The 114,598-nt window shown below is 66.0% G+C and carries 98 protein-coding genes and 3 tRNA genes (2 of these 101 running past the window's edge); 54 read left to right on the forward strand and 47 right to left on the reverse strand.

Features of this window, described 5'->3' with window-relative positions; translation table 11 throughout:
• Both ACQR1X_RS16550 and ACQR1X_RS16555 read right to left on the reverse strand, forming a co-directional pair.
• A protein-coding gene (locus tag ACQR1X_RS16550; RefSeq protein ID WP_434899219.1) for an autotransporter outer membrane beta-barrel domain-containing protein crosses the window boundary here: on the reverse strand, positions 1-1,880 show its 5' portion. Its footprint begins 1,357 nt before the window's first position; the window shows 1,880 of its 3,237 coding nt (coding positions 1-1,880); the start codon lies at positions 1,878-1,880; its stop codon lies off the left edge, out of view.
• Between the two features lie 439 nt (positions 1,881-2,319).
• Positions 2,320-3,342 carry a methionine synthase gene (locus ACQR1X_RS16555; protein WP_434899220.1) on the reverse strand — a complete coding sequence of 341 codons (1,023 nt, stop codon included), beginning with the start codon at positions 3,340-3,342 and terminating at the stop codon, positions 2,320-2,322.
• Positions 3,343-3,479: 137 nt separating this feature from the next.
• Here ACQR1X_RS16555 and ACQR1X_RS16560 point away from each other — a divergent pair, with 137 nt between their 5' ends.
• From ACQR1X_RS16560 to ACQR1X_RS16570, 3 genes are all read left to right on the forward strand, one after another.
• Entirely contained in the window at positions 3,480-4,187 is a 708-nt protein-coding gene (locus ACQR1X_RS16560; RefSeq protein WP_434899221.1) for a glutathione binding-like protein, read from the forward strand.
• 131 nt (positions 4,188-4,318) lie between these two features.
• Entirely contained in the window at positions 4,319-4,927 is a 609-nt protein-coding gene (locus ACQR1X_RS16565; protein ID WP_316238861.1) for a 2-hydroxychromene-2-carboxylate isomerase, read from the forward strand.
• The gene (locus ACQR1X_RS16570) at positions 4,927-5,904 is read left to right on the forward strand and encodes an NADPH:quinone oxidoreductase family protein (RefSeq protein ID WP_316238862.1); all 978 of its coding nucleotides are present in this window, start codon (positions 4,927-4,929) and stop codon (positions 5,902-5,904) included. Before ACQR1X_RS16565 ends, ACQR1X_RS16570 begins: the two co-directional genes overlap by 1 nt.
• 315 nt (positions 5,905-6,219) lie before the next feature.
• Here the strand turns inward: ACQR1X_RS16570 and ACQR1X_RS16575 are convergent, their stop codons facing one another.
• From ACQR1X_RS16575 to ACQR1X_RS16610, 8 genes are all read right to left on the reverse strand, one after another.
• Entirely contained in the window at positions 6,220-7,110 is an 891-nt protein-coding gene (locus ACQR1X_RS16575) for a crotonase/enoyl-CoA hydratase family protein (RefSeq protein ID WP_316237662.1), read from the reverse strand.
• A 356-nt stretch (positions 7,111-7,466) separates the two neighbouring features.
• Positions 7,467-8,903 carry an amidase gene (locus ACQR1X_RS16580; protein ID WP_315801092.1) on the reverse strand — a complete coding sequence of 479 codons (1,437 nt, stop codon included), beginning with the start codon at positions 8,901-8,903 and terminating at the stop codon, positions 7,467-7,469.
• A 65-nt stretch (positions 8,904-8,968) separates the two neighbouring features.
• On the reverse strand, positions 8,969-10,132 hold the full coding sequence (locus ACQR1X_RS16585; protein ID WP_434899222.1) for a M20 aminoacylase family protein: 1,164 nt from the start codon (positions 10,130-10,132) through the stop codon (positions 8,969-8,971).
• A gap of 22 nt (positions 10,133-10,154) precedes the next feature.
• Entirely contained in the window at positions 10,155-11,654 is a 1,500-nt protein-coding gene (locus tag ACQR1X_RS16590) for a M81 family metallopeptidase (protein WP_434899223.1), read from the reverse strand.
• Positions 11,655-11,902: 248 nt separating this feature from the next.
• Positions 11,903-13,549 carry an ABC transporter ATP-binding protein gene (locus tag ACQR1X_RS16595; RefSeq protein ID WP_434846331.1) on the reverse strand — a complete coding sequence of 549 codons (1,647 nt, stop codon included), beginning with the start codon at positions 13,547-13,549 and terminating at the stop codon, positions 11,903-11,905.
• 133 nt (positions 13,550-13,682) lie between these two features.
• Positions 13,683-14,573: an ABC transporter permease gene (locus tag ACQR1X_RS16600; protein WP_315801088.1), complete on the reverse strand. Its 891-nt coding sequence runs from the start codon at positions 14,571-14,573 to the stop codon at positions 13,683-13,685.
• Between the two features lie 12 nt (positions 14,574-14,585).
• Entirely contained in the window at positions 14,586-15,527 is a 942-nt protein-coding gene (locus ACQR1X_RS16605) for an ABC transporter permease (RefSeq protein WP_315801087.1), read from the reverse strand.
• A 391-nt stretch (positions 15,528-15,918) separates the two neighbouring features.
• Complete coding sequence (locus ACQR1X_RS16610) at positions 15,919-17,049, reverse strand: M20/M25/M40 family metallo-hydrolase (RefSeq protein WP_316215986.1); 1,131 nt, start codon at positions 17,047-17,049, stop codon at positions 15,919-15,921.
• A 269-nt stretch (positions 17,050-17,318) separates the two neighbouring features.
• On the opposite strand from ACQR1X_RS16610, the gene ACQR1X_RS16615 reads away from it, so the two are divergent.
• The gene (locus ACQR1X_RS16615; protein WP_315801085.1) at positions 17,319-18,932 is read left to right on the forward strand and encodes an ABC transporter substrate-binding protein; all 1,614 of its coding nucleotides are present in this window, start codon (positions 17,319-17,321) and stop codon (positions 18,930-18,932) included.
• A gap of 98 nt (positions 18,933-19,030) precedes the next feature.
• On the opposite strand, the gene ACQR1X_RS16620 is transcribed toward ACQR1X_RS16615, so the two are convergent.
• The gene (locus ACQR1X_RS16620) at positions 19,031-19,171 is read right to left on the reverse strand and encodes a hypothetical protein (RefSeq protein WP_315801084.1); all 141 of its coding nucleotides are present in this window, start codon (positions 19,169-19,171) and stop codon (positions 19,031-19,033) included.
• A gap of 263 nt (positions 19,172-19,434) precedes the next feature.
• On the opposite strand from ACQR1X_RS16620, the gene ACQR1X_RS16625 reads away from it, so the two are divergent.
• Entirely contained in the window at positions 19,435-21,045 is a 1,611-nt protein-coding gene (locus ACQR1X_RS16625; protein ID WP_434899224.1) for an ABC transporter substrate-binding protein, read from the forward strand.
• A 127-nt stretch (positions 21,046-21,172) separates the two neighbouring features.
• On the opposite strand, the gene ACQR1X_RS16630 is transcribed toward ACQR1X_RS16625, so the two are convergent.
• Entirely contained in the window at positions 21,173-22,576 is a 1,404-nt protein-coding gene (locus ACQR1X_RS16630; RefSeq protein WP_434899225.1) for a methyl-accepting chemotaxis protein, read from the reverse strand.
• 222 nt (positions 22,577-22,798) lie between these two features.
• On the opposite strand from ACQR1X_RS16630, the gene ACQR1X_RS16635 reads away from it, so the two are divergent.
• The 4 genes from ACQR1X_RS16635 (at position 22,799) to ACQR1X_RS16650 (ending at position 25,247) form a co-directional block, all read left to right on the forward strand.
• Positions 22,799-23,128 carry an ArsR/SmtB family transcription factor gene (locus ACQR1X_RS16635; protein WP_315801081.1) on the forward strand — a complete coding sequence of 110 codons (330 nt, stop codon included), beginning with the start codon at positions 22,799-22,801 and terminating at the stop codon, positions 23,126-23,128.
• A complete protein-coding gene (locus tag ACQR1X_RS16640; protein ID WP_434899226.1) occupies positions 23,121-23,600 on the forward strand; it encodes an SRPBCC family protein in 480 nt (159 codons plus the stop codon). Before ACQR1X_RS16635 ends, ACQR1X_RS16640 begins: the two co-directional genes overlap by 8 nt.
• Positions 23,601-23,630: 30 nt before the next feature.
• Complete coding sequence (locus ACQR1X_RS16645) at positions 23,631-24,290, forward strand: glutathione S-transferase family protein (protein WP_434899227.1); 660 nt, start codon at positions 23,631-23,633, stop codon at positions 24,288-24,290.
• 231 nt (positions 24,291-24,521) lie between these two features.
• Positions 24,522-25,247, forward strand: a complete 726-nt coding sequence (locus ACQR1X_RS16650; protein WP_315801078.1) for a Crp/Fnr family transcriptional regulator — start codon at positions 24,522-24,524, stop codon at positions 25,245-25,247.
• 36 nt (positions 25,248-25,283) lie between these two features.
• Here ACQR1X_RS16650 and ACQR1X_RS16655 read toward each other — a convergent pair.
• Positions 25,284-25,370: transfer RNA gene (locus ACQR1X_RS16655), tRNA-Leu, on the reverse strand.
• 412 nt (positions 25,371-25,782) lie between these two features.
• Between ACQR1X_RS16655 and ACQR1X_RS16660 the strand changes: the two genes are divergently transcribed.
• Positions 25,783-26,238 carry a hypothetical protein gene (locus ACQR1X_RS16660; RefSeq protein WP_434899228.1) on the forward strand — a complete coding sequence of 152 codons (456 nt, stop codon included), beginning with the start codon at positions 25,783-25,785 and terminating at the stop codon, positions 26,236-26,238.
• 15 nt (positions 26,239-26,253) lie between these two features.
• Here the strand turns inward: ACQR1X_RS16660 and ACQR1X_RS16665 are convergent, their stop codons facing one another.
• Both ACQR1X_RS16665 and ACQR1X_RS16670 read right to left on the reverse strand, forming a co-directional pair.
• Positions 26,254-27,453 (reverse strand): FAD-dependent monooxygenase, encoded by a 1,200-nt coding sequence (locus ACQR1X_RS16665; protein ID WP_434892395.1) that lies wholly within the window; start codon positions 27,451-27,453, stop codon positions 26,254-26,256.
• Between the two features lie 10 nt (positions 27,454-27,463).
• Positions 27,464-27,706 (reverse strand): zinc-finger domain-containing protein, encoded by a 243-nt coding sequence (locus ACQR1X_RS16670; protein WP_315714692.1) that lies wholly within the window; start codon positions 27,704-27,706, stop codon positions 27,464-27,466.
• A gap of 292 nt (positions 27,707-27,998) precedes the next feature.
• Here ACQR1X_RS16670 and ACQR1X_RS16675 point away from each other — a divergent pair, with 292 nt between their 5' ends.
• A complete protein-coding gene (locus ACQR1X_RS16675) occupies positions 27,999-29,150 on the forward strand; it encodes a hypothetical protein (protein WP_434899229.1) in 1,152 nt (383 codons plus the stop codon).
• Positions 29,151-29,297: 147 nt separating this feature from the next.
• Positions 29,298-30,047, forward strand: a complete 750-nt coding sequence (locus tag ACQR1X_RS16680; protein WP_434899230.1) for an alpha/beta fold hydrolase — start codon at positions 29,298-29,300, stop codon at positions 30,045-30,047.
• 109 nt (positions 30,048-30,156) lie between these two features.
• On the opposite strand, the gene ACQR1X_RS16685 is transcribed toward ACQR1X_RS16680, so the two are convergent.
• Entirely contained in the window at positions 30,157-31,485 is a 1,329-nt protein-coding gene (locus ACQR1X_RS16685; protein ID WP_434899231.1) for a hypothetical protein, read from the reverse strand.
• Positions 31,486-31,976: 491 nt separating this feature from the next.
• Between ACQR1X_RS16685 and cysE the strand changes: the two genes are divergently transcribed.
• Both cysE and ACQR1X_RS16695 read left to right on the forward strand, forming a co-directional pair.
• On the forward strand, positions 31,977-32,807 hold the full coding sequence (gene cysE / locus ACQR1X_RS16690) for a serine O-acetyltransferase (protein WP_434895352.1): 831 nt from the start codon (positions 31,977-31,979) through the stop codon (positions 32,805-32,807).
• A gap of 277 nt (positions 32,808-33,084) precedes the next feature.
• Positions 33,085-33,297, forward strand: coding sequence for a DUF3126 family protein (locus tag ACQR1X_RS16695; protein ID WP_006611186.1), 213 nt, complete (start codon positions 33,085-33,087; stop codon positions 33,295-33,297).
• 388 nt (positions 33,298-33,685) lie between these two features.
• Here the strand turns inward: ACQR1X_RS16695 and ACQR1X_RS16700 are convergent, their stop codons facing one another.
• On the reverse strand, positions 33,686-34,384 hold the full coding sequence (locus ACQR1X_RS16700) for a hypothetical protein (protein ID WP_315801073.1): 699 nt from the start codon (positions 34,382-34,384) through the stop codon (positions 33,686-33,688).
• Between the two features lie 196 nt (positions 34,385-34,580).
• Here ACQR1X_RS16700 and ACQR1X_RS16705 point away from each other — a divergent pair, with 196 nt between their 5' ends.
• On the forward strand, positions 34,581-34,910 hold the full coding sequence (locus ACQR1X_RS16705; protein WP_009027540.1) for a DUF6949 family protein: 330 nt from the start codon (positions 34,581-34,583) through the stop codon (positions 34,908-34,910).
• 83 nt (positions 34,911-34,993) lie between these two features.
• Complete coding sequence (locus ACQR1X_RS16710) at positions 34,994-35,524, forward strand: gamma carbonic anhydrase family protein (RefSeq protein WP_315801072.1); 531 nt, start codon at positions 34,994-34,996, stop codon at positions 35,522-35,524.
• Between the two features lie 31 nt (positions 35,525-35,555).
• On the opposite strand, the gene ACQR1X_RS16715 is transcribed toward ACQR1X_RS16710, so the two are convergent.
• Together ACQR1X_RS16715 and ACQR1X_RS16720 are read right to left on the reverse strand one after the other, a co-directional pair.
• The gene (locus ACQR1X_RS16715; protein WP_315801071.1) at positions 35,556-35,723 is read right to left on the reverse strand and encodes a hypothetical protein; all 168 of its coding nucleotides are present in this window, start codon (positions 35,721-35,723) and stop codon (positions 35,556-35,558) included.
• Entirely contained in the window at positions 35,720-36,025 is a 306-nt protein-coding gene (locus ACQR1X_RS16720) for a hypothetical protein (protein WP_434895353.1), read from the reverse strand. Before ACQR1X_RS16720 ends, ACQR1X_RS16715 begins: the two co-directional genes overlap by 4 nt.
• Before the next feature lie 75 nt (positions 36,026-36,100).
• Between ACQR1X_RS16720 and ACQR1X_RS16725 the strand changes: the two genes are divergently transcribed.
• The 3 genes from ACQR1X_RS16725 to ACQR1X_RS16735 all read left to right on the forward strand — a co-directional run bounded on the left by ACQR1X_RS16725 (position 36,101) and on the right by ACQR1X_RS16735 (position 37,280).
• A complete protein-coding gene (locus ACQR1X_RS16725) occupies positions 36,101-36,538 on the forward strand; it encodes a hypothetical protein (protein WP_434895354.1) in 438 nt (145 codons plus the stop codon).
• 158 nt (positions 36,539-36,696) lie between these two features.
• Positions 36,697-36,996, forward strand: coding sequence for a hypothetical protein (locus tag ACQR1X_RS16730; RefSeq protein WP_315801068.1), 300 nt, complete (start codon positions 36,697-36,699; stop codon positions 36,994-36,996).
• A 131-nt stretch (positions 36,997-37,127) separates the two neighbouring features.
• Positions 37,128-37,280, forward strand: a complete 153-nt coding sequence (locus ACQR1X_RS16735) for a hypothetical protein (RefSeq protein WP_315801393.1) — start codon at positions 37,128-37,130, stop codon at positions 37,278-37,280.
• Positions 37,281-37,384: 104 nt separating this feature from the next.
• On the opposite strand, the gene ACQR1X_RS16740 is transcribed toward ACQR1X_RS16735, so the two are convergent.
• The 8 genes from ACQR1X_RS16740 to ACQR1X_RS16775 form a co-directional block, all read right to left on the reverse strand.
• On the reverse strand, positions 37,385-38,197 hold the full coding sequence (locus ACQR1X_RS16740; RefSeq protein ID WP_434874302.1) for a dienelactone hydrolase family protein: 813 nt from the start codon (positions 38,195-38,197) through the stop codon (positions 37,385-37,387).
• Positions 38,198-38,593: 396 nt separating this feature from the next.
• A complete protein-coding gene (locus ACQR1X_RS16745; RefSeq protein WP_315801066.1) occupies positions 38,594-39,109 on the reverse strand; it encodes a hypothetical protein in 516 nt (171 codons plus the stop codon).
• Positions 39,110-39,351: 242 nt separating this feature from the next.
• On the reverse strand, positions 39,352-39,774 hold the full coding sequence (locus ACQR1X_RS16750; protein ID WP_434899232.1) for a hypothetical protein: 423 nt from the start codon (positions 39,772-39,774) through the stop codon (positions 39,352-39,354).
• A gap of 9 nt (positions 39,775-39,783) precedes the next feature.
• Positions 39,784-39,951, reverse strand: coding sequence for a hypothetical protein (locus ACQR1X_RS16755; RefSeq protein WP_434899233.1), 168 nt, complete (start codon positions 39,949-39,951; stop codon positions 39,784-39,786).
• 186 nt (positions 39,952-40,137) lie between these two features.
• The gene (locus ACQR1X_RS16760) at positions 40,138-41,049 is read right to left on the reverse strand and encodes a hypothetical protein (RefSeq protein ID WP_434899234.1); all 912 of its coding nucleotides are present in this window, start codon (positions 41,047-41,049) and stop codon (positions 40,138-40,140) included.
• Between the two features lie 260 nt (positions 41,050-41,309).
• On the reverse strand, positions 41,310-41,930 hold the full coding sequence (locus ACQR1X_RS16765; RefSeq protein ID WP_316215995.1) for a transglutaminase-like cysteine peptidase: 621 nt from the start codon (positions 41,928-41,930) through the stop codon (positions 41,310-41,312).
• Positions 41,931-42,262: 332 nt separating this feature from the next.
• On the reverse strand, positions 42,263-42,877 hold the full coding sequence (locus ACQR1X_RS16770) for a PilZ domain-containing protein (RefSeq protein ID WP_315801062.1): 615 nt from the start codon (positions 42,875-42,877) through the stop codon (positions 42,263-42,265).
• Positions 42,878-43,118: 241 nt separating this feature from the next.
• On the reverse strand, positions 43,119-43,676 hold the full coding sequence (locus ACQR1X_RS16775; protein ID WP_316176996.1) for a PAS domain-containing protein: 558 nt from the start codon (positions 43,674-43,676) through the stop codon (positions 43,119-43,121).
• Between the two features lie 523 nt (positions 43,677-44,199).
• Between ACQR1X_RS16775 and ACQR1X_RS16780 the strand changes: the two genes are divergently transcribed.
• Both ACQR1X_RS16780 and ACQR1X_RS16785 read left to right on the forward strand, forming a co-directional pair.
• Positions 44,200-44,997, forward strand: a complete 798-nt coding sequence (locus ACQR1X_RS16780) for a rhomboid family intramembrane serine protease (RefSeq protein WP_316176998.1) — start codon at positions 44,200-44,202, stop codon at positions 44,995-44,997.
• Positions 44,998-45,299: 302 nt separating this feature from the next.
• Positions 45,300-45,728: a CBS domain-containing protein gene (locus tag ACQR1X_RS16785; RefSeq protein WP_434899235.1), complete on the forward strand. Its 429-nt coding sequence runs from the start codon at positions 45,300-45,302 to the stop codon at positions 45,726-45,728.
• On the opposite strand, the gene ACQR1X_RS16790 is transcribed toward ACQR1X_RS16785, so the two are convergent.
• On the reverse strand, positions 45,715-46,734 hold the full coding sequence (locus tag ACQR1X_RS16790; RefSeq protein ID WP_434838383.1) for a patatin-like phospholipase family protein: 1,020 nt from the start codon (positions 46,732-46,734) through the stop codon (positions 45,715-45,717). The two genes, ACQR1X_RS16785 and ACQR1X_RS16790, sit on opposite strands and share 14 nt — an antisense overlap.
• A gap of 273 nt (positions 46,735-47,007) precedes the next feature.
• Here ACQR1X_RS16790 and ACQR1X_RS16795 point away from each other — a divergent pair, with 273 nt between their 5' ends.
• The 3 genes from ACQR1X_RS16795 to ACQR1X_RS16805 all read left to right on the forward strand — a co-directional run bounded on the left by ACQR1X_RS16795 (position 47,008) and on the right by ACQR1X_RS16805 (position 51,914).
• Entirely contained in the window at positions 47,008-48,084 is a 1,077-nt protein-coding gene (locus ACQR1X_RS16795; protein ID WP_315801057.1) for a hypothetical protein, read from the forward strand.
• A 73-nt stretch (positions 48,085-48,157) separates the two neighbouring features.
• Complete coding sequence (locus ACQR1X_RS16800) at positions 48,158-48,328, forward strand: RNA polymerase sigma factor region1.1 domain-containing protein (RefSeq protein ID WP_315801056.1); 171 nt, start codon at positions 48,158-48,160, stop codon at positions 48,326-48,328.
• A 1,114-nt stretch (positions 48,329-49,442) separates the two neighbouring features.
• Positions 49,443-51,914: a putative bifunctional diguanylate cyclase/phosphodiesterase gene (locus ACQR1X_RS16805; RefSeq protein ID WP_315801055.1), complete on the forward strand. Its 2,472-nt coding sequence runs from the start codon at positions 49,443-49,445 to the stop codon at positions 51,912-51,914.
• 196 nt (positions 51,915-52,110) lie between these two features.
• On the opposite strand, the gene ACQR1X_RS16810 is transcribed toward ACQR1X_RS16805, so the two are convergent.
• Positions 52,111-52,674 (reverse strand): nitroreductase family protein, encoded by a 564-nt coding sequence (locus tag ACQR1X_RS16810; RefSeq protein ID WP_315801054.1) that lies wholly within the window; start codon positions 52,672-52,674, stop codon positions 52,111-52,113.
• A gap of 306 nt (positions 52,675-52,980) precedes the next feature.
• Between ACQR1X_RS16810 and ACQR1X_RS16815 the strand changes: the two genes are divergently transcribed.
• On the forward strand, positions 52,981-53,889 hold the full coding sequence (locus ACQR1X_RS16815) for a hypothetical protein (RefSeq protein ID WP_434899236.1): 909 nt from the start codon (positions 52,981-52,983) through the stop codon (positions 53,887-53,889).
• Positions 53,890-54,016: 127 nt separating this feature from the next.
• On the opposite strand, the gene thrS is transcribed toward ACQR1X_RS16815, so the two are convergent.
• Positions 54,017-56,089: a threonine--tRNA ligase gene (gene thrS / locus ACQR1X_RS16820; protein ID WP_434899237.1), complete on the reverse strand. Its 2,073-nt coding sequence runs from the start codon at positions 56,087-56,089 to the stop codon at positions 54,017-54,019.
• A gap of 198 nt (positions 56,090-56,287) precedes the next feature.
• On the opposite strand from thrS, the gene ACQR1X_RS16825 reads away from it, so the two are divergent.
• The 3 genes from ACQR1X_RS16825 to ACQR1X_RS16835 all read left to right on the forward strand — a co-directional run bounded on the left by ACQR1X_RS16825 (position 56,288) and on the right by ACQR1X_RS16835 (position 59,508).
• Entirely contained in the window at positions 56,288-57,778 is a 1,491-nt protein-coding gene (locus ACQR1X_RS16825) for a hypothetical protein (RefSeq protein WP_434899238.1), read from the forward strand.
• A 45-nt stretch (positions 57,779-57,823) separates the two neighbouring features.
• Complete coding sequence (locus tag ACQR1X_RS16830; protein WP_434899239.1) at positions 57,824-59,011, forward strand: MFS transporter; 1,188 nt, start codon at positions 57,824-57,826, stop codon at positions 59,009-59,011.
• Between the two features lie 137 nt (positions 59,012-59,148).
• Positions 59,149-59,508: a hypothetical protein gene (locus tag ACQR1X_RS16835; RefSeq protein WP_315801052.1), complete on the forward strand. Its 360-nt coding sequence runs from the start codon at positions 59,149-59,151 to the stop codon at positions 59,506-59,508.
• A 21-nt stretch (positions 59,509-59,529) separates the two neighbouring features.
• Here ACQR1X_RS16835 and ACQR1X_RS16840 read toward each other — a convergent pair whose 3' ends face one another.
• Positions 59,530-60,741 carry an alpha/beta hydrolase gene (locus ACQR1X_RS16840; RefSeq protein ID WP_315801051.1) on the reverse strand — a complete coding sequence of 404 codons (1,212 nt, stop codon included), beginning with the start codon at positions 60,739-60,741 and terminating at the stop codon, positions 59,530-59,532.
• Positions 60,742-61,081: 340 nt separating this feature from the next.
• On the opposite strand from ACQR1X_RS16840, the gene ACQR1X_RS16845 reads away from it, so the two are divergent.
• Positions 61,082-62,455 carry an APC family permease gene (locus ACQR1X_RS16845; protein WP_434899240.1) on the forward strand — a complete coding sequence of 458 codons (1,374 nt, stop codon included), beginning with the start codon at positions 61,082-61,084 and terminating at the stop codon, positions 62,453-62,455.
• Between the two features lies 1 nt (position 62,456).
• Positions 62,457-63,695 carry a hypothetical protein gene (locus tag ACQR1X_RS16850; RefSeq protein WP_434899241.1) on the forward strand — a complete coding sequence of 413 codons (1,239 nt, stop codon included), beginning with the start codon at positions 62,457-62,459 and terminating at the stop codon, positions 63,693-63,695.
• Between the two features lie 9 nt (positions 63,696-63,704).
• On the opposite strand, the gene ACQR1X_RS16855 is transcribed toward ACQR1X_RS16850, so the two are convergent.
• Both ACQR1X_RS16855 and yidD read right to left on the reverse strand, forming a co-directional pair.
• Entirely contained in the window at positions 63,705-63,917 is a 213-nt protein-coding gene (locus tag ACQR1X_RS16855) for a hypothetical protein (RefSeq protein WP_315801048.1), read from the reverse strand.
• Positions 63,918-64,080: 163 nt separating this feature from the next.
• Positions 64,081-64,431 carry a membrane protein insertion efficiency factor YidD gene (gene yidD / locus ACQR1X_RS16860; protein ID WP_315801047.1) on the reverse strand — a complete coding sequence of 117 codons (351 nt, stop codon included), beginning with the start codon at positions 64,429-64,431 and terminating at the stop codon, positions 64,081-64,083.
• 262 nt (positions 64,432-64,693) lie between these two features.
• On the opposite strand from yidD, the gene ACQR1X_RS16865 reads away from it, so the two are divergent.
• A complete protein-coding gene (locus ACQR1X_RS16865; RefSeq protein ID WP_315801046.1) occupies positions 64,694-65,587 on the forward strand; it encodes a hypothetical protein in 894 nt (297 codons plus the stop codon).
• A 134-nt stretch (positions 65,588-65,721) separates the two neighbouring features.
• On the opposite strand, the gene ACQR1X_RS16870 is transcribed toward ACQR1X_RS16865, so the two are convergent.
• Positions 65,722-66,183, reverse strand: coding sequence for an iron-sulfur cluster assembly scaffold protein (locus ACQR1X_RS16870; RefSeq protein ID WP_434899242.1), 462 nt, complete (start codon positions 66,181-66,183; stop codon positions 65,722-65,724).
• 227 nt (positions 66,184-66,410) lie between these two features.
• Here ACQR1X_RS16870 and folE point away from each other — a divergent pair, with 227 nt between their 5' ends.
• From folE to ACQR1X_RS16890, 4 genes are all read left to right on the forward strand, one after another.
• Positions 66,411-67,118 (forward strand): GTP cyclohydrolase I FolE, encoded by a 708-nt coding sequence (gene folE / locus ACQR1X_RS16875; RefSeq protein ID WP_315801044.1) that lies wholly within the window; start codon positions 66,411-66,413, stop codon positions 67,116-67,118.
• Positions 67,119-67,145: 27 nt separating this feature from the next.
• Positions 67,146-67,571, forward strand: coding sequence for a phosphoribosyl-AMP cyclohydrolase (hisI, locus tag ACQR1X_RS16880; protein WP_315801043.1), 426 nt, complete (start codon positions 67,146-67,148; stop codon positions 67,569-67,571).
• Positions 67,572-67,720: 149 nt separating this feature from the next.
• The gene (locus tag ACQR1X_RS16885) at positions 67,721-68,746 is read left to right on the forward strand and encodes a lytic transglycosylase domain-containing protein (RefSeq protein WP_315801042.1); all 1,026 of its coding nucleotides are present in this window, start codon (positions 67,721-67,723) and stop codon (positions 68,744-68,746) included.
• Between the two features lie 289 nt (positions 68,747-69,035).
• Complete coding sequence (locus ACQR1X_RS16890; protein WP_315801041.1) at positions 69,036-70,211, forward strand: DUF2336 domain-containing protein; 1,176 nt, start codon at positions 69,036-69,038, stop codon at positions 70,209-70,211.
• 170 nt (positions 70,212-70,381) lie between these two features.
• Here ACQR1X_RS16890 and ACQR1X_RS16895 read toward each other — a convergent pair whose 3' ends face one another.
• The 5 genes from ACQR1X_RS16895 to ACQR1X_RS16915 all read right to left on the reverse strand — a co-directional run bounded on the left by ACQR1X_RS16895 (position 70,382) and on the right by ACQR1X_RS16915 (position 75,550).
• Positions 70,382-70,966 (reverse strand): Hpt domain-containing protein, encoded by a 585-nt coding sequence (locus ACQR1X_RS16895; protein ID WP_315801040.1) that lies wholly within the window; start codon positions 70,964-70,966, stop codon positions 70,382-70,384.
• 124 nt (positions 70,967-71,090) lie between these two features.
• Positions 71,091-71,636: a response regulator gene (locus tag ACQR1X_RS16900; protein ID WP_172107934.1), complete on the reverse strand. Its 546-nt coding sequence runs from the start codon at positions 71,634-71,636 to the stop codon at positions 71,091-71,093.
• A gap of 123 nt (positions 71,637-71,759) precedes the next feature.
• The gene (locus ACQR1X_RS16905) at positions 71,760-72,539 is read right to left on the reverse strand and encodes an NAD kinase (protein ID WP_315714654.1); all 780 of its coding nucleotides are present in this window, start codon (positions 72,537-72,539) and stop codon (positions 71,760-71,762) included.
• 161 nt (positions 72,540-72,700) lie between these two features.
• Entirely contained in the window at positions 72,701-74,848 is a 2,148-nt protein-coding gene (locus tag ACQR1X_RS16910) for a CHASE2 domain-containing protein (RefSeq protein ID WP_434899243.1), read from the reverse strand.
• A gap of 18 nt (positions 74,849-74,866) precedes the next feature.
• Positions 74,867-75,550, reverse strand: coding sequence for a hypothetical protein (locus ACQR1X_RS16915; protein WP_315801038.1), 684 nt, complete (start codon positions 75,548-75,550; stop codon positions 74,867-74,869).
• Positions 75,551-75,788: 238 nt separating this feature from the next.
• On the opposite strand from ACQR1X_RS16915, the gene ACQR1X_RS16920 reads away from it, so the two are divergent.
• Positions 75,789-77,360: a S10 family peptidase gene (locus ACQR1X_RS16920; RefSeq protein WP_434899244.1), complete on the forward strand. Its 1,572-nt coding sequence runs from the start codon at positions 75,789-75,791 to the stop codon at positions 77,358-77,360.
• 107 nt (positions 77,361-77,467) lie between these two features.
• Here the strand turns inward: ACQR1X_RS16920 and ACQR1X_RS16925 are convergent, their stop codons facing one another.
• Together ACQR1X_RS16925 and ACQR1X_RS16930 are read right to left on the reverse strand one after the other, a co-directional pair.
• Positions 77,468-78,856 (reverse strand): serine hydrolase domain-containing protein, encoded by a 1,389-nt coding sequence (locus ACQR1X_RS16925; RefSeq protein ID WP_434838373.1) that lies wholly within the window; start codon positions 78,854-78,856, stop codon positions 77,468-77,470.
• Between the two features lie 146 nt (positions 78,857-79,002).
• Positions 79,003-79,548 (reverse strand): tetratricopeptide repeat protein, encoded by a 546-nt coding sequence (locus ACQR1X_RS16930; protein WP_315801035.1) that lies wholly within the window; start codon positions 79,546-79,548, stop codon positions 79,003-79,005.
• A gap of 290 nt (positions 79,549-79,838) precedes the next feature.
• Between ACQR1X_RS16930 and ACQR1X_RS16935 the strand changes: the two genes are divergently transcribed.
• The 4 genes from ACQR1X_RS16935 to ACQR1X_RS16950 all read left to right on the forward strand — a co-directional run bounded on the left by ACQR1X_RS16935 (position 79,839) and on the right by ACQR1X_RS16950 (position 82,243).
• A complete protein-coding gene (locus ACQR1X_RS16935; protein WP_315801034.1) occupies positions 79,839-80,180 on the forward strand; it encodes a hypothetical protein in 342 nt (113 codons plus the stop codon).
• A 161-nt stretch (positions 80,181-80,341) separates the two neighbouring features.
• Positions 80,342-80,788: a hypothetical protein gene (locus ACQR1X_RS16940; RefSeq protein ID WP_315801033.1), complete on the forward strand. Its 447-nt coding sequence runs from the start codon at positions 80,342-80,344 to the stop codon at positions 80,786-80,788.
• Between the two features lie 283 nt (positions 80,789-81,071).
• On the forward strand, positions 81,072-81,785 hold the full coding sequence (locus ACQR1X_RS16945) for an outer membrane protein (protein WP_434899245.1): 714 nt from the start codon (positions 81,072-81,074) through the stop codon (positions 81,783-81,785).
• A 218-nt stretch (positions 81,786-82,003) separates the two neighbouring features.
• Positions 82,004-82,243: a DUF6719 family protein gene (locus ACQR1X_RS16950; protein WP_315737532.1), complete on the forward strand. Its 240-nt coding sequence runs from the start codon at positions 82,004-82,006 to the stop codon at positions 82,241-82,243.
• Positions 82,244-82,470: 227 nt separating this feature from the next.
• Here ACQR1X_RS16950 and ACQR1X_RS16955 read toward each other — a convergent pair whose 3' ends face one another.
• Complete coding sequence (locus ACQR1X_RS16955) at positions 82,471-82,716, reverse strand: hypothetical protein (RefSeq protein WP_434899246.1); 246 nt, start codon at positions 82,714-82,716, stop codon at positions 82,471-82,473.
• A 180-nt stretch (positions 82,717-82,896) separates the two neighbouring features.
• On the opposite strand from ACQR1X_RS16955, the gene ACQR1X_RS16960 reads away from it, so the two are divergent.
• Complete coding sequence (locus ACQR1X_RS16960; protein ID WP_041750859.1) at positions 82,897-83,004, forward strand: hypothetical protein; 108 nt, start codon at positions 82,897-82,899, stop codon at positions 83,002-83,004.
• Positions 83,005-83,071: 67 nt separating this feature from the next.
• Here ACQR1X_RS16960 and ACQR1X_RS16965 read toward each other — a convergent pair whose 3' ends face one another.
• A complete protein-coding gene (locus ACQR1X_RS16965; protein ID WP_434899247.1) occupies positions 83,072-83,584 on the reverse strand; it encodes a hypothetical protein in 513 nt (170 codons plus the stop codon).
• A 319-nt stretch (positions 83,585-83,903) separates the two neighbouring features.
• Here ACQR1X_RS16965 and ACQR1X_RS16970 point away from each other — a divergent pair, with 319 nt between their 5' ends.
• The 3 genes from ACQR1X_RS16970 (at position 83,904) to ACQR1X_RS16980 (ending at position 86,056) form a co-directional block, all read left to right on the forward strand.
• The gene (locus ACQR1X_RS16970; RefSeq protein ID WP_316177033.1) at positions 83,904-84,491 is read left to right on the forward strand and encodes a TetR/AcrR family transcriptional regulator; all 588 of its coding nucleotides are present in this window, start codon (positions 83,904-83,906) and stop codon (positions 84,489-84,491) included.
• A gap of 211 nt (positions 84,492-84,702) precedes the next feature.
• Positions 84,703-85,365 (forward strand): DUF3313 domain-containing protein, encoded by a 663-nt coding sequence (locus ACQR1X_RS16975; protein WP_434899248.1) that lies wholly within the window; start codon positions 84,703-84,705, stop codon positions 85,363-85,365.
• A 94-nt stretch (positions 85,366-85,459) separates the two neighbouring features.
• On the forward strand, positions 85,460-86,056 hold the full coding sequence (locus tag ACQR1X_RS16980; RefSeq protein WP_315801027.1) for a DUF2147 domain-containing protein: 597 nt from the start codon (positions 85,460-85,462) through the stop codon (positions 86,054-86,056).
• Positions 86,057-86,109: 53 nt separating this feature from the next.
• Here ACQR1X_RS16980 and ACQR1X_RS16985 read toward each other — a convergent pair.
• Both ACQR1X_RS16985 and ACQR1X_RS16990 read right to left on the reverse strand, forming a co-directional pair.
• Positions 86,110-86,184: transfer RNA gene (locus ACQR1X_RS16985), tRNA-Thr, on the reverse strand.
• A 193-nt stretch (positions 86,185-86,377) separates the two neighbouring features.
• Positions 86,378-86,842 (reverse strand): hypothetical protein, encoded by a 465-nt coding sequence (locus ACQR1X_RS16990; RefSeq protein ID WP_316177037.1) that lies wholly within the window; start codon positions 86,840-86,842, stop codon positions 86,378-86,380.
• Positions 86,843-87,212: 370 nt separating this feature from the next.
• On the opposite strand from ACQR1X_RS16990, the gene ACQR1X_RS16995 reads away from it, so the two are divergent.
• Both ACQR1X_RS16995 and ACQR1X_RS17000 read left to right on the forward strand, forming a co-directional pair.
• Positions 87,213-87,674 (forward strand): hypothetical protein, encoded by a 462-nt coding sequence (locus tag ACQR1X_RS16995; RefSeq protein WP_315801025.1) that lies wholly within the window; start codon positions 87,213-87,215, stop codon positions 87,672-87,674.
• Between the two features lie 67 nt (positions 87,675-87,741).
• Positions 87,742-88,200 (forward strand): hypothetical protein, encoded by a 459-nt coding sequence (locus ACQR1X_RS17000; protein WP_434899249.1) that lies wholly within the window; start codon positions 87,742-87,744, stop codon positions 88,198-88,200.
• Between the two features lie 56 nt (positions 88,201-88,256).
• On the opposite strand, the gene rlmB is transcribed toward ACQR1X_RS17000, so the two are convergent.
• Positions 88,257-89,087, reverse strand: a complete 831-nt coding sequence (gene rlmB / locus ACQR1X_RS17005) for a 23S rRNA (guanosine(2251)-2'-O)-methyltransferase RlmB (RefSeq protein WP_434899250.1) — start codon at positions 89,085-89,087, stop codon at positions 88,257-88,259.
• A gap of 217 nt (positions 89,088-89,304) precedes the next feature.
• Here rlmB and ACQR1X_RS17010 point away from each other — a divergent pair.
• From ACQR1X_RS17010 to ACQR1X_RS17040, 7 genes are all read left to right on the forward strand, one after another.
• Positions 89,305-89,390: transfer RNA gene (locus ACQR1X_RS17010), tRNA-Tyr, on the forward strand.
• A 574-nt stretch (positions 89,391-89,964) separates the two neighbouring features.
• A complete protein-coding gene (locus ACQR1X_RS17015; protein ID WP_315801022.1) occupies positions 89,965-91,494 on the forward strand; it encodes a TolC family outer membrane protein in 1,530 nt (509 codons plus the stop codon).
• A gap of 251 nt (positions 91,495-91,745) precedes the next feature.
• Positions 91,746-93,929 (forward strand): type I secretion system permease/ATPase, encoded by a 2,184-nt coding sequence (locus ACQR1X_RS17020; protein WP_434899274.1) that lies wholly within the window; start codon positions 91,746-91,748, stop codon positions 93,927-93,929.
• 1 nt (position 93,930) lies between these two features.
• Entirely contained in the window at positions 93,931-95,265 is a 1,335-nt protein-coding gene (locus tag ACQR1X_RS17025) for an HlyD family type I secretion periplasmic adaptor subunit (protein WP_434884258.1), read from the forward strand.
• A 601-nt stretch (positions 95,266-95,866) separates the two neighbouring features.
• Positions 95,867-96,547, forward strand: coding sequence for a transglutaminase-like cysteine peptidase (locus tag ACQR1X_RS17030; RefSeq protein ID WP_434899251.1), 681 nt, complete (start codon positions 95,867-95,869; stop codon positions 96,545-96,547).
• A 113-nt stretch (positions 96,548-96,660) separates the two neighbouring features.
• Positions 96,661-96,978, forward strand: coding sequence for a hypothetical protein (locus tag ACQR1X_RS17035; protein ID WP_434899252.1), 318 nt, complete (start codon positions 96,661-96,663; stop codon positions 96,976-96,978).
• Positions 96,979-97,389: 411 nt separating this feature from the next.
• Complete coding sequence (locus ACQR1X_RS17040; RefSeq protein WP_434899253.1) at positions 97,390-112,446, forward strand: beta strand repeat-containing protein; 15,057 nt, start codon at positions 97,390-97,392, stop codon at positions 112,444-112,446.
• Positions 112,447-112,556: 110 nt separating this feature from the next.
• Here the strand turns inward: ACQR1X_RS17040 and ACQR1X_RS17045 are convergent, their stop codons facing one another.
• Positions 112,557-113,036 carry a hypothetical protein gene (locus ACQR1X_RS17045; RefSeq protein WP_315801373.1) on the reverse strand — a complete coding sequence of 160 codons (480 nt, stop codon included), beginning with the start codon at positions 113,034-113,036 and terminating at the stop codon, positions 112,557-112,559.
• Between the two features lie 234 nt (positions 113,037-113,270).
• Here ACQR1X_RS17045 and ACQR1X_RS17050 point away from each other — a divergent pair, with 234 nt between their 5' ends.
• Positions 113,271-114,598 carry the 5' portion of an acyltransferase family protein gene (locus ACQR1X_RS17050; RefSeq protein WP_434899254.1) on the forward strand. It continues 571 nt past the right edge of the window, so only the first 1,328 of its 1,899 coding nucleotides appear in the window; the start codon lies at positions 113,271-113,273; its stop codon lies beyond the right edge, outside the window.

Below are 114,598 nucleotides of genomic sequence, written 5' to 3' on the forward strand. Positions count from 1 at the left end.
GCGGTGACGGCGGCGCCCCCGAGCGTCGCAGTGCCGGTGACGGTGGCGAACGACGCCGTGGTCGGATTCACCTGCACCAGGTATTGCGCGCCCGACTGGAAGGCGAGGTTGCCGACGACAGCCATGGAGGACGCCGGCGTGCCGTTGCCTGGCGCGAACGAACCTGAGATCGTCGCGTTGGCGCCGGTGACGGTGCCATCTCCGCTCAGCGTGCCGAACGTCTTGTTGAAGCCGTTGAGATCCAGCGTGGCGCCGGACAGCACGCTGAAGACCGTGCTGGCACCGAACGCGCCGGCCGAACCCGCGCGCAGCGTACCGGCGTCGACATTGGTCGCGCCGGTGTAGGTGTTGGTGCCCGAGAGCAGCAGGATGCCGCCGCCCGCCTTCACCAGGGTGCCGGCGGAGGCGCCGTCGCCGACGATGCCTTGCAACGTGGTCGTGGTCGCGCTGGCTATGTCGATCGTCGACAGCCCGGCAATCTTGAAGTCGCGGCCGTTGGCGAACGTCGTCGTGCCGGTGACCGCCAATGTGCCGCCGTTGGAAATGATCACGTCGTTGGCGACGTTGCCGAGATTGGCGGTGGCGCCGACCGAGAGCGTGCCGGCGCTGATGTTGACGTTGCCGGTGAACGTATTGGTCGCCGACAGCACCAACGTGCCGATGCCGGTCTTGTTGATCGCCGTGTTGACGCCGCCGGTCGTCAGTCCGGTACCGCCGATGGAGTCGCCGTAGGTCACGGTGCCACCGGACACGCTGATATTGGCCGTCACGCCGCTCAGGAAGATGCCGGCGCCCTGCGCTGCGCCGGCCGCTGCCGAAAACCCGTTGATGGCGCTTGGCCCGATGCCGATGCCGGGGGTACCGGCGGCGCCACCGGTGACGGTGTTGCCCGAAATCGGCGAGTCGAGAATCGTCAGCGTGCCGCCGGTGGCGACATAGATGGCGCCGCCATTGGCGGCGCCGCCATTGCCGCCGGCGCCGCCGTCGGAGCCGGGCCCGGGGCCGCCCGAGCCGCTGGCATTGGTCGCACCGTCGCCGCCGGTGCCGCCGTTGCCGCCATTGGCGTTGCCGCTGCCGCCGGGATTGTTGTTGGTGTAGGTGTTGCTGTTGGTGGTGCCGGAGCCGCCGCCGCCACCACCGCCGTCACCGAGCGCGGCGCCCGCGGTGCCGGCCGTGCCTTGCGTGCCGGTATGTCCGCCCGTGCCGCCCGCGCCGCCGCCGCCGCTGGCGCCGCCGTTGTTCGCGGCGCCGCCCGCGCCGCCATTGCCGCCATTCACCGGGTCGGCCGCCGCATTCTGTGCGCTGCCGCCGTTGCCGCCACTGCCGCCGGTGGCGCTGTTGCTGGTGAAGGTCACCGCGGCGATCGTGACGTTGGCGCCGCTGCCGACCAGCAGGCCGCCGCCGGCACCGAGACCGCCGCCGCCGCCGCCGCCGGAGCCATAGGCCAGGCCGCCGCTATAATAGCCGTTCTGGCCGTTCTGGCCGTTGCCGCCGATCGCGGCCGTGTTGGTGATCGCCAGGCTGGAGATGTTCACGGTCGGCGCGTTGGCACCGTTGACGACGATGCCCTGAAACGAGGAGGCGCCGTTGATCGTCTGGCCGTTGCCGGTGATGTTCACCGTGACGTTGCTGTTGGCGGCCTGCAGTTGCGCAAGCGAGCTCGACAGCGTGAAGCCGCTGGTGATGTTGATGGTGACGGTCGAGTTGGCGCCGGCGGCCGCGACCGCTGCCACGGCCGTATTCCAGTCGGTCTGGTTGGCGACGTCGATCGCCAGGGCCTGGGTGCTCAGGAAAGTGCTTGTGCACAGGATCGATAGGGCCAGCCATCGCCGAGACTTTGATTTCGGCGCAGCAGTAATCGTTCTCGCAATGCAAGTCATCCCCATCCCCAGCAATGAAGGCAAACGTCAGATTTGAAACTGATGCAGGCGGCGGAAGCTTACCGCGTTAACAGGTAGTAACGAGATGAAATGCTCGTACATACATTGTCAAGAACGCGAAAGACACAGTGCTCTGCCAACGATGTTGCTGGGTGTTTTGATACCACGATTGCCGAAGTTGATCACGACGAGATGTCGTCCCGTCGGCCGTGAGTAGCTCCAAACTAACAGTAAGGTGCACATGAGCGCTGCGCACAGCGGGCCCAACGCTGCTGCTGATTCATCCGGAGTCTTACTGGCCGGTGCGCTCGCGCCAGCGCTCGTCAGCGTGCGAGAGGAGCCGTCCGGGAGCAGGCGGTGCCCTGTGATGCTCCGCGGGCACCGCGGGAGTGGTGATGGGCGCCATCATCGGTCGGCGTGCGCCGTCAATCGTGGCCGCTCAAGCGAACCGCTGCCGAGCCAGCTTTGCGCCGGTGCCGAGCGCCATCAGCTTGGCCTCGGCGATCTCGCGCCGCATCGGCGCCATGCCGCAGTTCGTCGTGGCGATGATGTTCTCCTTCGGCACCACCTTCATGACGTCCTCGAGGGTCTTGCAGACGTCCTCGGCGGTCTCGATCGCGTCGCTGGCGACGTCGATGACGCCGGCCTGCACGATCTTGTTCTTGAGCAGGCCGAGCAGCTCGATCGGCACCTTCGAATTGCGGCACTCGACCGCGACCTGCTGGATGCTGCTGGCGTCGATGACCGGGAAGGTCTCCTCATACTGCCGCCACTCGCCGCCCAGCGTCTCCTTCCAGTCGGTGTTGGCCTTGATGCCGTAGCCGTAGCAGATGTGCACGGCGGTCGGGCAGGTCAGGCCTTCGGCGGCGCGCTCCAGCGCCTTGATGCCCCAGTCGCGCACCTCGTCCATGTAGACGTTGAAGGCGGGCTCGTCGAACTGGATCATGTCGATGCCGTCGTCGTGCAGCGCCTTGGCCTCCTGGTTCAGCAACTCGGCGAAGGCGAACGCCATCTTGACGCGGTCGCCATAGTAGTTGTCGGCGATGGTGTCGATGATCGTCATCGGTCCGGGCAAGGTGAACTTCACGGCGCGCGTCGTATGCGTGCGCGCGATCCGCGCCTCGTCGCCATGGACGCGGCCCTTCAGCGACAAGGGTGCTACGACCTGCGGTACCATCGCCTTGTAGCGGTCCTTGCGGATGCCCATCTCGACCTTGTGCGCGAAGTCGATGCCTTCGACACGTTCCAGGAATCCGTGCACGAAATGCTGCCGCGACTGTTCACCCTCGGTGAGGATGTCGATGCCGGAATCCTCCTGCAGCTTCAGTGCCAGGATGGTGGCATCACGCTTGGCGCGCGCCAGCTCGTCGCCCTTGGACTTCCACGGCGCCCACAGCACGTTCGGCTCGGCCAGCCATTCCGGCTTGGGCAGCGATCCTGCGATGGTCGATGGAAACAGCATGGTCGAACTCTCCGGCTGAGGGGCGGTCAGGCTTGAGCGCCTGTCTGCCATGGCTTACCCTTCACGTACAGAAGAACGAAGCCGCCGCGCATGTTCCGCAGCGCGGCATATTGGTCCGGGGAAGGAATCGGGGAAGGATGATCGATCTCCATTACGCGCCGACGCCGAACGGCTGGAAGATCTCGATCATGCTCGAGGAACTCGGGCTGCCCTATACCGTCATTCCCGTCGACATCCGCGCCGGCGAGCAGTTCAAGCCGGACTTCCTGGCGATCAGCCCGAACAACCGGATTCCGGCGATCGTCGATCACGCGCCGGCCGATGGCGGCGCGCCGTTCCCGGTGTTCGAGACCGGCGCGATCCTGATCTATCTTGCCGACAAGACCGGCCGTTTCCTGCCGCAGGAGATGCGGGCGCGCTCGCGTGTCATCCAATGGGTGATGTGGCAGATGGCCGGACTGGGGCCGATGATGGGGCAGCACGGCCATTTCGCGCTGTATGCGGCCGAGAAGATCCCTTATGCGATCCAGCGCTATCGTGATGAGGTCGCACGGCTGTTCCACGTGCTCGACGTGCAGCTCGGCAAGACCGGCGCCTATGTCGCCGGCGACGACTATTCGATCGCCGACATCGCCTGCTTTCCGTGGATGATGACGCACAAGGCCCAGGGGTTTACGCTCGACGACTATCCCGGCATCAAGCGCTGGTACGCGGTGTTGCGCGCGCGGCCGAAGCTGCAGGCGGGGCTGGCGATCGGCAAGTTCGTCAAGGAGCCGTTCGACGAGCAGTCGCGTCATGTGATGTTCGGCGCGCGGGCGAAAGAGATGATCGAACGAGGTTCATAAGAAACCCTCATGGTGAGGAGCGCCGCAGGCGCGTCTCGAACCATGAGGCCACGACGCGGGCCTCATCCTTCGAGATGCGCGCAGTGCGCGCTCCTCAGGATGAGGAAAAACAGCCAGAACGGAAATCATCCATGATCGAATTCTTCTTCGACTGCTCCAGCCCCTGGACCTATCTCGCCTTCCACAACATCCAGCCGCTCGCGCAGGAATTCGACGTCGACATCGTCTGGCGGCCGATCCTGGTCGGCGGCATCTTCAACACCGTCAATCCCAGCGTCTATGCGCAGCGCGAGAAGCCGGTGCCGGCCAAGGCGGCCTACATGCTGAAGGACCTCGGCGATTGGTCCCGCTCGGCCGGGCTCAAGATCAAGATGCCGCCATCGGTGTTCCCTGTGAACAGCGTCAAGGCGATGCGCGGCTGCATCTGGCTCGGCCAGGACATGGTGCCGTTCGCGCGGGCCGTGTTCGAGATCTATTGGGGCGAGGACCAGGACATCTCGCAGGATGCGGTGCTGACCGAGGTGTGCCGGCGCGTCGGTATCGATCCGAAGGCGTTCTTCGATGGGATCGCGCAGCAGGGCATCAAGGACCAGCTGCGCATCAACACCGAGGAGGTCGTCAAGCGCGGCGGCTTCGGCTCGCCGACCATCTTCGTCAATGCCACCGACATGTATTTCGGCAACGACCGGATGCCGCTGATCCGCGAGGCGCTGGCGAGGGCGAAGGGGCGCGCCAGCTGATGGCGCGGGCGATCGTCTGCCGCGAGCTCGGGCCGCCGGAGAAGCTGAAGCTCGAAGACCTTCCGCCACGCCCGCTGGCCGAGGGCGAGGTGCGGGTTAAGATCCGCGCGGCCGGCATCAATTTCCCGGACATCCTGATGGCGGCGGGCGAGTATCAGCTCAAGCCGGAGCTGCCGTTCACGCCCGGCGTGGAGGCGGCCGGCGACGTCATCGCGGTCGGCGCGGCCGCGACCGGCCATGCCGTCGGCGACAAGGTCATCGTCCGGATGCGCTTCGGCGCTTACGCCGAGGAGGCGGTGGTGGCCGGGAGCCAGCTCACGCCGCTGCCGTCGACCTTCGACTATGCTGAAGGCGCGACCTATCTGGCCGGCCACGGCACCGCTCATCACGCGCTGGTCGATCGCGGCCAGCTCAGGCCCGGCGAGACGCTGCTGGTGCATGGCGCCGGCGGTGGCGTCGGCCTTGCCGCCGTCGAGATCGGCAAGCTCCTGGGCGCGACCGTGATCGCGGCGGCGTCGTCGGAGGAGAAACTCGCGGTGGCACGCGCGCGTGGCGCCGATCATCTGGTGCTCTATGCGCGCGAGCCGTTCCGTGATGCCGTCAAGCGCATCACCGATGGCCGCGGCGTCGACGTCGTGTTCGATCCCGTCGGCGGCGAGGTGTTCGAGAACAGCGTGCGCTGCATCGCCTGGGGCGCGCGGCTGCTGGTGATCGGCTTCACCGGCGGCATTGGGCTCGCACGCACCAATCTGATCCTGATGAAGGGCGCCAGCGTGCTCGGCGTCCGTGCCGGCGAGGCGGTGCGGAAGGATCCCGAGCTGGGCCAGCGCCGCATGGCGGCGCTGCTGGAGTTCGCTGAGCAGGGCAAGCTGCGGCCGAACGTCTCCCATCGCGTGCCGTTCGCGGACTACGCCGCGGCGATGCGGCTGTTGATCGATCGCAAGGCGATCGGTCGGGTCGCGCTGGTGATGGACTGAGGCACACAGCGGCGCCAAACCACCGGTGTCGTCCCGGCCTTGAGCCGGGACCCATACCGCGTGATCTCTCTTGTGGCACCCTGAACGTCGTTCTTCGCCAAACAGCGCCCTGTGGTTATGGGTCCCGGATCGGCGCGCGCCGTGCCGCGCGCTTGTCCGGGACGACACCGAGGGTGGGGTTGGCACCGCTCGCCGTCATTGCGAGCGAAGCGAAGCAATCCAGGGCTAAGACGGGACTCTGGATTGTTTCGTCGTGGAGCCTGTCATCGGGCCGCGCTTTGCGCGGACCCGTTTGCTCCTCGCAATGACGGACGACTACTTGTACTCCCGCTCGTCCCACCACGGAAAATAGTTCGGCATATCGGCCGTCACCGTGTTCTTGAACTGCGCCGGGCGCTTCTCCAGGAACGACACCACGCCTTCCTTGACGTCGTCGGAGCGGCCGCGCGCGTAGATGCCGCGGCTGTCGACCTTGTGCGCCTCCATCGGATCGTCGGCGCCCATCATGCGCCACATCATCTGGCGGATCAGCGCGATCGACACCGGCGCGGTCTTCTCCGCGATCTCGCGCGCAAGCGCTCGGGCGGTCGGCAGCAGATCATCCGGCGGCACGACCTTGCTGACGAGGCGGCCGGCGAGCGCCTCCTGCGCCGGAAACACGCGGCCGGTGTAGCACCATTCCAGCGCCTGCGAGATGCCGACGATGCGCGGCAGGAACCAGCTCGACGCCGCCTCCGGCACGATGCCGCGCTGGGAGAACACGAAGCCGAACCGTGCAGCGTCCGAGGCGATGCGGATGTCCATCGCCAGCTGCATGGTGACGCCGATGCCGACGGCGGGACCGTTCACCGCGGCAATCACCGGCTTCAGCGACTTGAAGATCCGCAACGTCACCTGGCCGCCGCCGTCGCGCACCTGCGGATCGGAATAGTCGACGCGACCGTCGGCATGGCGCTTCACCGGACCGCGCTTGGCATCGCGGTCGAAGGTGTCGGCACCAGACGAAAGGTCTGCACCGGCGCAGAACGCGCGGCCCGACCCGGTGACGATGATCGCCCGGACGCCGTCGTCCTTGTCGGCGCGATCGAAGGCGTCGATCAGCTCCTCCATCATGGTGCCGGTGAAGGCGTTGAGCTTCTCCGGCCGGTTGAGCGTGATGGTGAGGATCTTGTCGACGACGTCATAGAGAATGGTCTGGTAGGCCATGGGGTTTCCTGGTCCGCTGTTGTTATTAGTTAGGCGAGCCAAAAATCCCGCCGTCATTCCGGGGCACGCCCGAAGGGCGTGAGCCCGGAATCCATAACCACGATCGTGAGTATGGATTCCGAGTGCGTGCTTCGCACGCCCCGGAATGACGACGCAAACTAAGACCCGCGACGTGACCACAATAGTTCAGCGTTGCGCGGCGGCAAAGACCCGATAAATCATTCCGCAGCATGGAAAGGCGTAAGGCAACTCGCCCATTCCTGCACCCAAGACTCGCTGATAACGCAGCGTCATCTTGTTTCAATGGGCGACGTCGCAGTGATAATCCGCGCTCACGCGTGGGGATAGCTCGTCGTCTAATGGGCGGATGGTTGTGAAGCCGGAGCCTTTGGCCATGGCCGCTGCTCGCCGCGTAATCCCTCGAACGTCTTGGCCATCCCGAGCACGCCGACATCGTCGAAGCGGCGGCCGACGATCTGCAGGCCGATCGGGAAGCCGTCGGAGTCGTAGCCGGCATTGACGGAGATCGCCGGGTTCTCCGACATGTTCCACGGTACGGTGTAGGTGATGTGCTCGAACGGCGCCTGCGGGTCGTTGACCGGCGAGGCGAACTCGGCGGGGAATTTCACGCCGGGCGAGACCGGCGAGATGATGTAGTCGTAGTCGCAGAACAGTCTTGCTGCGGCGGCGCGTAGCGCCATCGTGACGTTGAAGCCTCTGACGACTTCGACGCCGGAGAGCGCGGCGCCGCGCTCGGCCCATTGCAGGATGTAGGGCAGGGTCTTGGCGCGCACCTCGGGCGCCAGCCGCGCCAGATCGTCCCACAGCCGCGCACGCCAGAAATTGTCGAGACCGTCGAGCATCTCGCGCGTCAGGAAGCCCTTGACCTCGCTGATTACGGCGCCGGCGTCCTCGAACGCTCTGGCGGCCGCCAGCGTCGTCGCGCGCACCGGCTCCTCGAGCGGCTGGCCGACGCCGCCGAGATCGAGCATCAGGCCGATGCGCAGCTTGCGCACCGGCTTCTCCGCGATCTTCCAGTGCAGGTCCGAGGGCGGCAGGCTGGTGCCGTCGCGCCTGTCCGGCTTGGACAGCACGCTCATCATCAGCGCGGCATCGTCGACGATGCGTGTCATCGGGCCGGCAACGCGGCCGACATAGGGCGGATCGATCGGCACGCGGCCGAAGCTCGGCTTGAGGCCGACGAGGCCGCACCACGACGCCGGCAGCCGAATCGAACCGCCGATGTCGGTGCCGACATGCAGCGGACCGTAGCCCGCGGCGGCGGCGGCACCCGCACCGGCGCTCGAACCGCCGGGGTTCATGCGGAGATCCCATGGATTGCGCGTCAGCGGATGGAAGCTCGACAGTCCCGACGACAGCATGCCGTAGTCGGGCATCGTGGTCTTGGCGAAGATGATCGCGCCGGCCTCGCGCAGCCGCGCCACCGGCGGCGCGTCGGCGGCGAGCGGCGTGCGCGTGACGCTGGCTGCGCCGAGCGGCATCGGCTGGCCCTTGGTGGCGAGATTGTCCTTCACCGTCGCCGGTACGCCGTCGAGCACGCCGGCCGGCTCGTCATTGGCCCAGCGCTCGGTCGAGGCTTTCGCCGCCGCTCGCGCGGCGTCGGTGTCGAGCAGGTACAGCGCCTTGATATCAGGCTCCCACGCCGCCACGTGCGCCAGCACCTCGTCCATCACCTCGGACGGCGAGAACTGGCGCGCGCGATAGCCGGCGATCAGGTCGACGGCAGAGAGATCGTGAAGCGAGGTGATGTCGTCCGAGACGGGCTTGTGCATGCTGGTGCTCCCACGCCGAAGTTCATCTCGATCTGCCGCCCGCTCATTGACGTATGTCAGTCGCGCTAGGCTGCCTTAAGGCGCGTCTCGATGATGCGGGCGAACATGCTGGCGCCGATCGGCAGGATCTTGTCGTCGAGCACGTAGCCGGGATTGTGCACCGGCACCGAGCCGTCATGGCCGACCCAGAAATAGGCGCCCGGGATGGTCTGCAGCATGTCGGCGAAATCCTCGCTGCCCATCTTCGGCGTCGAGCGGGTCAGCACCTTGGACGGCTCGACCACGGTGCGCGCGACTTCCTCGACCACCTGGGACTGCTCCTCCTGGTTCACCAGGACGCTGAACGTGTCACGGATGTCGACATCGATCTCGCAATTGAACGCCGCCGCCATGCCGGCGCAGATCGCGCGCATGCGCTCGCGCACCAGCGCACGCACGGGGTCCGAGAACGCGCGCACGGTGCCGCACAGCCAGGCATCGCCGGGAATGACGTTGTAGGCCGAGCCGGCATGGATCTGGGTGATCGAGACCACGGCGGCCTGCAGCGGCTCGACGTTGCGGCTGACGATGGTCTGGATCGCCTGGGCCACGCTGGTGGCAATCACCACCGCGTCCTTGGAGCGCTCGGGCATCGCGCCGTGGGCGCCGTAGCCGGAGATCCGGATGTCGAAGAAGTCGGCGCCGGCCATTGCGGGACCGGGCAGGATCGCGATCTCGCCGTGCTCCAGGTCCGGCGCGTTGTGCAGGCCGTAGAGTTCGTCGCAGGGAAACTTCTGGAACAGGCCGTCCTTGATCATCGCGCGTGCGCCGCCGAGTCCTTCCTCCGCCGGCTGGAAGATGAAGTGCACGGTGCCGTCGAAGTTGCGGGTCTCGGCGAGATAGCGCGCCGTGCCGAGCAGCATCGTGGTGTGGCCGTCATGGCCGCAGCCGTGGAAGCGGCCGGGGATGGTCGAGCGCCACGGCAGGTTGGTGTTCTCCTCCATCGGCAGCGCATCCATGTCGGCGCGCAGGCCGATCTTCCTGCCGCTGTCACCCTTGCCCTTGAGCACGCCGATCACCCCGGTGCCGCCGAGACCGCGATGCACCTCGATGCCCCATTGCGCGAGCTTCTCGGCGACGATGCCGGAGGTGCGCGTCTCCTCGAAGCCGATCTCGGGATGGGCGTGCAGGTCGCGGCGGATGGCGGTGAGCTCGTCGGCGTAACCTTGGATGCGATCGATGGTCGGCATGGGTGCGTTTCCGTTGAGAGGTTTATGCTTTGAACGCCGGGCCGTTCGGCTTGAGGCGGATGCCCGGACGCAAGCTGGTCCAGGGCAGGGTGGAGGGATCGGCGGGCATCGCGCCGGGCGCGGCGCAGATCAGGAGATGTTCGGCGATCGGTTCGAAATCGGCGCGGAAATGCACCGAGCTCTTGTTGACGAGAATGGCCTGTTCGGTCGGCTCGATGCCGACGAAGCGATACATTTCCTGGTCGGCGAGCTGGGACTTGTGCGAGGCCACCACGACCCTGACGTCGCCGATGCGCAGTGCCGCGGACGGTCCCATCTCCATCTTGCGGCCGCCATAGAACGGGCCGGGCGCGACGAAACGGCCGTCGGAAATCTTCTCGACGATGAAGCTTTCCTCGAACGGCGCATCGCCGGGAATACCGCTCTTGCCGCCGAGCGGCAGCGTCACGGTGGCGCCCTCGCCGGCGGCATGGGCGGCGAGCGCCGCCTGCGGATCGTAGATCATGCCGATCGCGGCACGGCTGGCGCGGTTGCGCACCAGCGCGCGCAGCATGCCGGTGGTGTCGGAGTCGCCGCCGGCGCCGGGATTGTCCTGGGTGTCGGCGATCACGATCGGGCGCGTCGCCGTCTTCGCCAGCGTCATGGCATGGCGTACGCCGTCATCGGGCGCGTAGATGCGGCCGTCGAAATCATCCTCGTGGCCGGTGACGATCGCCGCGATCGCATCCGCCGCGGCATCCGCGTCGGCCTGCGTACGGCCGTAGGCGAACACGCTCGGGCCGCAATGGGCGAAATCGGCGGCGGGAAAGCCGGGCGCGAACGACAGCGTCGGCACCGCCTCGCTCTGCAGCGCCGCGAGCTTCTCGTAGATGCCCTTGGTCGGCTGGTCGTTGGTGCACTGCCAGCTGATCGGGATCAGGAACGGCAACTGCCGGAACGCCTTGGCAAGCGGCTCTTTCGTCCGCAGCAGCAGCGCGAGATGCTCCGCCGACGCGCGTCCGGTGTCGGCCATGTCGGTGTGCGGATATTTGCGATAGGCGATCAGCGCATCCGCATGCGCCATCATCTCGGGCGTGACGTTGGCGTGCAGGTCGAGGCTCGCGACCAGCGGCACGTGCGGGCCGATCACCTTGCGGACGCGGGCGAGGATCTCGCCTTCGCCGTCGTCGAGATGCTCGGTCACCATCGCGCCGTGCAGATCGAGATAGACGCCGTCGAGCGGCCCGGCAGCCCTGATGCGATCGACCATCGTGGTCGTGATGCGCTCGAACGCATCCCGGGTGACATGTGCGGAGGGGCTCGCCGCACAGGCGATGGTGGGAACGATCTTCCAGCCGTTCGCTTCCGCGACCGCGATGAAGCCGGCCTGGCCGGCATTGATGCCGCGCATCGTCGTGAGCACGGAGGTCGCATCAACGATCGAGCCGCGGCCGCCGCCATGCATGAACGCGTCGTAGTCCGCTTTCGTCGGAGCGAATGTATTGGTCTCGTGCAGGAAGCCGCCGATCGCGACGCGCGTCATTACTTCGCCTCAGGCCGTTGAACGTATGATGACGTTAGACCCGGGTTCGCGGCCCACGCAAGCGATGGAGCGATGCCGTTTTGCATGCCGCTAACGCGTAGCCCGGATGAGCGGACGCCTGCGCCCGAAGGGCGAAGGCGGGAGCGACATCCGGGTTCATCGCCGCAGTTCGTGAGATCCCGCATGTCGCTGGCACCGCCGCGCGTTCCGCGCGCCGGCTTTCGCTCATGCGGGCTACGGCAGCGCTGCTACGCCACCGCTTCCGCCACCGGCCGGAAGTTGGCAAAGTCCCAGTTCCGTCCGGGGGCCGCTTCGAGCAGGGACCTGGTATAGGCCTCCTTCGGATGCGTCAGGATCTCGCCGGCCGGGCCCTGTTCGACGATGCGGCCCTTCTGCATCACGACGACGTCGTCGCAGATCTGCGCGGCAACGCGCAGATCATGCGTGATGAACAGGATCGCGATCCCGAGCCGGCGCTGGATCTCGTCGAGCAGCTCCAGCACCTGCGCCTGCACCGACACGTCCAGTGCAGAGACGGCTTCGTCCGCCACCAGCACGTCCGGATCGAGCGCGAGTGCGCGGGCGATCGCGATGCGCTGGCGCTGGCCGCCGGAGAACTGGTGCGGATAGCGCGAGATCGCGTCCGCGGGCAGCCCGACCAGCTCGAGCAGCTCGCGCGCCCGCGCCATCGCCTTGTCGTGCGACGTGCCGTAGTTGACGGGCCCCTCGGCGATGCTCTCGCCGACGGTGAGGCGCGGGTTGAGTGAGCGGTAGGGATCCTGGAACACGATCTGGATGCGCTTGCGGTGCGGCTGCAGCAGCCGCCGCGTCAGGATCGAGATCTCGTGGCCGGCAAGGCGGACGCCGCCGGAGGTCGGATCGATCAGCCGGACGATGCAGCGGGCCACCGTCGACTTGCCGGAGCCGCTTTCGCCGACGATGCCGAGCGTGCGGCCCTTGCGCAGGGTGAGCGTGACGTTCTGCGCAGCGACGACCTCGCGCGCTTTGCCGAGGAACGAACGCTCGCGATAGACCTTGCCGAGCTCGTTGGTCTCCAGCACTACCGGCTCGGTGCTGTCAGGCCGGGGCGGGCGCGGGATCAGGCTGGGCACGGAGGCCAGCAGGTTGCGCGTGTAGTCCATCTCGGGCGCGCGCAGGATCTTGTCGAGCGCGCCGGTCTCGACCAGGCGCCCCTGGCGCATCACCGCGACGCGGTCGGCGATCTCGGCGACCACGCCCATGTCGTGGGTGATGAACAGCACCGCCGTGCCGTGATCGCGCTGCAGCTCGCGGATCAGCGACAGGATCTGCTTCTGCGTGGTGACGTCGAGCGCGGTGGTCGGCTCGTCGGCGATCAGCAGCTTCGGCTCGAGCACCAGCGCCATCGCGATCATGATGCGCTGGCGCTGGCCGCCGGACAGGCGATGGGGATAGGAGCCGAAGATTCGCTCGACGTCGGGCAGGTGGACCTGCTCCATCATGTCGAGGATGCGCTTGCGCCGCGCCCGTGCATCGAGCGACGTATGCGCGCGCAGCACCTCGTCGATCTGGCGGCCGACCGGCACGACCGGATTGAGCGCGGTCATCGGCTCCTGAAAGATCATCGCCATCCGGGTGGCACGCAGCTCACGCAGCCGGCGATCGGTCGCGGTGAGCAGCTCTTCGCCGACCAGCTTGACGCTGCCGCCGACGGCATGCAGCGCGTTCTTCGGCAGAAGGCCCATCGTGGTCAGCGAGGTCACGGACTTGCCGGAGCCGCTCTCGCCGACGACGCAGAGCGTCTCGCCTTTCTCGACCTTGATCGAGACGCCGTCGATGATGCGCGGGCCGTTCGGGTTCTTCGTCTTGCCGACGGTGACGACGAGATTGTCGATGTCGAGGATGGTGTCGGTCATTAGGTCAGGTCTCCGCCGTCATTGCGAGGAGCGAAGCGACGAAGCAATCCAGAGTCGCGGGCGTGGCCCTGGATTGCTTCGCTTCGCTCGCAATGACGAAAAGTGAGATGATCATCTGGGCTAAGCGGTGCCGTCACTTGCCGGCCTCGCGCTGCTTCATGCGCGGGTCGAGCGCGTCGCGGGCGGCGTCGCCGATCAGGTTGATCGAGAGGATGGCAATCGAGAGCAGCAGGCCCGGCCAGAAGATCAGCGACGGCTTGATCTGGAAGTAGGAGCGGCCCTCGGCCATGATGTTGCCCCAGGTCGGCGTCTCCGGGCTGATGCCGGCGCCGAGGAACGACAGGATCGCCTCGGTGAGAATCGCGGCGGCGCAGATGTAGGTGCCCTGGACGATCAGCGGCGCGATCGTGTTCGGCATCAGGTGCCGCCACATGATCTTGGGCATCGACGTGCCCAATGAAATCGCGGCCTCGACATAGGGCTCCTCGCGCGCGGTCAGCACGACGGAGCGGACGAGGCGAGCGACGCGCGGGATCTCGACGATGGTGATCGCGATCATCACGGTGCCGACGCTGGCGCCGGACAGCGACACCACGGCGATGGCGAGCAGGATGCTCGGGATCGCCATCAGGCCGTCCATCACCCGCATCATGATGGCGTCGACCCAGCGGAAGAAGCCGGAGACGAGGCCGATCACCAGGCCGATCGCGATCGAGATGATCGCCGCGCCGACGCCGACCAGAAGCGAGATGCGGCCGCCATAGATCGTGCGCGACAACAGGTCGCGGCCGTAGGCGTCGGTGCCGAGCAGATATTGCGCGCTCGACGGCTTGAGCCGCTGCGCCGGCGCGAGCAGCACCGGGTCGTGCGGCGCCAGCAGCGGCGCCAGGATCGAGATGATCACGATCAGCGACAGGCACACCGTGGCCACGGCGATGATCGGGGTCGAGGTCAGAAAGCCGAACCGGGGCCCGAGTCGCGTGGTGACCGGGATCGACGGCTCAGGAGTGGTGACGATTGCCATCGGAACAGGGCCTCAGTAGCGGATGCGGGGATCGAGCAGGGTGTAGGCGAGGTCGATCAGCAGATTGACCGCGAGATAGATGAAGGAGGTCAGAAGGATCATGCCCTGGATGACCGGATAGTCGCGCGCCAGCACGGCGTCGACGGTGAGGCGGCCGATGCCCGGCAGGTTGAACACGCTCTCGGTGACCACGACGCCGGAGATCAGCAGCGCGAAGCCGGAGCCGATCACGGTGATGACGGGCACCGCCGCATTGCGCAGCGCGTGCCGCAGCAGCACCGCGATCTCGCTGACGCCCTTGGCGCGGGCGGTGCGCACGAAGTCCTCGCCGAGCACATCGAGCATCGCGGCGCGCGTCATGCGCGCGATCAGTGCGACGTAGATGAAGGACAAGGCGCAGGTCGGCAGGATGATGCGCTCGAAGAACGGGCCGAAGCCAGCGCTGAGACTCTTGAAGCCCTGAACGGGGACCCAGCGCAGGTTGATCGCGAACACCTGGATCAGGATGTAGCCGATGACGAACACCGGCACCGAGAAGCCGATCACCGAGAGCGCCATCACGAAACGATCGATCCAGGTGCCGTGCTTCCAGGCCGCGATGACGCCGAGCGGGACGGCGACGAGGATCGACAGGATGATGGTCGAGATCGCGACCGAGATCGACGGCTCGATGCGCTGGCCGATCATCTGCAGCACCGGCACCTTCGAGATCAGCGAGACGCCGAGATCGCCATGCAGCAGCTGATTGATCCAGGTGAAGAACTGGATGTAGAGCGGCTCGTGCAGACCGAGCGTGATGCGGATGCGCTCGAGCTGCTCCGGAGTCGCGTTGTCGCCGGCGAGAATCGCGGCGGGATCGCCCGGCGTCAGCCGCAGCAGGAGAAAGACGAACAGCGCCACCACGCCCATCACGGGGATGGACGCGAGGATGCGGCGAAGCAGATAACCGATCATCTTGAGAGAACCGCCTTCATGGTGCTGGGGCGACGCGCGCAACGTCGTGAGAGAGTGTGCATGTCACCGATGTCCATCGCTTTCAAGGTCTCCGATGTGCGCTCGCCCGCTCCTGCGCGCAGGATGACACGGTGTTCGTGATCCGCGCGAACCATCGCATTTGCGAACAATGTCGCAGCACTTTTGCGGCGAACCTTCTCGGAAACTTTGCAAGCCGCATGCCATCATGCGCGCGCTGCGGAGTGATTGTCCACTCGCCCCGCGCAGGTCCCGGAAAATGAAACCGTGCTGCTGCGCAGCGTAGCCCGGGCGAGCGCAGCGACCGCGCCGACGAGCGGGACCCGCATGTCGCTGACGCTCATGCGGGCTGCGCGCCGTCGCGTGCCGCGATCTAGTCGAGCGTCGCGAGCAATCCCGCCATCAGGCGGCCGCGCTCGGCGAGGCTGTCGATCTCGATGTGCTCGTTCAGAGTGTGCATGTCGGTGCCGCGCACCCCTAGGCCGTCGAGGGTTGGAATGCCGAGCGCGCCAGTGAAATTGCCATCCGAGCCGCCGCCTGCCGAGCCGTGCGGCAGCGACAGGCCGAGCTGCTCGGCGATGCCGCGCGCCTTGTCGTACAGCGCCATGGTTCCGGAATCCGGCTCCCACACCGGCCGCGTCACGCCGCGCGTCACCTTGAAGGTCACGTCGTCGGTGGTGCCGGACAGGGCCAGCATGCGCTCCACGCCGCGATCGAGGTCGGCCTGCCGTTTCGCCATGCTGAGCGCTTCGCCGGTGGCGGTGGTGGCGACGCAGTTGACCCACTGGCCGCCATGCACGATGCCCACCGAGAAGGTGCAGTCCTCGGTCGTCATGCCGTCGATGGCGAGGATCTGTCGCGCCATTTCCCGGATCGCGGAACGGCCCGCGCCGAGCCGTGCGCCGGCATGGCTCGGACGTCCGATCGCCTCGAGATTGAAGCGGGCGATGGCATAGCGGCCGGTCACCACGCCATTGTCCTGACGGCCCGGCTCGGGCACCAGCACGTATTTGTTGCGCTGCGCCTCGGCTTCGATGATGTCGCGGGTCGAGGGCGTGCCGACCTCCTCGTCAGGCGTGAACAGGACGGTGATCGGCAGCGGCGTGGCGATGGACGCCTTGCTCAACTGGCGGATCGCTTCCAGCGAGAGATAGTTGCCGCCTTTCATGTCGCAGATGCCGGGCCCGTAGCATCGGTTGCCCTCGCGGCGCCACGGCAGCTTGGCCAGCGTGCCGACGGGGTGAACGGTATCCATGTGGCCGGCGATCAGGATGCCCGGCTCACCCTGCCGCGGGTGCGGGAAGCGGGCGCGCACGCAGCCGGCGAAGCCCTGGCGTCCGGCGATGCGCTCGATCGTCGCACCCATGATCGCCATGTCGCGCGCGGCAAGATCCAGCATGCGCTCCACCGCGGCGGCGTCCCAGGTCGGACTTTCGCATTCGACCCAGCCGCGCAAGCCCTGCAGCATGATGTCGGTATCGAAGGGAAGATGGGCTGGATTCATTTGTGCTCTCTCAAGGCTTTGTCGCGATCTCATGACACGAGACGGAGTTGCGCACGCCTTGTAAAGCGAAAGCTATGCAGACGTTAACGGCATTCTCAGCCCAGGGCCGCATGCGCTGAATGCGGATTGACGCGAAAGGCGACCTCTGCAACTGTCGAAAGCTCGCGACTTACAGCATGTTAGTTCGCACAAGGATTGATCTGCACGCCCAACGAATGGTCTGGATCTGATCAGTTTCAGGTCAAACCATCCACTCAGGAGACCTCGTAATGTTCCACAGCCCGCGCTGGAAACGTCTGACGCTCGCGACGAGCCTCGCCGTTTCCATGCTTTCGCTCTCGACGGCGCTGAGCACCCAGGCCATCGCAGCCGGCAAGAAGACGATCACGGCGGTGATGCATTCGGATCTGCGCGTCATCGATCCCGGATTCACGACGGCCTACATCACCCGTGACCATGGCTACATGGTCTACGACACGCTGCTGGCGACCGATTCGAATTTCAAGGTCCAGCCGCAGATGGCGGATTGGAAGATCTCCGACGACAAGCTGACCTACACCTTCACCCTGCGCGACGGCCTGAAATGGCATGACGGCACGCCGGTGACCGCCGAGGACTGCGTCGCCTCGCTGAAGCGCTGGGGCCGCAACGACGGCATGGGCCAGAAGCTGATGGACTTCACGGCGAGCCTTGAGGCTGCGGATGCCAAGACCATCGTGCTCAAGTTGAAGGAGCCCTATGGACTCGTCCTGGAGTCGATCGCCAAGCCGTCCTCGCTGGTGCCGTTCATGATGCCGAAGCGTCTCGCCGAGACGCCGGCGGGCCAGCAGATTCCCGAGCAGATCGGCTCGGGCCCGTTCAAATTCGTCAAGGCGGAATTCCAGCCGGGCGTGAAGGCGGTGTACGAGAAGAACACCGACTACGTGCCGCGCAAGGAGCCGGCGAGCTGGACGTCCGGCGGCAAGGTGGTGAAGGTCGACCGCGTCGAGTGGATCACGATGCCGGATGCGCAGACCGCGGTGAACGCGCTGCAGTCAGGCGACATCGACTTCATGGAGAACCTTCCCTACGACATGCTGCCGGTGCTGGAGGCGAACTCCGAGCTCAAGATCGACGTGCTGAACAAGTTCGGCTTCCAGACGCTCGGCCGCATGAACTTCCTCAACCCGCCGTTCGACAACGTGAAGGTGCGCCGCGCGGCCTTCCTCGCGCTGAACCAGAAGGACGTGCTCGACGCGCTGGTCGGCAATGAGAAGTATCAGAAGATCTGCGGCGCCGTGTTCGTGTGCGGCACGCCGCTCGAGACCGACGTCGGCGCCGAGACGCTGATCAAGGGCAACGGCATGGCGGAAGCCAAGAAGGCGCTTGCCGAGTCCGGCTATGACGGCACGCCGATCGCGATCATGGCGCCGGGCGACGTCACCACCCTGAAGGCGCAGCCCGTGGTGGCGGCGCAACTGTTGCGCGAGGCCGGTTTCAAGGTCGACCTGCAGGCCACCGACTGGCAGACCGTGGTGACGCGGCGCGCCAGCCAGAAACCTGTGAAGGAGGGCGGCTGGAACATGTTCTTCACCAACTGGGTCGGCGCCGACGTCGCCAATCCCGTGGTGAACGTCTCGGTCGGCGGCCGCGGCACAAAGGGCGGCTGGTTCGGCTGGGCCGAGGATGCCGAGATCGAGAAGCTGCGCGACGCCTATGCGCGATCGTCCTCGCTCGACGAGCAGAAGAAGATCGCCACCGAGATCCAGAAGCTGAACTACGAGAAGGTGATCTACATCCCGCTCGGCCAGTATCTGGTACCGAGCGGCTGGCGCAAGTCGCTGAGCGGCGTGCTCGACGGCCCGGCGACGCCGCTGTTCTGGAACGTCGACAAGAGCGAGTAGGCGGCGAACGCACTCGTGATGCAAACAAAGACGCGGCGAAGTGGAAACTTCGCCGCGTCTCTTTTTTGTTCCCGCATTCGCCCGTGCGTGAGCGCCCTTCAGCAGTGCGGATCGCGCACCGCTTCGAGACCCTCGACCATCAAGGGCGGGCTGATCTGATCCTGGGACGGGTTCTTCTCGGTGCGGATCGGCATGGCCGGACGTCGGCTGTCCCGCGGTTTGGTGACTTCATTCGGCATCATCAGGCTCCTTGCTGCTGCGCATAACAGACCGGGAGCCGCCGAGTTCCAGATGGCGGGACGTGATCGACGCAATCGCGATATGTGCATCCGCGTGATGCGGCGACCCATGCGCCCATGGCGATTGACCTGCGAGGGAACTGCTGCAAGTCTCCTCGCCGAGACTGTTTGCTGAAGCGTTTGCAGACGCGACGCAGGACGCCTCGTCAGGCCTTGATCGGTGTCAGGGCCCCCGGATGGAAGCTCACGCCAAGAGAGATCGCATGTCACATACTCCGCGCCGGACCGCATCCGCGCTCGTTTCATGGTTCGTCGCTTCGGTCATGGCCGTGTCGATGGCGGGCGTCACGACCGAGGCCTTCGCCGGCAAGAAGACGATCACGGCGGTGATGCATTCGGACCTGCGCGTGATCGATCCCGTGTTCACGCCGGCCTACATCACACGCGACCACGGCTACATGGTGTACGACACCCTGCTCGGGACGGACGCCAAGTTTCAGGTCCAGCCGCAGATGGCGGACTGGAAGGTCTCCGACGACAAGCTGACCTACACCTTCACCCTGCGCGACGGCCTGAAGTGGCACGACGGCACTGATGTCACCGCCGAGGACTGCGTCGCCTCGCTGAGGCGCTGGAGCCGCAACGACAGCATGGGCCAGAAGCTGATGGAGGCGACCGCCTCGCTCGAGGCCACCGACGCCAAGACCATCACCTTGAAGCTGAAGCAGCCGTACGGCCTGGTGCTGGAGTCCATCGGCAAGCCGTCGTCCTACGTACCGTTCATGATGCCGAAGCGTCTCGCCGAGACGCCCGCGAACCAGCAGATCTCGGAGCAGATCGGCTCCGGACCGTTCAAGTTCGTCAAGGTGGAATTCCAGCCGGGCGTGAAGGCGGTCTATGAGAAGAACACCGACTACGTACCGCGCAAGGAGCCGCCGAGCTGGACGGCCGGCGGCAAGGTGGTGAAGGTCGATCGCGTCGAGTGGGTCTCGATGCCCGATGCGCAGACGGCCGTCAACGCGCTGCAGGCCGGTGACATCGACTTCATGGAATTCCCGCCGCTCGACCTCGAGCCGGTGCTCGCCGGCAATCCCGATCTGTCGATGAACGTGCTGAACAAGTTCGGCTACCAGACCCTGGGACGCATGAACTTCCTGTTTCCGCCGTTCGACAACGTGAAGATCCGCCGTGCGGCGTTCCTGGCGCTGAACCAGAAGGACGTGCTCGACGCGCTGGTCGGCAACGCCAAGTACTACACGATCTGCGGCGCCGTGTTCGGCTGCGGCACGCCGCTCGAATCCGACGTCGGCTCGGAGACGCTGGTGAAGGGCAACGGCATGGAGCAGGCCAAGAAGCTGCTGGCCGAGGCCGGCTATGACGGCACGCCCGTCGTGATCCTCGCGCCGGGCGATGCGATCACCCTGAAGGCGCAGCCGGTGGTCGCTGCGCAGCTCCTGCGCGCCGCCGGGTTCAAGGTCGATCTGCAGACGACGGACTGGCAGACCGTGGTGACGCGGCGTGCCAGCCAGAAGTCGCCGAAGGAGGGCGGCTGGAACATGTTCTTCACCAACTCGGTGATCGCCGACTCCGGCAATCCGATCGGCAGCACCTTCGTCGGCGCGCGCGGCCAGAAGAGCCCGTTCGGCTGGCCCGACGATCCCAAGATGGAGGAGCTGCGCGACGCCTTCGCCAAGGCCACCAAGCCGGAGGACCAGAAGCGGATCGCCGCCCAGATTCAGCAGGAGGTCTACGATCAGGTGATCTACGTGCCGCTCGGCCAATGGTTCATGCCGAGCGCCTGGCGCAAGTCGATCACCGGCGTGCTGGAAGGGCAGGCCGTGCCGGTGTTCTGGAACGTCGAGAAGAGCGAGTAGCGGAGGTCGTGTAGCCCGCATGAGCGCAGCGACATGCGGGTTCGCCACCGCCGTGCGTGAGATGCGTAGCCCGGATGTCGCTGCGCTCATCCGGGCTACGCATCTCACGCGGAACGACGATCTTCAATCACGCCTTGATCTGGTCCAGCGCCGCCAGCACCTCGCTGGATGCGACCTCGACCCGGCCGATCTCATTGAGCGCTTCCTCGATGTGCCCTGAGCTGAACAGCCGCGCCGCTTCCTTGCCGTGGCGGTGCACCGCCTCGTGCGGGCGCTCGAGGTTGCGGAATGCCGGATCTCCGGCCAGGCGCTGGCCGCCTTCGCCATAGTACCATTTGCCGAGCCGGCACGTGTGATGATCGGAGAGCTCGTCGGCGCGCAGTTGCAGCCGGCCGACCGACATGTCGACCAGCCGCTTTTTCCAGATCACGTGGTCGGCCTTGGCCAGTCTCACCACCTGGTGGTCCAGCGAAAGCTTGGCGATCTCGCCCAGCATCTTGCCGACCTTCGCGTCCGTCTTGCCCATGGTGTCCGCGAGCGACATCACCTCGTTGGCATTGGCGGTCGCGAGATCGGCGATGATGGTGATGCCCTGTGCGACCTCGTCGGTCGCGGCGGACTGCTCGGCGAGAATGCCGGAGATTTCGTCCATCTTGGTGCTGACCACCGCGGTCCGGGTGCCGGCCTGATCGATCGCCTGCGCCAGATCGTCCATCTCGGACATGCCGACCTCGACCGCCTTGGCGCCGCCGGCCATGGCCTCGACGATGCCGCTCATCTCGCCCTGCAGCCGCTCGATGCGGCCCTTGATGTCCTCCGTCGCCTTGGTCGTCTGCTGCGACAGGTTCTTGACCTCGGCCGCAACGACGGCGAAGCCGCGTCCGAACTCGCCGGCGCGCGCCGCCTCGATGGTGGCATTGAGCGCCAGCAGGTTGGTCTGGTTGGCGATCGCGTCGATGGTGCCGACGATGGATCCGATCTCGGCGGAGGCGGCGCTGAGATCGGCGATCTTTGCCGAGGTGTCGCGCACGGAGCTGGCGATGCCGTTCATCGTCTGCAACGTCCGCCGCACCGCGGTCACGCTGTCCTCGACGGCCTGGCGGGTCGCGGCGGCCTCGGCTGCAGCCTGGGTCGACGTCGCCCGGATGGTGTGCACGGAGGCCTGCATCTCCACCGAGGCCGAAGCGAGGCTCTGGCAGCGCTCGGATTGATTGTTGGAGGCGCCGATCAGGCGCGCCGCGCTGATCGAGGCTTCGTTGCTGTTGATGCAGAGGTCGACGATGGAATCCAGGTCCTGGGAGGCGCGGGTGGCCAGCGCGATGCCCAGGCGATGGATGGCCTCGATCAGTTGCGGCTTGAGCCTGGCACGTAGCGCGGTAGCGTCGACATCAGCGACATCGCGGTTGAGCCTGCCGTCCGCCCAGTCGCCCAGGCACCGCGCCAGCGTGTCCTGGAAGGCGTCGTGTGCGTCCGTGTCGGGGGCGGGCGGGGCATCCGACGGTTCGTTCTTTCGGCTGCGGAATCCCAGCATCGTGCCTCTCATTGATGGCGAGCCCCGGCTGGCCTCGGAACGTCGCACGCAGGTGATCGACTCGGAACGCCGGCAGCCGTTGGTTCCACCGTGGTTCGGTTGTGGTTAACGGCGGGTTTCTCCCTGCAACCGGCGGTGGCGAGATCTGCTGGATCAGACTCTCGTGTTCCGCGTCGAGCCGGCATCCTTGACAGTTTGGTAAGTATTGGCTTACAGTAAGTCATGACTTACGAAGTGGCGCTGAACGTTTTGGCGGACCCGACGCGGCGGGAGGTGTTCGAGCGGCTGCGCGGCGGGCCGCGCCCGGTCCACGCGATTGCGGCGGGAATGCCGGTGTCGCGGCCGGCCGTCTCGCAGCATCTGAAGGTGCTGAAGGATGCCGGCCTGGTCGAGGAACGCAGCGAGGGGGTGCGGCGCATCTACGCTTTGCGCCGTGAGGGGTTGGCCGAGCTGCGCGACTGGCTCGACAGCTTCTGGGACGACGCGCTGCTCGCCTTCAAGATCGAGGCGGAGCGCACGCATCGGCAGACGAAAGGGAGGATCGATGAGTGAGGGTGCCGTGATTGCGCCGGTCCGGAAGCTTGTCCATGTCCGGGCGCCGATCGATCATGCCTTCGACGTGTTCACGCGCGGCCTGACGCGCTGGTGGCCGCATACGCATGGGGTTGGCCGCAAGCCGATCGAGAAGGTGCTGCTGGAGCCGAAGCTCGGCGGCCACTGGCTCGAGATCGCCGAGGACGGCACGGCGACCACGGTCGCGACGATCACGCTGTGGGAGCCGCCGCATCGCTTCATCATGCTGTGGCAGGTCGATGCGCAGTGGAAGCCGGATGCCGCGATGCGCTCGGAGGTCGACGTGCAGTTCGTGGCCGAGGGCCCGGACGCGACCCGGGTCGAACTGCTGCACCACAAGTTCGAGACCATGGGCAGCGAGGCCGGCGCATCGATGCGCCGCGACGTCGACGGCGGCTGGCCGGGGCTGCTGCAGTGCTTCGTGGCCGAGGCCGAGCGGCCGCCGGTGTGAGAAGTTCATCATCAGCGTGGGGAGATCGTGATGTCCGAGTTCGTCGTCCATTCCGTGCCGGGAAGCCCGTTTGGGCGCAGCGTGCTGATCGCGCTGGAGGAGAAAGGCGTTCCGTATCGGCTCGCGGCGATGGCGCCGGGGGACTCCAAGACTGCGGCGCATCTGGCGCGTCATCCCTTCGGGCGCGTGCCGGCGCTCGCGCATGACGGCTTCGTGTTGTACGAGACCCAGGCGATCCTGCGCTATCTCGACCGCGTGCTGCCCGAGCCGGCCCTGACGCCCGTGGATGTCCGGAAGGCCGCGCGCATGGACCAGGTGATGAACATCAGCGACTGGTACCTGTTCCAGGGCGTATGCAACGTCATCCTCTTCCAGCGCATCGTCGGTCCGCAATTCTTCGGCACGACCACCGACGAAGCTGCGATCGCGCGCGCGATGCCGCAGGCGAGGGCGGTCATCGCCGAGTTGTCGCGGCTGCTCGGCGAGCAGCCGTTCATGGTCGGCGATCATCTGTCGCTGGCCGATCTGCAGGCCGCGCCGCAGGCGAGCTTCCTGTCGCTGACGCCGGAATGGGCGGAGCTGACCGCCGGCCATCCCAATCTCGTCGCGTGGATCGAGCGGCTGGAGGCGCGGCCGAGCTTCAAGTCCACCACCATGGCGGAGCTGACGGCGCGAGCGCAGGCGGCGTAGGCCAAGCGGCGTCGATCATGCTTCGGGTGTCGCGCTGCGACGGCCGTCGGGACGGATGGGCGACTTTCAGCCGCATGATTAATCCAGGTTATATCGCTGCGGACCGGTTCCATTTTAGCTGCGACGCAGGTCGAAGGCTTCGGCATCCGCCGCCCCCGATCGACCGCCACAGCGTCCCGATGACCGGATGACGAATCCGGGTCGGCGGGACGGAAGCGCGCGCACCCCTTGATGCTGCGATCAGAACCCGATCTCGCCGGCTGCTGCGTCTCCTGCACCCACGTCGATTCCGGATTCTGTGCCGCGCTGTTCAGGGCCTGCCGGGCGCAGTCGGCGCTGCCGCGGCTCAATCAGCAGTTCTTCAGCGTCCGGGCCGGCCAGCAGATCAAATGCCAGAGCGAGGCGCGCGACGACGTGCTCGTGCTCTGCAGCGGCTGGGCATTCCGTTACATCCAGTTGTCGGATGGCGGCCGCCAGATCCTGCGCTTCCTGCTGCCGGGCGACATCTTCTCGCCGGCGGCGATCTTCGCCAAAGGCATGAGCTTTTCGGCCAAGGCCTTGACCCAGGTCCAGGTCAGCCGGCTCGATGGCGAGGAGGTCCGCAAGCAGTGCCGTGCCGACGAGCTGGTCATGATGGAGGTGTTCCGCTCGCTCGGCGACAACGGCCGGGCCTCCTACGAGCTCATCACCGTACTCGGCCAGCGTCCGGCCGAGCGCCGGATCGCGCATCTGCTGCTCAGCCTGATGCGGCGGGTCGCGGTGGACGGCGTGGTCCAGCACCACCGCTATCCGTTTCCCTTGAAGCAGCAGCACATCGCCGACGCCGTCGGCGTGACCTCGGTCCATGTCAGCCGCGTGCTCGCGCTGTTTCGCGATCGCAAGATCCTGACGATCGCGGAGGGCAGGCTGGAGGTCACCGATCTCGCCGAGCTGGAGCGGCTGGCGGCGCTGAACTGAGCCGGGCAGGGCAGTCGAGCGAGGCGTGCACAGGGCTGGTGCGGACGGTGGGACTCGAACCCACACGACGTTGCCATCGAGGGATTTTAAGTCCCTTGCGTCTACCGATTCCGCCACGTCCGCGCTTTGATCTTGGAGACCTGACGCATCATCCGGCGACGCCGGACGAGTTGCACTTTGACTCCAAAGCTCATCCTCTGCTTAAGCCAGCGCGAGCGCCTTGGTAAAGCCTCAATCCGGCCGTCACCAGCTGCTTTGAGATTGCCTTGGCGCTGAAGCGCTTTGTCAGGTCTGGGATCATCTGGTGCAAGACATGGACGAAGCGGCCGTTGTAAGGCACGGACCCATCACGAGAAAACGATTCGGATCCGCATGCCTTGCGGACCAGTCGTCGGGCGAGGTGAGCGTGACGAATCCGAAGACCATCGCAGAGGCGAACGCTGCCGCCGTTCGGGCCGATGTCCGCGGCCGATCGGCCCAAGATCGAGCCCAAGATCGACCCCATGGCTCGCGGCCGCTGCACGATCGGGGCTGCATGACCAGCGATCGGCTTCGCGTCGCGCTGGCCGCGGGACTGCTCGGGGTGGGATCGCTGCTGTCGGGCTGCGCCGGCATGAGCGACAGTGTGTCGACCGCCTTCGCGGATCCGGCCAAGTACGAGCTCTATGACTGCAAGCAGCTCGAGGCCGAGCGCAAGGCGCTCGCCGGGCGCGCGGCCGAGCTGCAGGGCCTGATGGCCAAGGCGGAGACCGGAGCCGGCGGCGCGGTGGTGGCCGAGGTCGCCTATCGCAACGACTATATCGCGATCCGAGGCCAGACCCAGTTCGCCGAAGAGGCCTGGCGCCGCAACAAGTGCCAGGAAACTCCGGCGCCGCAGCCGGCGGCCGCCAAGCCTGGGAGGCCGGTCAAGCCGGCGGCGCGGCCCATGCGGCCAATGGCCTCCGGTGCGGGCACGCCGTCGACCCTGCCGCGGGATGGCTCGGTCTACTGAGACGGCGCTCTCCGCCTACGGCCGCCAGTCGTAGATCCAGCTCTGCCGCGCCGACAAGCGCTGCGGGCCGAGCGCCTTGATGCTGAGATCGCGGGCCAGCGCCAGCGGTCCGGTCATGTGATAGAGCCGGCCCTGGTTGCGCGCGGTGCGCTGCACCTGGCCGACGCGCGGGCGGCGCAGCTTGGCGTAGCGTTTCAGCGCAGCCGGGATCGCGCCGGGACCGTCCGGGCGCGCCTCGCTCAGGCTCTTGGCCAGCACCACCGCATCCTCGATCGCCATTCCCGCGCCTTGCGCCGCAAACGGCAGCATGGCGTGCGCGGCGTCGCCGAGCAGCGCGACGCTGCCCTCGGTCCATTCGATGCCTTCGGGGACGCCGAACAACGCCCATTTGCGCCAGCCGTCGACCGCATTGAGCAGCAGCCGCGCCGTCGCCGGCCAGCGCGGCGGCGCGAACGCCGCCTTCAGCTCGCCCGGATCGCCCTCCGTGCTCCAGCCCGGCCGGTTCCAGGTGCCCGGTACCACCGCAACCACATTGACCTGCCGGCCAGCCGAGATCGGATAGGCGACGAGATGGGCCGCGGGACCCATCCAGAGCTGCACCCGCGCGGCGGTCAGTTCGCGCGGCAATTGCCGGGCGTCGAGCGTGCCGCGCCAGGCGATCAGGCCGGAGAACGCGGCGCGGACCTGCGGAAACAGATGGTGCCGGACCGTCGACCACACGCCGTCGGCGCCGATCAGCGCCAGCGCCACGTCCTGGCGGCGCTCATTGCCGCGGCGATGCACCACGGTGAGGCCCTTGGCGTGGGCGACGACGTCCTCGAACTGGCAGCCGAGCCGCAGCTCGACGTCCGGATGCGCCATCACCTCCGCGGCCAGCGCCGCCTGCAGGTCGGCGCGGTGGATCACCCAATAGGGTGCGCCCGCTGCCCGGCTCGCGGCCTCGCCGAGCGGCAGGCGGGCGATCTCGCCGCCGGCCCGCGCGCTCATGATGCTGACGGCGTCCGGCACCACCGCGCGCGCGGTCAGCCGCGGCCCGAGGCCGAGGTCGAGCAGGATCCGGCTGGCATTGGGCGACAGCTGCAGGCCGGCGCCGACCTCCTCGAGCCGTTCGGCCTTCTCCAGCACGACGACGCGGAAGCCCTTGGTGGCGAGCGCGAGCGCGGCCGTCAGGCCGCCGATCCCGGCTCCCGCCACATAGACGGTACGCGATGCCACGACACGCCGATCAGGCGACGTCCTTCAGCACGCATTCCGGGGGCCGCGCCTCGCCGGCGGCGAGGTCCGGCGCATAGCGGTACAGCGTCGAGCAATACGGGCAGATGATCTCCTTGTCGTTGCCGAGATCGAGGAACACGTGCGGATGATCGAACGGCGGATTGGCGCCCACGCACATGAACTCATGCGAGCCGATCTCGATGACGGGGACACCGGCATCGTTGTTGAAATGCGGGACGATGTTATCGGCCATCGGTATTACCTCGCGTGGCAACGGGAGCGTATGCGGTCAGCACGACGGAACAGGACGGGACTGAGGTCGCACGGCCGCACGCGTCGAAAACGGCGCGACCATACTGAGCCTTGATGCCAATTCCTAGTGCTGGGAACCCGCGTTTGATGCAACGCACGCCGTTATGTTGTGGCTTGTGGATTCGACACAAACTCAGGGCCGCCGAGAAGCCCTTCTTTCGTCGAGGCCGTTGTGTCAGGCACGGAAATTACTATGTCTCTTCGCATCGTTCCCGCGAAAACGTGAAGGCGGCGTGATCTCGAAGCGAATCAAGCTGGGACTCAGTCTGGCGCTGGCCGGGCTTGCCGTCAGCGCCGCGGTCGGCGCTGCGGTGTGGCCGCACGCCTATGGGGCCGGAGCCATCATGGCGGCGCAGGATGATCCGGCGCGGCTGTCGGAGCTTCAGGTCGCCTCGGTGCTGCAGACCGATCCGGCGCGCATCACCAGCGGCATCAAGGATGCGCTCGAAGCGGGCGATCCGGATCTCGCCGAGAGCTTCGTTGCGCTCGCGCGGGATCATCAGGTGGCACTCGACGACACGCTGGTGCAACGCGTGAGCGACGCGGCGGCCGCCGAGAAGGCGCCGGCCAGCGTTGCCAAGCGGTTCGCGACCGGGCTCGTCACCGGCCAGGCCGACGATGTCGCCAGCCTGTCCGGCACCGTGGCGGGCGATCTCTTCGTGTTCGGCGACATCCGCGACGCGGTGCGCGAGGGCAAGCATCTGGTGATGGGCGAGGAGACCGACCGCCTGGTGCTGGGCCTGGCCGCGGCCGGCCTTGCCGTCACTGCCGCGACCTATGCCTCGGCCGGCACCGCCGCGCCGGTGCGGGCAGGGCTGACGCTGGTCAAGGATGCGCGAAAGGTCGGCCGGCTCGGCGAGGGGCTCGCCGCCTGGGCTGGACGCTCGGCGCGCGAGGTGGTCGATGCGCCGCTGTTGCAGCAGGCGGTGGCGTCGGGCTCGGTGCTTCGTCCCGGCCAGACCGCGACCGCGATCCGGGCGGCGTTCCGCGCCGAGAAGGCCGGGGCGCTGGTGCGGCTCGCCAAGGATGTCGGCCGCATCACCGAAAAGGCCGGCACGCGTGGCGCGCTGGATTCGCTCAAGCTCGCCGAAGGGCCGAAGGACATCGCCCGCGCGGCCCGGCTCGCCGAGGCCAAGGGCGGGCAGACGCGGGCGATCCTGAAGCTGCTCGGCCGCGGCGCGCTGCTGCTGACCGCGGGGGCATTCAATCTCGCGCTCTGGCTGTTCGGCGCGCTGATGACGCTGCTCAGCTTCGTCGCATCGCTGAAGGCGATGACCGAGCGGGCCACCCAGGCCTGGCTCGACCGGAGCCGGCGGCGCCGCCTGCGCCGGATGCAGGCCGCGTCCGCCGCTCCCGAACTGGCCGCAACCGCGTCCTGCGGCTAGAGCATGATCCGGAAAAGTGGAAGCCGGTTTTCCGAAAAGATCATGCTCAAACAAAGGGATAAGATCATGATGCGATTCCGTGGAATCGCATCATGATCTAGACTTCGTCCGACCAGCTTCACTCCAGCGTTCCGGGATTCGCGACCGATGCCGAGCTTTCACAACGGCGCCGTTGAAATTGCCTTCATCGATGAGGGGGAGGGCGATCCGATCGTGCTCGTCCATGGCTTTGCGTCGAGCAAGAACGTCAACTGGGTCTACCCGGCCTGGACCTCCGAGCTGCGCAAGGACGGCCGCCGAGTGATCGCGCTCGACAATCGCGGCCATGGCGATTCGGGCAAGCTGTACGACCCCGCGCTGTATTCGATCGCGGCGATGGCGAGCGACGTCACGGCGCTGATGGATCATCTCGGCCTCGCCAGCGCCGACGTGATGGGCTACTCGCTCGGCGGCCGCATCGCCGCACATATCGCGCTGACCGCGCCCGAGCGGCTGCGTTCGGCGATCTTCGGTGGCATCGGCATGGCGATGATCGAAGGCGGCGGTCCCGGCGAGAACGTCGCTATTGCGCTCGAGGCGCCCTCGATCGACGACGTGACCGATCCCGTGGGGCGGACCTTCCGCGCCTTCGCCGACCAGACCCGCTCGGACCGCCTCGCGCTGGCCGCCTGCATGCGCGGCTCGCGCGGCCTGATCTCGCGCGACGACGCCGGCCGCATCACGGTGCCGGTGCTGGTGGCCGTGGGCACGGCCGACGAGGTGTCGGGCTCGGGTCCGGCGCTCGGCGCGCTCATCCCCGGTGCCGAAGTGCTCGACATCCCCAATCGCGATCACATGCGCGCGGTCGGCGACAAGGTCTACAAGGCCGGGGTGATCGACTTTCTGGCACGGCGCTGAAGCCATAGCCCGGGCGAGCGCAGCGACCCCGGGTTTTCCGAGCGGCGCGTGTGAACCCGCGTGTCGCTCCCGCCTTCGCCCTCTGGGCTTCGGCTGCCGCTCAAGCAGGCTACGGGAGGCGTTCCGTCGAGCCGTCCACGCGCTCGCCGCTGAACCACCTCGCCGCCGCAATCAGCGCCGTGAAGGTGGCGATCCACACCATCCGCGCGCCGTAACGGTCATGTGGGCCGGAGATGACGCCGCAGATCAGGGCGTTGCCCAGCAGCGCCAGGGTCACGGTGCTGGCGAGCAAAGCCACATCGTCGCGCCACCGGCGCCAGATCGCGTGCGCCGCGATCGCCGCCGCCGCCAGCATCGAGGCCAGCGCGACCGGCACGTGCAGCCAGTTGACGTCGGCGAAATTGATGTCCCAATGCTGCTGGTGCGCGGCGCGCATTTGCCTCGTCTGCGACGGGATGTAGCGCTCGATGATGCCGTAGGTATGCGGCAGCCAGCCATTGGTGCCTTCGCCGGTCGCCACATGCGCCAACTGCTCGGCGGTAGCGACCGCGGCGGCCTTGGCCTGCCACAGCGGATAGGCCGCGAGCGACCGCTTCACGATGAAGCCCATCTCGTCGTTCATGCCCTCGAAACGGCCGAGCTTGTCGAACATGCTGTGGCCCCACAGGAAGTCGTCGGCGGTGGGCGGCAGCTCGTTGCGATAGGGGCAGAGCTTCAGCTTCTCGCGGGCGCAATGGTCCTTCAGATATTGCGCCACGATGCCGTCCTGGAGCATGCGGCCGAAGGCGACCCCGGTGCCGCCCGGCGTCCACGCGAACTGGCCGGACAGGGCAAAGTTGGCTGCGAGCAGCATCGCCGCACCCGCGACGATCGTCATGCTGGCCTGGACCAGGCCGGAGAGCGCGATCTGCCGGCGCAGCCAGGGATAGCCGATCCAGCCGGCGCAGCACAGGCCGAACAGCACGCCGAGCGTGGCGCTGTGGGTGGCGGAGGCGAAGGCCACGAAGCCGAACAGCGCGCATCTTTCCAGCATGGAGATCCGGCGTGCGTGCGCGACCATGATGTAGAGCGCCAGCACCGACAGGCCGGCGAAGATGTCGGTCAGCAGCATGCTGGCGAGCCAGGGCAGGGCGGTGGTCAGGATCAGCAGCAGGCCGATCCAGAGCAGGCGCAGCGGCTGGGCCAGCCCCAGCACGCGCAAGGTGAGCTGCAGGATCCAGAGCGTCGCCAGCGCCTGCAGGCCGAGATTGAGCCAGAAGCTCGAGCCTTCGCCAAAATGCAGATAGAGCCCGAACACGGTCGAGCGGCTCGGCACCAGATAGCCTTCGTACCAGCGCGCGAGATAGCCCCCGGTGTCCCACTGCAGCAGCGGGTAGCCGTTCCATAGCGCCGGCGCGACGAGGAAGAGCGGGATGACGATGACGGGGAGCCAGGCCAATCCGGCCTCGGTTGCGCGTTCGTCCAGGATCTGAGTGTTACTGATACCCGTGTCCCCCGATCAGGAGCACCGTGGCCGAAATATGGTCAGGGCGATATTCACTAGTAGACGCAGAGCGATGGATGGTAAAGCCGCTCCCGTGATCGAACGGGGGAATGGCCGGCCTTCTGTCCCCGGGTGGTTCCTTTTTGCCGCAGCCGCCGGTATCCGTCCCTTCCGCCCTCCCGCAGAGTGCCCAGGTGCCGGAACCGATTGCTTCCCCGAGGCCCACCTTGATTTCGGGTTCCTGCTGCCCACTTTGAACCGACGCGGTGCCGAATGGCATGGCGGCGCAACCGGGACGTCATCGGCGGGACGTAAAATGTCTCAATCCCGTGTTTTCTGGGAGGCAGGCTGGCTGGAATGGATCGCCGGCCTCGCGCCTCCTGCAGAGGACATCGTTCCATGCGCCGTGCTATAAGTCCCGCCCACTGAAACTGCGAGAAGCAGCCATGGCTATGCATCAGACCAATCCGCAGCAGGGCAGCAAGCTGGCGACGCTTGATCCGATCTGGGATCGGATCCGCCACGAGGCAGAAGAGATCGTGCGCCGCGAGCCCGAGCTCGCGACCTTCATCTATTCAACCGTCCTGCACCACGGCCGGCTCGAGGATTCGGTCGTGCACCGCGTCGCCGACCGTCTCGATCATTCCGCGCTGTCGGGCGACCTGATCCGCCAGACCTTCAACGACGCGCTGCGCGCCGAGCCGGACCTCGGCCATGCGTTCCGCGCCGATCTCGTCGCCGTCTACGATCGCGATCCCGCCACCTCGCGCTTCATCGATCCGCTGCTCTACTTCAAGGGCTTCCACGCGCTGCAGACGCACCGGCTGGCGCATTGGCTGTTTCGCAACAGCCGCAAGGATTTCGCGTTCTATCTGCAGAGCCGCTCCTCGGCCGTGTTCCAGACCGACATCAATCCGGCGGCGCGCATCGGCCGCGGCATCTTCCTCGATCACGCCACCGGCTTCGTCTGCGGCGAGACGGCCATCATCGAGGACAACGTCTCGATTCTGCATGGCGTGACGCTCGGTGGCACCGGCAAGGAGAACGAGGATCGGCACCCCAAGATTCGTCATGGCGTGCTGATCGGCGCCGGCGCCAAGGTGCTCGGCAACATCGAGGTCGGTCATTGCGCGCGCATTGCTGCCGGCTCGGTCGTCGTGAAGCCGGTGCCGAACAACGTCACCGTCGCAGGCGTGCCGGCGAAGATCGTCGGCGAGGCCGGTTGTGCGGAGCCGTCGCGCACCATGGATCAGATGATCAACGCGATCGGGATCTGAGCCGCGACCGCCTCCGTCGACAGCGAAGTCAAGACCTTCTCATCCAGGGAAATTCGTGCCAACACATCGGCGTCTGTGGATTTGACGATCCGCCGTTTGTCTTGAGTTTGTCTTGGCGGAATGAATGTGAGATCCACGGCGTCCCTTTCAGTGCGTTCGACATCGCCGCTCGTCTTGCCTCGATCCTTGGGCCGGAATGTCGAAGTCATAAGGACACGGACGTTCGCGCTGTAGCGTCCGCATCATCTGCAAACCTCGCTGTCGATTGGAGATCACCGTGGACGTTCAGGAAGTCAGGAAGCTCGACGCGTATCTGAAGCGCGTGTTCGGCAATCCCAAGATCCGTGTGGTGCCGCGGCCGAAGAAGGAAGACTCCGCCGAAGTCTATATCGGCGAAGAGTTCATCGGCGTTCTGTTCGTCGACGACGAGGACGACGACCGCTCGTTCCAATTCCAGATGGCGATCCTGGAAGACGATCTGGTGGAGTAGATCCTCTCGCCACGCTTGAGAATGCACGATCAGGCGCGGTGCCAGTGAATGCGCCCTCTCCCCTTGTGGGAGAGGGCGACGCCGGCCTATCAATGGGCTCGCTTGAGGGGTCTCTCTCCGCCAGCGGCGCTCGTCGCGAGATACCCCTCACCCAAGTGCGTTTGCCGCTCTGTCCTCCATGCCGTCTCCCACAAGGGGAGAGGGCGCATTCACGAGAACCTCGCCAAGGTGTCGACGCTCATCCGCCGACCGTCAACTCCCTGGGGGGAGCGTGTGAGTAAGTAGAACGGCGCGCATCGCGTAGCCCGCATGAGCGTAAGCGACATGCGGGGTCACACGTTGTGCCGGAGAACCCGGATGTCGCTGCGCTCATCCGGGCTACGACCAACTACTTCACCGCATGCATCTGCGCCGTCAGCCGCTCCATGGCCGCGGCGACGTCCTGCCACTGTGACAGCCAGCCGCGCGGAAACCTGAAGGTCAGATCCGCGCCTTCGACGCGGCGTTCGCTGAGGCACATGCCCGGCGTGGCGGCATCACGCGTGCAGCGGGCGACCAGCACAGGCTGCTCGGCCGTGAACAGATCCTCCATGTCGTACGCTGTGCCCGCGCGGAAGCTTCGCATGCTCAATCCGTCCTGCACCGGCACGGCAGCCGGATTGAGATAGCGCGGATAGATCGTCTTCAGTCGCGTCTCCGGCGACATCGCGTCGTGATGTGCCGATATCGAGACGAAGATGCGATCGATCGGGTGCGGCGCCTGGTCGATCTGGTCGGCGCTGACGTGATGCAGCGCCTCGGGCGGGGTGAGCGAGGGATATTCGAAGCCGAGATCGACGCGCTCCTGCGGCCCCGTATGGCGCTGGATCTTCACCCGGATGGCGGCCGCCGGCACGTTGAACACGGTGCCGCCGATGCTGACCGGCAGGCGTTCGGGCCCCTTGAAGGTGCTGGCGCGCCAGGTGGGCCAGAGCAGGTAGGCGACGAGGGCGACTGCGGCCGCCGTCAGCACGCAGCCCAGGATGATCGGCACGGCGTGGCCATGTCCGTTCGAAGGGCGGGCACTGCGGACCGAAAACATCGTCATGGCGGGCAGGGGATCTCAAGGACCGAATCAGCGCCGACTATGCCACGGCGATGCGGCATTCTGCAGAAACTTACCTGCAGGGAGCCGCGCACCGGCCGCGGCCGCCATTAACCCTTCCTTAAGGATAATGTGGCGGGTGCGGTCGCTTTTTGCCAAACCAGCATCGGGCAGTTTTGCAAGTGTGTGAGTGCGTACGATGTCGGCAGAGGCGTTCAATTCCCTGTTCTCGCTCCTCATCGGTTTCGCCTTGGCCGGCGCCTTGGCGAGCGGCTACCAGGCCTATGCCGAACGTCCGCCGGGCTTCGAGCTGCTGCAGGAGGGCGTCACGCCCCGGCGGTTCGCCGCGGTGCCATTCCTGGTGTTCGCCGCGCCTTTCATCATCATGCGCAACACGCTGCGCGGTGCCCGCATCGAGCGCCGTCGCTTCGAGTTCGTGATGCTGGCGACCGTGATCGCCGGCTTCTGGAGCATGATGTGCGGCACCTTCGTGGTGATGACGCTGCGCGCCGCGGGCGTGCTGGCCTAGTTCCCGTGCCGGGCGCCGCCGCGGCGCTTGCTTGAAATCGCTCCGGAGCCTGTGCCAAGGTCGCCTGCGAACGGGAGACCTCGATGGCCATCTACGAACTCGACGGGCAGGCGCCCGAGCTGCCGGCGGACGGCAACTACTACATTGCCGACAATGCCACCGTGATCGGTCGGGTGAAGCTCGCCAAGGAGGTCACGGTCTGGTTCGGCGCGGTGATCCGCGGCGACAATGACTGGATCGAGATCGGCGAGAGCTCCAACATCCAGGACAATGCCACCTGTCACGTCGATCCCGGCTTTCCGCTGCGCGTCGGCCGCAACGTCACCGTCGGCCACAACGTCATTCTGCACGGCTGCACGGTCGAGGATGACGCCCTGATCGGCATGGGCTCGATCATCATGAACGGCGCGCACATCCGCCGCGGCAGCGTCGTCGGCGCCGGCGCCATCATCACCGAGGGCAAGGATTTTCCGGAATACGCGCTGATCATCGGTGCGCCCGCGCGTGTCGTTCGCACGCTGGAGCCGGCGCAGGTCGAGCGCATGGGCATCGCGGCCAAGGCCTATGTCGCCAAGGGACCGCGCTACACCAAGGGTCTGAAGAAGATCGGCTGACATCACGGCCGATGGAGCTGTCGGAGATTCCTCACGTCCCTTCGGATTCGCCTGCCTCCGCTGCGCTGGCGACACGTTCGTGGCCGCTCGCCCACAGCGCATGCTGTTCGCTGCCGTCCTGATAGGGATTGGCCTCGGCCGGAATGTTCTCGCGCGCGGCGCGCTCGCCCTGTTCAAACGGATCGGGGTCGGTGCTCATGCTGATGTCCTGCTCCTCTGTTTCGGTTTGGGCTTCGACTGGTTTCTGGACTTGTCGTCCGGCTCGTTCTTCCGTTTGCGCGCAGGCTTGCCTGCGCCATCGCCATCCTCCGCAGCGCTCTTGCGCAGCGCGTCCTTCAGATCCGCCGGTACGCCGTGCTTTTCGAACAGGTCCATGAACGCCTCGTCGGCGAGGTCCTGCAGACTCAGCATCTGATCGCGGCCCAGCTGCTTGAGCTTGTCGAACGTGTCCTCGTCAAAGGCGATCAGCTTGCGCACGGCTCCTTGCTCTCCTCGCCCCATCAATCCTCTCCGATCAACATTCGTTCCGGAACGCGGTCCGTCCGGTCGGGTTGAAGTGTAAAGGGAGACGGTCCCATGGCCAGGTTTTCATTGAGCACTTTGATCGTGATTGCAGGCCTCGGCACGGCCACTGCGGTGTTCGCGCAAGGCGGTGGCGGCGGTGCGGGCGGCGCTGGCGGTGGAGCGAGCGGCGGCGGCGCGCCGAGCGCGGGAGCCGCCGGCGCCGGCACGACCGGGACCGCCGGAAGCGGCAGCAATCCCTCACAGTCATCGCAACCGGGCGCGGCAGGTACCAACGGGACTAACAGCCTGGGCACGGCGCAATCGTCCGGCTCCGGCGCGAGCGGGGCGGGGGCGAGCAATTCCGCTGTCACGATCGGCATGGGTCATGGAGGAGACGGAGGGACCGCTGCAACAGGCCCGAACCGTACCGGTGATGCGACCGATGTGCAGATTCGGCAGGAGAACAACGCGGTCGACCGGAAGGTGAAGAGCATCTGTCGCGGTTGCTGAATGTTGCCCGCCGCTCCAGACGTCACGCAACGACATCGAGATCGCGCAGATGTGAGCGGGTTTGCCCGCGCGCCGTTCCAAATCCGGCTTAGAGACTTCCGGCTGGGAGCACCGAGTACACTGACGCTCTCATGCCGCTTGAATTTGGAGACGGATCGATGCGCAAGAGATTGATGGGATTGTTGGCGGGTGCCGTGATTGCGGCGGCAATGATGCCGGGCATGGCGTCGGCGCACGGGCCGGGCGGTTTCCATCATGGCTTCGGCCATCATGGCTTTGGCCCGGGTTTCGGACTCGGATTCGGCTTCGGTTTTGGCTATCCCGGCTACTACGGATACGGAGGCTATCCCTACTACTACCCGTACACCTACGAGGATCTCGGCGGCTGCTACGTCGCGCGCAAGCGTGTGCGGACAGCGCACGGCTGGCGCTATCGCAACGTCGAGGTGTGTGAATGAAGCTTGGGCGAGGCGCGCCGGCCGATCCGGTCACTTCGCTTTAACGACATCTCGTGACCATTCGTCGCCGCTCCGATCGGCGGAGCGGCAACGGAGAAGTAGCTGGCGCAACGCTTGCATGGGATCCAGGCATGATGAACACACTCACATCCCCTGAACTCACGTTTGTCTTCATGGGCGTCGTCGTCAGCCTGGGCGCCGCGCTGGTTTGGATGGCCTGGGAGCTCGAGCAGGGCGGCAGGCAGCTGGCGAAGATTCGTCGCGACGATCGTCGGCCGCGCTAACAGCCGCCGGTCCGGCGCCCGAGCGCAAGCGACAGCCGGCCAGCGACTTGCGGGAAGTCTCGCGGGAGCAGTCTTCCGTGTTCGCTCGCCCCGGGCCGCGGCTGTCAGCTCAGCACGCCATATTTCTTGAACCACGCCTGCATCTGCGCCCAGCCGTCCTCCGCGGCGTCCTTGCGATAGCTGGGGCGATAGTCGGCGTGGAAGCCATGCGGCGCGCCGGGATAGATCTTGAACTCGGCGGTCTTCTTGTTGGCGGCGAGCGCGGCCTTCATGGCCTCGACGCTGGCGACGGGAATGCCGGTGTCGGCTTCGCCGTAGAGGCCGAGCACGGGCGCCTTCATCTCCGGCGCAAGCTGCGTCGGGCTCTTCGGCCAGGCAGGATTGGGCGGGTCGATCAGCGGGCCGTAGAACGCAACGCCCGCCTTCAGCGCCGAACTATGCGCCGCATATTCCCACACGCTGCGGCCGCCGCGGCAGAAGCCGACGATGCCGAGACGCGAGGTGTCGCCGCCCTGCGACTTGGCCCAGGCCACGGTGGCGTCGAGGTCCGACAGCAGCTCCGCGTCGGGCTTGGCATTTACGATCGGCAGCAGGTCCTTGATCTCGGTGATCTTGGTGAGGTCGGTCCCGCTGCGGAAGTAGTAGTCCGGCGCCACGGCGAGCGCGCCGAGCTTGGCGAGACGACGCGTCACGTCCTTGATGTACTGATGCAGGCCGAAGATCTCCATCGCGACCAGCACGACGGGCGGATTGCTGGCGCTGGCGGGGCGCGCGAAATAGGCCGGCATGTCGCGGTCGCCGACCTTGATCTTCGCATCTCCGGCATTCAAACCATTGGTGTCGGTGGTAACGACCTCGGCCCGCACCGGGCCGGCAGCCAGCGTGTAGCCGGCCGTCACGGCAGCGGACGCTGTCATGAAGCCGCGGCGTGAGAAGGGGGCGACTGTGGTCAGCCCGATGACATCGGACGTCAGTGCTGGATCGGCGGACATGGGGGCTCCTCTGCGTCTTCAGGGCGCATTGAGCCGAGAATTGGCTGGGAAAAGCAAGTCACCAGCCGGAGAGCCGCGGTCGTCGGATCCGTTCCGGGCGGTCGAACGCGCCGCCACAAAGAACAAGGCCGTCGGCGCAGTATGGCGCCAACGACCTTGCCAGCCCCGGATATTGAAATTGGCCCTGTGCCATCCTGAAATTGGCTCGCCATCCGGTGCAGGCAGGATGGCGTGACTCCCGGTTTCAATCTGTGAAGCACTTCACAGGGTCCCGGGAAAATTCGGCGGGAATTCTACGAGCAGGCGTCAGAACCGGGCGTCTCAGGATCGGTTGCGACGATGCCGATGGCTGCTGCGGCTGGCATGGGCGCGGGCGCGGATGCTGCGGTTGCGTGGAGCAGGCGCGGCCTGCTCCGAGCTCTGCGTGCTGGCGAAGGACTGGCGCAGGCCATCGATGGAGTCCTTCAGGGTCGAGACCTGGTCCGACAGCCGCTTGGTGTCGGCCTGCTGGGCCGCGAGCAGGCGGCGCATGCTCTGCAGTTGCTCCTGCATCATCTGCAACTGATCGATCGATTCCTGCTGGGTGGCCTCCAGGCCCTTGGTCTTCTCCACCAATTGCTCGGATGCCTGCACCGTGCGCGCCTGCAACTGCCGCGTCACCGCGCCGCGCTCGGCTTCCGGCGCGCCGCCATAGGCACGCCACAACATGATGCCGCCGATGCCCGCGACCAGCACCACGAGCGTCGCGGCGGCGAGCGCGATCGGCTGGGCGCCCTTGACGGGGCTCGGGCTGAGCTTCTCGGGGTAGCGTCTGGTGTCGCGCGTCACCGGATTCATCACGAAACCACCCAAATTGAAAAAGCTTCGGATGCTCCTCCCGAAAACTGGGAGAGGCGAAAAACTCGAGCAGAGAACGCTGTCCGCCGAGCCCGCAAATCGTGCATCTGGCGAACGAACCATGTCGTCAAGGTTTGATTAGGAAATCCGACAAAAGCGAGGCCTGCAAGCCCGAAATCGCGCGGTCACCGCGGTTCCAGGTCGCGGTCGCGACCAGCCGAAAACGGCGGCCGGACAATTGCTTACTGCGTTGCGCTGCAGTTCCGGCAGATCGTGAGCTTCTGCTTGAGGCGGGCCTCGTCGGCGAGGTCGGCCGCCTGTTCCTCCTCCCAGCTCATCCGGCCCCGATAGCCGGAGCTCGATTGCGCGGACATCACGTCGACCCGCGAGTCGCCACGCCGCTTGGCGCCTTTGCGCGGCGTGCCGATGTCCGGCTCGGCCACCATGTCGGTGTCGGCGTCGGAGGCGGCGACACGGCCGTCCCAGTCGGCCGCAGCGCTCGTCGGCTGCGCGGTAATCACGGCGGGCGTAGCGGCCATCGCCGGCGCGGCTGCAGGTGTGCCCGCCGAGGCCAGCGGTCCCGAGCAGCCCGTGCCGGACATGCAGCAGTTCGCCAGGGTCAGGGCCGCGGCCAGCAAGGTCGCGCTTCGCAGGATCATCATCATGCCGACAACCTAAACCCGACGGTCGAGGGAAAACAAGGTTGGCCGGCCGTTGCCGCGCCCCGCCTGCGACATATCGTCAAAGCAAGGCCAAAAAAAGTTGCGCATCGAGACGGCCTTGCGCGCGGCGATGCCGTGCCTCTCACCGTCCGCGACCGGCGGGAACACGTCGAACTTCAAACTCGGAATTCAATCTGAAGTCGATTTTGTTGCGCGCGATGGCGAACCCATGTGGTATTTGCTAACCGTTGTTCTGCTCGGCCGGGGGCGCGTGCGTGCGTGGTCCAAGACGCAGATCGTGATCGACGAGAGGCAGCTCGGAGGCGCGCGCTGTGACGCGTCGCATCCGCGACGGGCCACCTTTCGCTATGGCAGCCGGACGGGCGCGCGCCCGCTCCCACGCAGCAGAGCGTAGTTCTTCTGCAGCCAGCGGACCAGGCGGGGGCTCACGGTTCTATCGAGCTCCGACTGGAGCGCCTCGACGCGATCCTGCAACTGGAGGAGGTCGCTGTAGCGCGCTCGCATCCTTTCGCTCAGTTGGCCGTGGGTCGTGGCGATCTCGAGCGAGGGGCGGAACGCCTGGTCGATCGTCTTCCGCAGGACGACGTGTAGATTGAGCTGGGGGACGCGATTGTTGTCGGCGAGATGGGCCGGCTCATTCAACATCGTATCGCCGGCGAGACAAGTGATGCCGAGAGCGTCGATCCGGTTTTCGCCCGCATGGGTGACTGCGAGGCACTCGATCTCGTAGCCGTTGGCCTGGGCAAGCTCTCGGAAGAAGAGCGGCGTGTAGCAGAAGTATCCGTGGTCGAGGTAGCCGCTCGCTGGCAGCTGATGGTAGATCACACCGCCGACCTTCATGGCGTCATGCATCACTTCGAAACAGTTCCACTGATTGACGATGTGCTCGGTTGTGCCGAAGTTGAGAACCACGTCGAAATGGCCGCGGAGTCGCGAAGGAAGTTCGTCGAAGTTGAGATCGAGGATGTTGGTGTTCTTCAGCCCGGGACAAACATCGATCGCCTCATATTCGATGTTTGCGAGATCCGTGATCTCGGAAAGCATCGTCGTTCTTTCGTCCGCTCTCGGCGTTGAGAAGTGGACGAGCCGATCAACGGTCATTGCGTCGGGACGCGGCTGCTCCAGGCGCTCGACGATTTCCATGATCTGCTCGGCGCGCGCGAAATAGATGGTCTGCGGTCCGATATCGAGAATTCTGTTCTTGCTGCCGGTCAGATGCCCGTTCCGCTGCAAATAGATCACGGCATCGAGGTTCATTCCCATAGCAATGCCTCGCGCTAAAGGAGAGGCACTCTAGCACCACAGTCTCGGCGCGATCAATCTTCGCGTGTCGATTTGAGACATTGCTGATCTTGGATTGTGTGGTCGGGCTGCAGCCGCCGCCGGCCGGCTCAAAAAAAGTTGCGGCCAGGCCTTGGGGGAGGCCTGGCCGCGCGCGAACCGGTCTGGGACGGGGAGGGGTGGGGATGTGACCGGGTCGCGTAACTCGAATTCCTGTCTCGCCTCTCTGATCAGCGCTATCTGGCGCTGGCGGTGGCCACGGCCGGGCGACCGTCGCCGAGCGAGACCCACACGTTCGGGTCGCTCTGCGACTGCCGCTTGACGAAGCGGTAGCCGGTTTCGGTCCAGGCGACGACGTTCTCGTTCTGATTGTCGAGCACGTACTCGCCCTTGTCGGTCTTCACGGTGAGGACGGCATGTCCTTCACCCTTCTTGTCGCGCACCACCGTGATCAGCAGCGCCTCGCGGGGCCAGCCGGCATCGATCAGCAGCTTGCGCTTCAGCAGCACGTAATCCTCGCAGTCGCCGTAGCCATCCGTCGGCAGCGACCATTTCTCGACCACGCCCCAATGGTCCATGTCGGTGATGGGCTTGACGTTCTCGTTGACCCAGCGATTGACCTTTAGCAGATCGCGCCAGGCTGTCTGGGACAGCACGATGTCGCGGGGCTGCGACGCGCCGCCGCGGCATTCCTCGGGGGTCTCGGTGCAGAACTCGACCCAGCCGATCGGCGCCCGAGCGGTGTCGCCCAGGCTCGCATAGAGCACCCGGTCATCACCGGCATGCGCCATCCCGCCCATCGCCATCAGGAAGGCTGCGACCGCCCACCCTGTTGCCTGTCCCGTCCGCTTGACCATTTTGGCCCCCGTTTTCGTTGGGACCATCTGTCTCACAAAGATTTTTCGCTGCCGCTAAATCGCCACGATGGATTTGACGCAAATCCAAGTAAAACAAAGGGCTTATTCGACTTTCACTTGAATCGAATCTAGCTAAAATTTGAATCATTCGCGGTTGAATCGAATGCGCTGCATTAAGCCGGGAACCGCTGCCGTTGCAGGGTCCCGTGCGCTTTTCCCGCCAACCATTAACTGCGCTGGACTGCCTGTGCGATGGCCGAACGCCACACGGCGCCCGTGGTGGCGGACGCCGTGTGCTCCGTGAAGTTGCGGGATTTCAGAGGCTTGCGGCTTTACCGCGCGGTAACGCTGTCTTCGAGCGTTTCGGCGAGCTGGGCGTGCATGAACTCGATCGCGAAGCCGCCTTCGAGATTTCGCACCACGCGCGCCTGGACGCGGCCGAGCATGACCTGCGATTTCAGCGGCGGCCTGGTCTCCGCCGCAATCGCCGCGCCCGACAGCGACATGTCGATGATGCGGCAGGTCATCTTGGTGCCGTCCTCGAGCGTCAGCACCGCGATCGGGTTGCGCGGAATGATACGGTCGTGGCGGCGATCCTCCGGCAGGTTGAGGATGTCGCGGTTGGCGAGCCAGGTCAGCTGCGCGGCGAGCTTGTCGCGCTTGCGCGCGGTGGCGCCGATCGTCATCGCGAAGCCGTTGTCGATGATGCGGGTGATCTTGCCCTCGACGCGGCCGATATGGTCGAGATAGGCGATCACGCGGTCGCCGACATTGCCGATGCCGGGTGCGAGCAGCGCCAGCCCGCCCGGCGACATGTTGATCACCTGGCAGGGAAACTCGCGCCGGTCGGGCAGCATGTAGCGGCCGAGCAGGTGGACCTTGACCCGCTGGAAACGGCGGCGCTCCTCGGCGGCCGGAAGAGAGAGTTTTTTGTTCGGCAACGCCATGTTTCGCCACTCAAAGCCGGCTCTTAGCGTGCCGGATGATCCAGTGTTGAAACTAAGTCCTGCACGGTTAATTCAGCGTTATCGCAGCACCGCAGGCGTTCATCTTGTTCGCGCAAGACGAGCATTGCCGCTGATGACGGCTCTCTCCGTCATTCCGGGCCTTGTCCGGATGATGCGCTCGCAATGACGGGGAGAGAGCTGGGACCCCGACGAGGCTTACGGGATACGCATCTGCAGGAAGTCAGCGCAGTCCCTCATACACCATCAGGCCGCGGGCGAGCGCGAGCTTGCGCAGCGCGCGCGGCACGATCGGCTCGACCGGCGGATGGATGTAGCGCCATGACACCATCTCCAGCGGGCCGAGCGCGCCCCTTGGCGTCTCGAACGGGGCGAGCAGGCCGGTCAGGCTGATCGGCTCATGCGCGCGGGTCGCGAACGGCAGCAGCAGCAGCTCGAAATGCGCGGTCGTGCGATCCGGCGCCTGCGCCGTCACGCCGGCGATCGCCGGCAGCGTCTCTTCGCAGACCACCGCCGTGATCTCCTCGATCTCGCGGCGGCTGGCCGGCGCGAACTGCGCCGGAAAGCTCCGGTCCTTGACGTCGCCGCCGAGCAGGGCGCACAGCCGCGTGCCGGCCATGCGGAACGGAAAGCCGCTGTCGGCATCGCAGGACAGGACGAAGATGTCGCCCAGCAGCTCGCGCACGGCCGACGGCTCGAAGTCGCAGCGCTCCGGCGCCTTGGCATGGCCGCGCCTGTCGTTCCAATAGGCGAAGAGCTCGCGATTGGACGGATGTTTCATCTCGGTAACCCCTCGCGCCCTCGACGTCACGGGGGACATTGCTGTCCCGCTTTCGTCCAGGCGCCTCCCTGGTTGATTTTCGCAGGAGGGGTGGTGCAGCGTCCATGCCGATGGTGCGATCGTGCCGGCTTTACCCCGGCCTTCCGCGCGTTAAGGTTAAATTAACGATGAGCTTGGCGGCGTCCCGGCGATCGTTAACAATGCGTCCATCAGATCGCGGCCGGACGGTGCAAGGTCCGCCGCGATACGGTGAGGTACACGCAGGCGGCGTCAAACAAGTCTGGTCGTCGCGACGGGGCGGGGTGGGGACAACAACCCCGGGCGCTCCGGACGCGGCAAAGGCCGGCAAGTCTCGGAGGGAGGGTCTTCTCAGGACCCTCCCTCGTTCTTTTTGCGGATCCGCCGCCCTTTCGCCTCCGCTGCCTCCGCCCCGCACATCAACTCTGCCGCCGTGCGCTTGCGCAGGCCGGCCAAAGCCGCCTATCTGACGGATCTGTTCCTCTCGTCGAAGGCGTGCGTTCCGTTGGATTCCTCCTCGTCAGACCTCACGCAGGATCCGCCGCTCCAGCAGGCGCGGGAGCCGATCCTCAATCTGCCGGGCGCACTGACCGCCTACATCCTGCTGATCGCGGTGATCCATCTGCGCGTGCTGCTGCCGGACGAGTGGAACGCAGGGATCATCGACCTGTTCGCCTTTGTCCCGAAACGATACGACCAGACCCTGATGGACGGGGCGTTTCCCGGCGGCACGCCGGCAAAGATCTGGACCTTTTTCAGCTACTCGCTGCTGCACGCCAATCTGGCGCATATCGGCTTCAACGTGCTGTGGCTGCTGCCGTTCGGCAGCGCGCTCGCGCGCCGCTTCGGAGCGCTCAGGTTCTATCTGTTCCTGGCGGTGACGGCGGCGGCCGGTGCGCTGGCTCATCTGCTCACCCATGAGCACGCGCTGGCGCCGATGATCGGCGCCTCGGCCTCCGTGTCCGGCACCATGGCGGCGGCGATGCGCTTTGCCTTCGTGAGCGGCAGCTTCCTGTCGTTCACCCGCGGCGATGCCGATGCAGCGGCCAGGGTGCCGGCGCTGTCGCTGTCGCGTGCGCTGCGCAATCCGCGGGTCCTCGGCTTCCTGGCGGTGTGGTTCGGCGTCAACATCGTGTTCGGCATCGGCGGCATCACGCCCGGCGCCGAGGGCGCCGACGTCGCCTGGCAGGCGCATATCGGCGGCTTCATCGCCGGACTGATCCTGTTTGCGCTGTTCGATCCCATCCCGCATGCGCGTGGCGATGCTGCACCTGCGTTGCCGTCCGACGCGGCCGACCATTAGTTGCCGCGATCCTGCGCTTGCGAGCGCGGGTGATTTCATTCATCATTTGCGTCCACCACAACCGGGACACGTTCCGGGCGAACGAAAGCAGGCCCTTTTGTGCCATGCGGCAGGCCTGCGAAGGGCGTTGCAACCACAACGCGATCCGCTGCGTTGATCAGACGCGGTCGGGCCGGATGCGTTGGATCGGTTGCGCTGCCAGACTGTTGATTGAAGACTCGCTTGACTGACGATCGCTGGAAGCATCGGCCGCAACGACGCCTCGTTCAAGAAGGCGCACCGGCCTTTCAAGGAGACGAGCAATGACAGTACGTGCGATCCTCGACATCAAGGGCCACCAGGTCGAGAGCGTCGAGTCCCAGACCACACTCGCCGAGGCTGCCAAGCGGCTCGCCGAGCGCAAGATCGGCGCGGTGCTGGTGATGTCGGGCAGCCGGATGGCGGGCATCCTCTCGGAACGCGACATCGTCCGCGCGCTCGGCGAGCGCGGCGCCGCGGCGCTGACCGAGCCGGTGTCGAACGTGATGACGCGGCGGGTGGTGAGCTGCAAGCCGGCGGATACGGTCGCCTCGATCATGGAGATGATGACCAACGGCAAGTTCCGCCATCTGCCGGTGATCGAGGGGGGCGGCGTGGTCGGCCTGATCTCGATCGGCGACGTCGTGAAGTGGCGCGTCCAGGAATACGAGACCGAGCAGGAAGCGCTCCGCCAGTATATCAAGACGGCGTAGTCGCTCCGCCGCCGGTCGGCGTGACTGCGCCGATCGCCTCCTGGATTGAATCCAGCGCACGTTCGGCCGCCCTTGTGCCGAACGCGATGAGGTCGGCCGCGCGATGGAAGTCGAACCAGCCGATCTGGCCGACGCGCGGCGAGATCAGCAGGTCCGGCGGATCGCCGGCGAGGCGCGCACGGGTGATCCGGTCCTGCATGATGTTGAAGGCGTCGACCATCACCGACGAGATGCCCGGCCGGCCGCCTTCGCCGAAGAACTGCCGTTTCACCGCGCGCTCCGGCGAGAACAGCCTGCGGAAGCGCCGCTTCGGCGGCGTGCTTTCCATCACCGTCTCCGGCACCTGGACCGGCTGGCCATGCGCGTAGATCGTTGTCGAATGCGTGAACACGTCGCTGGACAGGTTGGCGGCGATCACGATCTCGGCGCCGAGCGCCCGCGCCGCCGACACCGGCACCGGATTGACCATCGCGCCGTCGACCAGCCAGCGGTCGCCGATCAGGACCGGCGCGAAGATGCCGGGCAGGGCATAGGAGGCGCGCATCGCATCGACCAGGCTGCCATGGGTCAGCCAGATCTCGTGCCCTGTGCGAATCTCGGTTGCCACCGTCGCGACCTTCATCGGCAGCTCCTCGATGGTGACGCGGCCGAGCGATGCTTCGAGCTGGGCGGCGAGCTTCTCGCCGCCGATCAGGCCGGAGCCATTGAGGCGGATGTCGAGATAGCCGAGGATGTTGCGCATCTGCAGGCTGCGCGCCCATTCCTCCAGGGTATCGAGCTGGCCGGCCGCATAGGCGCCGCCGACCACGGCGCCGATCGAGGTGCCGACCACGACGTCGGGCACGATGCCGTGGGCCATCAGGGTCCGGATGACGCCGATATGGGCAAAGCCGCGCGCCGCGCCGCCACCCAGCGCCAGCCCGATCACCGGCTTGCGGATCGTCCCGAGACCGACATCGGAACCTTCGGTTCCGCTCGCACGGCGTCCTTTCAGAATATCCAGCACCGAGATCTCCACGCCTACGCATACTGTGTGCAACGAGTCGGCAACGGACTCATGACGCATGACAGCCTAGCACCAGCCTACCAGAAGCATCCTTTATGCCGGGTCGACGGGAGCGCCGGATGCCGCTGATTTGAACGCTCCGCCGGGCAGACTGCGCGCCGCGGGCGCTGAGGCGCCGGAGAATGCGACCAGGTCGCGCGACGTTCGCGCGGTTCCTCAGGGACGGTTGAGTAGAGGCTTGAATTTGCCGCGTTTTCGGTCAAAAGCAGGACGATGACGACAGGTCGCGGGTTCACCAGATTCCGGCGCAGCGGGCGGCTATGGCTTGTGCTCGCCTTGTCGTGCCCGCTGACCGGTTTCGTGATGTCGCCGGCCGCGGCGCAACTGTTCGGCGACCGGCCACCGCCGGTTCCGCCGGCCTCGGTGCCCGATCCCGGCGCGGCGGTCAGCCTGGCGCCCCCCTCCGGCCCCGCCGCCGGGCCCATTCCGCCGCCGGCCCCGCAGGCGCTGCCGGGACCCCCGGTCGCCGCGATCCCCCCCGGCGCGCCGGCCGCGATCCCGCCGGTGGCCGCTCCGCCGGCCGCGCTTCCCAATCAGGGCGTGCTGTCGCTGTCGGCGCGGTTCGGCAAGGACCTGCCGAACATCAATGGCGGTCTGGTCTGGCGCGTGTTCGCCGACCGGCCGGACGAATCTGGCGCCTTCAAGATGCTGCGCGAGGATCGCGGCCCGACGCCGAACATCGTGCTGCCGCCCGGCACCTATGTCGTGCATGTCGCGCTCGGCCTCGTCAGCGCGGTCAGGTCGGTGAACCTGAAGACCGAGACCGATCGCGAATCCTTCGTGCTGCCGGCCGGCGGCCTGCGCCTCGAGGGCAGGGTCGGCACCAGCAAGATCCCGCAGAACCAGATCTCGTTCGCCATCTACAAGGGCAGCCAGTTCGACGGCCGCGAGCGGGCGCCGCTGGTGCCGAACGTCGCCGCCGGCGACATGCTGATGCTGCCGGAAGGCACCTATTACATCGTCTCCAACTATGGCGACGCGAACTCGGTGGTGCGCTCCGACATCCGCGTCCAGGCCGGCAAGCTCACCGACGTCACGGTGACGCACCGTGCCGCGGTCATCACCTTGAAGCTCGTCTCCGACAAGGGCGGCGAGGCGCTCGCCAACACCGCCTGGTCGGTCATCAACCCCGGCGGCGACGTGATCAAGGAATCGATCGGCGCCTTCCCCAAGGTCGTGCTGTCCGAAGGCGACTACCGCGCCATCGCCAAGAACGAAGGCAAGGTGTTCGAGCGCTCCTTCAGCGTCGTCAACGGCGTCGACGGCGAGGTCGAGGTGCTGGCGCGGTAGGACGCGCGAAAGCCTGCAGGGTCAAACCGACTCTCCCCGCTATTGATGAGAACCCATCTCCGAGGAGAGCCGCTTGCAGATATCCGACATCATCCGCCATGCCATCGCGATCGGTGAGCGTAAGGGATGGATCACGTTCGACGAGCTGAATGAGATCTGTCCAGGCAACACCGTCGCATCCGAGGACATCGAGCGGCTCATGGAGGCGCTCAGCGACGCAGGCATTCGTCTGGAGCAGGAGTGATGCGAGCGCAGAGTTTTTGCAGGATCGCGTTCCATCAACGGTGTCGTCCCGGCGAACGCCGGGACCCATACCGCGGATGCTATCGGGGGACGTAGCTGTCAGCGGCCCGCCTCGCCGCGGCCGGTGGCTATGGGTCCCCGCTCAAGGCCGGGACGACGGGGTGATCGTCGAAGCAGTGGTGCGCGACACGACTCGCTAAACTCGCGACGTCTGCCCGTCGAGTTACTTTGTCGCATGAGCCGTAGGGTGGGCAAAGCAGCCGCCGTAGGCGGCAGCGTGCCCACCGTCGATCCGCGCACGCAACAGGAAGATGGTGGGCACGGCGTCAACTGCGATCGTATGCGTGGAGAGGTCACGGTAGCGCCTTTGCCCACCCTACGGCTTTCTGCCAACCGAACTCATTATTTTGCCCGTCGGGTTACTTTGTCGCAGTTATTAGTCCTTGCGCCGTCGGGCAAATCAGGTGGATCTTTCCGCGCATCCCGCCTCGAGATGAGGGGCGTATCGCGGTCGTCACGAGACGCGAGGCGGGGAGCGGTGGGCGTGGTGGATTGCAGCGCGGGGTTGCTCGCGCCGACGAACGATCCGCTGCGCACGGTCAAGTCGCGCGGTCCTGATATCCCGATGCTGATATCAACTCACGTCGAAGCTCTGGCTTCACGTGGGGATGGTGGCCAGAAAGCCCGGCGCACCAGGGAGAACGCGAAGCAGCCGTTAAAGCCATCGCGCAGGGAGGGCCGGGTTTCCGGCTGACCTGTGGTACCTGCCGCCTGCATTTTTTTTCGCAGGCGGGCCACGGGCCTCAGTCGAGGTCCGGCTCTCCCTGCGCCCTCTGTTTGAAGAGGGCGGTTCGATCAGCAAAACTCGGGCAGATCGTGTCGCGAGATCGCGCAGTCACATCCGCATCCGTGCCGTATCTCCCTCTCGTTGGGACAGCGGCGATGAACGTGAAGCGACGCTGTCACAGTCGCTAATGCGCGATAACCATGGAACCACTTAAAACTGTCACAATCGCTGCGCGCCATGCGCGAAGCCAATGCATTTACAGCTCGTTAAAGCCGCGTCTGCTTCAGATACCGCCGGGACCGACAGGGTGGGCGATCGAGTGGGAATGATGAGTGCCGCGACGACCAAGGCGTTGACAACGATCAGCAGCGATCTCTTTGACGACATCCCGGTACTCAGGCGCAAATGGCAGGCCGCATTGAGGCCAGGGCAGCGCCTGCCGCGCTACGAGGACGTGATGCTGGGCAGCCTCGGCCGGCTCGCCGATCACATCGCGGTGCTCAACAACGACGACGGCGGCCTGCAGATTTCGCGCAGCGGTCGCTACGTCCAGCAATGGCTGCAGGACGAACGCTGGGACGTCGCGGTGGAGGCCGTATCGCCGGATTGTGCCACCGTGCTGGTGGAGGCCGCCAATTGCGCGCTCGTCAGCGGCCAGCCCTATCTCGCCCATGCGCATTGCGTGCGCGACGGCATGGTCCGCAGCTATGATGTCCTGGCGTTGCCGACCAATTCGCGGTGGGGCAGCACGCTGGTCGGGACCTACGTCAACGAGCGTGCCACGCAGTACAATCTGCTCGACGCGATCTTCTCGACGACCGATGACGGCGTCGTCTCGCTCGCGACCATCCGCGACAGCGTCGGCATGCCCTGCGATTTCCAGGTGGTCCATCACAATCGCGCGGCCGCTGACCTGCTCAGGCTGCCGTCGGCGACGCTGCAATGGCATCGGCTGAAGCAGGGCGGCAACATGTTGTGCACGCCCGAGGTGATGGCGCGGCTGTTCGACGTGGTCACGCACGGGCGAAGCGACCAGTTCGAGCTCGACAGCGAAGCGCGCAGTCTCAGGCTCGGCGCCCACGCCTTCGGCGACATCATCTCATTGACCATTGCCGATGTGACCGCGCTGAAGCGGCGCGAGGCCTCGTTCCGGCTGCTGTTCGACGCCAATCCGGTGCCGATGTGCATCCTCGACGCCAAGACCGCGCAGATCCTCAACGTCAACGACGCGATGGTCGGGCACTATGGCTACGGCCGGGCCGATCTCCTGTGCATGAACGTCTGGGATCTCTGGCCGCCGGGCGAATGGGAAAGCCTCGATGACGCGCTGTTGCGGCTCGCCGACGGCGATCTGTTTCACCGCGACTGGCGCCATCGCAAGGCTGATGGCAGCGAGATCGAGGTGCTGACCTATGGCCGCGAGATCAGCTTCGATGGCCGCGACGGCGTGCTGGTCGCGATCGTCGACATCACCGAGCGCCGCCGCGCCGAGGCGCGCATCGCCTACATGGCGCACCATGACGGGCTGACCGGCCTGCCGAACCGCGAATTCTTCCAGCAGCGCCTCACGCAGGAGCTCGACGGCGCCTTGTCGGCGGACAGGCGCATCGCGGTGATGTGCATCGACCTCGACCTGTTCAAGACCGTCAACGATTCCTTCGGCCATCCGATGGGCGACCGGCTGCTGCAGGCGGTCGCGGGCCGCCTGACGCAGCAGATGCATGGCGGCAAGCTGGCGGCGCGGCTCGGCGGTGACGAGTTCGCGGTGATCATCCGTCAGGGCGGCGCCGATGACGCCAGCGAGAGCGCCGCGCGTCTGATCGCGGCGCTCAGCGCTCCCTATGACATCGACGGCAATGAGCTCGTGATCGGTGCCTCCATCGGCATCGCGCTGTCGCCGGGCGACGGCGCGAGCTGCGAGGAACTGATGAAGAACGCCGACATGGCGCTGTACCGCGCCAAGCAGGACGGCGGCCGCGTGCATCGGTTCTTCGAGAAGGAGATGGACCGCCAGGCGCAGAAGCGCCGCGACATGGAGCACGATTTGCGCCGCGCCTTCGCGCAGGGCGAATTCGAGCTGCACTACCAGCCGCTGGTCGACGTCGCGACCGGCGCGATCTCCGGCTTCGAATGCCTGCTGCGCTGGCGCCATCCCGACAAGGGCATGATCTCACCGGCCGACTTCATCCCCGTGGCCGAAGACATCGGCCTGATCGTGCCGCTCGGCGAATGGGTGCTGCGCGAGGCCTGTCACGAGGCGGCGCGATGGCCCGATGGCATCAAGGTGGCGGTGAACCTGTCGGCGGTGCAGTTCCGCAGCCGCAATCTGGTGCAGGTCGTGGTGCAGGCGCTGGCACAGTCGGCGCTGGCGCCGGAGCGGCTCGAGCTCGAGATCACCGAGTCGATCCTGCTGGCGGAGACCGAGGCCAATCTGGCGACGCTGCATCAGCTGCGCCAGCTCGGCATCCGCATCTCGATGGACGATTTCGGCACCGGCTATTCCAGCCTCAGCTATCTCCGCAGCTTCCCGTTCGATAAGATCAAGATCGACCGCTCCTTCGTGAAGGACCTCGCGCAGCGCTCCGACTGCCTCGCCATCGTCCGCGCCATCTCCGGCCTCGGCAGGAGTCTCAACATCATCACCACCGCCGAGGGCGTCGAGACATCGGATCAGCTCGACTGGCTGCGCGCCGAAGGCTGCAACCAGGTCCAGGGCTATCTGTTCAGCGCCGCCAAGCCGGCCTCGGAGATCGCGGGGCTATTGGCGCAGTTCGGTGGGCGATCGTCCAAGGCGGCGTGATGGGATGACGGCCGCCACACCCTCAACCGTCGTCCCGGACAAGCGCGCCGTAGGCGCGCGCCGATCCGGGATCCATAACCCCAGGAAGATGTGGTGACGGATGGTGTCGAACGAGCTTGTGTCGCGACTGCCGCCGGTGGTTATGGGTCCCTGCGTTCGCATGCGTTCGCAGGGACGACAGCGGAGATTGTCGCGCTCAGAACCGCGTCACGATGTCCGCCAGCGCCGGGCGCGGGCGGTCCTCGCTCGGCTTGGTCGGCTTGCCGATATGAATGAGACCTGCGAGCTTCTCCTCTGGCTTCAGGCCGAGCCCGTCCATCACGTCGCGGTCGAACATGAACCAGCCGGACAGCCAGCAGCCGCCATAGCCGAGCGCGGTGGCCGCGGTCAGGATGTTCATCGCGCTGGCGCCGGCCGACAGCTCCTGCTCATAGGCCGGCACCTTGGGATGCGGCCGGGTGAAGCTGACGAGACCGATCACCAGCGGCGCTTCCATGAAGCGGTTCTTCTCCACCTCCAGCTCGGCAGCGGTCGCCTGCGGGTTCTTCCTGGCGAAGGCGGATGCAATGACTTCGCCGGCGCGGCGCCGGCCGTCGCCCTCGAACACGATGAAGCGCCACGGCGCGAGCTTGCCATGGTCCGGCACGCGGGCGCCGATGGTCAGGATGGTGTCGAGCTCGGCGGGCGAGGGGCCGGGGCCGCTCATCTCGCGCGGCTTCACGGAGCGGCGGGTCTTCAGCAGTTCAATCGCGTCGGTCACGTCGTCAGGTCTCGTTGGTTGCATGTGCGACAGATAGCATGCGCCCCCGTCGGCAACGAGGCCACGGCACGTCGTTTTGATCGGTTCTACCGCCTCCGCACTGCGCCTCATGTCCCCAGGCCAGTCCCTGCAGCTCTCGCGGTGTCCGGCCGAGAGCTTCGCGCAATGCGACGCGGGAACGGGCGTTGGCTGCGGCCATCTGTCCAAGGCCGCAAGATTGGGTGCGAATTGTCGAACCTGAGGTCGAGCGGTAAAAACATAATGTTGAGAGATCCGCCGAGGGCTGCTCCACGTGCAAGTTCTGACGTGCCGATGACCGTACTGATACCGTCACCTGACGCCGTCGCGCGACTGCGCGCGACACCCGGCTTTGACCAGGCGATGCGAGCCTCGACCGCAGCCGCGGTCCGGCTCTACCGCGGCGACCGCATCCTCAATGCGTTGCTGAGCGATCGGGCAAGGGCGCTGTTTCCGCATGTCGCGCTGTACCTGCACTTCGCCGAGCAGCGCGACGGCGAGCTCGGCCTGACCGTCGGCGCCATGAAGGAGATGTGCGCCAGACTCGATCTGTGCAGTGGCGGCCGCTGCGAGGCGATGCTGGCGCTGATGCGCGCGGCCGGGCTGGTCGCGTCCGCCGCCAATCTCGACCGTCGCCGGCGTCCGCTGGTGCCGACCGACAAGCTGATCGCGCTGCATCGGGAGCGCTGGGGCGTGCAGTTCGACGCCATGAGCGCGGTGCTGCCGGCCGCCGTGGTCTATCGGACGGCGCTGAACGATCCGGCCTTCGTGAAGACCTTCGTGCTCGAGCTCGGCCGCCGCTTCATCGCCGGCCTGCGCGTCCTCGACGGCGCGCCCGAGCTGGAGCCGTTTGCCGAGCGCACAGCCGGCATGGTGATCCTGTTCAGCCTGGCCCAGGGCGCAGGGCCCGAGCAGCCGTTCCCGCCGGATGAACCCGTGCCGCTCTCCATCAACGCCCTGGCGACGCGCTTCTCGGTGTCGCGCAAGCACGTGCTGACGCTGTTGCGTGATGCGGAAGAGAAGGGCCTGCTCGCCCGCGGCACCGACGCCATCACCATCCTGCCGCGCGGCCGCGAGGCGATCGAGCGGATGCTCGCGACGATGTTTCTCTACATGGCCGAATGCGCCGAGGTGGCGCTGCAGGCGGCGGGCAAAGACAGAGCTTCCGCTGATGTTGTTGCCACTGTGTCAGCGTAGCCGTGTAGCCCGGATGAGCGCTCACCGTCGCCCGTCAGGGCGACGGCGGGAGCGACATCCGGGATCTCACGCGTTGTGGCGGCGATCCCGCATGTCGCTGCGCTCATGCGGGCTACGAGCTGCGTCGTCAGGCTGCCTCGCGCTGACGGCGGCGCACGTCGGGCGGTGTGGCCTCGTCGACCAGCGCGGCGATGGCCTCCGCCGTCGGCATCACGGTCTGGCCGTCGCGGCCGAGCCGGCGGACCGAGACCGAATGCGTCTCGGCCTCCTTCTTGCCGACGACGAGCAAAGCCGGGATCTTCTGCAGCGAATGCTCGCGGACCTTGTAGTTGATCTTCTCGTTGCGCAGATCGATCTCGGCCCGCAGTCCCGCCCGCCGCAGCGCCGCCAGCACCTGCTTGGCGTATTCGTCGCCCTCCGAGGTGATGGTGGTGACGACGACCTGGGTCGGCGCCAGCCACAGCGGGAAGCTGCCGGCGTAGTGCTCGATCAGGATGCCGATGTAGCGCTCCATCGAGCCGCAGATCGCGCGGTGTACCATCACCGGCGCCTTCTTGGCGCCGTCGGCGTCGATGTAGAACGCGCCGAACCGCTCCGGCAGGTTGAAGTCGACCTGCGTGGTGCCGCACTGCCAGTCGCGGCCGATGGCGTCGCGCAGCACGTATTCGAACTTCGGCCCGTAGAACGCGCCTTCGCCCGGATTGATCTCGGTCTTGATGTGGTTGCTCTGCGCCTTGATCTCATTCAGCACGGTCGCCATCACGCGCTCGGCGTGATCCCACATCTCGTCGGTCCCGACGCGCTTGTCCGGCCGGGTCGACAGCTTCACCGTCAGCTCGCCCTCGAAGCCGAAATCCGAGTAGGTCGACAGGATGAGGTCGTTGATCTTCAGGCACTCCTCGGCGAGCTGATCTTCCGTGCAGAAGATGTGCGCGTCGTCCTGGGTGAAGCCGCGCACGCGCATCAGGCCGTGCATGGCGCCGGAAGCCTCGTAGCGATGCACGACGCCGAACTCCGCGAGCCGCAACGGCAGGTCGCGGTAGCTCTTCAGGCCATGCTTGAAGATCTGCACGTGACCCGGGCAGTTCATCGGCTTCAGCGCGAACCAGCGCTTGTCCTCGGCCTCGTCGCCGGCGGACTGCGCCGCGAACATGTTCTCGCGATACCAGTTCCAGTGGCCCGAGGTCTCCCACAGCGACTTGTCGAGGATCTGCGGCGCGTTCACCTCGTCATACTCGCCAGCGAGGCGCCGGCGCATGTAGGCGATCAGCGCCTGGAAGATGCTCCAGCCTTTCGGATGCCAGAACACGACGCCCGGGCCTTCCTCCTGGAAGTGGAACAGGTCGAGCTCGCGGCCGAGCTTGCGGTGGTCGCGCTTCTCGGCCTCCTCGATCTGCTTCAGATAGGCGTCGAGCTGCTCCTGCTTGGCGAAGGCGGTGCCGTAGATGCGGGTCAGCATGGGATTGTTGGAATCGCCGCGCCAATAGGCGCCCGCCACCTTCATCAGCTTGAAGGCGTTGCCGATCTTCCCGGTCGAGGTCATGTGCGGGCCGCGGCACAGGTCGAACCAGTCGCCCTGGTAGTAGATCTTGATCGGCTCGCTGCCGGGAATGGCATCGACCAGCTCGACCTTGAACGCCTCGCCCTTGTCGCGGAACACCTGCTTGGTCTTTTCGCGGTCCCACACCTCCTTGGTGAAGGGTTTGTCGCGGCCGATGATCTCGCGCATCTTCTTCTCGATCGCGGCGAAGTCCTCGGGGGTGAACGGCTCGTTGCGGAAGAAATCGTAATAGAAGCCGTTCTCGATCACGGGGCCGATCGTGACCTGGGTGCCGGGCCACAGCGCCTGCACGGCCTCGGCGAGCACGTGCGCGCAGTCGTGCCGGATCAATTCGAGCGCGCGCGGATCGTCGCGGTCGACGAGCTCGAGCTTGGCGTCCTCGTTGATCGGATCGTTGAGGTCGACGACGTCGCCGTTCAGCGCCATCGCGACGGTGCGCTTGGCGAGCGAGGGCGAGATGCCCTTGGCGATGTCGAAGCCGGTGGTGCCTCTGGGATATTCGCGGCGGGCGCCGTCGGGGAAGCTGATGGTGATCTTCTCGACCGGGGCGGCGGGCTTCAGGTTGCTGAGGCTGTATTGGAAGCCGGGCTTGGACTGGTCGGCGGCGGATTTCGCGTCGGGCGATTTGGAATCAGGCATGGGTCTCTCCTTGAGCTCACTCCTGCGAACGAGCGCAGGTAAGCGGGAGCAAGGGGTATAGCAGGGGATTCGGAGGCTGCAACCCGGGGAGGGAGGGGAAAACCGGCCAATTGCGGCCGACGGGGCGATGCGGTGATTGCCGCCGCGGGCCGGTATGATACAACTTCAAGTGTTCGGGGCGTGGGGACGCGTTTGGCGATGGAGTCTGCAGGGGAGGCGCCGCTCTCTCTTTTTCGGCGGGGTGGCGCGCATGTCGGGGCCGCGCTGATCATGTGCGTGCTGTCGAGCCTGTCGCCGCTCGCGGCCGCTCCGACGATGACGAGGCCGGCGGCCCAGCCAAAGCCCGCGGCACAGGCGAGGCCGGCCACCCCGGCCACCCCGGCCACCCCGGTCAGGCCCGCCACGGAGTCCAAGCCGGCTGTGCGCCGGGCGTCGCCGCCGCGGATCGCAGACGGCTCCACGCCGATCGCATTCGCGCTCGTCAAGGGCTCCTCGGATGTCTGCGGACATGGCTGTGACAGCTGGATCGCCGCCGAAGGCAAGATCGACGGCAGCGCCGCCGCGCGGTTTCGCAAGTTCATGAAGCAGATCGGGGAGCGCCGATTGCCGATCTACTTCAATTCGCCAGGCGGCAATCTGCAGCAGGCGCTCGCCATCGGCGACATGCTGCGCGAGCGCAAGGCCGCCGTGCGGGTGGGACGCACCACCTTGCGCGAGTGCGGCTTCGAGCCTCAGGAGGGCGACGCTTGCACCAAGCTGAAGCTGTCCGGGCGCGAACTGCACGGCGAGGTCTGGACCCGAGGGGCGATCTGTAATTCGGCCTGTCCCTACCTGCTGCTCGGCGCGCCCACGCGCGAGATCGCAGCGGATGCGACGCTCGCGGTGCATTCGCCGCGCGTCATCCTGAACTTCACCGGCGGCGTCCCGACCCGCGAGATGCGGGCGCAGGCAATGCAGCAGGCGATGGCGCGGGCCGACAAGATGGTGCTCGACTACATCACCAGGCTCGGCGCGGATCCCGCTCTGCTCACGGTGGCGCGGTCTGTCCCGTTCGAGAGCATGCGCATCCTGACGCGGGAGGAGATTGCGCGCTTCGCGCTCGACCGGCGGCAGCGGGTCGAAAGCCCCTGGATGTTCGAGACCGCCAGCCGTGGGATTGCCTACAAGACCATTCTCGCACGCAAGGAGGGTGAGAGCACGTTCCAGACCACGCGCTTGCAGATGGTCTGCTTCGATCAGGACCGCTTCGAGCTCGACGTCGAGCGCATCGCGCCGGCCGGCCCGCCGCCGGCTCCGCTGGCGATGACGAGCGGAGATCTGCGGCTCAATTTCCTCTCGCCGCCGCGGCGGTCCGGCGATCGCGAGACTTGGGGCGTGTTCCTGAATGCAAGCCAGGTGAAAACACTGTCCTTGATGCCGTCTGCCGAGCTGAGCGATTCCCTGTTGAATGTTGCGCGTCGCAATGTCTCGACATTTCCGGTGAGCAGCGAAGGCCTGCAATCTGCTCTGAAGATGCTGACCGAGAGCTGCCCGCCGTCCAAGGCTATCGTCCGTCCGACGGGCACGCCGGTTCCCTGGAGGCAGATTCCCTCGCCGCAGGCCTCGGCGGCGCAGCCTGCCCCCCGCGCGCTGACGAGAATAGCGGCCAGGACAAGGGAGGAGGACGAGAGAAAGTCATGGACGGCATGAGACATTTTCATGCAAATGCATGAAATTCTCTGCTATTGAGGCGCGATGACATCCGCTTCCGCTTCCGGGCGCCTTGCGCCGACCTCGCTCATGCTCGGCAATCTCGTCACTGGCTGCTCGGTGCTGGCGCCCGCTGGCCTGCTGCCGGAGCTCGCCTCGGATCTCGCCGTCGGAATTCAGACGGCGGGGCTGCTGATCACCTTCGGCGCGGTAGTGCTCTGCATCTGCTCGCCCTTGACCGCCTGGCTGACGAGCCGCTTCGACCGCCGCCGTCTGCTGGCGGCGACACTCCTGGTGCTCACGCTCGGCAATCTCGCCTCGGCGTTTGCACCGGACTATGCGAGCCTGCTGGCGCTGCGCCTGGTGATGCTCGCGGTCGGCGCTCTCTATACACCGCAGGCCGCCGGGACCGCGGCGCTGATCAGCCCGGTCGAGAAGCGCGGCAGCACCATCGCCTACGTCTTCCTGGGCTGGTCGCTGGCGGCCGCCGTGGGGCTGCCCATGATCACCTTCATCGGCAGTCATTCCGGTTGGCGGGCCGCCTATCTCGCGGTCGCTGCGGCCGGTGCTGTCAGCTTCGTGCTGCTGACATGGCGCCTGCCATCCGGCCTGAAGGGCGCGCCAGTCGCGTTGAAGACCTGGACCGAGCTCGGCCGCAACCGCCTGGTGGTGCTGCTGCTCCTGGTCACGACCCTGCAGATGTCGGGACAGTTCGTGATCTTCACCTTCATGGGACCGCTGCTGAAGCGCCTGACCGGCGCCGACTCCAACCAGATCGGGCTGGTGTTCGCGATCTACGGCGCCTGCGGCTTTCTCGGCGTCGTCATCGCAACCCGGATCGTCGATGGCTGGGGGGCCTATCGGACGTCGCTGTTGTTCACCTGCCTGATGTTCGCCGGCGTATCGGCCTGGACGCTGGCGGCCGGCACCTACGTCCTGATGGCGATGGCGGTCGCGATCTGGGGGTTGGGATTTGCGTCCACCAATTCGATGCAGCAGGTTCGGCTGGTGGCAGCCGCGCCGCCGCTCGCCTCGGCCTCGGTGTCGCTCAACACGTCCGTGCTCTATATCGGCCAGGCCATCGGCTCCGCGATCGGCGGCAGCCTGTTTGCACGCGACCTGCTCGGCGCCACCGGCTACATCGCCCTGATGTTCCTGACCCTGGCATTGCTGGCGATCCTGGCCAGCCGCCAGCGCGCGCAGATCGCGGTTCCGGCCCGAGCAGCGGGTTGACGCTTGGCAAGACCGGTCCGACCGGATTAAAGGCCGATGTCGTTGGGGGCTGCCGGGGGCGTGGATTCTGCCTCGGCCGGCGAGTAGCATCGGCGGACGTCCTCGCGTGCCCACGGGTCGGACAAGAGAGATATGGCATGAAGAAGATGATGTTGAGCCTGGCCGCAGTGCTGCTGTGCACCCCTGCGCTGGCCCAGAGCGCGCCGATGGTCGGTGACCGCCCGCTGGTGCAGGTCAAGCCGAAGGGAACGAAGACCGCCGCCGCCGCGCCGGCCAAGCCGCAATCGGCAGCCGTCAAGCTCCAGGCCTGCCTGGACATCGACGACGGAACCAAGGAGCGGCTGAACTGCTATGACGCCGTCATTCCTCCGGCAGCCAAGCCGAAAGCGATGAAGGCCAAGACCGTCGCCGACTGCAAGTTCACCAAGGAAGAGGACGAGCGGCTCGCCTGCTTCAACGGCTTCGTCGAGAACATGCCGAAGCTGCCGAAGTCCTGAAGCGCGGCGTCGGCCGCCCGCTCAGCGGCTCGACACACGGTTCGAACTATCCTGGGCTCCGGCCGCAATCCGGATCGGCGGCTGGGCGGCCGCCATCTTCATCAGCACGTCCTTGATCGGTTGGCGGGTCCAGGCCTGCGTGACGTAGTCGCGATGGGTGATGCCCTCGTCGGTCTCGACGAAGACGACGCTGCCCGGCCGCAGCGGCCGGTCCATGCCCTCGGAGACCTCGATGCCGCGATTGCGCAGCATGGTCATCAGCTCCTGATCATGCCGCGCGGTATAGCGGGTGTAGGAGCTGATGAAGAAGCCGGAGCGGTTGCGCTCGATCCAGTTGGCGAATTTGTCGAGCTGGCCATAGACCGCATCGAGCAGCACCACGCCGCGCACGCGGTCGCTGATGCCGCCGACCTCGAGGCTCCAGGCCGTAGGGAGAAAGCCGCCGCTGTAGCCGACGATCACGATGGGCATGCCGGCGAAGGTCTTCGCGCTCGCGGGATCGCCGGTCAGGCGGGCGAGGCTGGCCGCAGCCTCGTCCATGAAGCGCTTGAAGCCGCCGGGCTGCCAAAACTTGCCGGCGCTCGAATCGGCGGCGTCGACGGCCATCTGCGGCGCGAGCAGCACCGCGTTGACGCCGGCCGCCGTGATCTGCTGCGGCACCAACTGGCGGTCGCGCACGTCGCGCTCCAGCGTGGCGCCGTTGCCGTGGAAGAACACGACGATCACGCCCGGCTTGCGCACATCGAACTGTTCGGGAACGTGCACCAGCACGCGGCTGTCGTTGTAGGTCTGGTCCTGCCAGTAGACGCGGCCGGAGAAGCTGCGGTGGCCGCGTCGCTCACCGTTGCTGACGTTCAGGAACGGCGCGTCGGAGGCTGGGTTGTTGCCGAAATAGGGAAAGGCCGACGACTTCATGCTGACGAGGGTCGTCAGATCCTCACGCTGCCGCCGTTCCGGCCGTTGCGGCTCCAGCGATGCGATCTGAGAGGGCGCGGGCTTCGAAGCGAAGTCGGAGGGCGTGTGAAGCCGGAAGCTCTCCTGCGCGGACGGGAAGCGGTCGCTGAATTCAGGTACCGGAAAACGGTCGTCGAAGGTCAGCCCCTGGGCCGTCGATGCGTTGGCGGCCAACGCCTCGGGATTCGGCGCCTTGCCGCAATGCGTGACGGAAAGACAGATTGCCAGCGCCGATGCCGCGCGCCACCACAGGCGCAAGCCCTGGCGCACAGACCTCATGACGTTCTGGTGTTCCCCGATCATCCGTCCCCAAAGACGCGTTCGAGCCCCAACGCGGCTCTTCAACCAGCGGATTTCGTTCAACCTGCGCCGCCGAAATTGAGGTCGCGTTAAGGATCGTGTCCGGTCAACCCCGGGCGCACCGGGACACACCACGCGAACGTGTCGCGATTGTGGGTCGTTTGGCCGCCCGATGCAATGCCGCAGCCTGGCCCGGCCGAAATCGGTTCAAAAATACCCTTGAGGAAGGTCATATTTAACGCCCGTTAACGATGTTTGAATGCTTCGGCGGGAACCTGGGCTGAGGCAGAGGAAGGGGCGCACGGCGTCCCTCGACGAAATGGCTGCATCCGAGGCGGACGATCCCAGCCTGGGCCGGGCGGACGGCGACCGGGTTCCATCCGTGTCCTTGCCGGTCGCGACCGCCATCGTCATCGCCGACATGATCGGGGTCGGCGTCTTCACCAGCCTCGGCTTCCAGGTCCGCGACATCCCATCCGGCTTCTCCATCCTGGCGCTGTGGGCGGTGGGCGGACTGGTGTCGATCTGCGGGGCGCTGGCCTACGCCGAACTCGGCACGATGTTTCCTCGCTCCAGCGGCGAGTACAATTTGCTCACGCGGGCGTTCCACCCGGCGATCGGCTTCATGGCCGGGTGGGTCTCGGCGACCGTGGGCTTCGCAGCGCCCGTGGCACTCGCGGCCATGGCGTTCGGAGAATATGGCCGTGCCGTCATCCCGGGCGCTCCGCCGATGCTGCTCGCCACGGGCGCAGTCTGGCTCGTGACGGCAGTGCAACTCGGCGGCATCAGGCAGTCGAGCCGCTTCCAGCTGTTGTCGACCCTGTTGAAGCTCGGGCTCATCACCGCCTTCCTGATCGCCGGCTATACCATTGCCGCCCCGCAACCGGTGACGTTCCTGCCGGCCGCGACCGATCTCGGCCACGTGACGAGCGCTGCGTTCGCGACTGGACTGGTTTTCGTCATGTACGCGTTCTCCGGCTGGAACGCGGCGACCTACATCATCGGCGAGTTGCATGCGCCTGAGCGAACCTTGCCGCGCGCGCTGCTGCTGGGCACCGTGATCGTTCTGGTGCTCTACATTGCGCTCAACGCGGTTTTCCTGCGGGCTGCACCGATGGACGCGCTCGCGGGCCAGCTCCAGGTCGCAAGCATCGCGGGCAGTCATATCTTCGGCGAAGCCGGCGGCCGCTTCGTGTCCGCGATGATCTGCATCGGACTGGTTCCTTCCATCGCCGCGATGATGTGGATCGGCCCGCGCGTGCTGATGACGATGGGCGAGGACATTCCGGCGTTGTCGGTGTTCGCACGGCGCTCGCGCAACGGCGCGCCGGCCTATGCGGTGCTGTTCCAGCTCACCGTGGCCACGCTGATGCTGTTCACTGAGAGCTTCGAGTCGGTGCTCGACCTCGTCCAGTTCTCGCTGTTGTCCTGCTCGTTTCTCGCCGTGGTCGGACTGTTCAAGCTGCGTATCGTGCAGCCAGATCTCCCGCGACCCTATCGCGCCTGGGGCTATCCGGTCACGCCGTTGATCTTCCTCAGCGTGACCTTCTTCATGATGTACTATCTCGTCATGACGCGGCCGTTGCAGGCAGGGCTCGGCGCAGGCGCAATGGCGTCGGGACTGGTGATCTATTGGTTCGCTCACGCGCGGTCGCGCCGTGTCGCCGCAACGCTCGCATCGGGTTCGGATTGAAATGCTGTGGGTCTCGAGAGTCTGGTTCGCCGTCGCATGTCTGATGCTTGCCCCGAGCTTCGAGGCTCGGGCTCAGTCCGTCACGCCGGACGATACGGCGCGGGTGCTGGCGGGGATGGCGCCGGCGGCGGGCTCGCCACTTGCGCCCTTCGTACAGGATCCGGCGTGGCGGCGGCACGCGGCTTTCTTCGACAACGCCTTCAATCAGCTCGAGCAGCGGCAGTTGTCGAAGATCAGGGCCTGGACGGATGCCAATCTGACGGCCCCGCAGCCGGCGATGTTCTATTTCTTCTCGGGGCCGGATTTTCTCTATGCCGACGCCTTTCACCCGAAGGCAACGACCTATGTCCTGGCGGCGCTCGAGCCAACCGGCCCGATCCCGGACCTGTCCAGATTGCCGCGCGGCGGCATTGGCCCGGCACTGTCCTATGTCGAACGCTCGTTGCAGTCGATCCTGAGCTTCTCCTTCTTCATCACCAAGGACATGAAGGTTGACCTGCGCGAAGGCGAGCTCGAAGGGACCTTGCCGATCCTCTACGTGTTCCTGGCACGCACCGGCAAGATGATCCGCGAGGCGAGCCTGATCTGGTTGGACGAGAACGGCGGATTGCACGGCAACTCCGAGCCGCCGGCGCGCAATGCGACAAAGGGCGCGCGTATTCTGTTCGCCGGCGCCGACGGGGTCGTGAAGACGCTCTATTACTTCTCCACCGATCTCTCCGATTCCGGCGTGAAGGCGAGTGGGCTGCTCAAGTTCTGCGAGCCGCTGGGGCCAGGCGACAGCCTGCTGAAGAGCGCGTCCTATCTGTTGCATGAGAACGGCTTCGGACGGGTCCGCAGCTGGCTGCTCAAGAACAGTGCGACCGTCGTCCAGGATGATTCCGGCATCCCGCTCGCGAGCTATGAGGCGCGGGCCTGGCGTTTCCTGCCGTTCGGACGCTACGCCGGGCCGATCGACAAGTTTCCGGACATGTACCAGAGGAGCTATGCGAAGCTGTTCGAGCGTGCGCAGCCGCTGGAGTTCGGGATCGGCTATCGCTGGCGAACGCGGGAATCGAATGTCCTGCTCGCGGTGAGATCGCCTCCTGCCGACGCGACGGTGTCGGCCGAAGCGAGCGCCCCTCCAGAGACGGATTATCAGCCGCCGCCGCGCGCCCGGCGCGTGCCGCGGACGCCGGAGCCCGTTCCTCTCTATCCGCCGCCGCGGCGCGACGATTTCATCTTTTGGCCGAGATGGTAGGGGTGAATCTCACCAGTGCACGCTCTGGCTGGGCACGATGTAGGACGTCGTCGGCGGGGGCAGGGCGGTGCTGTCGGCGAGATAGCGCCAGGCACCGACAATGACGATCAACAAAGCGATGATGCAGAGCAGGTCCACCTGACGGGCATCGTGGTGGTCGGCATGGTCGGGACCGATGCTCTTGCGCGATCGGTTGCTTCTGGGACTGATTGTCCAGCGCATCGTTGTCTCCTCCCGAAGGAAGCGTCACATCAATGCAGGCCGAGGCAGCGCGGTTCCTGCTGGGAGCGCCGGCTCTTGGCGTAAGAATAAGCCTGACTACAGATTTCGCCAGGCCCTTTTGCTGCAGATCAATCGACGGGCGAGGCGTCTGTTGCGCTGCACATCAGTCCGGGCCGTTGACGCCGCGCCATCGCGCGTAGCGCCACGGCAGGTACCAGCGGGCGCGCACAGGAGCCGTCGTTGGGACGTTGTCGATGCCCGAGGTGCCAAAGGGCTGGCAGCGCAGCAGCCGAGCGAGTGTCATCCACCCACCCGCCCAGAGCCCGAAGCGTTCGATGGCTTCATCGGCATAGACCGAGCAGGTCGGCAGATGCCGGCAATTGTAGCCGACCAGTGGCGACAATGTGTGGCGATACAGCCAGATCAGCGCATGAGCAGCGCGCCGCGGGAGTCGGGCCAGCAGCGACCCGATGTGCGCAGAATGGCAGCCGATGTCAGAGCATGAGTGCTTCATGAGCGCGATGCAAGATGGATGGGCGAGCTTCTGACCGGTTCCTCGGCAGGGAACCCGGCTCTCGGTCATTTGTGGTGATGTGATGCAACAATGGCCGGTTTTCAGCGGCGTCGCAGCACGCCGCAGCTGGACGGTAGGTGATTGCCCGGATACGTTTCTCGGCAAGGATGTGACAGACTAATAACGGATTTGAGGCCAAGTTGTCAGGTCTTTCCGCAAGAAAACCGAGGAACTGCGTACCGAGCTTGACGAGGGGGACGGATTGCGCGTGAGATTGCTGCGGTCGCGTGAATTGCGCTGGATGCTACTCGGTGTTGCAGCGCTTGGGATGGTGGTCGGTGGCGCGATCACCATCATGTCAAACACGGCGCGCGCCGGCGGCGCGCTCGAAGAGCGCAAACTCCCGATGCGGTTTGGTTGGGTCGCCTGCGAGCCGAATTGCGGCTGGGTCAGCGCGGTCGGGATCGTCACCGGCGATACGCCGAAGGATTTCGAGGATTTCGCGAGGGATCGCGACCTGACTGGCACCACGCTGGTGCTCGATTCCAGCGGCGGCTCCGTCAATGACGCGATCACCTTGGGCCGCCGGTTCCGCGGCTTGAAGATGCGCACCACCGTCGGCATGACCCAACGCCCGAGCCGCGGGGGTGATCGGCCGCGGGTCATGCCCGAGGCCTATTGCGAGTCGATGTGCGTGTTCCTGCTGCTGGCCGGAACCACGCGTTATGTTCCGGATGCGGCCCATGTCCGCGTCCACCAGATCTGGATGGGAGACCGCGCCGACGACGCCAAGGCGGCGAGCTACACGGCGCAAGACCTGATGATCGTCGAGCGCGACATCGGGCGTCTCGCCAAATACACCTTCGACATGGGTGGAGCGGGCGATCTGCTGTCGCTGGCGCTGAACGTGCCGCCGTGGGAAGACCTGCATGAGCTGTCGCGCGCCGAACTGCGGCTCACCAATGTCGTGACCACGGATCTGATCGCCGAGGTGCTGCCGCCGAAGGGCACGACACCGGTCGCCGAGCTCGCGCCGAAGCCGCAGGCCAAGGACAAGCAGCAGGACCGCTTCCCCGTTGCGCTGGACAAGGCGCAACTGTCGCGTACCGCCGAGGCGTTGCCGCCCGCGACCGTCGCCGCGACGCCACAGCAATAGGCATCGACGTCGCCTGGGTGAGCCGGGCCTCGCGCCAAGAATCGGCGTGTCGAAATACTGCTCCCGCATGTCGCCGCGCTCATGCGGGCTACGGATCGGTCATTCTGCTCGCGCGGGCGGGAAGCGGCGTTGCCTCAGCCCTGGGCGGCGGCCGGCTCCGCGCCGTTGGCCTTCGCCTCGATCTGGCCGATGGCATCGACCACGGCATCGAAGGTCAGCATCGTCGAGGCGTGGCGGGCCTTGTAATCCCGGACGGGCTCGAGCAGGGCGATGTCGGCCCATTTGCCCTCCGGCGGCGCGCCGTTTTCCTTCAGCATCCTCCGGACCGTCTCCCGCAGCTCGCGCAGCTCCGTGGCGCTGGAACCGATAACGTGGCGGGCCATGATCGAGGAGGAGGCCTGGCCGAGGGCGCAGGCTTTCACGTCGTGGGCGAAGTCGGTCACCACGGGCCCATCCATCTTGAGGTCGACCTTGACGGTCGAGCCGCAGAGCTTGGAATGGGCGGTGGCGGTGGCGTCCGGGTGGTCCAGCCGTCCGAGCCGCGGAATGTTGCCGGCCAGCTCGATGATGCGCTTGTTGTAGATGTCGTTCAGCATGTGCCTGACGTCCCGGAATTACCGGCGTGGCGGCCTTGGCGGCCGGGTTTCATCGCCCTATATTGCGGGTATATGGAAACGATTGGCAGGAATTCCAGCCACATCCACAGGCGTCCGGCGCCAGAGGCGCCAAGCCTGCGTGTGGCGCCTCTGCAGGTGACGCCCTCAAGGTGATGCTGTGCCGGTGACACTCCGGTCGGACCGCCGACCGGTCGAACGGAGTTGAGATGGACACTTTGATCAAGACGCTGCGCACCACCAAGCCCGAGGGCAAGCCGTTAGACGCCAAGCTGACCGACCCCCGCGCTGCAGAGCTCGATCCTGCCGATTTTCTTGCTGCTGCCGTGCGGCCGGACCGGCCACGGCCGTCGCGCGCCGAAGCCGAGGCCGCGGTTTACACGCTCCTGAACTATATCGGCGAGGATCCGACCCGCGAAGGGCTGGTCGATACGCCGCGCCGGGTCGTCGAGGCCTATGACGAGCTGTACCAGGGCTATCACCAGTGCCCGGCCGAGGTGCTCGACCGTACCTTTGGCGAGACCGCCGGCTACGACGACTTCGTCCTGATTCGCGACATCGAGTTCACGTCGCAATGCGAGCATCACATGATGCCCTTCTACGGCCGCGCGCATATCGCCTATACGCCGGTCGAGCGTGTCGTCGGCCTGTCCAAGCTGGCGCGCCTGACCGACATCTTCGCCCGCCGCCTGCAGACCCAGGAGCATCTGACCGCCCAGATCGCGGCTGCGATCGACGAGGTGCTGAAGCCGCGCGGCGTCGCTGTCATGATCGAGGCCGAGCACACCTGCATGTCGGTGCGCGGCGTCGCCAAGCACGGCGCCATCACCTTCACCAGCCGCTTCACCGGCATGTTCAGGGACAATCCGGCCGAGCAGGGGCGCTTCCTGTCGATGGTGCGCTCGCCGCAACGGTAAGACCAGCAACATCTTAGCGAGAGTTTCGTGTCCTCATCCTCAGTCGAGCGCGAGGAGGGCTTGGCCTTCCTGCCCAAGTTCGACGCGGCCGGCCTCGTCACGTGCGTGACGACGGACGCCGTGAGCGGCGACGTGCTGATGGTCGCCCACATGAACGAGGAGGCGCTGCGCAAGACGGTGGCAACCGGCGAAGCCTGGTATTTCAGCCGCTCGCGCAATGCGCTGTGGCGCAAGGGTGAGAGCTCGGGCCAGACCCAGCGCGTGGTCGAGATGCGCACCGATTGCGACCAGGACGCGGTCTGGCTGCGCGTCGAGCAGACCGGCGCGGCCTGTCACACCGGCCGCCACTCCTGCTTCTATCGCAAGGTGGAGCGGGCTGAGGGCGAGGGCGCGCGGCTGGTGTTTGTCGAGGCCGACCGGCTGTTCGATCCGGCCGAGGTCTATCGCAAGTAGGCCAGCGACCTTCCTCCGGGTCTGTCCTGTCGTTCATTGGCCCGGCCGGGCCCAGCGAATTAACCCGCCATTAACCATACCCGCCGCATTTTGCCGGACGTTTCCGGCGCGTTCGTCTGCCAGCGAATCTGCAAACAGCGGGTCTTCCCATGTCGGTCGACGCATCCAACTCCTCGTCCACCGGTTTCCTCGATGGCGTCCGGGCGAAGGTCGCCGGCGCGATCAAGCAGGCCGCCGACAGCGTCGGCACCAGCTTCGAATATCTGCTGTCGACCGCCAAGATGGAGTCCGACTTCAATCCGACCGCCGGCGCCTCGACGTCGTCAGCGCGCGGGCTCTACCAGTTCATCGACCAGACCTGGCTGGGCACGGTGAAGGAAGCCGGCGCCGATCTCGGCTACGGCCAATATGCCGACGCGATCACCCGGACATCGTCGGGCGACTATACGGTCAGCGATCCCGCCATGCGGCAGGCGATCATGAAGCTGCGCGACGACCCGCAGGCGTCGTCCGCCATGGCCGCTGCGCTCACGCAATCGAACAGCTTCCAGCTCACCGGCAAGATCGGCCGCCGGCCGACCGATGCCGAGCTCTACATGGCGCATTTCATGGGCGTCGGCGGCGCCGCGAAGCTGATCACCAGCGCCCGGGAGACGCCGAACGCATCGGCTACGCAGATGTTTCCCGGTGCCGCCGCGGCCAACCGGCCGATCTTCTACGATCGCGACGGACAAGCCCGCAGCGTGTCCCAGGTCTATGCAGTCCTGAACACGCGCTATGCCGGCGCCGCCAATTCCTCGGCCACCCGGGGCGCGCTTGCGCTCTACGGTGGGACGAATGTCGCGGCCAATGCGGCCGGCGGCGGCGCGCTACCGACGACCGACACCGCAACCTTCCTGTCGATGTTTCCGGATGCGCGCGGCTCATCCCGGGCCGGCGCCTCGACGACGGCCGACGCATCGGCCGTCAACCGTCCGGCGGATCCGATGTTTCGTTCGCTATTCCAGGTCGACGGCCAGTCGAGCCAGGCGGTCTCGCCAACCGTGCGCGAGTTGTGGGGCCATTCATCGGTTGCCAGTGCGACCCCGCCGGAGGGCGGCAGCAACGATGCCAGCGGCAATGGTCAGCGCAGGCTCGACCTGTTCAGCGATCCGCACGGCACCTTCTCGGGCTGATGCGCCGGCGCAGGCGGTCGCACGCGTCGCTAAACCATTGATCAAAAAGAACTATTTTTGACGTCCCGCCGCGGCTCGCACCGTCGGCGGCGGCCGCATTTCCCCCGTCGGATTACGGCCAAATGAGGCGTTGAGTGGTATCATAGTATAGAAACAACCTGTCGCCTTAACAAAACATCAACAAAACCAGCCACTTATGGTGAACGCTTTGTTAAGCGTCGTGGTTTATTTTCGGTGCTGTTGAGGCCCTCGTGGCCTTTGTCTGCAAGTTGCGTAAGCCGGAAAGACCATGATCGTTCGGCAGTTTCTCAGTTGGGTCAGAACCGCACCCGCCGGTGAGCGGGCAGAGGCCACCAGGGCGCTCGCGCGGGCGTGGTTGTTGTCGGATCTCTGCGACGAGGATCGCGGCGCCGCGGAGGGCGCGCTCCTTATGCTGTTGGACGATCCGTCGCCGCTGGTGCGGCAGGCGATGGCGGAGGTGTTCGCCCGCTCGGAGGAGGCGCCGGCCGCCATCGTCCAGGCGCTCGCCACCGACCAGGCTTCTGTCGCCGCCATCATCCTCGAATATTCGCCGCTGCTGATCGATGCCGACCTCGTCGACATCGTCGCGACTGGTAACTCCGAAACCCAATGCGCGATCGCGCGCCGCGTCGGCCTGCCGGCGCCGGTGTGCGCAGCGATCGCCGAGGTCGGCAGCGCCGCTGCAGCGCTCGAGCTGATCGAGAATGCTTATGCCGAGCTGGCGCCGTTTTCCTGGGACCGCATCGTCGAGCGTCACGGCCATCTCGCCGCCATCCGCGAAGCGATGCTGGTGCTGGACGATCTGCCGGCCGCGACGCGCGCGGCGCTGGTCGACAAGCTCTCAGAGACACTGGCGCAGTTCGTGGTCGCCAGGAACTGGCTCAGCGCCGACAGGGCAGGGCGCATCACCAATGAGGCGCGCGACCGCTCGACCATCACCATCGCGGCGCGCTCGCGCGGCGAGGAGCTGCGCGGGCTGGTCCAGCATCTGCGCGCAACCTCGCAACTCACCGCGGGTCTGATCCTGCGCGCGCTGCTCTCCGGCAATGTCGAATTGTTCGAGATCGCGCTGTCGGAGCTCGCCGACATGCCACGGGCGCGGGTGGCGGCGCTGCTCAACGATCGCGGCCGCGCCAGCCTGCAGGGGCTGCTGCGCAAGGCGGGCATTCCCGACACCACCTTCGACGCCTTCAGCATCGCGCTCGAGGTCTGCCGCGAGAACGGCTTTGCCGACACCTTGAGCGGGGCAGCGATCCTGCGCCGCAAGATGGTGGAGCGCGTGCTCACCCATTGCGCCACCGACCGCGACGCGGCGGCGCCGCTCTTGATCCTGCTGCGCCGCTTCGCCACCGAATCCGCGCGCGACGAGGCCCGTGAGTTCTGCGACGAGGTGATGGCCGAGGATTTCGTCGCCGGGCTGGAGTTCGGACTGATCGCGGCGTGAACCGTGTGCGCTGCCGTAGCGTAGGCAAAGGCGCGTCGCAGATATTGCCACGTTCGAGCGCGCGGGGGCGTCGTGCCCACCGACTTGCTGCAAAGACCGCCGATCCATGATGGGCACGCGACCGCCGCTTTGCGGCGGCGCTTTGCCCATCCTACGTGATCGCCATCCGATTACGGCTGATCGCTCGGCACGAGGCTCGGCGCCAGGATCGCTTCGAGATGCTCCGGCCGGTTGCGGTTGACCTGGATCAGATAGTCGTCCGCCACGCGGCGCAGCCGGCGGCTCAGTTCGCCTGCGACCGTCGCGCTGTCATACTTCGTATGATCATGCACGATCGCCTGGATCGCGTTGACGTGATGCTCGAACAGCTCGGCCGGGACCTTTTCGAGATCCGGCGCGTGCTCGATGATCCGGCAAAGGCTGTCGGCAACCTCGGCGGCGGCGGGATAGCCGAAGGTCGCGGCGTCGCCCTTGATGTCGTGTGCCGCGCGGAACATCTCCTCGCAGGCATCGTCGTCGAAGCCGGTCTTGAGGACTGCTGCATAGGCTTTCGTCAGCCGATCGGCCTCGGTGTCCATCCACGACTTGAACTCGCCGGACAGCCCTTCGAGCGCGGCTTCGGCACGCGCGATCGGATCGTCGAGATCCTTCTCTTCGGCGCGACGCAGCACCTTCTTCAGCGGATTGGGCTGGGTGATGACGTGATGCGAGGCGTAGGTCTTGACTTGGATCGCCGGGGTCTTGTCTTTTGCCATCTCGATATCCCCTGATGATGCCGACCAGCGCACTTCGACGCATCGCCCCGATTCATATCCGAGGAGCTTGGAGCGCTGGGCGCCGATCCCCGGATTGCGTTAACGCCGGCTCACTGCCGCGCCCCTAAACTGCGGAGCGCGCTTTATCCAGAAGTGACGGCTGCTGGAAAATCTCCGCCTCGCCGCCGATCCGGCGCTCGGGCCCGATATAGGCCGTGTTGGTGTTGCGGCGCCGGTCCGGGCCGAAATAGGTCTTTGTCTTGATGAAGGGGCGCGGATTGGCGACCACGTTGAGGATGCGCTGATACAGGCCTTTGGCCGAGATCGGCTTGGCGAGGAATTCCGTCACGCCGGCGTCGCGCGCGACGGTGACCCGGCGCTTCTCCGAATGCCCTGTCAGCATGATGATCGGCGCGTAGGGATTGCCCTTGGCTTCCGGCTGCCGGATCATCTGCGCGAGCTCGAGGCCGTCGAAGATCGGCATTGCCCAGTCGGTGATGACGATATCAGGCGAGAAATGAGTGTACATCTCGAGAGCGGTCGCGCCGTCCTCTGCCTCGTTGACCTCGCGGGCGCCGAACGAATGCAGCAATGTGCGCAGGATGCGGCGCATGTGCGGGTTGTCGTCGCAGACGAGAAAGCGCAGCTTGTTGAAGTCGATGCGATACATTTGGGCCGGCCCGGAGGGATCACCGGTGAAGGTGGTCAACGCGCATTAACCATACGGAGCCGCGGGTTAACAAAGCGTTGCGCGGGGCGGCTGAGGTGCAAAAAGGCGCGGACAACCGAGATGTCAGTAGCCGAACTGCTCGCTCAGGATCCGCTCTTCCAGGCTGTGGCCGGCGTCGAACAGCATCCGCATCGAGATCGTCTTGTCGGAGAGCACCTCGACCCGCTGGACGTTGCGGACCTCGTCATGGTCGGCCACCGCCGCGACCGGCCGCTTGTCGCCTTCGAGCACCTCGATGATCACATAGGCGGTGTTCGGCAGCAGGGCGCCGCGCCAGCGCCGCGGCCGGAACGCGCTGATCGGCGTCAGCGCCAGCAGCGCGGCGTTGATCGGCAGGATCGGGCCCTGCACGGAGAGATTATAGGCGGTGGAGCCCGCGGGCGTCGCGACGAGCACGCCGTCGGCGATCAGCTCCGGCATGCGCTCGCGCTCATCGATCAGGATGCGCAGCCGCGCGGTCTGTGCCGTCTGGCGGAACAGGTAGACCTCGTTGATGGCGTGGTGGATGTGAACGACGCCCGCAGCATCCGTCGCCCGCATCAGCAGCGGATGAATCACCGATTCCTGTGCCGCTTCGAGCCGTCCATGCAGATCGATCGTGCTGAATTCGTTCATCAGGAAGCCGACCGTGCCGCGATGCATGCCGTAGATCGGCTTGCCCGAGCGCATGTGGTCGTGCAGCGTCTGCAGCATCAGGCCGTCGCCGCCGAGCGCGACCACGACGTCCGCCAGGTCCGGATCGGAGTTGCCATAGAGCGCGGAGAGCTGCGTCAGCGCGGCCTGGGCCTCGGCACTCGGACTCGCAACGAAGGCGATCCGCTCATATCGCTTGGACGTGGTCATGCGTCGCAGGGCTCGCTGGTCGGTTGGCCAGTAACAGGCGCCGTGTCGTCTAGCCGACCTTGCCCGTGCTTGTCCATCGCGGCCGGTATCCTGGGGCAATGGGGCCGCGGTGAGGCTGATGTGGCCAGGACATACGCGTACGCGCGGAAGTCATCGGGGCGTCATTTTTCCTGCAGGCTCCGCACGGGATCCCAGGACGAGGAGCCGGTCCCCAGGGTTGCTTTCGCCCGCTCGGCGAAGAAGCGGCTCGGAGGATCGCTCGGTGCGCCCCGCGCGAAGCAGTCGGCCGCTTGCGGCAGCTCGCGGGCGCGCCAATGCGCGAGGCCTGTGGCATAGCCTGTCAGGAGGACCTGTTCCTCCGGCCTGAGCTCGGCTGCGCGGCCATGCAGCTCGTAGATCTTCAGCGACTGCTCGCGACCCTTGACCCGGATGGTGTCGAGCTCGCGCCAGGCGAACTCGGTGCCGGCGAGCCCGACCGTGCTCTCGGAGGCGATGATCGTGGTGCCATAGAACTTGTTGGCGCCCTCGAGCCGCGAGGCGACGTTCACGGCGTCGCTCATCACGGAATAGTTGAAGCGGCGCTGCGAGCCGAAATTGCCGACCAGCGCGGCGCCGCTGTTGATGCCGATGCGCTGTGCCACCTTGATGCCCTGGAACGCCGTCGACGTATTGTTGAGCTCGGCGAGCTTCGCCTTGCAGTCGAGCGCCGCGCGGGCCGCGCTGCGCGCATGATCGGGATCGTCGAGCGGAGCGCCGAACACGGCGACCACGGAGTCGCCGATGTATTTGTCGACATAGCCGTCGTGGCTTTCGATGACGTCGGTCATGGCCGAGAGATATTCGTTGGTGAGGGCCATGAGCTGCTCCGGCGTCATCTGCTCGGCGAGGCGCGAGAAGCCCTCGATGTCGGAGAAGAACACGGTGACCTCGCGGGTCTCGCCGCCGAGTTGCGGCAGCCGGCGCGAAGCGAGCATGCGGTCGATCTCGTGCGGTGCGAGGTAATAGGCAAAGCTCTTCTGCAGCAGCCTGCGGTCCTTGTCGGTGACCATGAAGCGATAGCCGGTGGTCGCTGCCAGCGCGAGCACGCCCGCTGCGAGCGGCTCCGCCAGGGGCAGCGCGTAGGCATGGTCGAAGAGAGCGGTTGCGAGCACGGTGTAGAGCAGGGCGGCCACGGCCAGGATGGCCGCTGCGGAGGCGGGCCGCAGCAGTCGGGCGAGCAGCGCGGCAAGCAGCGCGATGGTTGCGGCGATGGCGTAGATCGCAGGGCGTCCGAGTTCGGTTGCCGCGTCCTGCCGCACCAGATTGTTCACCGCCGTGGCGTGGATGTAGACGCCGGCAATGGTGCTGCGGGCGAACGTCTCGGCGATCCTGCGCTCGTCCAGCACGCAGCGCGGCCGCCGCGCGCCCTCGGCACGGGTTGCAAAGCGCTTCGAGGTGAGCCGCCGATCCTCGATCCCGACGGTGCCGAGCAGGACGACCTTGCCGGCGAACTCGCGGCGGAAATAGTCCTTGTCGCCTTTCAGCGCGCAGGCGCGCAAGTCGGCGAACGAATAGGTCGGAATGTCCTGGGCCCCGCCGGCAAAATTCAGGGTCATGGTGCTCGGCACGCTGCCGGGCACCTTGTACGCACCGAGTGTGACGCCGTCAGCGGCAATGAGCGGCGCGGTGCCGGTTGCGCGCCCCGCCAGTTCCAGCGCCATGCTCGGGACTGCCTTGCCGTCGACCGACAGCGTCAGCGGATGGCGGCGGACGACATCGTCGCTGTCAGTATAGGTGTTGAGCGGACGAAGATTCTGCTGCTGGCGCACCGCGATGCGCTGGCCGGGCGCGGGCAGGATCGGCGGCTCGGCAAAGATCTCGCCCAGCACCACCTTGCCGCCGGCGGCCGCGGCAGCGAGCGCGCGCAGGAAGTCGCGATCGAAGCCGCGCGTCTTCTCGCCGAGGGTGCTGTCGCCGAGCGGAATCTCCGACTGCTCGATCGACGTCTGGAACACGATGTCGAAGCCGACCACCTTGGCGCCGCCATCGAGCACGGCCGTCATCACGCGGCCGATCTCGCCGGTCCATGTCAACAGCGGTGCACCCTTGAAGGGGGGCGCCTGGTAGCTCTCCTCGTCGACCGCGATCACCACCGCCGGACTCGCCGCCGCATCGTGACGGTTGCCGAAGGTCTCGAAGCGCAGCCATGTCAGCGCATCCAGCGACAGGCCACGGCCGCGCTCGAAGACTGGCGACACGAACAGGCCCGCGCACGCCAGCGCGATGGCGATGACGGCAATGGCGTCGCGCGTCCGGCGTCCGACCGCCACCGATAAAAGCCTTCGGTCTCAGTTGAACCGGATCAATCGCCCGACCGCGGGTCCAGGTCCCGCCTTGGCCTGTGCGTCGACCTTGAACACGATCCGCGCGTTGCTGAAGCTCGCAACATAGGTCCCGCCGGGCGTGAGCGGGTGGCTGGTGCCGGCGAAATCGTAGAATCGTCCCTTGTATTGCCGGCCCGAGAGCTCGACCTGCTGGCGCTCGCCGGGCTGGTCGAGGCGCTCGACGACCAGCGTGCCGCGGCCCTTGGCCTCGAAGATGGGCGACGCGCTGTAGATGATCGCCTGGGCCACCGGTGCGCTGTCCGGCCCGACGCTGCGCACGATCGTGGCCGCGACCTCGCTGGTCTCGCGCGAGGTGGCCTGTGCGTGGCTGGCGTCGCAATTGACAATGTCGCTCTTGAGCGTCGCGCCGTCGACCGTGCTTTCGCCGGGGCCGACGGTGACGCTGCCGGCGCCGTTGACCGTCTCGCGCCGGCACGATTTGAGGTAGCTCATCACCACGGCGCCATCCGGGCCAAGCTTGATCACCTGGCCGGGCGCCACATAGTCCATCAGCTCGGCGCCGGCCACATCCCCCTGGACGTCCTCGACCAGCGCCGCCGGCGGGCCGGCCCAGGCCGCCGGCGGTCCAATCACGACCGGTCCGGCGAGCCCGGTGAGGGCTGCGATGATGAGCGTCGGCAACTTCATGATGAACTCCGTGATCGCGATCGGCGGCGCGCCTCTTGTCCCAAACCTGGGTGTCCCGGTGATGGGACGTCGGAAGCGCTGGAGAGGTTCGAGCCCATAACACACCTGAGGGGACCAGGCACGGGTGCTGATGTGACCTGGATCACGGAAGAGTTGCTTGAGCTTGCTCCCAAGCCGCGGTTCATGCGCTTGCAGAAATGGCGAGTTACGCCAATCGCCTGGTCGAGGGAGTGAGCTGATGGCAGGTTTGAGATCGTCCGTCGCGTGGCCGGGACTGATGGCGTTGGCCTTGACGGCAGTGCTCGCCGGGCCGGCCTTGCACGCCGAGGACGCGCCACCGGCGGCGCAGGACGCCGCGGCGCCGGGGTCACATCGCACCGGCTCGGCTGGAAATCGCGCCGCGAGCCCGCCCGGCTCAGCATCGACCGCCGAGCAGCACAAGCTGCCGCCGGACTCCACCACGACGCAAAAGCTCGAACTGCCCGGCCGCACGCTGTCGTTCACGGCGACTGCCGGTTCGATCCGCCTGTTCGACGACAAGAGCGAGCCGCAGGCCGACATCGCCTACACCTCCTATCAGCTCGATGGCGCCGATCGCGCCAGCCGCCCGGTGACCTTCTTCTTCAACGGCGGCCCTGGCGCCTCATCCGCCTATCTGCAGCTCGGCAATGCCGGTCCGTGGCGGATCGGTATCGATGCGGCCAGCGTGACGCCCTCGTCGAAGCCGGAGCTGATGCCGAATGCAGACACCTGGCTCGACTTTACCGATCTCGTGTTCATCGATCCCGTCGGGACCGGCTACAGCCGTTTCGTCGCGACCGGCGACGAGGTGCGCAAACGGTTCTTCTCGGTCGATGGCGACGTGCGTTCGCTGTCGCTCGTGGTGCGTCGCTGGCTGGAGAAGCACGACCGTCTCGCATCGCCCAAGTTCATCACGGCTGAGAGCTATGGCGGCATTCGCGGTCCGAAGATCGTCAACAACCTGCAGCATGACCAGGGCATCGGCATCAGCGGCCTGATCCTGCTGTCGCCGCTGATGGATTTTCGCGACTATTCCGGCTCGAGCCTGATGCAATATGTCGCGAGCCTGCCGAGCTATGCCGCCGTCGCCAAGCAGTTGAAGGGGCCGGTGACCCGCGCCGATCTTGCCGACGTCGAGCGTTACGCCAGCGGCGAGTTCCTGCTCGACCTCGTCAAGGGCGAGGCCGATGTGGAAGCAACCAATCGGCTCGCCGACAAGGTCGCGAGCCTGACCGGCATCGACCAGGCGGTCAGCCGCAGGCTGGCCGGGCGCTTCGACGTCTCGGAGTTTCGCCGCGAGTTCGACCGCAAGAACGGCCGCATCACCGGCCGCTATGACGGCTCGGTGCTCGGCATCGATCCCTATCCGGATTCGAGTCGGTCGCGCAGCTCCGATCCATCGGGTGACGTACTCACTGCGCCGCTGACCAGTGCGGCGGTCGAGCTGACGACGCGCAAGCTGAACTGGCGCCCCGAGGGCTCCTATGAGCTGCTGAGCGGAGCCGTGAACCGGTCATGGGATTTCGGCCGCGGCACCAGCCCGCCGGAGTCCACCGCCGAGCTCCGGCAGATCCTCGCGCTCGATCCCAATCTCAAGCTGCTGGTCGGCCACGGCCTGTTCGATCTCGCCACGCCGTATTACGGCTCGAAGATCCTGCTCGACCAGCTGCCCGCCTTCGCGCGGCCGCCGCGAGTCAAGCTCGTGGTCTATCCCGGCGGGCACATGTTCTATTCCCGCGACGACGCGCGCAAAGCCTTCCGCGGCGAGGCCGAGGCGCTGATGAAGTAGGCTAAGCAAGTAGCCCGGATGAGCGCAGCAATATCCGGGTTCACACGAGCTGGGTGCGAGAACCCGCGTATCGCTGCGCTCACCCGGGCTACGCACCATGTTTGCGCCTACGCGTCCTTCTTCCGGCGCCCTTTCGGATATTTCCGCTCCATCTCGGCCTTCACCACGCGTTCGGGCCGCACCCGTGCGCCCGCGAGCCAGATCTCGCTGACGCCGGACTTGGTGCGGACTCGCCTGACCGCCTCGCCATGGCTGGCATAGCCGGCCGCGTGCACGATGCGCCCGGTATCGCGTCCGGTCACCTCGATGCGGGCGGCATCGAGGAACGGGTTGATGAACACCGGATTGGCGACCATGACCCTCTCGCCGAACGGGACGAGATCGACGGCGCCCCACAGCGTCCACCAGCGGCCGGTCCAATCGCGCGTCCTGCGCGACGGTGCGCCATGGGTGGCGAAGGCCTGCAGGATGAACTTGACGCCATTGGCCCAGCCGGGCGCCCAGCCGTCGACGGCATTGGTCAGCACGGTGATCGTGATGTCGCGCGCGGGAATGACCGAGGTGCGTGAGATGTAGCCCTGAAAGCCGCCGCCATGGCCGAACCAGTCGAAGCCGGCGGTCGTCCCGCTCATGAGCGCCAGGCCGTAATAGGCCTCTTCGACGTCCTGGGGCACGCGCCATTGCCGCCGGATCATCTCGCGCCGGCTCGCGACCGACAGCAGGCTCTTCTTCGCGTTCGGGGCGAGCTGGGCGAAGAAGCGGGCGGTGTCGGCTGCCGTCGCGACCACACCGGCGGCGGCCATGATCGCGTTGGTCGGATTGTCGCCGGGAATCACGACACGGCGGCCCACGGGGACGGTGCGCGAATGGCCGCGCGCGAACGGGATGCCCTTGCCAAGCAGCGTCATGTCCGGCGCGCTTTCACGCAAGGCCAGCGGCGTCATGATCTCGCGCTGCAGCCAGGTCGGGTAGGGCTCGCCGGTGATCGCCTCGATGACCAGGCCGAGCAGGCCGTAGCCGTGGTTGGAATATTTGAAGCGGCTGTTGGGATCGATCGCCGGCGGCAGCTTCAGCTCGGCCAGCAGCTCATCCTTGTCGAGATAGGAGCGGCCGTCGGTGAACTGGCCGGAATCCTTGCCGTCGCGGATCAGGCCCGCCGTGTGCGACAGCAGCTGGTTCAGCGTGGCCGCGGCGACGTCCGGATGCAGATCCTTGACGTATTGTCCGACGGTGTCGTCGAGCTTCAACCGCTTCTGCTCGCGCAGGCGCATGAGGGCTGCGGCGGTGAACGCCTTGGTGTGCGAGGCGATGCGGAAGCGGTGCCGCGGCGTCAGCTTCTCGCCGCTGTCGAGATTGGCGTGGCCGTAGGCCGCCTCCAGGACGATCTCACCGCGATGGGCGATCGCAAGGATGCAGCCGGGCTGCTCGGAGACCGCGACCTGAAAGGCCAGCCAATCCTTGATGTAATCGAGTGCTGCGCCAAGCCAGGGCTCCACGAGGCAATCTCCTGTCCAAAAGACGTGATGAAAATGAACTGCGAGACATCCTATCCATAGCGGACGAGGGACATGGGACAAACGAAAATGGCGCAACCCTTTCGGGTTGCGCCACTGTCGAGATCAGAGCTGCTCCGATCGCGCCGTCAGTAGACGAGGCCGGTGCCCGGCTGTTTCTCCAGCGCGTCGGCCAGCGAACGATATTCGGGGCTGTTGGTGCCGGCGAGCTGTGCGACCTTGTCGAGGTGGTACTTGGCCTGCTCGCGGTTGCCCTGTTCGAGCTGCCACAGGCCGTAATACTGCCAGGTGCGCACGTGGTTCGGATCATCCGCCAGGGCCTGCTCGTAGTACTGCTTGGAGGCCTGGTAGTTGCCGAGCTTGCGGTAGGAGTAGCCGATCAGGTTGGCGACGTCGGCGACGTCCTCGCGGTTCAGCGCCTTGAGCTGCTGGATCGCGGTGGTGTAGTCGCCGCGATCATAGATCGAGGTGTAGGCCGTGCGATAGGCCGCCAGGAACTTCGGATCTTCGATGCTCGAGCTCTTGTCCTTCTTCTTCTTGCCCGAATCCGACGCCGGCGGCGCAGACGGGGTATCGCTGCCCGCGGCATAGGCCTTCGACAGAAGCAGCGGCCCGGAGGCCACGGCCATCGAGAACAGAGCCAGCGTGGCAATCCTGATCGCAGACTTTTTCATTCGTATCTCCCGAGTTGTCGATCCAACAGGTGACTGCGTACGGAGAAGAACTCCCGCAGCTGCGAAATATTCCCGGCCATTTGCGCGGATTTTGCGCCGCGATCGGTGCATTATACGGACGACATGATGACAGACCAGTCACCTCGATGACTATCCCTTCATGTCCATGAACTGAAAACACCGCTTTACTTCAGGGTGGGTTCAGTGCCGGTTCCCTATCGTCGTCTCCATGATCACGAGCCTATCCGGACTGGATGGTGCCTCCAGATCTTCACATCACGGAGATGACCATGCTGAAGTCAATGTCTGTTGCGCTGCTCGCCGCGTCGATCCTGGCTGCGCCCGCGTTCGCCGCTGGTCCTGCAAAAACCGATACGTCCGCGAAGTCCAGCCAGACCACTGGCACCGCGAAGACCGATGTGAGCAAGACCGATGCGGCCAAGACCGACGCCACCAAGCCGGGCGCGATGCAGGCCGGCGACAAGGCCAACGAGATGAAGCCCACCGTCGGCAAGACGAAGACCAAGCCGCATGCCTCGCTTGTCCGCCACAAGCATCGCCACGTCGCGCATCTCAGCCATCACAACAAGGTGAGCCTCAAGCGCGTGACGCCGGCGACCCGCCGCGGCTGATCCGGCCACGGCCTGGCCAAGCCAGATCTGATCGTCGACCGCCGGAGCGCCAGAGTGCTCCGGCGGTCGCGGCTTGACGAAGGCGTGAGCCGGGACGGATTTCCCGGGTGTCGGCTTTGAGCTAGAACGACCGCGGGATTGGCTTGCAAGAGTTGGGCGCCGTGGGGATGGGGAGATCGAGCTGGTGGCCGGCGACCGTGCTGGCGCTGCTGTTGGCCGGCTGCGCGAGCGGCGGTCCGGCCGCGTTCATGAGCGAGGACAATCGCGGCATCGCCTATACCGGTGATCGTGGCGTCGGCAGCCAGCCGTTTCCGACCAACCACCGCAGCGAGATACTGTCCTATCTGAGGACCTACCTGAACAATCCGGTCGGGGTGCGCGACGGCGTCATGGCGGAGCCGGTGCAACGGACGGTCGGTGGCCGGCTGCGTTATGTGAGCTGTCTCCGCTATGCGGCGCGCGAGTCCGACGGCAGCTACCGTCCGGCGCAGGAGCGGGCGGCGGTGTTCGTCGACGGCCGGTTCGACCGCCTGGTCGAGGATGCCGGCGAGCTCTGCGCCGGGTCGACCTACACGCCATTCCCGGAGCTGGCCGGCCTCACGCGTTAGGCCGCGGCGTTTTCGACGGCCTGCCACGTCGTCGCAGCGCCTTGCCAAGCGGTTCGTCCGATCACAAATCAGGGACGGGCCGAACGCTTTATCGCCTTGCGGCGACCAAATGTCGGGCGAGGCGTCAGCTTCACGAAATATTCGGGAAGCCTATGGAACAAAAGGCCTTTGTTGCCCTCTGGTGACACCGCAGCAGCAATCACAGCTGCGTCACCGCCACCGGGCAACCCAAATGCGGCCATGATGTTCGATAGATGTCGCAAACGAAAAACGGGGACGTCCCATGAAGCGGTTTTTGATCAGTGCAGTGGCCTTGACCACCTTGGCTGCCCCGGCTTTCGCCGCCGACATGCCTCCGCGCACCTACACCAAGGCGCCGGTCTACACGCCCCCTCAGGCGATCTACAACTGGACCGGCTTCTATCTCGGTGGTCACCTCGGCGGTTCCTTCGCCGGCAACAACAGCCTGGAAGGCAACAACGGGCGCTTCCTCGGCGGCGTGCAGGGCGGATTCGACTACCAGTTTGCCCCGAACTGGGTGCTCGGCATCGAGGCCCAGTACAGCTGGATGGACCGCAACACGACCAATTTCGGCTTCCCGGGGGCGACGGTTGTCACCTCGACCGGCGCCAACCAGCTCGGCTCGGTCACCGGCCGTCTCGGCTACACCTGGGGACCGGCGTTGCTCTACGCCAAGGGCGGTTACGCCTGGCGGGACGGCAACAATCTCGGGGTGAGCGTCGCCGGCGTGCCGACGGGCTTCACCACGTCCGGCAATACCAAGGACGGCTACACCGTCGGCGCCGGCCTCGAATACATGTTCGCGCCGAACTGGTCGGCCAAGGCTGAATACCAGTACTACAATTTCGGCAATACGACCTTCACGGGCGGACCGGCTCCGGTCGTGGGCAGCCGCTTCAACAGCGACGAGCATACGGTCAAGGTCGGCGTGAACTACCGCTTCGGCTGGGGCGGGCCGGCCGCCAGCAAGTACTAAGCGAGGTCGCGAGCCCCTGGCCGACGGCTTCCGGGTCGAGCGTATCGCGCCTCAATTCCAACACGCCCGCGCCGTCTGGTGCGGGCGTGTTGCTGTCCGGCGGGTGGCCGGCGATGGTTTCGAGGACGCTCACGCGGTGCGAAAAAATTTTCAAACCTTCGTGAAACTTTCGCCATCAGTTGATATTATCAGTCCGCCGGTTTGATGGATCATCCCACATGCGTATCTTGGTGTCCGTGCTGTTGTTGTCGGCGGCTGTTTTGCCGTGCTCCGCCCAGACCGTCCTGAAGTCCGAACCGTTGATGCTGGCCCCCTACGAGGTGGCGCTGGTGCAAACCGCGTCCTGCCCGTCGGGCAAGGTGCTGAAGGTGACCGGCGCGATCCGCGGCGTCAGCCGCAAGCGCGCCTGTGTCGCCCTTCCGGCCGAAACGGTATCGCTGGCGACGGCGACGCCCTGAGAACGGGCTTCATGGCGACCTTCCAGCGGGCAGCTCCGGCTGCCCGCTGATCGCGGGTCTGTCTGTCGAAAAATCCTTGATCAAGGCAAGTCGTCCGCGGGAGCGGACGGGCATGAATGCGTGAATGTCTTCTGCCGGCGGCTTCGGTCTGGGCACGCCGAGGCTCGGGGATCAGCCGTACACAGAGCCAATGGTATCATCCAAGGCGCGCTTCCCGCCGCAGCCGCTCAGGATGCGAACGGGATGTTGAACTCCTGCTCGGCTTCGGCACGGTTCTGCCAGGGATCTTCCTCGGGCTCGGCGGCGCAGGGCCGGATCTCGTAATCATTGTCGAGCAGCAGATGCGCGGTCGATCGCGCATTGATCATCACGTCCACCACCAGCCCACTCTGCCGCGCCAGCCTCCAGACGTCTCCCTCGGTCGGATAGGCCTTGCTCAACTTGGCGTCGTTGCAAAACAGCGCGTAGGGCATTCCAAACAGCTCCGGAGAAGCGAAGGATGAACCGAGAATGAACGGCACGTGCAGCGAGACACTGGCGCGCCTGAGGCAGGAAAGGGGCCTTTTCGGGCGGCCGAGTCGTAAACGAGTCCTAAATTTTTGAAAAAAGAATCCGTGGGACTCCGGGGCTAGAATCGCCAGATGGTTAAGCCCATGGGAACCGATCTCCACATCTTCTGCGGGCGGATCCAGCTGACGCTCGCCTTTGGGCTGCTGCTCGCCTTCGTCGCCAATGTGGCGCTGCTGTGCGCCTGGCTGTGAGCCGGCGTGTCGATTGCGGATACGTTTGTGCACCCTCGGCCATTTTAGATCCTTGGCGCGGTCGCCTTTAGTCCTCAGGGAGGGCGCTCCGTCCGGCCGATGCTTTCAGGCGCGCGAGTGTCGCGCTGAAATATTCCTGACGCTCCCGATTGAAGCGCTCCTGATGGGCCCGGAAGCGTGCGACGCGGGCGCGAATCTCCGCCTGCATGTCGCGCTGGAGATCGAGCTGCGAGGCGATGCTGGTGAAGCGCTCCGCAGGGCCCGGGCTCGGGGCGGCGAACGAAGCCTCGGACGCAATGGCGTCGGGCGCTCTCGGCCTTGCAGGCTCCCCAACCGCATCGGGGATTTCGACCTGTACGTTGTCGCCGCGACTTGCCTCGGTTTCGACGGTGTTGGCCATCACGTGCTCGACAGCGGCATGCGTTGGCCGAACGGCCACGGCCTGCTGCGGTGTGATGGGGGTGCCGACCGGAACGGTCGGCAGCTCGAACTGGGCGAAGTCGGCGGGCTTGCCGGTGACCGACTGCACGAAGGCCATGGTCTGCGCGATCAGCGCATCACGCTCTTCCTTCCACGTCATGACACCTGTCCCCCGATGCCTCAATTGCAACAAAAGCGGCTGACGAAATCAAGTTGAAGACCAGTGACTTCTGGGGATAAGCAGGAGTTCTAGATGAGATGTGACAACAATATTGCCACAGTCTGAACCCGTTTCGTCCCCACCCGCCAAAGGCGATACCGGAAATCCAGTCGCGTACAAATGGTTCCTAAGCGGCGGGTTTTTCCGGAGCTCTTCTTGACAGAGGAGGGCGGCTCGCCCCTATGACCGAGCCGCCCCGGACTTCGGGGATCATCTGCTCGCAACCTTCGTGCACCGTCCGGGCACTTCGCAGTCTTCGATGGACAACCCTTCACGCTCCGAGCGGTCGCGCAAGGCCGCGCTCACCGCCGCCCTCACCATCATCGCCCGCGATGGTCCGGGGCGGCTGACGCTCGACGCCATCGCCCGCGAGAGCGGGCTGAGCAAGGGCGGCCTGATGCACCAGTTTCCCAACAAGGAAGCGGTGCTCAAGGCTCTGCTGGAACAGCAATTCCTGCATTTCGACGAATTCGCCAGCAGGTACAGGGCTGAAGCCGGCAAAGCGGCTGATCAGCCCGAGCTCGCGACGCAGATCGCGATCTCGCGGGAGCTGATCGCACAGCAATATTCGGTGGCGCAGGCCATGCTCGGGGCGCTCGCCCAGGAGCCGGGATTGCTGGCCGATGCCCGTGCCAAGGATGCCGAGAGAGTAGCCGAGATCCGCGGCGAGGCCGATGACGCCGATCTCGCAGTTCTGCGATGGGCGGCGGCACGTGGGCTTGCCTTGATGACGATGCTGCGCGTCTCGCCGCTGGAGCAGCCGGACCTGGACCGTCTGTTTGCCCGCCTGCTCGACGACCAGCAATGGACTGCATTCCGGCAGGCCGGGACGACCGGGGAGCGGTGACACCCTCGAGCTCGGCGCCATCTCCAGCCTTGGACGGTTCAATCTGAGCGAAGTCGGGCTGGCTTGCGTCCGATGGCGCTCGATGCCGCCGGAAGTCCGTGTCGACCGCGCATTCCTTCTCATTCGATTTGCTATTTACAAACCGTCTAGTCGGTTTATAGAGATGATCATGTGAGGCGCTGGCAACGGCGCCGCAGTCGTGGAGAAGGGGATGAGGAGTCGATTTCGGATGTCCGGCTTCGCTGCGATCGCCGCAGCGGGCCTCTGCGCGGGGTGCAACACGGTGACGCCGGTGGCCTATTCCGGAGTGGCGTCGGCGCGCTATCTGGCGCCCAACACATCCGATCCATCGGGCCGGGTGCCTTACCGCTACGCGGCCGCCGCCGACTGGCGCAGCTACGACAAGGTGACACTCGATCCGGTCGTGATCTATCGCGGCGCGGATCACCAGTTCGGCGACATGTCCGATCGGGACAAGGCTGCGCTTGCCGCCTACATGCAGCAGCGTTTCCTGGAAAGTCTCTCGACACGCTTCCAGATCGTCCATCAGCGTGGGCCGAATACCCTGCGCCTGCGGCTGACCCTGACCGGCGCCGTCGCCAACACGCCGGTGCTCGGCGTCGCCTCCCGCTTCGATCTCGCCGGAGCCGTCTACAACGGCGTGCAGAGTGCACGCGACGGAGAAGGACTACTGACCGGCTCGGTGTTCTATGCGGCGGAGATTTTCGATGCCGCGAGCGGGCGACTGCTCAGCGCCTTCGTCAGCAAGCAATATCCCTCGCCCTACGACATCAAAGCCAGCGTTGGTGCGCTCGCGGCCGCCGAGGCCGGAATCGACAAGGGCGCCGAGGCCCTGGTCGCACAGCTCCAGTGAGCGGGCCGTGCGAACGATCGCGCCGCGCGGGCAGATGGCACCGCATCGGACGAGCGCGTGGCTCGAGGCCATGGAGACAATGAGGTCCCTGGACATGACATTGAGATTCGTTCTGCGCGTCGGGTTGCGCATCGTCGTCAGTCTGCTGCTGTCGATGGCGGAGGGCCGTGGTCACGCCGCTCCCGTCGGCGATCCGGTCGGCACATGGTTGACCGAGGACGGCCGCGCCCGCGTCCGCATCGAGCGCTGTGGCGCGATGGCCGACCGCGTCTGCGGCTACATCGTCTGGATGAAGGAGGTGGCGGATGCCAAGGGGCAGCCGTTCCGCGACCGGCTGAATCCCGATCCGGCCAGGCGCGGCCGTCTGCTGCTCGGCCACCAGATGCTGCTCGGCCTGAAGCTGAACGCCGACGGCCGCCACAGCGGCGAGGTCTACAACGCCGAGGACGGCAAGACCTATGCTGTCTCGATCTGGCGCGATGGCCCGAAGATTCTGGCGGTCAAGGGCTGTCTGCTCGGGCTGTTCTGCGCGACGCAAGGTTGGGCGTTGGTCACTGATCAGGTGCCCGGCCAACTCATCGGAGCGACCGGCGAGGGCGGCGGGCCGTTGCCGGATCCAGAGTGGACTGCGCCCAGGCCGCCGTCGGCGAGCGGCATCGCCAAGCCAGCCGTCAGGACGAGGGCGAATTGACGCTTAAAGCCGGTGACAGCCATTGCCGCAGCAAATCCCAACTGCACGGAAGCTGGTGCCGGCTGAGGGGATTGAACCCCCGACCTTCGGTTTACAAAACCGCTGCTCTACCGCTGAGCTAAGCCGGCGAAGGCACATTGGTGGCGCAGATCTCGTCGTCAGTTTGCGACGAGGTCTCGCGAAGCGCGGTGTTCCTACCAGAGTTGATGCAGTCCGGCTACTCCCCGCGTGAGCGCCGCTTCTCCCATCAGCCCAGCAAAAAGGGCGGCCGTTGGGCCGCCCCTGTCGGAGCCGATCGTCGAAGCCGCTCCGGCTCGATCTTTACTGGCAGATGTGCATCAGCCCGTCGCTGCCCTTGAACATGGTGCCGGGGCGGCAGACCAGGCCGTTGCGGGTCGCGTAACTGTTCCAGTCGCCATAGTAGCCGTTCGGGCCGCGATCATAGCTCGGTTGGCCGTAAGAGGGGCCGGGACCGTAGGCATAGGCGTCGGCGGTGCGGAACGGCGCGGTGGCGATGGCGCCGGCGGTTCCGATGGCTGCGCCAGCAACACCCGCGGCGGCGCCGACGGCACCGGCGGCGACGTCAGCCGGCCAGAAGCCGGTGCCGCGGCGATTCCAGTCGTTGTTCCAGCCATTGTTGGTCCAGCCGGCGTCGGCGCGCTGCTGCTGCATCATCGCGCCGTCGTGGCGGGCCATGTGGTGGCGGTGGTGCATGTCGCGCGCCATGGCCGGGCCGGCCAGCGCGGTCGCGAGAACAGCAGCCCCGAGAATTGCAGATCTGATCATGGATGACTCCGTCGTTGCGCCCCAACTCCTAAGTTCCTCCGGCCGCCGCCGTTCCGCGGTCACGCCGTTTTTCACGACGGCCGGCGGCGCGCGTTGTCGACACTGATCGCGATCGTCGCGTGCGGGGCTAGCGGGCCAACCGGGCGGTTGAGGGAGCCGTCGGGCTGGTGACTCCACGATCGGGCTGCGCACGATGGTCGCGACCGCGCGGGCTGATGATCAGCCATTAACCCTCACGCGTGAACCCGACCGGAGCTTTAACCCGGAATGATGGCTCGCGCGTTAGTCTTACCGGCAGATTGATGTGCGCGTTTAACCCATCAGGGCGCGCGTTGCGGTATTTGTAGGACGGCAACCGGGGCGTGAATTCATGCGTATTGCAACGGCTTTTGTGATTGTGATCGGGACCTCTTCCGCCGCGCTCGCGAGCGAAGGCTTCGAGATCGTCATTCCCCAGCGACCCGGCGTGCCCGTCGTCATCGACGGCATCGATGCCTCCTATGCTGTCGTCGAAGGCCAGTCCAGTCTCGGCAAGGGTCAATACATGCAGCCCACGATCTATGGCGGCCGCACGGTCCCGCCCGAGCCATATGTCGGCCATTACTATCCGACCCTCGGAGCGAGGCCCGGCTATGGCCGGATGGAGATCGAGCCGCCGGCCGATCGCAAGCTGCCGAAGCCCGCCGAGAGCTATTCCCGCTCGTGGGGCGCTCAATCCCAGATGCAGCCGCCGGAGCCGGCGGTGCCGATGTATCCGCCTGCCGTCATCCTGGCTCCGCCCGATGGTGATCCACGCGGCTATCCCAATCGGCCGCCGGCCTACCGCCGCTAGCGAGCAACTCACCATCGACAGCCAAACACAAGCAAGACAAGCAAGAACAGATCAACAGGAGAGAGTTATGCGTGGAGTAATTTCAGGACTTGTCGCGATTGCCGGTCTCGCCGTCGCCGGCGGCGCACCGGCCGCGGCCTGCGGCGCCACCGCCTGCGGCCCGTGCGGCTATGCCACCCCCTGCGCGCCGCAGGTCACCTATCAGCCGACGCTCACCTATCAGCCGACCGTGACGTACCAGCCGACAGTGACGTATCGGCCGCAATATTTCTATCAGCCCGGCTACACCTATGGCCACGGCTGCGGCGCCTGCGGCGCGAGCTATGAGCGGCTGTCCGAGCCGACCCGGCAGTATTATTACGTCAACCAGGGGCCGACCTACAGTGGTCCAGGCGCCTTCGCGCCGTATCCGGCCTATGAGGAGCAGGCGCTGCCGGTCTACAGCTATCACCATCGCCGCCACGCCTATCGCTGGGGCGCCTCCCCTTACTATCACGGCCAGCGCGTGCTGCGCCGCTACTACTGATCAGCCGGACATTCGTTCAGGCCAACGCCCGTGCGCCTCGGCGCGCGGGCGTTTGATCATTTCGGCATCAATCCGATCCGGGTCGCGCCGATATAGAGCGCGAGCACGGCGGCATTGGAGACGTTGAGGCTCTTGATGGCGCCGGGCATGTCGAGCCGTGCCACGACGCTGCAGGTCTCGCGCGTCAATTGCCGCAGGCCTTTGCCCTCCGCGCCCAGCACCAACGCGAGCGGCTCGCGCAAGGCGACCGCCGCGATGTCCTGCTCGCCCGCGCTGTCCAGCCCCACCGTCTGGAAGCCGCGCTCGTTCAGGCGCGTCAGGGCGCGAGCGAGGTTCTGCACCGTGATGATCGGCACCAGTTCGAGCGCACCGGAGGCTGATTTGGCCAGCACGCCGGTGGCCTCCGGGCTGTGGCGGGCGGTGGTCACGATCGCCTTCACGTCGAATGCTGCCGCCGAGCGCAGGATGGCGCCGACATTGTGCGGGTCGGTGATCTGGTCGAGCACCAGGATCAGCCCCTCGGCCGCGAGCGTGTCGATGTCCGGCGAGGGCAGGGGATCTGCCTCCGCCAGCAAGCCCTGGTGCACGGCGTCCGGACCGAGCCGCTGGTCGATCTGGCTGGGGCGCACGATCTCCGGCGTCACCCTTGTTTCGATCCGCTCGTCGGCGAGCCGCCGCGCACCGTTCTCGGTCAGGTAAAGTTTGCGAATCCTCCGCTTCGGATTGGCCAGCGCCAGGGTCACGGTGTGCCAGCCATAGAGAATGACGGGGCCATCCGAGCCGTGGTCGCGTTCACGCCACGGCTGCGGCCGCTCGAATCCGCGCGGTTTGCCGGAGAATTTGCCGCCCGGACGGCGAAAAGGGGGCTTTCGGTCGCGTTCGCTCATGGCACGAGCTTCTGTCACGGCCTGCGGATTCTGGCAATTTGGCACCGCTCAGGCGGGAAAATTCGTCGTCCCTTGGTTGACTTCGAGGGGCGGGTTCGATCATAAGGGCCCCGGCCGCGCGCGCCCGCTCATCCGGGCCCCGCGGTCTTACCGTCTCCATGGCGCTGATGGTCCCCGACGCCGCTGTTCCGCGGCCGGCCCGAATTGCCATCGATACGGGGGAGTGTCCCGAGTGGCAAAGGGAGCTGACTGTAAATCAGCCGCCTCATGGCTTCGCAGGTTCGAGTCCTGCCTCCCCCACCATCTACTGCCTTTCAGCTCGACGAGATTTTTCGAGGGCAATGGACCCCCTTAGCCATTGTTTCGCTGCAGACCGTGCGTCGAAATATATGCCTCGCATCTCGGGCCCGGCGGTCGGTCGCGATATTCATTGGATCCTTCGTTGTTCCTTGATGCCGGGGCGGCGATTGCTCACGGCCGTCGTGGCGGGCCGGCGTGGCAATGGCGTGCGACTGGTCGCCTGTTGCCGTTCCGCTGTGTCGCTTGAGGGCCCATCTCACTTAATGCCGCGGAAGCGGTCCATATTGAAGACAAACACGAAAAACTCGACATTCTCCGAGGCGAGATTTTTCTTTGTGAAATAAATAGCTGACTTTAAATCACCGCCTCGGCTTTACTTCATTCCCACTGCTTTGATTTTGCTTCAGATTCTGAAATCTCCGCTCCGGAGAATATGGCGGAGCGTAGCTATTCTGCCACAACCGGTCGATTTTTCGCCGCAACTGTGGCGAGTCACATTGCGAGCCGATCTCGGGTTTGTTATCGGTTCCCTATGTTGAAGATCGTATATACACCCATTTTCATATGTGTTGTGGGAATGAGCTTCAGCCCGGCATTGGGCGCTGAGCCGTTCACCATCCAGGATGCCATCAACCAGGCGGTGAAGACCAATCCCGGTGTCGGGGAGGCCGCCGCCAACCGGCGGGCCACCGAAGCCGAGCTTCGCCAGTCCCAGGGTACGCTGCTGCCGCAGGTCCGGCTCGACGCGAGCGCCGGGCCGGAGATGCTCAAGCAATATGTCTCGCCGGCTCCGAGCAATAATGGCCGCTACCTGCGCGGCCGCGAGGCCGGCGTGGTGGTCCGTCAATTGCTGTTCGATGGCTTTTCCTCGATCAATGAAGTGTGGCGCCAGGCGGCGCGGGTCGATGCCGCCGCGTATCGCGTGCTGGAGCGAACAGAGCTGATTGGTCTCGATGCCGCCGAAGCCTATGTCGACGTGGTGCGCTACTCCAGGCTGGTCGCGCTGGCTGATAAGAACCTCAAGGTTCATCTCGAGCTGCGCAAGAACGTGCTGGCCCGTTTCCAGGGCGGCCGGGCCGGCGAGGGCGACACGCAGCAGGCCGAGGAGCGGGTCGCGGCAGCGCAGGCCGTGCTCGAAGAGTTCCGGCTCAGCCTGGAAGTGGCGCGGGCGAAGTACCGCAAGGTCGTCGGCGTGGAGCCTTATAACCTGCGCTTCCCGGGCCGGCTGTCCGACATGCCGCGGGACAAGGCGGAATCGCTCGACATCGCCTACAAGTTCAATCCGACCCTGCGCGCTGCCGCGGCGGATGTGACGGCTGCCAAGCGCGGCTTCGATGCCACGACCGGCACCTTCCTGCCGACGCTTTCGTTGGAAGGCCGCGCGACGACAGGCAAGGAATCGATCACCTACAACAATCGTTACGACGAGGTCAGCGGCAAGGTCGTTGCGTCCTGGGATATCTTCAACGGCGGTCAGAACAGCTGGCGCCGCGAGGAGGCCGCGCAGCGGATGATCCAGGAGCAGCAGAAGCATGCTCGGCTGCAGCGCGATGCGCTGGAGTCGATCGACAAGGCCTGGGCGGCCCGGATCATCACCGCTGATCGCGTCTCAGCTCTTGTCCGCGATGTCGAAGCGGCCCGCCGCACCTTCGTCGCCTACAACAAGGAGTATGAGCTCGGCCAGCGCACGTTGATCGATCTCCTGAACTCCCAGAACCAGTATTTCAACGCCAACGTGTCGCTGGTGTCGGCGCGCGGTGTGGTGGTGTTTGCGGACTACCAGCTGCTTGCCGCGATGGGCCAGATGCTGAACTACCTGAAGACCGGTCACCCCCCGGAGACCGAGCCGGTGGACACGCCGAGCGGCTTCATCGGCTACAGCCTGGCGCCCATTCGACTGCGCGCGCCGGCGCCGGGACCGCAGCCGCTGAGCTCTGCCGGCCCGGTGCCGCTGTTCGGACTGAATGATGGGACGCCGAAGCATCCCGCGCCGATTACCTTTGGCGATCGGTGGGCCTCGAGCGATCCCGAGGATGCGACGTTGTTTGTTACCTCCGGAAAGTACGGCGGATTTGCCCAGAGCCCCAACGGGCCCGCGTCGAAATAGCTGCAACTAACAAGAGCCGGCGCATCTCGCGCCGGCTTTTCACCATATGCATTTACTTTGCGCTGAGATTGTCGCGAAACACCCGTAAAAGTCTCGAAAAAGTCGGGTGCAGGCCAAAGAACTGGGCTAGAGCAAATTATTAGCAAGAAGCGATGGGTGCAGGCCCGCCTGGGTCGTTCGGCCAAATGGATTCCGAGGCGTTGTTGAATATTCGTCCGACAAGGTTCGAGCTCGAAGAGACGGCGCATGTGATGCCGCAGATGAGCACAGCCGTACCGGCAGCTGATCCTCTCAGCGACAGTCTGCTTTACCTCGCAGCTCATCACGGCCGCGCCTTGAGCCGCAGCGCGCTGCTGTCCGGACTGCCGCTCGAAAGCGGCGTGCTCAGCATCGCGCTGTACGAGCGCGCCGCGCAGCGGGCCGGGCTCGAGGCGCAACTGGTCGAACGGCCGCTGAGCGAAATCCCCGCGCTGGTGCTGCCCTGCGTGCTGATGTTTCACGACGGCACCACGCGCATCCTGCTGACGATCGACGAGGCCGCCGGCCGTCTCACCATCGTCGATCCCTCGCGCCGTGAACAGCCGGCGATCGAGCGCTTCGATGCGGTCGCGGCGCGATATGTCGGCTTCGCCTATCTGGTGCGGCCCGCCGCAGTCGTCGATCCGCGCGTGGCGGCGGCCGGCGAGGTGTCGAAGACGCACTGGTTCTGGTCGGTGGTCAGCCGCTTCGGCGCCAACTACGGCCATGTCGCGATCGCCGCATTCATCGTCAACATCCTGGCGCTGGCGGCGCCGCTGTTCACGATGAGCGTGTACGACCGGGTGATTCCGAATGGCGCGATCCCCTCGCTGGTCGCGCTCGGCGTCGGCCTCATGCTGGCCATCGGATTCGACTTCCTGCTCAAGGTGGTGCGCAGCCGCATCATCGACATGACCGGAAAGAAGATCGACGTGGTGCTCGCCGCCAACATCTTCGAGCACGTGATGTCGCTGAAGATGGACAAGCGGCCGCCATCGGTCGGCATCCTCGCCAACCAGCTCCGCGACTTCGATTCGGTGCGCGAGTTCTTCACGTCCGGTACCGTGGTCTCGGCGACCGACATGCTGTTCGCGGTCGTTTTCATCATCGTGCTGTTCATCATCGCGGGTCCCATCGCCTGGATTCCGCTGCTGATGCTGCCGGTGATGATTGCCGTCGGGCTGCTGATCCAGCGGCCGCTCGAACGCGCGATGCGGCAGATGCAGGCGCAATCCGCCGCGCGTCACGGCATCCTGGTGGAATCGCTGAACGGGATGGAGACAGTCCGCGCGGTCGCCGGCGAGAGCCGGGTGCAGACGGTGTGGGAGCGCTCGGTGGCGGCGCAGGCGCGCTCCAGCGAGGATGTCCAGTTCTGGGCGTCGATGGCGATGACCGCGGCGAGCGTCGCGAGCCAGTTCTGCAGCCTGCTGCTGGTCGTCGTCGGCGTGTTCCTGATCCTCGACGGCAAGCTCTCGGTCGGCGCGCTGGTGGCGGCCAACATGCTGTCGGGGCGCGTGCTCGGTCCGATCGCAGGCATCGCCGGCCTGATGACGCGCTTCACACAGACGACGTCGGCGCTGCGCTCGATCGACCGGCTGATGTCGCTGGACCGTGAGCGTCCGCCGGAAAAGATCTACGTCGCGCGCGAGATCAACCAGGGCCGCATCCAGTTCAAGAATGTCAGCTTCTCCTATCCGGGAAGCCAGACCAAGGCGCTCGACAACGTCTCCTTCGACATCAAGCCGGGCGAGAAGATCGGCATCATCGGCCGCGTCGGCTCCGGCAAGACCACGGTCGGCCGTCTCGCGACCGCGTTCTATCCGCCGACCGAAGGCAGCATCCTGATCGACGGCATCGACATCCAGCAATACGATCCGGCCGATCTGCGCGCCGGCATCGGCTTCGTGCTGCAGGACACCGACCTGTTCTACGGCAAGCTGCGCGACAACATCACGCTCGGCCGCCCAGCAGCGACCGATGAGGAGGTGCTGGAGGCGGCGCGGCTCGCCGGCGTCGAGACCTTCATCGCGGGCCATCCGCAGGGCTATGAGATGATGATCGCCGAAGGCGGCCGCAGCCTGTCGGGCGGGCAGAAGCAGGCGATCGGGCTGGCGCGCGTGCTGATCCGTAAGCCGCGCGTGCTGTTCCTCGACGAGCCGACCGCGCATTTCGACGTCCGCAGCGAGGGCGAATTCCTCGAGCGCCTGAAGTTGCTGGCCAAGGGCGAGATGTCCATCATCGTCTCGACCCACCGGCCGTCGTTGTTGTCCCTCGTCGACCGCATCCTGGTGTTCGACTCCGGCAAGATCGTCGCCGACGGGCCGACCGCGCAGATCCTCACCATGCTGCGTCCGCAGCCGCCCGCGGCGGCGCCGGCCGCGAGCCACACCGCGAAGCCGGTCCAGGGGACGAGGTGACATGGCGCACAGCGATTTCGCGTTCTCCAACGACATCCGCGCTGCCGTCGAGTTGCGCACGCCGAAGACGGCGCGGATGCTGCTGCTCGCCTCGCTCGGCCTGTTCTTCACCTTCCTGATCTGGGCGCATTTCGCCGTGCTCGACGAGGTCAAGCGCGGCAACGGCAAGGTCGTGCCGTCGCGCCAGACCCAGGTGGTGCAGTCGCTGGAAGGCGGCATCATCGCCGATCTCCTGGTGCAGGAAGGCGCGATCGTCGACAAGGATCAGCCGCTGGCGCGGATCGAGGACACCAATTTTGCTTCGCAGTTCGGCGAGATCCGCGAGCGCCGCGGCGCGATGGCCGCCCGGGTGATCCGGCTCGCGGCGGAGACCGAGGGCCGCAGCCCGGTCGAGTTTCCCGATGACCTCGTCGCCGACGCCCCGCGCGCGGTCCAGAGCGAGCGCGCCGTGTTCGATGCGCATGCGCGCAAGCTCGCGCAGGATGTCGACGTGGTGCAGCAGCAGGAGCAGCAGAAGAGCAAGGAGATCGACGAGCTCAGGGCGACCGAGAAGCGCTTCTCGGAGACGCTGGCGCTGCTCAATCGCGAGCTGGGTCTGACCCGCAAGCTCTATGACCAGAAGGTGGTGCCCGAGATCGAGATGCTACGTGCCGACCGCCAGGCCACCGACATGCGCGGGCAACTCGCGGTGGTGCAGGCGAGCATCGTGAAGACCGAGGCCGCGGTGCAGGAGGCGCGCTCGCGCCGGCTCAACATCGTCACCGCCTTTCGCGCCCAGGCCGAAGACGATCTCGCGAAATCCCGCGGCGATCTCGCCGTGCTCGACGAGAACATCAAGTCGGCGCAGGACCGGGTACGGCGCACCGAATTGCGCTCGCCGGTGCGCGGCATCGTCAACAAGCTCAACGTCACCACCATCGGCGCCGTGGTCGCGCCGGGCGCAAGCCTGATGGAGATCACGCCGCTCGACGACACGCTGCTGGTCGAGGGCCGCATCCGCCCGCAGGACATCGCCTTCATCCGCCCCAACCACGAGGCCGTGGTCAAGCTCAGCGCCTATGATTCATCCGTGTACGGCTCGTTGCACGGGCGCGTCGAGCGTATCAGCGCCGACACGATCACCGACGAGAAGGGCGACAAGACCGAGCGCGGCGAGACCTTCTATCGCGTGATGGTGCGCACCGAGAAGAACCATCTCGGCACCGCCCAGCAGCCGCTTCCGATCCTCCCGGGCATGGTCGCGACCGTCGAGATCCTGACGGGCAAGAAATCGGTGCTGGACTATCTGGTCAAGCCCGCCCGCATGCTGCGCGACGAGGCGCTGCGCGAGCGCTGAGCAAGGAGCAGGGTGCCCGCGCTGGGTACGGGCTCCGCGAAGGCATGCGTGCCACCGGCGCCGCTGCGCTCATCCGGGCCCGCCCCGAGCGGCGGGCAGCGTTACCAGAATCTGAATCGTTCAAATGCGACACGGTTCGGTTGGCCTTGATTAGTCGCGTTCGCAGCTTGGCGGCGAACATCATTGCGGTTTAACCGGCCCGAAGCAGCGCCGGCCCTATCCCTGATCCGATAACGACCGGGACAGGGATCGACGCGATGACGTCGGCCGATGCCCCGGAGCATACGGGGCGTCACTGATGTTGCGGATCGATCGGCCGCGGGTTCTCCCGCGTGCGCTGGGGCTTGTGCTTGCCTTGTCGGTGGGGGCCGGTTGCGCCGGCGCCGCATTTGCCGAGACTTCAAACCGCAGGTCTGCGCAGGGCACTGCGGATAGCGCGCTGCCGGTGCCGCCGCCCGTCCGTTTCTTCACAATCAATGCCGTGCTCGCCAAGCATGACGGCCTGCGTCGCTCCGCCTCTGGACCCGTGGAAGTTGCATCGACCGATGCATCCGGGCGCGCCGGAGTCGTCAGCGACGCCCCGCAGGCACCAGCGGTCGCGATGCCAAGCGACGAGCCGTTCGGCCTGATGACGTTCCGTGCCCCCGAGGGCGTGCTGTGGGTGAAATGGCGCGGCATCCAGGGCGCGATGGCAAGCGAGCGGATCTCAGTCGAACGTTGCAACGGCGACGACGCACGCTGCTCGGCGTCGGAGCGGATCTTCGTCGCGCTGACGCGGTCGGCGGCTGCGGCTGGCGACGGCCGCGCGCGCGCGGAAATGATCAATCGCGGCGTCAACCAGGCGGTGCGCTACGTCAGCGACGACCAGCAACACGGCGTGCCGGACGTCTGGAGTTCGCCATTGCAGACCTTGCGCAGCGGCCTCGGCGACTGCGAGGATTACGCGATCGCCAAATACGCGCTGCTGCTGGCGGCGGGAACGCCCGAATCGGATCTCAAGCTGCTGCTGGTCCGCGACCTCGCCGTGCGGCAGGATCACGCCGTCGTCGCCGTGCGGCTCGACGGCAAATGGTCCATGCTCGACAACCGGCGGGCCGCGCTGATGGAAGGCCGCGATCTGCAGTCGTTCATGCCGCTGTTCGCCATCGATCACCGCGGCGTCAGCCTGTTCGCGGCGCCCTATGCCGAGCGTCCGCACCACGAGAGCGAGAGCGACGTCACGCCGGCGGCGGAAGCTGATATCGGCGGCGGCCGGGATCCGGGACGGCCGCTGCTGCTCTGAATGTCGCAGGCGGACGACTTGTAGCCGAAGTCGTTTGCGGTCTTAATGCGCGCAGGGAAGCTGGCGCGCAGGGGGCCGCATTGAATATCAAGCAAGTCATGGTTTGCGGGGCATTGGCCCTGTCGGCGATCGGTGGATTCATCGGCCACGCACAGGCTCACGCGGTGATGCTGCCGGGCGCTGCGTTTTCGATCGCCTGCGAGAATGGCGGCAGCTACATGCTGCGCTCACGCCCCGTGCTTGCGCCGGGCGAGATCGTCACCGCACAGCTCTACCTCCATCCCCACCGCGCGATTCCGGTTCGTCTCGTCCCGATGGGCGACGGCTATCGCTATGCGGGCCGCGGGGTGTGGCTCGATGGCATCGGTGACCAGGCTTTGTTGTATTTCCGCAAATACGAACCGGTGGCCTGCGTCGTCAGTCGCATCTGAGGCAATCTGCCGCGACTTCAATCCTCTTCAAGAATAATTCCTGCCTTTCGCAAATAATTCGCGAGAGGCCGGTTCCATTTCGGCCGTTTGATGGCGGCAAGCTCTTATTCCCAACAGCGTGCGTGTTGTTCCCCGAGTATTGCGCGATTGAATAACTGCGAATTGGCAGTAATTCTGCAGGCCTCGCCTACATTTATTCTTGTCGTTCAGGCAGCTCCGCCCCTTAGGCGGAAGCATAGGCACAGCCTTGTTTACCTTCGCAAATGCCGCTGCACTTGACTGCATTTACCCAAAGTCCCTAAAGTCTGATTAACAAGAACCGGTAATATTGACCCGTATTCTCGTTTAATAATAGTTTAACGATAGAAATGGGGCGCCACCAAAGCGCCCCATATTTGGAGGTTTTGGCGCATGAATGCTCCTGTCCTGCTGGCCCAGTTGACCGGCACGTCCACGCAGCCATCCAGCGCCTCGGCCAAGCACCTCAAGATCGGGAAGCCACAGGGCAACCAAGCCGTCACGGTCCATCTCGACGGCCCGAACCAGATCGATTTCAGCGACATTGCCAGCGAGCGGCTGACCTTCGTCAAGATCGGCAACCGCCTGATCATCCTGTTCGATAATCAGTCGACGGTCTCGATCGACCCGGTTTTCGACACCAACGGCGCCCCGCTGAAGGACGTCAGCTTCGAAGTCGGCCCCGATCGAATCATCAATGGCGATCAGTTTGCCGAACTGTTTCCGATCACCACCGACCAGTCGGTGCTGCCGGCCGCGGGGACGCCCGGAGCGCCGGGCGTGCCTGCCGGCGCGAACTTCGGAACGTTCAAGGTCGACCCGCTGACTGTCGGCACGCCGCTGGGGCTGCTGGGAGCCGAAGACATCGGCGCTCAATTCGGCGACAGGCCGGTCACGCCGAATCCGACGCCGATCGCCGGCGTTGCCGACAGCGTCGTGCTCAACGAGGACGGATTGTCCGAAGGCCGGCCCGGCGGCAGCGGCGATATCGGCGGCGTGGCGACGAGCTTCACCGGTTCGCTCAACGTCGATTTCGGCACCGACGTGATCGGCCGCGCCTTTGCGTTCGCGGCGTCGCAGCCCGGTCTCGCCGGACTGACCTCCGGCGGCCAGGAGGTGCATTTTGCGATCACCACCGTCAACGGCCAGCCTGAGCTGATCGGCTATATCGGCAGCGATCCATCGATTACCGCCAATCACGTCTTCACCGTCACGCTCGACGCCAACTCGACGATTGCTGGCACCTATACGGTCACGCTGCTGCTGCCGCTCGATCATCCGGTCTTCGGCACCGAAGACACGCTGAACCTCACCTTCAACGTCATCGCCATCGACGGCAGCGGCGACACCGCGCCGGTGACGATCGTGATCGGCATCAACGACGATTCGCCGGTCGCCGGCACCGTCGAGGCGATCAATGTCGCCGAGCACACCGGCGGCGGCAGTGAGGGCGGCGGGGAGAGCGAGCTCGGCGCCAAAATCGTGGGCGACGCCAAGCCCTCGGGCGGCGACGGCTTCGAGCCGACCACCGCGAGCGTGGACCTCCACATCGGCTGGGGCGCCGACAACGGCAACAGCAAGGTCGATGGCGGCTCCAACGGCACCGTGGTCGACGGCGACCGCTCGCTGGTGTTCGACGCGTCCGAGATCGCGACCCTGCAGGCGCTGGGCCTGACCTCGAACGGCGAGGCCATCTCCTACACGCTGTCCGCCAACGGCACCGAGATCATCGCGACCGCGGGCGAAGGTGACGGCACGCGCATCATCTTCAGCGTGTCGCTGTCCGACACCGGCTCCGGCAGCGCCACCTTCACGCTGTCCGACAATATCGACCACAACGGCGCCAATGACGCGTCGCTGCCGCTGACCTTCAAGGTGGTCGCGACCGACGCCGACGGCGACCCCGTCAACAGCGCCTTCACCGTCAATGTCGCGGATGACGGCCCGAGCTTCGGCGAGAAGCCGAGCTATTCGGTGGTCGACGAAGACGGCCTCGGCAATGCCGGTAACAGCTACGCCGACGGCCATGACGCCTATGGCGAGGACCTGACGGTCACCGATACCCTCGGAATCCGCTGGGGCTCCGACGACGCCAACAACAATGTCGACGGCGGCATCAGCGGAACGCCGGTCAACGGCGACCGCGCCGTCACCTTCGCCGCGAACGTGGTGGCCTCGCTCGAGGCGCAGGATCTCACCTCCGACGGCTTTGCCCTGCGCTATGACGTGTCGGCGAACGGCACCGTGCTGACCGCCTATCGCTACGATGCCGCGCACGAGACCTATGTCGACGCCAACGGCAAGCCGCTGGAAGGCGAGGGTCTGTCGGGCGCCGTGGTTTTCACGGTGTCGCTGTCAGACCAGGGCCATGGCTCCTACACCTTCGCGCTGTCGGGCAACCTGGATCAGCCGGTGCACGGCACCGAGGACGACATCACCCTCAACATCGGCTTCGTCGCGACCGATTCCGATGGCGATGCCATCACCGACACCTTCACGGTGAAGGTCAATGACGACGCACCGAGCTTCGGCGAGAAGCCGAGCTATTCGGTGGTCGACGAGGACGGCCTCGGCAACGCCGGCAACAGCTACAAGGACGACGGCGACGCCTATGGCGAAGACCTGACGGTCACCGATACGCTCGGCATCCGCTGGGGCGCCGACAGCGCCAACAGCCATGTCGACGGCGGCATCGATGGCACGCCGGTCAACGGCGACCGCGCCGTGACCTTCGCGGCCGACGTGGTCGCGACGCTCGACGCCCAGAATCTCACCTCGAACGGTTTCGGTCTCACCTATGTCGTGTCCGAGAACGGCACGCTGCTGACGGCCTATCGCTACGACGCCGAGCACGAGACCTATGTCGGCGCGGATGGCAAGGCGACGGATTCGGCCCATGCGACGGTGTTCACCGTGTCGCTGTCCGATCAGGACCACGGCTCCTACACCTTCGAGCTGAAAGGCAATCTCGATCACCCGGTGCACGGCACCGAGGACGACATCACGCTCAACATCGGCTTCGTCGCCACCGATTCCGACGGTGACGCGGTCACCGACAGCTTCACCCTGAAGGTCAACGACGACGCGCCGGTGTTCGGCGATGCGCCGAGTGCCGGCGTCGTCGACGAGGACGGCCTCGGCAATGCCGGCGACAGCTATCCGCACGGCAGCGACGTCGTGGGCGCCGATCTGACGGTGACCAGGTCGCTCGCGATCCTGTGGGGCGCCGATAGCGCCAACAGCCATGTCGACGGCGGCATCGATGGCGCCCCGGTCAAGGGTGATCGCGCCGTGACTTTCGCTGCCGACGCCGTGTCCTCGCTCGAGGAGCTGGGGCTGACGTCGAACGGAGCGGCGCTGAGCTATCAGGTTTCCGAGAACGGCACGCTGCTGACCGCCTATCGCTACGACGCCGCCCACGAGACCTATGTCGACGCGAACGGCAAGCCGACGGAGGACCTCGCCAGCGCCACGGTGTTCACCGTGTCGCTGTCGGACCAGGACAACGGCTCCTACACCTTCAACCTCACCGGCAATCTCGATCACGCGGTCCACGGCAGCGAGGATAATCAGGGGCTGAATTTCAGCTTCGTCGCCACCGATTCCGACGGCGATGCGATCCACGGCAGCTTCAATGTCGAGGTCAATGACGACGCCCCGGTGTTCGGCGAGCGCGTCAGCTACTCGGTGGTCGACGAGGACGGTCTTGGCAATCCCGGCAACTCCTATGCGGACGGCAAGGACGCTGCGGGCGCCAATCTGACGGTGACCGATTTCCTCGGCATCCGCTGGGGCGCCGACAGCGCCAACAGCCATGTCGACGGCGGCATCAACGGGGTGCCGGTGAACGGCGACCGCGCCGTGACCTTCGCCTCCGACGTGATCTCGACGCTCACCGCACAGCATCTGACGTCGAACGGCGTGGCGCTGAGCTACACCGTGTCAGCCGATGGCACGCTGCTGACGGCCTACCGCTACGATGAAGCGCATCACACCTATGTCGACGGCCAGGGCCATGCAACCGGCGATCCGGCCAAGGCCGCGGTGTTCACGGTGTCACTGTCCGACCAGGGGCAGGGGTCCTACAGCTTCACGCTGATCGACAACATCGATCATCCGGGCCACAATACCGAGGACGACGTCACGCTCACCCTCGGCTTCGTCGCCACGGATTCGGATGGCGATGCGGTCTCCGACACCTTCAAGATCAAGATCAACGACGACGCGCCGGTGCTGAACCGGGAGATTGCGACTGGCGTGGTCGATGAGGACGGGCTTGCCACCGGGCTCGCGGGCGGGCCTGGCGACGTTCCCGGCCAGAACACCGTCGCAACGGGTGCTCTCGGCATCTCCTGGGGCGCCGACAGCGCCAACAATCTCGGCAATGTCGGGATCACCGGTGCGTCACCGGTGAACGGCGACCGCGCCGTCACCTTCGCCTCCGACGCCACCACCACGCTGGCCGCGCAGCACCTGACGTCGAACGGCGTCGCGTTGTCCTACGGCCTCAGCGAAGGCGGCACGCTGATCACCGCCTACCGCTTCGACGGACAGCATTACATCGACGGCAACGGCAACTGGACCAGCAACAAGGCCAATGCCGCCGTGTTCACGGTGAAGCTGTCCGATCTCGATTCGGGCTCCTACACCTTCACGCTGCTCGACAATCTCGACCACCCGGTGCCCAACACCGAGGACAGCATTGCGCTGACTCTGAAATACGTCGCCACCGATTCCGACGGCGATCAGATCGGCGGCACGTTCAAGGTCAGCGTCAACGACGACAGCCCGGAGGCGCATACCGGGACGGCCAAGAGCATCAACGAAGCCGATCTCAACGCCGGCGGCGGCGATTGCGGCCCCGATTTCGGCGTTCATGATGGCGGCAGCCATGATCCCCAGGTGACCGGCGCGCTCAACATCAAATGGGGTGCCGACAACAACGACAACGGCGCAGCCGATCGCTCGGTCCGCTTCACCAACACGTCCAACGCCGCCGCCGACGTCCATGTGACCAACGGCAGCGATGTCGGTCTCAGCGGCCTGACGTCGGACGGTCAGCAGGTGAAATACGCCTTCGATCATGGCGTGCTGGTCGGTTACACCGGCAACAGCCTCAATTCCGGTCAGCGCGTGTTCGAGGTCTCGCTCGATGACGACGGCACCGGCACCTACACATTCAAGCTGCTCGGCAATCTCGATCATCCGGCGGGGCAGGGCAGCAACGTCGTCAAGCTGACCTTCGACTACACGGCGACCGATTCCGACGGCGATGCGAGCAGCAGCACCTTTACCGTCACCGTCGTCGACGACGTCCCGACGATCGGGCACGCCGAGAGCGAGACGGTCAGCGAATCCAACCTGCCGACCGATCTCTACGACGTCTTGTTCCCGGATTCGCCGTACTCGACCGTGCAGACCGGGCATCTCGCGATTTCCTGGGGCGCCGACGACAATGATTCCGGCGCGACCAACAACCGCTCGGTGGCGTTCTTCGACACGACCGCACCGGCAGGGCTGACGTCGAACGGCTATGCAATCAGCTATGTGGTCTCGTCCGACGGCACCACGTTGAGCGCGGTGACCACCGACCACCGCACCGTCTTCACTGTCACGCTGAGCGACGACGGCGACGGCAGCTACAAGTTCACGCTGCTCGACAACCTCGACCATGGCAAGTCGGGTGCCGACAGCCTGGCGCTGAGCTTCGGCTTCAAGGCCACCGATTCCGACGGCGACAGCGCCTCCAGCAGCTTCACGGTTGCGGTGACCGACGACGTGCCGACCGTCGGCTGCGCCGAGGACGAGACCGTCAGCGAGGCCAACCTGCCGACCGACGGTTACGACACCAGCCACCCGGATGCGTCGAACTCGACGGTCCAGACCGGCAGCCTCGCCATTTCCTGGGGCGCCGACGACAACAATACGGGTGTCGGGCACAACCGCGCGGTGGCCTTTACCACCGTCGCCGGCGCCACGGGCCTGACCTCCGACGGCTCGGCGATCAGCTACACGATCTCCGGCGACGGCACCTTGCTGACGGCGGTCACCGCGGATCACCGCACCGTCTTCACCATCCAGCTGTCCGACACTGGCGACGGCAGCTACAAGTTCACGCTGTACGACAACATCGACCACCCGGCGTCCGGCCAGAACGGCACCAGCCTGCCGCTGACCTTCGGCTTCAAGGCCACGGATTCCGACGGCGACAGCGTCAGCAGCAGCTTCAAGGTCAACGTGCTCGACACCGCGCCGGTGGCGGCGGCCGGCGATGCCAGGACCGTCGACGAGGACGATCTGCCGAGCGGCACCGATTCCTCCAAGGAGCCGACCTCAGTCAGCGGCGACCTCAACGTCAGCTGGGGCTCCGACGACAGCAACAAGACCTCGGGCGCCGGGCTCGGCGACCGATCGGTCACCTTCCGCTACGCGAGCGCGGGCGCGAATGTCGACGCCGAGGACAGCGCGGGCCACAATCTGACGCTGACGTCGGACGGCCAGACGGTGAAGTACAGCTTCGAGAACGGCGTGCTGGTCGGCTACACCGGCAGCGATCTCGCTCACGGCACCCGCGTGTTCGAAGTGTCGCTGAGCGACCAGAACGACGGCTCCTACAGCTTCAAGCTGCTCGGCACCCTGGATCACCCCGCCGGCAGCGGCGAGAACTTAGTCAAGCTGTCCTTCAGCTTCACGGCGACCGACGGCGACGGCGACACGTCCAGCAACAGCTTCACGGTCTCGGTCAAGGACGACGTGCCGGTGCTCGGTTCGGCGGCCGCCGCGACGCTGACCGAGAACACCACGGGATCAGCCGGGTCCGAGGTGTTCCAGACCCAGACCGCGGCCAATGTCGCGCTCAACATCAATTGGGGCGCCGACGACAACAATTCGGGCGCGGCCAATCGCAGCGTGGCGTTCGACAGCGCGATCCATACCGGCGATGTGGTCAAGACCACCGGCGCGGGCAGCCCGACCCTGACCTCGAACGGCACGGCGGTGCAGTTCATCCGCGTGTCGGACACCGAGATCTGGGGCGTCGCCAACGACAATGGCGGCCAGCTCACGACGAACGACCGCAAGGTGTTCCACATCACGCTGTCCGACGATGGCTCGGGCAGCTATACCTTCGAGCTCCTGGACAATGTCGATCACGTCGGCTCGGGCCAGACCAACGCGCTGTCGCTGAAGCTCGGCTTCACCGCGACCGACGCCGACGGCGACACCGCCTCGGGCGGCAACTTCACTGTCACCATCAATGACGACAACGGCCGGCCTGCGATCGGCACGGCTGACGCCGGGACCGTCGACGAGGATGGTCTTTCCGGCGGCAACACCGGAGCGGCGACTGGCGACGTCGCCGGCGCCAATGTCACGGCCAACGGCTCGCTGGCGATCTCCTGGGGCGCCGACGACAACAACAGCGGCAGCGTGAACCGCGCGGTCGCGTTCAGCGGCATCACCAACGGCCAGAACGTCACCTCGGACGCCGGTCTGCTGACGGTCGAGGGCGTCCAGGTCAAGCTCTGGGTCGTCGGCAATACGGTCTATGGCTACACCGGCAGCAATCCGACCAACGGCAATCCGCCATCGGCGGCCAACCAGGTGTTCAAGGTCTCGCTCGATGATTCCGGCGCGGGCAGCTACAGCTTCACGCTGCTGAAGCATGTCGATCATCCGGCCGGCCAGAACGAGAACGACGTCAAGCTGAGCTTCGGCTTCACCGCCACCGATGCGGATGGCGACAGCGCCAGCTCCTCGTTCGCGGTGACGATCGACGACGACACGCCTGTCGCGACCGCGGCGGTGCTGAGAGCCAGTGTCTACGAGAGCGAGCTGCCGAACGGCACGGTGGTGACCGCCACCGGTAACCATGGCGGCGACCTCAACGGGGACGGCAACGGCAACGACTCCTACTTCACAGGCAATCTGAGCTCGCTGGTGTCGTTCGGCGCCGACAAGCCCGGCACCTATACGGTCGAGAAGACCAACCTTGCGCCCGAGCTGCTGTCGCTGACGTCGAGCGGCGTAGCGCTGACCTACAGCATCGGCGTCGACAACACGCTGATCGCCAAGGCCGGCGGGGTTACGATCTTCGAGTTCCAGGTCGACCCCAACACCGGGCAGTATTCGTTCCGTCTGAAGGGCGCGCTGGACCACGTCGGCACCGGCCATGACAACGCGCTCACGCTCGATCTGTCGACCGCGGTGACCGCCACCGATTCGGACGGCGATTCCGTCGCGCTGCACGACCAGATCATCATCACCGTCAACGACGATGCCCCGCAGTCGCAGGATGTCGACATTGTCGCGGTCTCGGAGGCGGCCGGCAATGTCTCGACCGGCGCGGTCGATCTGCGCATCACCTACGGAGCCGACGGCGACAGCTCCGGTCCGTCGGTGACCTTCTTCGGCTCGTCGCCGGTCCGCGTCTACGATGCGGCCAATCACCAGCTCTCCGGGCTGACCTCGCTCGGCTTCGGCCTGACCTATGTGATGTCGGCGGATCATACGACGCTGACCGCCTATCGCATGAGCGGTGGCAGCTATATCGGGCAGAACGGCCAGGTGACGGGCAATGCCGCCGATGCGGCGGTGTTCACGGTGACGCTGTCGGAGGCCGGCACCGGCTCCTACAACTTCATTCTGCTGCAGCCGCTCGATCACCCCGCGCCGATCGGGACCCCGAGCGCGGCCGATCAGTATCTCGACCTCAACTTCGCGTTCGCGGTCGAGGATCGCGACCACGACGTCTTCACCAACAATTTCACCATCCGGGTCGATGCCGCAGGCACCGTGACGACGACGCGCTATGACGCGCCGAATTCGCCGGTGTTCGTCAATCTCGGCGACAGCTCGGCGACGGTCCTCGGCGAGACGGTCGGCGCCCACAGCGTGACCGACCGTGCCTCGGTGACCGACAAGGTCGTCGGCACCGACAAGCTGGGCGGCGTGACCGAGGCCCACGGTTCCGGCGGCGACGACATCCTGGTCGGCGGCAGCGGCGCCGATGCGCTGTATGGCGGTGCTGGCAACGATGTCATCAAGGGCGGGGCAGGCGACGACCGGCTGTTCGGCGGCGCCGGCAACGACACCTTCCTGTACACCGTTGGCGACGGCAGCGACGTCGTCGACGGCGGCTCGGAGTCCGGCGCGGCCTATCCGAACTACGACGTGCTCGCGATCACCGGCGATGCCAATGCCCGCAATTTCACCATCGGCAAGACCTCGACCGGCACCGAGATCAATCCGACGCTGAACGACCCCTCGGCCAGCAACGCCACCGACATTCTGGTGCGCTACGACGGTCCGAACGGCGCGACCATCCGCGCCGACGAGATCGAGCGCATCACCATCACCGGCGGCACCGCCAGCGACACGGTGACGATCACCGATATCAGCGGCACCGCGATCGCGCCGTCGACCATCGTGTTCAACGGCGGCTCCGGCAACGACACGCTGGATCTTGTCCGGTTTGCCGGCAACACCAGCGTCGTGTCCGACGGCGGCGCCGACAGCGACACCGTCAAGTTCGGCTTCAAGTTTGCCGACGCGACCTACACCAAGGTGTTCGCGACGGACGGCGTGACGCTGATCGGCGTGCAGGTCACCCACAACGGCCTGACCGACACGTTTACCAACTACGAGAGCTTTGCCTTCACCGACGGTACGCGCACGCTGACCGGCGTCTTCAACACGCCGCCGGTGGCGCACGACGATGTGGTGCAAGCGAGCGAAGACAGCCCGCTCACGGTCAACGCGCTGCTCAGCCTTCTCAACAACGACACCGACGTCGACAACAACACCTTGACCGTCACCGGCGTGTCGAACGCGACGCATGGCTCGGTGTCGCTGAGCAACGGCAACCCGGTGTTCACGGCGGACAAGAACTTCTCCGGCGTTGCCGGCTTCGACTACACGGTCAGCGACGGCGATGGCGGCACCGCGACCGCGCATGTCACGGTCGACGTCGCGCCGAAGGCCGACTCGCTGACGCTGAGCTTCATGGACCTCGGCCCGGCCTCGGGCGCCGAGGATCAGACGATCGACCTGAAGCTCATCAGCGCCGCCGTCACCGATACCGACGGCTCCGAAAGCGTGCGGCTGCTGATTTCGGGCTATCCGGCCGGGGCGACCTTCTCGGTCGGCCATGCGGGAACCGGCGCCGACGCCGGCAAATGGGTGATCGACGACGCTGCAGCGATTGCCGCGTTCGACAGCCATCCGCTGCAGGTCACGCCGCCCGCAAACTACAACGGCACGTTCTCATTGTCGGTCGTCGCCGAGGTCACCGACCACGCCACGTTGTCGGACGGCAACGTCCATACCGATGTCGCCAACACCGCGCTGCAGACGATCGACGTTACGGTGACCCCGGTCAACGACGCGCCGCAGATCCATGCGCCGGCGCAGGTGACGACGAACGAGGATACGCCATTCGCCTTCACCGGCGCGAACGCGTTCACCTTCTCCGATGCGGACGGCGACGTCGTCGAGTTCGTGCGGTTCGACATCTCCGGCGGTACGCTGTCCGTTCCGTCACTCGGCGTCATCGACGCCAGCCAGACGCTCACGATGAGCGGGTTCAAGATCAGCGATCTGAACACCTATCTGGCCTCCGCCGTGTTCACGCCGACCGCCGACAACGACACGACGGGATCGGTCACGATCACCATCAACGACAACGGCAATACCGGCAGCGGCGGCAATCTCAGCGCGACGCAGACGATCACGATCAACATCAATCCGATCGAAGATGCCCCCACGGCCGTGGATGACACAGCCAGCGTGAACGAGGACACGACGCTGACGGTGTCCAATCCGGTGCAGGGCGTTCTGCACAACGATCGCGACCCGGACACGGGCGACACGCTGAGCGTGGTGGCGGGCGACTTCACGACGGCCAAGGGCGGCACCATCCACTTCAATGCCGACGGCACCTATGTCTACAAGCCCAAGGCCGATTTCTACGGCGCGGATACCGTGGACTACACGGTGCGTGATGCGGCCGGACAGACGGACATCGGCAAGCTGACCATCAACGTGACGCCGGTGAACGATGCGCCCGAGGTCCACGCCCCGGCGCACGTGACCGCCAATGAGGGCGTCGCGTTCGCTTTCACCGGAGCCAACGCGATCACCTTCTCCGACGCGGACGGCGATGTCGTCGAGTTCGTGAAGTTCGACATTTCCGGCGGCACGCTATCCATTCCGTCACTCGGCGTCTTCGATGCCAGCCAGACGCTCACAATGAGCGGGTTCAAGATCAGCGATCTGAACACCTATCTGGCGTCCGCCGTCTTCACGCCGAACAGCGACCATCCGGGATCGGTCACGATCACCATCAACGACAACGGCAATGTCGGCGGCGGCGATCTGAGTGCCACGCAGACGGTCAGCGTCGATGTCATCCCCGCCAATCACCCGCCGGTGGCGAACTCCGACACCAACGCGGTGCTTGAGGATGGCACGCTCAACATCGCGGCTGCGAATGGCGTCGTCCGCGGTACGACCGGCGGCTCGGTCGCCGACAGCGACGTCGATAGCGGGACGTCCTCGCTGGTCGTCTCCGGTGTCGTTGCCGGCACCGGCAGCGTGACGCAGGGCACGGGCATCGGTACCTCGATCGAGGGCACCTACGGCCATCTGACGCTGAATTCGGACGGCTCCTACACCTACGTGGCCGACAAGGCCGACGCGCTGGCCGCAGGCGTCAACGCCGTCGACACCTTCACCTATACCGACAAGGATCCGTCGGGCGCGGTGTCGAACACCGCGACGCTGAAGATCACGGTCACCGGCGTCAACGACGCGGCCGTGATCAGCGGCGACGCCACCGGCACGATCGCCGAGGAGGGCGGCATCGCCAACAGCCAGAGCAGCCCGCTCTACGGCATCGCCCGCGGCGACCTCAACTCGACCGACGTCGACGGTCACAACGACGTGTGGCAGGCGGCCTCTTCGAACACGGCCAATGGCTACGGCTGGTTCGACATCGGCAGCGACGGCAAGTGGACCTACGGGCTCTACAACAACAATCCGACCGTCCAGGCGCTGAAGGAAAACCAGACCACGCTGACCGACAGTTTCACGGTCTATACCGAGGACGGCACCGCCAAGACGGTGACGATCCAGATCATCGGCAACAATGACGCGCCGACCTTGCAGAACGCGCTGGCCGACCGCAGCTCGGCGGAAGACCAGCCGTTCAGCTTCGCCATCCCGTCCAACACCTTCGCCGACGTCGATGGACGTTTCGACGGCAGCAATGGTCCGCTGACCTTGTCGGCGAACCTGAGCGACGGTAGCGCCCTGCCGGCGTGGCTGCATTTCGACGCGACGACGGGTACCTTCAGCGGTACACCGCCGGCAAATTTCGCCGGCGCGGTCAACGTCACTGTCTATGCCAGCGACGGCGAGTATGCCGCCTCTGACGCCTTCACGCTGACGATCACGCCGGTCAACGACGGCGCTGCGGCGGTGACCGTGTCGGGCACGGCGACGCAGGGCCAGACGCTGACCGCCAATCTCGGCAGCGATCCGGATGGTGCCGCGTCGAACGTCGTCTATCACTGGCTGCGGGACGGCGCCGTCATCAACGGCGCGACGGGCTCGACCTACACGCTGGGGTCCAACGACGTCGGCCACAAGATCTCGGCCAACGTCACCTACACCGACGGCCAGGGCTTTGCCGAGAACGTGACCAGCGGCCAGACCGGCTCGGTCACCGCGCCGAACCACGCGCCGACCTTCGGAGCGGGCACGACCACGGCGAGCGTCACCGAGGACGCCTCGTATGCGGCCCCGGCCGGCAACCTGATCCAGAACGGCTCGTTCGGCTACTACAACGGCAACTTCTATACGCTGGATGCGTGGACGGTCGGGGGCGCCCATGCCGTCACCGTCGTGGGCGGCCGCACCGACGGCGGCTCGGCCGATTTCTACGGCGCATCGAGCTCGATGAGCCAGACCATCAGCACCGTCGTCGGCATGACCTATACCGTCGACTTCTACGTGATGACCTACGGCACGGCCCTGACGTCGGGCGTCGACGGAACGACCGTTCTGACGACGAGCGCCTGGAACCTCGGCTGGACGGAGCAGACCTACCAGTTCACCGCGACCTCGACGACGACGACCATCAAGTTCGCGAGTGGGGGCGGCGCCGTCATCGACGACATCTCGGTGCAACCGAGCACGGCCCTGACGCCGGGCGTGGAGAAGGCGTCCGGTGCGATCGCCTTCAACGATGTGGACGGCGACGCCCAGACGGTGACCACCACGACCCCGGCGGGCAGCAACTATTACGGCTCGTTCAACGCCACGGTGGACAACGCCGGCCACAAGGTGAACTGGACGTTCACCGTCAACGATTCCGACATCCAGTCGCTGCGCGCCAGCGACCATATCGATCAGACCTACACGGTGAAGATCGACGACGGCCATGGCGGGACGACCACGCAGACCGTCACCGTCACGGTGAACGGCGTCAACGATGCGGCGTCGATCACCGGCACGGCAAGCGGGACGGTCAAGGAGGACGGCACGCTCACGGCCGGCGGCACCCTGACGGTTGCCGACGTCGACAGCGGCGAAGCCCAGTTCCAGACGCCGGCGTCGCTGGCAGGGACGTATGGCACCTTCACCTTCAATGCGGCGACCGGGGCCTGGGGCTATACGCTGAACAACTCGGCGGCCAACGTGCAGGCGCTCAACAATGGCGACGTCAAGCACGACACGCTGACGGTGAAGTCGGTCGACGGCACGGCCAGCCAGGTCATCGACGTGACCATCAACGGCACGAATGAGCCCGCGCCGCTGTCGGTTGTGGACACCACGAGTGCCGATGGACGCTATGCGCTGTCGAAGAACACCGACTCGCCGAACGTCATCAGCCTGGATGCGGCGACGCTGTTCTCAGGCGGAACGGGGACGGTCACCTACACCTACAGCCTCGTCTACAGCTCGACCGGCGACGACAGCTGGATCCACCGGACCGGCAATCAGTTCACCGGAGATCCGAACAACAACGACGCGGGCCTGTACGTCTACAAGGTCACGGCCACCGATTCGGTGTCGTCCGTGTCGACCTATCTGGCCTTCAACGCGCTCGACAATGGCGCCTTCAATCTCACCATCAACTCGCTGTCGGACAAGTCCTATGTGACCGGCTCGGCACCTTGGCTGTCCGGCTACAGCGCCAATGACGGCGACGCGATCACCGCCACGGTCGACAACCCGCTCGAGGCCAACGCCAACGGTGGCTACGACGTGATGATCGGGTCGAGCGGCGGCAACAACTTCAATGGCGGCGCCGACGATGACGGCATCTACGGCCTCGGCGGCAACGACACGCTGCTCGGCGGCGCCGGCAACGACTACATCAATGGCGGCGCCGGCAACGACTCGATCCGGGGCGGCAGCGGCAACGACGTCACGATCGGCGGCTCGGGCAACGACACCTTCTACTGGGGCGTCAATGACGGCGTCGACATCGTCGACGGCGGCACTGGCACTGATACGTTCGTCATCGAGGGGACGTCGTCGCAGGATCTGATCTACGTCACGTTGGCCGGCGGCGTCATCACCGACGTCAACGGAACCAAGCTCAGCAATATCGAGGCGGTGACCGCCGATCTCGGCGGCAGCAGCAGTGACACGCTGACCTATATCACCAGCGAGGACGTGACGGTCAATCTCGGAGCCGGCACCGCCACCGGCTTCAGCTCGATCGCCAACATCGAGCGCGTGACCGGTGGCTCGGGCGACGACATCCTGATCGGCAGCAGTGCTGCCAACACGATCAATGGCGGCGACGGCGACGACATCATCCGCGGCGGTGGCGGCAACGACACCATCGACGGCGGGGCAGGGATCGACCTGCTCGATTTCTCCGACGCGACGGCCGGCTTTACGTTGACGCTGACTCAGAGCTCGACCGCCACGAACGTGTCCATTCCCGGTCTCGGCACGGACAGCTACAAGAATATGGAAGGCGTGATCGGATCGAACTACAATGATACGATCATCGGGTCGGGCAGCGCTGACGTTCTCATCGGCGGCGCCGGCTCCGACCAGCTCACCGGCAACGGCGGTTCGGATACGTTCAAGTGGAACGCCGGTGACCTGGCCGGCGGCGGCCTCGACACCATCCTGGACTTCCAGACGGGCACCTCCGGCGACGTCATCGACCTCTCCGGCCTGCTGGCGAGCGTGTCCGGCAACCACGCCGACGCGGTGCGCTTCGTCGACGGCGGCGGGCACTCCAGCCTCGCCTCGGCCAATGGCAGCGGCGTGCTGAACAACGGCGACCTGACGCTGCAGGTCAATACCGGCTCCGGCTGGACCAATGTGGCGACCATCAAGGACACCGGCACCAACCTCACGGGCGGCGACGACGTCATCAAGATGATCCTCGACAACAGCCACGCCCAGACGCAGGTCCACGTCTGATCCCGGCCGGCGTCGGACGAGCAAAAGGGCCGCCGATGAGGCGGCCCTTTTTCATGGCTGGAGGCGGCTTCATCGCTGGAGGCGTCGTCGCGCCGTCGATGCGTTGCGGCTCAGATCTTCTGCCCCGCCGGCCCGACGCCGACGTTGATGATGATCCGCTGCACTTCGGTGCGGCCCTGCGGGAACTTGACCTCGAGCGTCACCGTGTCGGTGCCGGCGAAATCGGCCTTCGATTGGTAGAAGGCGATGAAGCCCGGCACTTCCAGGGCGAGGCATTGCTTGTAGTTGGTGGCACTGACCTTGCCGCGCTTGATCGTGACGGTGCCGTTGCCCGGCGGCGTCACCAGGCGGATGGCGGGAAGGGGCCCGGATGAGCAGTCGGACTGGACGTTGAGATAGATGCCGACCTGGATCGGCTTGCCGGCAACGCCCTTGGCGTTGCGCTCGACCGTGGTCTGAGCGGGAGCAGGCGCTGCGGCGCCGGGAGCCGGCGTCTCGGCTTGCGCCGAGGCTGCGGTGGTCGCCGCCAGCAGCGCCGCGACGGCTATTCCCGCGAACGCTGCCCGCCATTCTCTTCGCAACAGGTTCATCACCGCCCTCAGCCCCGCATTGTCCCTCAGCGCCGCCAGATTGCCGTATTCAAGCCGATCGTTCAACGGATTGCCGAACTTGCGGCCGAGTTCGGCAAACCCCCTTCACGTCCGCCACGCCGCCGCCGGCGCGGTGTCATCGGATGGGTCCGATGACGTCATGACTGTTTCCTGCTGTTGCCATCCGTGTCTGCGCAACTCGTCCGCCTCGAGGAATGCGCGGAGTGGACGACATTGGAACGCAGTCATCGGGCTGACATCGATGCCCTCCGGGCGATCGCCGTCGTCATCGTCATCCTCTTCCACCTGAGGATCACCGGCTTCGAGGCCGGCTATGCCGGCGTCGACATCTTCTTCGTCATCTCCGGCTATCTCATCACCGGGCAGATCCTGCGCGATGTCGGCGCCCGGCGCTTCTCGCTGTCGGAGTTCTATCTGCGGCGGGCAAGGCGCATCCTGCCGGCGCTGGTTGTAACCATTGCGGCCACGTTCGCGGTCGGCTGGCTGTTCCTGTCGCCGGAAGCCCTGCGCCAGCTCGCCAAGGAGGCGACGCATGGGCTGCTCTCCATCGCCAACATCCAGTATTGGCGCGAGGCCAGCGCCTATTTCGCGCCGAGCGCGGATCAGTTGCCGCTGCTGCACCTGTGGTCGCTGTCGGCGGAGGTCCAATTCTACGCGCTGGCGCCGCTGCTGCTGATGTGGCTCGGCACGCGCCGGCATGTGTTCCGCGCCATTGCCGCGATCGGGTTGTTGTCCCTTGCCGCGGCCGCACTCTGGTCATCGCGCGATCCGGACGCCGTGTTCTTCCTGACGCCATTCCGGGTGTTCGAATTCGCCATCGGCGCGCTCGCCATTCCGCTCGAGGCTCGCCTGGCAGCGTCGCCGCGCGCCCGCTCTCTCGCCGCCGCCTGCGGTGATGTTCTGTTGTTCGGCAGCCTTCTCCTCATCGGCTACTATCAGTCCCAGGCAGGCGTCGCCGCGCTGCTGCCCTGCATCGCCACGGCCGTCATCATTGCGGCCAATGCCCCGACGTCGCTGGTGATGGCTCGCCCGGTGCACGCCATCGGCGCCGCCTCCTATTCGCTCTATCTCGTGCACTGGCCGGTGATCTTCTTCGTCCGCTTCATCTTCGGCGATGCGGCGCAGACCGCGGCCGGACTGGCAGCGCAGCTCGCGCTGATGGCAGTGCTGACCACGCTGATGTTCGCCATCGTCGAGCGGCCGCTGCGGCGGCTGCCGTGGCCGCGCGTCGCGCAGGTGGCGAGCTTTGCGACGGTGCTTATCGTCGGTGCCGCGCTCACCCACGTCACTTTCCGCGCCAACGGCGTCGTGTCGCGGCTGCCCGACGATCAGCTCGCGCTGTTCCAGCTGCAGGGCTTCGGCCTCAACAAATGCGGCCGCGCCGTCGGCCGTCTGTGTGCGTTCGGCGATCTCGAGGGTACGCGCGGCGTCGAGCTGCTCGGCGATTCCTACGTTCAGCAATATGTCGCCGCGCTCGATGCGACGCTGAAGGCGCGCGGCATGATCGGGCACGTCTCCACCATGAGCGGATGTCCCACCCT

This window comes from Bradyrhizobium sp. HKCCYLRH3073 (assembly GCF_051167995.1).
Lineage (GTDB): Bacteria > Pseudomonadota > Alphaproteobacteria > Rhizobiales > Xanthobacteraceae > Bradyrhizobium.

What these genes read in the sequence shown, in the direction of transcription:
- ACQR1X_RS16555 (WP_434899220.1), bottom strand. Translation starts at nt 3,342, where the DNA reads ATGCTGTTTCCATCGACCATCGCAGGATCGCTGCCCAAGCCGGAATGG.
- ACQR1X_RS16560 (WP_434899221.1), top strand. Translation starts at nt 3,480, where the DNA reads ATGATCGATCTCCATTACGCGCCGACGCCGAACGGCTGGAAGATCTCG.
- ACQR1X_RS16565 (WP_316238861.1), top strand. Translation starts at nt 4,319, where the DNA reads ATGATCGAATTCTTCTTCGACTGCTCCAGCCCCTGGACCTATCTCGCC.
- ACQR1X_RS16570 (WP_316238862.1), top strand. Translation starts at nt 4,927, where the DNA reads ATGGCGCGGGCGATCGTCTGCCGCGAGCTCGGGCCGCCGGAGAAGCTG.
- ACQR1X_RS16575 (WP_316237662.1), bottom strand. Translation starts at nt 7,110, where the DNA reads ATGGCCTACCAGACCATTCTCTATGACGTCGTCGACAAGATCCTCACC.
- ACQR1X_RS16580 (WP_315801092.1), bottom strand. Translation starts at nt 8,903, where the DNA reads ATGCACAAGCCCGTCTCGGACGACATCACCTCGCTTCACGATCTCTCT.
- ACQR1X_RS16585 (WP_434899222.1), bottom strand. Translation starts at nt 10,132, where the DNA reads ATGCCGACCATCGATCGCATCCAAGGTTACGCCGACGAGCTCACCGCC.
- ACQR1X_RS16590 (WP_434899223.1), bottom strand. Translation starts at nt 11,654, where the DNA reads ATGACGCGCGTCGCGATCGGCGGCTTCCTGCACGAGACCAATACATTC.
- ACQR1X_RS16595 (WP_434846331.1), bottom strand. Translation starts at nt 13,549, where the DNA reads ATGACCGACACCATCCTCGACATCGACAATCTCGTCGTCACCGTCGGC.
- ACQR1X_RS16600 (WP_315801088.1), bottom strand. Translation starts at nt 14,573, where the DNA reads ATGGCAATCGTCACCACTCCTGAGCCGTCGATCCCGGTCACCACGCGA.
- ACQR1X_RS16605 (WP_315801087.1), bottom strand. Translation starts at nt 15,527, where the DNA reads ATGATCGGTTATCTGCTTCGCCGCATCCTCGCGTCCATCCCCGTGATG.
- ACQR1X_RS16610 (WP_316215986.1), bottom strand. Translation starts at nt 17,049, where the DNA reads ATGAATCCAGCCCATCTTCCCTTCGATACCGACATCATGCTGCAGGGC.
- ACQR1X_RS16615 (WP_315801085.1), top strand. Translation starts at nt 17,319, where the DNA reads ATGTTCCACAGCCCGCGCTGGAAACGTCTGACGCTCGCGACGAGCCTC.
- ACQR1X_RS16620 (WP_315801084.1), bottom strand. Translation starts at nt 19,171, where the DNA reads ATGCCGAATGAAGTCACCAAACCGCGGGACAGCCGACGTCCGGCCATG.
- ACQR1X_RS16625 (WP_434899224.1), top strand. Translation starts at nt 19,435, where the DNA reads ATGTCACATACTCCGCGCCGGACCGCATCCGCGCTCGTTTCATGGTTC.
- ACQR1X_RS16630 (WP_434899225.1), bottom strand. Translation starts at nt 22,576, where the DNA reads ATGCTGGGATTCCGCAGCCGAAAGAACGAACCGTCGGATGCCCCGCCC.
- ACQR1X_RS16635 (WP_315801081.1), top strand. Translation starts at nt 22,799, where the DNA reads ATGACTTACGAAGTGGCGCTGAACGTTTTGGCGGACCCGACGCGGCGG.
- ACQR1X_RS16640 (WP_434899226.1), top strand. Translation starts at nt 23,121, where the DNA reads ATGAGTGAGGGTGCCGTGATTGCGCCGGTCCGGAAGCTTGTCCATGTC.
- ACQR1X_RS16645 (WP_434899227.1), top strand. Translation starts at nt 23,631, where the DNA reads ATGTCCGAGTTCGTCGTCCATTCCGTGCCGGGAAGCCCGTTTGGGCGC.
- ACQR1X_RS16650 (WP_315801078.1), top strand. Translation starts at nt 24,522, where the DNA reads ATGCTGCGATCAGAACCCGATCTCGCCGGCTGCTGCGTCTCCTGCACC.
- ACQR1X_RS16660 (WP_434899228.1), top strand. Translation starts at nt 25,783, where the DNA reads ATGACCAGCGATCGGCTTCGCGTCGCGCTGGCCGCGGGACTGCTCGGG.
- ACQR1X_RS16670 (WP_315714692.1), bottom strand. Translation starts at nt 27,706, where the DNA reads ATGGCCGATAACATCGTCCCGCATTTCAACAACGATGCCGGTGTCCCC.
- ACQR1X_RS16680 (WP_434899230.1), top strand. Translation starts at nt 29,298, where the DNA reads ATGCCGAGCTTTCACAACGGCGCCGTTGAAATTGCCTTCATCGATGAG.
- cysE (WP_434895352.1), top strand. Translation starts at nt 31,977, where the DNA reads ATGGCTATGCATCAGACCAATCCGCAGCAGGGCAGCAAGCTGGCGACG.
- ACQR1X_RS16700 (WP_315801073.1), bottom strand. Translation starts at nt 34,384, where the DNA reads ATGACGATGTTTTCGGTCCGCAGTGCCCGCCCTTCGAACGGACATGGC.
- ACQR1X_RS16705 (WP_009027540.1), top strand. Translation starts at nt 34,581, where the DNA reads ATGTCGGCAGAGGCGTTCAATTCCCTGTTCTCGCTCCTCATCGGTTTC.
- ACQR1X_RS16710 (WP_315801072.1), top strand. Translation starts at nt 34,994, where the DNA reads ATGGCCATCTACGAACTCGACGGGCAGGCGCCCGAGCTGCCGGCGGAC.
- ACQR1X_RS16715 (WP_315801071.1), bottom strand. Translation starts at nt 35,723, where the DNA reads ATGAGCACCGACCCCGATCCGTTTGAACAGGGCGAGCGCGCCGCGCGC.
- ACQR1X_RS16720 (WP_434895353.1), bottom strand. Translation starts at nt 36,025, where the DNA reads ATGGGGCGAGGAGAGCAAGGAGCCGTGCGCAAGCTGATCGCCTTTGAC.
- ACQR1X_RS16725 (WP_434895354.1), top strand. Translation starts at nt 36,101, where the DNA reads ATGGCCAGGTTTTCATTGAGCACTTTGATCGTGATTGCAGGCCTCGGC.
- ACQR1X_RS16730 (WP_315801068.1), top strand. Translation starts at nt 36,697, where the DNA reads ATGCGCAAGAGATTGATGGGATTGTTGGCGGGTGCCGTGATTGCGGCG.
- ACQR1X_RS16735 (WP_315801393.1), top strand. Translation starts at nt 37,128, where the DNA reads ATGATGAACACACTCACATCCCCTGAACTCACGTTTGTCTTCATGGGC.
- ACQR1X_RS16740 (WP_434874302.1), bottom strand. Translation starts at nt 38,197, where the DNA reads ATGACAGCGTCCGCTGCCGTGACGGCCGGCTACACGCTGGCTGCCGGC.
- ACQR1X_RS16745 (WP_315801066.1), bottom strand. Translation starts at nt 39,109, where the DNA reads ATGAATCCGGTGACGCGCGACACCAGACGCTACCCCGAGAAGCTCAGC.
- ACQR1X_RS16750 (WP_434899232.1), bottom strand. Translation starts at nt 39,774, where the DNA reads ATGATGATGATCCTGCGAAGCGCGACCTTGCTGGCCGCGGCCCTGACC.
- ACQR1X_RS16760 (WP_434899234.1), bottom strand. Translation starts at nt 41,049, where the DNA reads ATGAACCTCGATGCCGTGATCTATTTGCAGCGGAACGGGCATCTGACC.
- ACQR1X_RS16765 (WP_316215995.1), bottom strand. Translation starts at nt 41,930, where the DNA reads ATGGTCAAGCGGACGGGACAGGCAACAGGGTGGGCGGTCGCAGCCTTC.
- ACQR1X_RS16770 (WP_315801062.1), bottom strand. Translation starts at nt 42,877, where the DNA reads ATGGCGTTGCCGAACAAAAAACTCTCTCTTCCGGCCGCCGAGGAGCGC.
- ACQR1X_RS16775 (WP_316176996.1), bottom strand. Translation starts at nt 43,676, where the DNA reads ATGAAACATCCGTCCAATCGCGAGCTCTTCGCCTATTGGAACGACAGG.
- ACQR1X_RS16785 (WP_434899235.1), top strand. Translation starts at nt 45,300, where the DNA reads ATGACAGTACGTGCGATCCTCGACATCAAGGGCCACCAGGTCGAGAGC.
- ACQR1X_RS16795 (WP_315801057.1), top strand. Translation starts at nt 47,008, where the DNA reads ATGACGACAGGTCGCGGGTTCACCAGATTCCGGCGCAGCGGGCGGCTA.
- ACQR1X_RS16805 (WP_315801055.1), top strand. Translation starts at nt 49,443, where the DNA reads ATGAGTGCCGCGACGACCAAGGCGTTGACAACGATCAGCAGCGATCTC.
- thrS (WP_434899237.1), bottom strand. Translation starts at nt 56,089, where the DNA reads ATGCCTGATTCCAAATCGCCCGACGCGAAATCCGCCGCCGACCAGTCC.
- ACQR1X_RS16825 (WP_434899238.1), top strand. Translation starts at nt 56,288, where the DNA reads ATGGAGTCTGCAGGGGAGGCGCCGCTCTCTCTTTTTCGGCGGGGTGGC.
- ACQR1X_RS16830 (WP_434899239.1), top strand. Translation starts at nt 57,824, where the DNA reads ATGACATCCGCTTCCGCTTCCGGGCGCCTTGCGCCGACCTCGCTCATG.
- ACQR1X_RS16835 (WP_315801052.1), top strand. Translation starts at nt 59,149, where the DNA reads ATGAAGAAGATGATGTTGAGCCTGGCCGCAGTGCTGCTGTGCACCCCT.
- ACQR1X_RS16840 (WP_315801051.1), bottom strand. Translation starts at nt 60,741, where the DNA reads ATGAGGTCTGTGCGCCAGGGCTTGCGCCTGTGGTGGCGCGCGGCATCG.
- ACQR1X_RS16845 (WP_434899240.1), top strand. Translation starts at nt 61,082, where the DNA reads ATGGCTGCATCCGAGGCGGACGATCCCAGCCTGGGCCGGGCGGACGGC.
- ACQR1X_RS16850 (WP_434899241.1), top strand. Translation starts at nt 62,457, where the DNA reads ATGCTGTGGGTCTCGAGAGTCTGGTTCGCCGTCGCATGTCTGATGCTT.
- ACQR1X_RS16855 (WP_315801048.1), bottom strand. Translation starts at nt 63,917, where the DNA reads ATGCGCTGGACAATCAGTCCCAGAAGCAACCGATCGCGCAAGAGCATC.
- yidD (WP_315801047.1), bottom strand. Translation starts at nt 64,431, where the DNA reads ATGAAGCACTCATGCTCTGACATCGGCTGCCATTCTGCGCACATCGGG.
- ACQR1X_RS16870 (WP_434899242.1), bottom strand. Translation starts at nt 66,183, where the DNA reads ATGCTGAACGACATCTACAACAAGCGCATCATCGAGCTGGCCGGCAAC.
- folE (WP_315801044.1), top strand. Translation starts at nt 66,411, where the DNA reads ATGGACACTTTGATCAAGACGCTGCGCACCACCAAGCCCGAGGGCAAG.
- ACQR1X_RS16885 (WP_315801042.1), top strand. Translation starts at nt 67,721, where the DNA reads ATGTCGGTCGACGCATCCAACTCCTCGTCCACCGGTTTCCTCGATGGC.
- ACQR1X_RS16890 (WP_315801041.1), top strand. Translation starts at nt 69,036, where the DNA reads ATGATCGTTCGGCAGTTTCTCAGTTGGGTCAGAACCGCACCCGCCGGT.
- ACQR1X_RS16895 (WP_315801040.1), bottom strand. Translation starts at nt 70,966, where the DNA reads ATGGCAAAAGACAAGACCCCGGCGATCCAAGTCAAGACCTACGCCTCG.
- ACQR1X_RS16900 (WP_172107934.1), bottom strand. Translation starts at nt 71,636, where the DNA reads ATGTATCGCATCGACTTCAACAAGCTGCGCTTTCTCGTCTGCGACGAC.
- ACQR1X_RS16905 (WP_315714654.1), bottom strand. Translation starts at nt 72,539, where the DNA reads ATGACCACGTCCAAGCGATATGAGCGGATCGCCTTCGTTGCGAGTCCG.
- ACQR1X_RS16915 (WP_315801038.1), bottom strand. Translation starts at nt 75,550, where the DNA reads ATGAAGTTGCCGACGCTCATCATCGCAGCCCTCACCGGGCTCGCCGGA.
- ACQR1X_RS16920 (WP_434899244.1), top strand. Translation starts at nt 75,789, where the DNA reads ATGGCAGGTTTGAGATCGTCCGTCGCGTGGCCGGGACTGATGGCGTTG.
- ACQR1X_RS16930 (WP_315801035.1), bottom strand. Translation starts at nt 79,548, where the DNA reads ATGAAAAAGTCTGCGATCAGGATTGCCACGCTGGCTCTGTTCTCGATG.
- ACQR1X_RS16935 (WP_315801034.1), top strand. Translation starts at nt 79,839, where the DNA reads ATGCTGAAGTCAATGTCTGTTGCGCTGCTCGCCGCGTCGATCCTGGCT.
- ACQR1X_RS16945 (WP_434899245.1), top strand. Translation starts at nt 81,072, where the DNA reads ATGAAGCGGTTTTTGATCAGTGCAGTGGCCTTGACCACCTTGGCTGCC.
- ACQR1X_RS16950 (WP_315737532.1), top strand. Translation starts at nt 82,004, where the DNA reads ATGCGTATCTTGGTGTCCGTGCTGTTGTTGTCGGCGGCTGTTTTGCCG.
- ACQR1X_RS16955 (WP_434899246.1), bottom strand. Translation starts at nt 82,716, where the DNA reads ATGCCCTACGCGCTGTTTTGCAACGACGCCAAGTTGAGCAAGGCCTAT.
- ACQR1X_RS16960 (WP_041750859.1), top strand. Translation starts at nt 82,897, where the DNA reads ATGGGAACCGATCTCCACATCTTCTGCGGGCGGATCCAGCTGACGCTC.
- ACQR1X_RS16965 (WP_434899247.1), bottom strand. Translation starts at nt 83,584, where the DNA reads ATGACGTGGAAGGAAGAGCGTGATGCGCTGATCGCGCAGACCATGGCC.
- ACQR1X_RS16970 (WP_316177033.1), top strand. Translation starts at nt 83,904, where the DNA reads ATGGACAACCCTTCACGCTCCGAGCGGTCGCGCAAGGCCGCGCTCACC.
- ACQR1X_RS16975 (WP_434899248.1), top strand. Translation starts at nt 84,703, where the DNA reads ATGAGGAGTCGATTTCGGATGTCCGGCTTCGCTGCGATCGCCGCAGCG.
- ACQR1X_RS16980 (WP_315801027.1), top strand. Translation starts at nt 85,460, where the DNA reads ATGACATTGAGATTCGTTCTGCGCGTCGGGTTGCGCATCGTCGTCAGT.
- ACQR1X_RS16990 (WP_316177037.1), bottom strand. Translation starts at nt 86,842, where the DNA reads ATGATCAGATCTGCAATTCTCGGGGCTGCTGTTCTCGCGACCGCGCTG.
- ACQR1X_RS16995 (WP_315801025.1), top strand. Translation starts at nt 87,213, where the DNA reads ATGCGTATTGCAACGGCTTTTGTGATTGTGATCGGGACCTCTTCCGCC.
- ACQR1X_RS17000 (WP_434899249.1), top strand. Translation starts at nt 87,742, where the DNA reads ATGCGTGGAGTAATTTCAGGACTTGTCGCGATTGCCGGTCTCGCCGTC.
- rlmB (WP_434899250.1), bottom strand. Translation starts at nt 89,087, where the DNA reads ATGAGCGAACGCGACCGAAAGCCCCCTTTTCGCCGTCCGGGCGGCAAA.
- ACQR1X_RS17015 (WP_315801022.1), top strand. Translation starts at nt 89,965, where the DNA reads ATGAGCTTCAGCCCGGCATTGGGCGCTGAGCCGTTCACCATCCAGGAT.
- ACQR1X_RS17020 (WP_434899274.1), top strand. Translation starts at nt 91,746, where the DNA reads ATGCCGCAGATGAGCACAGCCGTACCGGCAGCTGATCCTCTCAGCGAC.
- ACQR1X_RS17025 (WP_434884258.1), top strand. Translation starts at nt 93,931, where the DNA reads ATGGCGCACAGCGATTTCGCGTTCTCCAACGACATCCGCGCTGCCGTC.
- ACQR1X_RS17030 (WP_434899251.1), top strand. Translation starts at nt 95,867, where the DNA reads ATGCCAAGCGACGAGCCGTTCGGCCTGATGACGTTCCGTGCCCCCGAG.
- ACQR1X_RS17040 (WP_434899253.1), top strand. Translation starts at nt 97,390, where the DNA reads ATGAATGCTCCTGTCCTGCTGGCCCAGTTGACCGGCACGTCCACGCAG.
- ACQR1X_RS17045 (WP_315801373.1), bottom strand. Translation starts at nt 113,036, where the DNA reads ATGAACCTGTTGCGAAGAGAATGGCGGGCAGCGTTCGCGGGAATAGCC.